This window comes from Natronorubrum amylolyticum, from assembly GCF_052040145.1.
Taxonomy (GTDB): Archaea; Halobacteriota; Halobacteria; order Halobacteriales; family Natrialbaceae; genus Natronorubrum.
Map to the genome: position 1 here is coordinate 167,253 of NZ_JBPPFW010000005.1, position 112,376 is coordinate 279,628.

104 protein-coding genes and 1 pseudogene (2 of these 105 cut by a window edge) are annotated in these 112,376 nt (G+C 63.9%); 44 read left to right on the plus strand and 61 right to left on the minus strand.

Annotated features, from left to right (window positions below; translation table 11 throughout):
* The 3 genes from cgi121 to ACSFDB_RS18655 form a co-directional block, all read right to left on the minus strand.
* A protein-coding gene (cgi121, locus tag ACSFDB_RS18645; RefSeq protein ID WP_440772411.1) for a KEOPS complex subunit Cgi121 crosses the window boundary here: on the minus strand, window positions 1-101 show its beginning. Its footprint begins 469 nt before the window's first position; the window shows 101 of its 570 coding nt (coding positions 1-101); the start codon lies at window positions 99-101; its stop codon lies beyond the left edge, outside the window.
* Window positions 101-2,467: an ATP-dependent DNA helicase gene (locus tag ACSFDB_RS18650; protein WP_440772412.1), complete on the minus strand. Its 2,367-nt coding sequence runs from the start codon at window positions 2,465-2,467 to the stop codon at window positions 101-103. Before ACSFDB_RS18650 ends, cgi121 begins: the two co-directional genes overlap by 1 nt.
* A 139-nt stretch (window positions 2,468-2,606) precedes the next feature.
* A complete protein-coding gene (locus ACSFDB_RS18655; RefSeq protein WP_440772413.1) occupies window positions 2,607-2,780 on the minus strand; it encodes a DUF1059 domain-containing protein in 174 nt (57 codons plus the stop codon).
* A 184-nt stretch (window positions 2,781-2,964) separates the two neighbouring features.
* Here ACSFDB_RS18655 and ACSFDB_RS18660 point away from each other — a divergent pair, with 184 nt between their 5' ends.
* Window positions 2,965-3,399 (plus strand): universal stress protein, encoded by a 435-nt coding sequence (locus ACSFDB_RS18660; RefSeq protein ID WP_440772540.1) that lies wholly within the window; start codon window positions 2,965-2,967, stop codon window positions 3,397-3,399.
* Window positions 3,400-3,491: 92 nt separating this feature from the next.
* Here the strand turns inward: ACSFDB_RS18660 and ACSFDB_RS18665 are convergent, their stop codons facing one another.
* A complete protein-coding gene (locus ACSFDB_RS18665; RefSeq protein ID WP_440772414.1) occupies window positions 3,492-3,767 on the minus strand; it encodes a hypothetical protein in 276 nt (91 codons plus the stop codon).
* Between the two features lie 147 nt (window positions 3,768-3,914).
* Here ACSFDB_RS18665 and ACSFDB_RS18670 point away from each other — a divergent pair, with 147 nt between their 5' ends.
* A complete protein-coding gene (locus ACSFDB_RS18670; protein ID WP_440772415.1) occupies window positions 3,915-4,142 on the plus strand; it encodes a zinc-ribbon domain-containing protein in 228 nt (75 codons plus the stop codon).
* A 65-nt stretch (window positions 4,143-4,207) separates the two neighbouring features.
* Here the strand turns inward: ACSFDB_RS18670 and ACSFDB_RS18675 are convergent, their stop codons facing one another.
* On the minus strand, window positions 4,208-5,416 hold the full coding sequence (locus ACSFDB_RS18675) for an inorganic phosphate transporter (RefSeq protein ID WP_440772416.1): 1,209 nt from the start codon (window positions 5,414-5,416) through the stop codon (window positions 4,208-4,210).
* A 114-nt stretch (window positions 5,417-5,530) separates the two neighbouring features.
* Here ACSFDB_RS18675 and ACSFDB_RS18680 point away from each other — a divergent pair, with 114 nt between their 5' ends.
* Entirely contained in the window at window positions 5,531-5,776 is a 246-nt protein-coding gene (locus ACSFDB_RS18680; RefSeq protein ID WP_440772417.1) for a ferredoxin, read from the plus strand.
* A gap of 34 nt (window positions 5,777-5,810) precedes the next feature.
* Here the strand turns inward: ACSFDB_RS18680 and ACSFDB_RS18685 are convergent, their stop codons facing one another.
* The gene (locus tag ACSFDB_RS18685) at window positions 5,811-6,467 is read right to left on the minus strand and encodes a helix-turn-helix domain-containing protein (protein ID WP_440772418.1); all 657 of its coding nucleotides are present in this window, start codon (window positions 6,465-6,467) and stop codon (window positions 5,811-5,813) included.
* An 80-nt stretch (window positions 6,468-6,547) separates the two neighbouring features.
* Between ACSFDB_RS18685 and ACSFDB_RS18690 the strand changes: the two genes are divergently transcribed.
* A complete protein-coding gene (locus ACSFDB_RS18690) occupies window positions 6,548-7,987 on the plus strand; it encodes a cytochrome P450 (RefSeq protein WP_440772419.1) in 1,440 nt (479 codons plus the stop codon).
* Between the two features lie 63 nt (window positions 7,988-8,050).
* Here the strand turns inward: ACSFDB_RS18690 and mdh are convergent, their stop codons facing one another.
* The gene (gene mdh, locus ACSFDB_RS18695) at window positions 8,051-8,965 is read right to left on the minus strand and encodes a malate dehydrogenase (protein ID WP_440772420.1); all 915 of its coding nucleotides are present in this window, start codon (window positions 8,963-8,965) and stop codon (window positions 8,051-8,053) included.
* Window positions 8,966-9,217: 252 nt separating this feature from the next.
* On the opposite strand from mdh, the gene ACSFDB_RS18700 reads away from it, so the two are divergent.
* The 3 genes from ACSFDB_RS18700 to ACSFDB_RS18710 all read left to right on the plus strand — a co-directional run bounded on the left by ACSFDB_RS18700 (window position 9,218) and on the right by ACSFDB_RS18710 (window position 10,948).
* Window positions 9,218-9,682, plus strand: a complete 465-nt coding sequence (locus ACSFDB_RS18700) for a TIGR00725 family protein (RefSeq protein ID WP_440772421.1) — start codon at window positions 9,218-9,220, stop codon at window positions 9,680-9,682.
* 60 nt (window positions 9,683-9,742) lie between these two features.
* On the plus strand, window positions 9,743-10,171 hold the full coding sequence (locus ACSFDB_RS18705; protein ID WP_440772422.1) for a GNAT family N-acetyltransferase: 429 nt from the start codon (window positions 9,743-9,745) through the stop codon (window positions 10,169-10,171).
* Between the two features lie 90 nt (window positions 10,172-10,261).
* A complete protein-coding gene (locus tag ACSFDB_RS18710) occupies window positions 10,262-10,948 on the plus strand; it encodes an Sjogren's syndrome/scleroderma autoantigen 1 family protein (protein WP_440772423.1) in 687 nt (228 codons plus the stop codon).
* Window positions 10,949-10,980: 32 nt separating this feature from the next.
* Here ACSFDB_RS18710 and ACSFDB_RS18715 read toward each other — a convergent pair whose 3' ends face one another.
* From ACSFDB_RS18715 to ACSFDB_RS18730, 4 genes are all read right to left on the minus strand, one after another.
* Window positions 10,981-12,570, minus strand: coding sequence for an HTTM domain-containing protein (locus tag ACSFDB_RS18715; RefSeq protein ID WP_440772424.1), 1,590 nt, complete (start codon window positions 12,568-12,570; stop codon window positions 10,981-10,983).
* 380 nt (window positions 12,571-12,950) lie between these two features.
* Window positions 12,951-15,044 (minus strand): cation:proton antiporter domain-containing protein, encoded by a 2,094-nt coding sequence (locus ACSFDB_RS18720; RefSeq protein ID WP_440772425.1) that lies wholly within the window; start codon window positions 15,042-15,044, stop codon window positions 12,951-12,953.
* A gap of 198 nt (window positions 15,045-15,242) precedes the next feature.
* The gene (locus ACSFDB_RS18725; protein WP_440772426.1) at window positions 15,243-17,756 is read right to left on the minus strand and encodes a DEAD/DEAH box helicase; all 2,514 of its coding nucleotides are present in this window, start codon (window positions 17,754-17,756) and stop codon (window positions 15,243-15,245) included.
* 320 nt (window positions 17,757-18,076) lie between these two features.
* Complete coding sequence (locus tag ACSFDB_RS18730; protein ID WP_440772427.1) at window positions 18,077-19,729, minus strand: HTTM domain-containing protein; 1,653 nt, start codon at window positions 19,727-19,729, stop codon at window positions 18,077-18,079.
* Between the two features lie 160 nt (window positions 19,730-19,889).
* Here ACSFDB_RS18730 and ACSFDB_RS18735 point away from each other — a divergent pair, with 160 nt between their 5' ends.
* The gene (locus ACSFDB_RS18735; protein WP_440772428.1) at window positions 19,890-20,396 is read left to right on the plus strand and encodes a TspO/MBR family protein; all 507 of its coding nucleotides are present in this window, start codon (window positions 19,890-19,892) and stop codon (window positions 20,394-20,396) included.
* A 33-nt stretch (window positions 20,397-20,429) separates the two neighbouring features.
* Here ACSFDB_RS18735 and dacB read toward each other — a convergent pair whose 3' ends face one another.
* Together dacB and ACSFDB_RS18745 are read right to left on the minus strand one after the other, a co-directional pair.
* The gene (gene dacB, locus ACSFDB_RS18740; protein ID WP_440772429.1) at window positions 20,430-21,905 is read right to left on the minus strand and encodes a D-alanyl-D-alanine carboxypeptidase/D-alanyl-D-alanine endopeptidase; all 1,476 of its coding nucleotides are present in this window, start codon (window positions 21,903-21,905) and stop codon (window positions 20,430-20,432) included.
* 187 nt (window positions 21,906-22,092) lie between these two features.
* The gene (locus ACSFDB_RS18745) at window positions 22,093-22,683 is read right to left on the minus strand and encodes a dolichol kinase (protein ID WP_440772430.1); all 591 of its coding nucleotides are present in this window, start codon (window positions 22,681-22,683) and stop codon (window positions 22,093-22,095) included.
* Window positions 22,684-22,855: 172 nt separating this feature from the next.
* Here ACSFDB_RS18745 and ACSFDB_RS18750 point away from each other — a divergent pair, with 172 nt between their 5' ends.
* Window positions 22,856-23,254: a hypothetical protein gene (locus ACSFDB_RS18750; protein WP_440772431.1), complete on the plus strand. Its 399-nt coding sequence runs from the start codon at window positions 22,856-22,858 to the stop codon at window positions 23,252-23,254.
* A gap of 126 nt (window positions 23,255-23,380) precedes the next feature.
* Here ACSFDB_RS18750 and glyS read toward each other — a convergent pair whose 3' ends face one another.
* The gene (glyS, locus tag ACSFDB_RS18755; protein WP_440772432.1) at window positions 23,381-25,165 is read right to left on the minus strand and encodes a glycine--tRNA ligase; all 1,785 of its coding nucleotides are present in this window, start codon (window positions 25,163-25,165) and stop codon (window positions 23,381-23,383) included.
* Entirely contained in the window at window positions 25,158-26,009 is an 852-nt protein-coding gene (locus ACSFDB_RS18760) for a CBS domain-containing protein (protein ID WP_440772433.1), read from the minus strand. The genes glyS and ACSFDB_RS18760 overlap by 8 nt, the downstream gene beginning before the upstream one ends.
* A 131-nt stretch (window positions 26,010-26,140) precedes the next feature.
* On the opposite strand from ACSFDB_RS18760, the gene ACSFDB_RS18765 reads away from it, so the two are divergent.
* Window positions 26,141-26,302 carry a DUF7556 family protein gene (locus ACSFDB_RS18765; protein WP_440772434.1) on the plus strand — a complete coding sequence of 54 codons (162 nt, stop codon included), beginning with the start codon at window positions 26,141-26,143 and terminating at the stop codon, window positions 26,300-26,302.
* A gap of 218 nt (window positions 26,303-26,520) precedes the next feature.
* Here ACSFDB_RS18765 and ACSFDB_RS18770 read toward each other — a convergent pair whose 3' ends face one another.
* Window positions 26,521-26,727, minus strand: a complete 207-nt coding sequence (locus ACSFDB_RS18770; RefSeq protein WP_440772435.1) for a hypothetical protein — start codon at window positions 26,725-26,727, stop codon at window positions 26,521-26,523.
* 253 nt (window positions 26,728-26,980) lie between these two features.
* Here ACSFDB_RS18770 and ACSFDB_RS18775 point away from each other — a divergent pair, with 253 nt between their 5' ends.
* The 3 genes from ACSFDB_RS18775 (at window position 26,981) to ACSFDB_RS21065 (ending at window position 29,755) form a co-directional block, all read left to right on the plus strand.
* The gene (locus tag ACSFDB_RS18775; protein ID WP_440772436.1) at window positions 26,981-27,499 is read left to right on the plus strand and encodes a DUF7974 family protein; all 519 of its coding nucleotides are present in this window, start codon (window positions 26,981-26,983) and stop codon (window positions 27,497-27,499) included.
* A 58-nt stretch (window positions 27,500-27,557) separates the two neighbouring features.
* The gene (locus ACSFDB_RS18780) at window positions 27,558-28,064 is read left to right on the plus strand and encodes a hypothetical protein (protein ID WP_440772437.1); all 507 of its coding nucleotides are present in this window, start codon (window positions 27,558-27,560) and stop codon (window positions 28,062-28,064) included.
* 353 nt (window positions 28,065-28,417) lie between these two features.
* Window positions 28,418-29,755: a DUF6498-containing protein gene (locus ACSFDB_RS21065; protein ID WP_502260896.1), complete on the plus strand. Its 1,338-nt coding sequence runs from the start codon at window positions 28,418-28,420 to the stop codon at window positions 29,753-29,755.
* A gap of 193 nt (window positions 29,756-29,948) precedes the next feature.
* On the opposite strand, the gene ACSFDB_RS18795 is transcribed toward ACSFDB_RS21065, so the two are convergent.
* The 6 genes from ACSFDB_RS18795 to ACSFDB_RS18820 all read right to left on the minus strand — a co-directional run bounded on the left by ACSFDB_RS18795 (window position 29,949) and on the right by ACSFDB_RS18820 (window position 36,623).
* Window positions 29,949-30,104 (minus strand): hypothetical protein, encoded by a 156-nt coding sequence (locus ACSFDB_RS18795; RefSeq protein WP_162832111.1) that lies wholly within the window; start codon window positions 30,102-30,104, stop codon window positions 29,949-29,951.
* 216 nt (window positions 30,105-30,320) lie between these two features.
* A complete protein-coding gene (locus ACSFDB_RS18800) occupies window positions 30,321-31,676 on the minus strand; it encodes an ABC transporter ATP-binding protein (RefSeq protein ID WP_440772438.1) in 1,356 nt (451 codons plus the stop codon).
* Window positions 31,673-32,887 (minus strand): ABC transporter ATP-binding protein, encoded by a 1,215-nt coding sequence (locus ACSFDB_RS18805; RefSeq protein WP_440772439.1) that lies wholly within the window; start codon window positions 32,885-32,887, stop codon window positions 31,673-31,675. Before ACSFDB_RS18805 ends, ACSFDB_RS18800 begins: the two co-directional genes overlap by 4 nt.
* Before the next feature lie 2 nt (window positions 32,888-32,889).
* Window positions 32,890-33,909 (minus strand): ABC transporter permease, encoded by a 1,020-nt coding sequence (locus ACSFDB_RS18810; RefSeq protein ID WP_090311941.1) that lies wholly within the window; start codon window positions 33,907-33,909, stop codon window positions 32,890-32,892.
* Window positions 33,910-33,929: 20 nt separating this feature from the next.
* Window positions 33,930-34,928 carry an ABC transporter permease gene (locus ACSFDB_RS18815; protein ID WP_440772440.1) on the minus strand — a complete coding sequence of 333 codons (999 nt, stop codon included), beginning with the start codon at window positions 34,926-34,928 and terminating at the stop codon, window positions 33,930-33,932.
* Between the two features lie 93 nt (window positions 34,929-35,021).
* Window positions 35,022-36,623, minus strand: a complete 1,602-nt coding sequence (locus ACSFDB_RS18820) for an ABC transporter substrate-binding protein (RefSeq protein WP_440772441.1) — start codon at window positions 36,621-36,623, stop codon at window positions 35,022-35,024.
* 366 nt (window positions 36,624-36,989) lie between these two features.
* Between ACSFDB_RS18820 and ACSFDB_RS18825 the strand changes: the two genes are divergently transcribed.
* Entirely contained in the window at window positions 36,990-37,409 is a 420-nt protein-coding gene (locus ACSFDB_RS18825) for a PPC domain-containing DNA-binding protein (RefSeq protein WP_440772442.1), read from the plus strand.
* Between the two features lies 1 nt (window position 37,410).
* Window positions 37,411-41,058 carry a DNA polymerase II large subunit gene (locus ACSFDB_RS18830; RefSeq protein ID WP_440772443.1) on the plus strand — a complete coding sequence of 1,216 codons (3,648 nt, stop codon included), beginning with the start codon at window positions 37,411-37,413 and terminating at the stop codon, window positions 41,056-41,058.
* Between the two features lie 367 nt (window positions 41,059-41,425).
* On the opposite strand, the gene ACSFDB_RS18835 is transcribed toward ACSFDB_RS18830, so the two are convergent.
* A complete protein-coding gene (locus tag ACSFDB_RS18835; protein WP_440772444.1) occupies window positions 41,426-42,334 on the minus strand; it encodes an alpha/beta fold hydrolase in 909 nt (302 codons plus the stop codon).
* A 463-nt stretch (window positions 42,335-42,797) separates the two neighbouring features.
* Here ACSFDB_RS18835 and ACSFDB_RS18840 point away from each other — a divergent pair, with 463 nt between their 5' ends.
* On the plus strand, window positions 42,798-43,097 hold the full coding sequence (locus ACSFDB_RS18840; protein ID WP_440772445.1) for a TFIIB-type zinc ribbon-containing protein: 300 nt from the start codon (window positions 42,798-42,800) through the stop codon (window positions 43,095-43,097).
* A gap of 37 nt (window positions 43,098-43,134) precedes the next feature.
* Window positions 43,135-44,040, plus strand: a complete 906-nt coding sequence (locus ACSFDB_RS18845) for a ketopantoate reductase family protein (RefSeq protein ID WP_440772446.1) — start codon at window positions 43,135-43,137, stop codon at window positions 44,038-44,040.
* Between the two features lie 180 nt (window positions 44,041-44,220).
* On the opposite strand, the gene ACSFDB_RS18850 is transcribed toward ACSFDB_RS18845, so the two are convergent.
* Together ACSFDB_RS18850 and ACSFDB_RS18855 are read right to left on the minus strand one after the other, a co-directional pair.
* Window positions 44,221-44,589 carry a NifU family protein gene (locus ACSFDB_RS18850; protein ID WP_440772447.1) on the minus strand — a complete coding sequence of 123 codons (369 nt, stop codon included), beginning with the start codon at window positions 44,587-44,589 and terminating at the stop codon, window positions 44,221-44,223.
* 83 nt (window positions 44,590-44,672) lie between these two features.
* Window positions 44,673-44,990 carry a DUF5783 family protein gene (locus ACSFDB_RS18855; protein WP_440772448.1) on the minus strand — a complete coding sequence of 106 codons (318 nt, stop codon included), beginning with the start codon at window positions 44,988-44,990 and terminating at the stop codon, window positions 44,673-44,675.
* 196 nt (window positions 44,991-45,186) lie between these two features.
* Here ACSFDB_RS18855 and ACSFDB_RS18860 point away from each other — a divergent pair, with 196 nt between their 5' ends.
* Window positions 45,187-45,576, plus strand: coding sequence for a hypothetical protein (locus tag ACSFDB_RS18860; protein WP_440772449.1), 390 nt, complete (start codon window positions 45,187-45,189; stop codon window positions 45,574-45,576).
* 788 nt (window positions 45,577-46,364) lie between these two features.
* Window positions 46,365-47,120: a PHP-associated domain-containing protein gene (locus ACSFDB_RS18865; RefSeq protein ID WP_440772450.1), complete on the plus strand. Its 756-nt coding sequence runs from the start codon at window positions 46,365-46,367 to the stop codon at window positions 47,118-47,120.
* Between the two features lie 17 nt (window positions 47,121-47,137).
* On the opposite strand, the gene recJ is transcribed toward ACSFDB_RS18865, so the two are convergent.
* The 5 genes from recJ to hemC all read right to left on the minus strand — a co-directional run bounded on the left by recJ (window position 47,138) and on the right by hemC (window position 51,915).
* Entirely contained in the window at window positions 47,138-48,655 is a 1,518-nt protein-coding gene (recJ, locus tag ACSFDB_RS18870; RefSeq protein WP_440772451.1) for a RecJ family nuclease, read from the minus strand.
* A 45-nt stretch (window positions 48,656-48,700) separates the two neighbouring features.
* On the minus strand, window positions 48,701-49,060 hold the full coding sequence (locus ACSFDB_RS18875) for a hypothetical protein (RefSeq protein WP_440772452.1): 360 nt from the start codon (window positions 49,058-49,060) through the stop codon (window positions 48,701-48,703).
* A gap of 116 nt (window positions 49,061-49,176) precedes the next feature.
* The gene (locus ACSFDB_RS18880; protein ID WP_440772453.1) at window positions 49,177-49,929 is read right to left on the minus strand and encodes a uroporphyrinogen-III synthase; all 753 of its coding nucleotides are present in this window, start codon (window positions 49,927-49,929) and stop codon (window positions 49,177-49,179) included.
* A 12-nt stretch (window positions 49,930-49,941) separates the two neighbouring features.
* Window positions 49,942-50,769 carry a uroporphyrinogen-III C-methyltransferase gene (gene cobA / locus ACSFDB_RS18885; RefSeq protein ID WP_440772454.1) on the minus strand — a complete coding sequence of 276 codons (828 nt, stop codon included), beginning with the start codon at window positions 50,767-50,769 and terminating at the stop codon, window positions 49,942-49,944.
* Window positions 50,770-51,915: a hydroxymethylbilane synthase gene (gene hemC, locus ACSFDB_RS18890; protein WP_440772455.1), complete on the minus strand. Its 1,146-nt coding sequence runs from the start codon at window positions 51,913-51,915 to the stop codon at window positions 50,770-50,772.
* Between the two features lie 205 nt (window positions 51,916-52,120).
* On the opposite strand from hemC, the gene ACSFDB_RS18895 reads away from it, so the two are divergent.
* From ACSFDB_RS18895 to ACSFDB_RS18920, 6 genes are all read left to right on the plus strand, one after another.
* Entirely contained in the window at window positions 52,121-52,486 is a 366-nt protein-coding gene (locus ACSFDB_RS18895; RefSeq protein WP_440772456.1) for a group I truncated hemoglobin, read from the plus strand.
* 69 nt (window positions 52,487-52,555) lie between these two features.
* Entirely contained in the window at window positions 52,556-53,368 is an 813-nt protein-coding gene (pheA, locus tag ACSFDB_RS18900) for a prephenate dehydratase (protein ID WP_440772457.1), read from the plus strand.
* 139 nt (window positions 53,369-53,507) lie between these two features.
* Window positions 53,508-53,966, plus strand: coding sequence for a peroxiredoxin (locus ACSFDB_RS18905; RefSeq protein ID WP_440772458.1), 459 nt, complete (start codon window positions 53,508-53,510; stop codon window positions 53,964-53,966).
* Between the two features lie 82 nt (window positions 53,967-54,048).
* Window positions 54,049-54,468 carry an Hsp20/alpha crystallin family protein gene (locus tag ACSFDB_RS18910; protein WP_440772459.1) on the plus strand — a complete coding sequence of 140 codons (420 nt, stop codon included), beginning with the start codon at window positions 54,049-54,051 and terminating at the stop codon, window positions 54,466-54,468.
* Between the two features lie 159 nt (window positions 54,469-54,627).
* On the plus strand, window positions 54,628-57,285 hold the full coding sequence (gene leuS / locus ACSFDB_RS18915; RefSeq protein ID WP_440772460.1) for a leucine--tRNA ligase: 2,658 nt from the start codon (window positions 54,628-54,630) through the stop codon (window positions 57,283-57,285).
* A 103-nt stretch (window positions 57,286-57,388) separates the two neighbouring features.
* Window positions 57,389-58,213, plus strand: a complete 825-nt coding sequence (locus ACSFDB_RS18920) for a YqjF family protein (protein ID WP_440772461.1) — start codon at window positions 57,389-57,391, stop codon at window positions 58,211-58,213.
* A gap of 18 nt (window positions 58,214-58,231) precedes the next feature.
* On the opposite strand, the gene ACSFDB_RS18925 is transcribed toward ACSFDB_RS18920, so the two are convergent.
* Window positions 58,232-59,230, minus strand: coding sequence for an ornithine cyclodeaminase family protein (locus ACSFDB_RS18925; protein ID WP_440772462.1), 999 nt, complete (start codon window positions 59,228-59,230; stop codon window positions 58,232-58,234).
* 225 nt (window positions 59,231-59,455) lie between these two features.
* On the opposite strand from ACSFDB_RS18925, the gene ACSFDB_RS18930 reads away from it, so the two are divergent.
* Window positions 59,456-60,691, plus strand: a complete 1,236-nt coding sequence (locus ACSFDB_RS18930) for an MFS transporter (RefSeq protein ID WP_440772541.1) — start codon at window positions 59,456-59,458, stop codon at window positions 60,689-60,691.
* Between the two features lie 493 nt (window positions 60,692-61,184).
* Here the strand turns inward: ACSFDB_RS18930 and thsA are convergent, their stop codons facing one another.
* Window positions 61,185-62,846 (minus strand): thermosome subunit alpha, encoded by a 1,662-nt coding sequence (gene thsA, locus ACSFDB_RS18935; RefSeq protein ID WP_440772542.1) that lies wholly within the window; start codon window positions 62,844-62,846, stop codon window positions 61,185-61,187.
* A 346-nt stretch (window positions 62,847-63,192) separates the two neighbouring features.
* On the minus strand, window positions 63,193-63,750 hold the full coding sequence (locus tag ACSFDB_RS18940; RefSeq protein WP_440772463.1) for a KH domain-containing protein: 558 nt from the start codon (window positions 63,748-63,750) through the stop codon (window positions 63,193-63,195).
* A gap of 120 nt (window positions 63,751-63,870) precedes the next feature.
* On the opposite strand from ACSFDB_RS18940, the gene ACSFDB_RS18945 reads away from it, so the two are divergent.
* Window positions 63,871-64,650 carry a proteasome assembly chaperone family protein gene (locus tag ACSFDB_RS18945; protein ID WP_440772464.1) on the plus strand — a complete coding sequence of 260 codons (780 nt, stop codon included), beginning with the start codon at window positions 63,871-63,873 and terminating at the stop codon, window positions 64,648-64,650.
* A 50-nt stretch (window positions 64,651-64,700) separates the two neighbouring features.
* On the opposite strand, the gene ACSFDB_RS18950 is transcribed toward ACSFDB_RS18945, so the two are convergent.
* From ACSFDB_RS18950 to rio1, 3 genes are all read right to left on the minus strand, one after another.
* Window positions 64,701-65,204 carry a metallophosphoesterase gene (locus ACSFDB_RS18950; RefSeq protein WP_440772465.1) on the minus strand — a complete coding sequence of 168 codons (504 nt, stop codon included), beginning with the start codon at window positions 65,202-65,204 and terminating at the stop codon, window positions 64,701-64,703.
* A 56-nt stretch (window positions 65,205-65,260) separates the two neighbouring features.
* Complete coding sequence (locus ACSFDB_RS18955; RefSeq protein WP_440772466.1) at window positions 65,261-66,493, minus strand: tryptophan--tRNA ligase; 1,233 nt, start codon at window positions 66,491-66,493, stop codon at window positions 65,261-65,263.
* Between the two features lie 229 nt (window positions 66,494-66,722).
* On the minus strand, window positions 66,723-67,598 hold the full coding sequence (gene rio1, locus ACSFDB_RS18960) for a serine/threonine-protein kinase Rio1 (RefSeq protein WP_440772467.1): 876 nt from the start codon (window positions 67,596-67,598) through the stop codon (window positions 66,723-66,725).
* A 173-nt stretch (window positions 67,599-67,771) separates the two neighbouring features.
* Here rio1 and ACSFDB_RS18965 point away from each other — a divergent pair, with 173 nt between their 5' ends.
* Together ACSFDB_RS18965 and ligA are read left to right on the plus strand one after the other, a co-directional pair.
* On the plus strand, window positions 67,772-68,167 hold the full coding sequence (locus ACSFDB_RS18965) for a 2Fe-2S iron-sulfur cluster-binding protein (RefSeq protein ID WP_440772468.1): 396 nt from the start codon (window positions 67,772-67,774) through the stop codon (window positions 68,165-68,167).
* A gap of 205 nt (window positions 68,168-68,372) precedes the next feature.
* Window positions 68,373-70,559: an NAD-dependent DNA ligase LigA gene (gene ligA, locus ACSFDB_RS18970; RefSeq protein ID WP_440772469.1), complete on the plus strand. Its 2,187-nt coding sequence runs from the start codon at window positions 68,373-68,375 to the stop codon at window positions 70,557-70,559.
* 40 nt (window positions 70,560-70,599) lie between these two features.
* On the opposite strand, the gene ACSFDB_RS18975 is transcribed toward ligA, so the two are convergent.
* Together ACSFDB_RS18975 and ACSFDB_RS18980 are read right to left on the minus strand one after the other, a co-directional pair.
* The gene (locus ACSFDB_RS18975) at window positions 70,600-70,851 is read right to left on the minus strand and encodes a type II toxin-antitoxin system HicA family toxin (protein WP_440772470.1); all 252 of its coding nucleotides are present in this window, start codon (window positions 70,849-70,851) and stop codon (window positions 70,600-70,602) included.
* A gap of 2 nt (window positions 70,852-70,853) precedes the next feature.
* A complete protein-coding gene (locus ACSFDB_RS18980) occupies window positions 70,854-71,123 on the minus strand; it encodes a type II toxin-antitoxin system HicB family antitoxin (protein ID WP_440772471.1) in 270 nt (89 codons plus the stop codon).
* A gap of 77 nt (window positions 71,124-71,200) precedes the next feature.
* Between ACSFDB_RS18980 and ACSFDB_RS18985 the strand changes: the two are divergent.
* Window positions 71,201-71,358 (plus strand): annotated as a pseudogene (locus ACSFDB_RS18985) (BRCT domain-containing protein); the annotation flags it as partial.
* A gap of 121 nt (window positions 71,359-71,479) precedes the next feature.
* Window positions 71,480-72,724: an MFS transporter gene (locus ACSFDB_RS18990; protein ID WP_440772472.1), complete on the plus strand. Its 1,245-nt coding sequence runs from the start codon at window positions 71,480-71,482 to the stop codon at window positions 72,722-72,724.
* Window positions 72,725-72,801: 77 nt separating this feature from the next.
* Here the strand turns inward: ACSFDB_RS18990 and ACSFDB_RS18995 are convergent, their stop codons facing one another.
* From ACSFDB_RS18995 to ACSFDB_RS19010, 4 genes are all read right to left on the minus strand, one after another.
* On the minus strand, window positions 72,802-73,806 hold the full coding sequence (locus ACSFDB_RS18995) for an ArsA family ATPase (protein WP_440772473.1): 1,005 nt from the start codon (window positions 73,804-73,806) through the stop codon (window positions 72,802-72,804).
* Window positions 73,807-73,931: 125 nt separating this feature from the next.
* Window positions 73,932-74,903: an ABC transporter permease gene (locus ACSFDB_RS19000; protein ID WP_440772474.1), complete on the minus strand. Its 972-nt coding sequence runs from the start codon at window positions 74,901-74,903 to the stop codon at window positions 73,932-73,934.
* Window positions 74,900-75,826 carry an ABC transporter ATP-binding protein gene (locus ACSFDB_RS19005; RefSeq protein WP_440772475.1) on the minus strand — a complete coding sequence of 309 codons (927 nt, stop codon included), beginning with the start codon at window positions 75,824-75,826 and terminating at the stop codon, window positions 74,900-74,902. Before ACSFDB_RS19005 ends, ACSFDB_RS19000 begins: the two co-directional genes overlap by 4 nt.
* Before the next feature lie 164 nt (window positions 75,827-75,990).
* Window positions 75,991-76,260 carry a DUF7967 family protein gene (locus tag ACSFDB_RS19010; protein WP_440772476.1) on the minus strand — a complete coding sequence of 90 codons (270 nt, stop codon included), beginning with the start codon at window positions 76,258-76,260 and terminating at the stop codon, window positions 75,991-75,993.
* A 120-nt stretch (window positions 76,261-76,380) separates the two neighbouring features.
* Between ACSFDB_RS19010 and ACSFDB_RS19015 the strand changes: the two genes are divergently transcribed.
* Both ACSFDB_RS19015 and ACSFDB_RS19020 read left to right on the plus strand, forming a co-directional pair.
* A complete protein-coding gene (locus ACSFDB_RS19015; RefSeq protein ID WP_440772477.1) occupies window positions 76,381-77,124 on the plus strand; it encodes a hypothetical protein in 744 nt (247 codons plus the stop codon).
* Between the two features lie 26 nt (window positions 77,125-77,150).
* Window positions 77,151-78,908 (plus strand): excinuclease ABC subunit C, encoded by a 1,758-nt coding sequence (locus tag ACSFDB_RS19020; protein WP_440772478.1) that lies wholly within the window; start codon window positions 77,151-77,153, stop codon window positions 78,906-78,908.
* A gap of 30 nt (window positions 78,909-78,938) precedes the next feature.
* Here the strand turns inward: ACSFDB_RS19020 and ACSFDB_RS19025 are convergent, their stop codons facing one another.
* The 3 genes from ACSFDB_RS19025 to ACSFDB_RS19035 form a co-directional block, all read right to left on the minus strand.
* Window positions 78,939-79,265 (minus strand): hypothetical protein, encoded by a 327-nt coding sequence (locus ACSFDB_RS19025; RefSeq protein ID WP_440772479.1) that lies wholly within the window; start codon window positions 79,263-79,265, stop codon window positions 78,939-78,941.
* 131 nt (window positions 79,266-79,396) lie between these two features.
* Entirely contained in the window at window positions 79,397-79,744 is a 348-nt protein-coding gene (locus tag ACSFDB_RS19030) for a HalOD1 output domain-containing protein (RefSeq protein WP_440772480.1), read from the minus strand.
* 71 nt (window positions 79,745-79,815) lie between these two features.
* A complete protein-coding gene (locus ACSFDB_RS19035; RefSeq protein WP_440772481.1) occupies window positions 79,816-80,472 on the minus strand; it encodes a bacterio-opsin activator domain-containing protein in 657 nt (218 codons plus the stop codon).
* Between the two features lie 133 nt (window positions 80,473-80,605).
* Between ACSFDB_RS19035 and ACSFDB_RS19040 the strand changes: the two genes are divergently transcribed.
* Window positions 80,606-80,902: an SUI1 family translation initiation factor gene (locus tag ACSFDB_RS19040; RefSeq protein WP_090312036.1), complete on the plus strand. Its 297-nt coding sequence runs from the start codon at window positions 80,606-80,608 to the stop codon at window positions 80,900-80,902.
* 77 nt (window positions 80,903-80,979) lie between these two features.
* Window positions 80,980-81,456, plus strand: a complete 477-nt coding sequence (locus tag ACSFDB_RS19045) for a GNAT family N-acetyltransferase (RefSeq protein ID WP_440772482.1) — start codon at window positions 80,980-80,982, stop codon at window positions 81,454-81,456.
* A 104-nt stretch (window positions 81,457-81,560) separates the two neighbouring features.
* Here ACSFDB_RS19045 and ACSFDB_RS19050 read toward each other — a convergent pair whose 3' ends face one another.
* The 7 genes from ACSFDB_RS19050 to uvrB all read right to left on the minus strand — a co-directional run bounded on the left by ACSFDB_RS19050 (window position 81,561) and on the right by uvrB (window position 92,387).
* Window positions 81,561-82,757 carry an outer membrane protein assembly factor BamB family protein gene (locus ACSFDB_RS19050; protein WP_440772483.1) on the minus strand — a complete coding sequence of 399 codons (1,197 nt, stop codon included), beginning with the start codon at window positions 82,755-82,757 and terminating at the stop codon, window positions 81,561-81,563.
* 134 nt (window positions 82,758-82,891) lie between these two features.
* A complete protein-coding gene (locus ACSFDB_RS19055; protein WP_440772484.1) occupies window positions 82,892-83,365 on the minus strand; it encodes a hypothetical protein in 474 nt (157 codons plus the stop codon).
* A 333-nt stretch (window positions 83,366-83,698) separates the two neighbouring features.
* Entirely contained in the window at window positions 83,699-84,214 is a 516-nt protein-coding gene (locus ACSFDB_RS19060; RefSeq protein WP_440772485.1) for a hypothetical protein, read from the minus strand.
* Window positions 84,211-84,936, minus strand: coding sequence for a hypothetical protein (locus ACSFDB_RS19065; RefSeq protein WP_440772486.1), 726 nt, complete (start codon window positions 84,934-84,936; stop codon window positions 84,211-84,213). Before ACSFDB_RS19065 ends, ACSFDB_RS19060 begins: the two co-directional genes overlap by 4 nt.
* Window positions 84,937-85,265: 329 nt before the next feature.
* Window positions 85,266-85,715, minus strand: a complete 450-nt coding sequence (locus ACSFDB_RS19070) for a hypothetical protein (RefSeq protein WP_440772487.1) — start codon at window positions 85,713-85,715, stop codon at window positions 85,266-85,268.
* Complete coding sequence (locus tag ACSFDB_RS19075) at window positions 85,712-90,109, minus strand: VWA domain-containing protein (RefSeq protein WP_440772488.1); 4,398 nt, start codon at window positions 90,107-90,109, stop codon at window positions 85,712-85,714. The genes ACSFDB_RS19070 and ACSFDB_RS19075 overlap by 4 nt, the downstream gene beginning before the upstream one ends.
* 223 nt (window positions 90,110-90,332) lie before the next feature.
* Window positions 90,333-92,387, minus strand: coding sequence for an excinuclease ABC subunit UvrB (uvrB, locus tag ACSFDB_RS19080; protein WP_440772489.1), 2,055 nt, complete (start codon window positions 92,385-92,387; stop codon window positions 90,333-90,335).
* Between the two features lie 124 nt (window positions 92,388-92,511).
* On the opposite strand from uvrB, the gene ACSFDB_RS19085 reads away from it, so the two are divergent.
* The 5 genes from ACSFDB_RS19085 to ACSFDB_RS19105 all read left to right on the plus strand — a co-directional run bounded on the left by ACSFDB_RS19085 (window position 92,512) and on the right by ACSFDB_RS19105 (window position 97,389).
* Window positions 92,512-92,778, plus strand: coding sequence for a DUF7553 family protein (locus ACSFDB_RS19085; protein WP_090312055.1), 267 nt, complete (start codon window positions 92,512-92,514; stop codon window positions 92,776-92,778).
* 131 nt (window positions 92,779-92,909) lie between these two features.
* Window positions 92,910-93,113: a Sp36 family protein gene (sp36, locus tag ACSFDB_RS19090; protein WP_440772490.1), complete on the plus strand. Its 204-nt coding sequence runs from the start codon at window positions 92,910-92,912 to the stop codon at window positions 93,111-93,113.
* The gene (locus ACSFDB_RS19095) at window positions 93,106-94,116 is read left to right on the plus strand and encodes a DUF7972 family membrane protein (protein ID WP_440772491.1); all 1,011 of its coding nucleotides are present in this window, start codon (window positions 93,106-93,108) and stop codon (window positions 94,114-94,116) included. Before sp36 ends, ACSFDB_RS19095 begins: the two co-directional genes overlap by 8 nt.
* 369 nt (window positions 94,117-94,485) lie before the next feature.
* Window positions 94,486-94,983 carry a twin-arginine translocation signal domain-containing protein gene (locus ACSFDB_RS19100; protein WP_440772492.1) on the plus strand — a complete coding sequence of 166 codons (498 nt, stop codon included), beginning with the start codon at window positions 94,486-94,488 and terminating at the stop codon, window positions 94,981-94,983.
* Between the two features lie 378 nt (window positions 94,984-95,361).
* Window positions 95,362-97,389 (plus strand): SLC13 family permease, encoded by a 2,028-nt coding sequence (locus tag ACSFDB_RS19105; RefSeq protein ID WP_440772493.1) that lies wholly within the window; start codon window positions 95,362-95,364, stop codon window positions 97,387-97,389.
* Window positions 97,390-97,402: 13 nt separating this feature from the next.
* On the opposite strand, the gene ACSFDB_RS19110 is transcribed toward ACSFDB_RS19105, so the two are convergent.
* From ACSFDB_RS19110 to ACSFDB_RS19125, 4 genes are all read right to left on the minus strand, one after another.
* Window positions 97,403-98,533, minus strand: coding sequence for an ORC1-type DNA replication protein (locus tag ACSFDB_RS19110; protein WP_090312061.1), 1,131 nt, complete (start codon window positions 98,531-98,533; stop codon window positions 97,403-97,405).
* Between the two features lie 441 nt (window positions 98,534-98,974).
* Window positions 98,975-99,142 (minus strand): DUF1059 domain-containing protein, encoded by a 168-nt coding sequence (locus ACSFDB_RS19115; protein WP_440772494.1) that lies wholly within the window; start codon window positions 99,140-99,142, stop codon window positions 98,975-98,977.
* 98 nt (window positions 99,143-99,240) lie between these two features.
* Window positions 99,241-100,665 (minus strand): amidohydrolase family protein, encoded by a 1,425-nt coding sequence (locus tag ACSFDB_RS19120; RefSeq protein ID WP_440772495.1) that lies wholly within the window; start codon window positions 100,663-100,665, stop codon window positions 99,241-99,243.
* A gap of 90 nt (window positions 100,666-100,755) precedes the next feature.
* Window positions 100,756-102,810, minus strand: a complete 2,055-nt coding sequence (locus ACSFDB_RS19125; RefSeq protein WP_440772496.1) for a MutS-related protein — start codon at window positions 102,808-102,810, stop codon at window positions 100,756-100,758.
* A 309-nt stretch (window positions 102,811-103,119) separates the two neighbouring features.
* On the opposite strand from ACSFDB_RS19125, the gene ACSFDB_RS19130 reads away from it, so the two are divergent.
* The 3 genes from ACSFDB_RS19130 (at window position 103,120) to ACSFDB_RS19140 (ending at window position 105,293) form a co-directional block, all read left to right on the plus strand.
* Window positions 103,120-104,079 (plus strand): DUF368 domain-containing protein, encoded by a 960-nt coding sequence (locus tag ACSFDB_RS19130; protein ID WP_440772497.1) that lies wholly within the window; start codon window positions 103,120-103,122, stop codon window positions 104,077-104,079.
* Between the two features lie 79 nt (window positions 104,080-104,158).
* Window positions 104,159-104,383: a hypothetical protein gene (locus ACSFDB_RS19135; RefSeq protein ID WP_440772498.1), complete on the plus strand. Its 225-nt coding sequence runs from the start codon at window positions 104,159-104,161 to the stop codon at window positions 104,381-104,383.
* Window positions 104,384-104,618: 235 nt separating this feature from the next.
* The gene (locus tag ACSFDB_RS19140; protein ID WP_440772499.1) at window positions 104,619-105,293 is read left to right on the plus strand and encodes a type 1 glutamine amidotransferase; all 675 of its coding nucleotides are present in this window, start codon (window positions 104,619-104,621) and stop codon (window positions 105,291-105,293) included.
* 29 nt (window positions 105,294-105,322) lie between these two features.
* Here the strand turns inward: ACSFDB_RS19140 and ACSFDB_RS19145 are convergent, their stop codons facing one another.
* The 3 genes from ACSFDB_RS19145 to ACSFDB_RS19155 form a co-directional block, all read right to left on the minus strand.
* Window positions 105,323-106,846 carry an amidase family protein gene (locus tag ACSFDB_RS19145; protein ID WP_440772500.1) on the minus strand — a complete coding sequence of 508 codons (1,524 nt, stop codon included), beginning with the start codon at window positions 106,844-106,846 and terminating at the stop codon, window positions 105,323-105,325.
* A 198-nt stretch (window positions 106,847-107,044) separates the two neighbouring features.
* Window positions 107,045-108,373, minus strand: coding sequence for an MFS transporter (locus ACSFDB_RS19150; RefSeq protein WP_440772501.1), 1,329 nt, complete (start codon window positions 108,371-108,373; stop codon window positions 107,045-107,047).
* A 414-nt stretch (window positions 108,374-108,787) separates the two neighbouring features.
* Window positions 108,788-109,096, minus strand: coding sequence for a non-histone chromosomal MC1 family protein (locus tag ACSFDB_RS19155; protein ID WP_090312173.1), 309 nt, complete (start codon window positions 109,094-109,096; stop codon window positions 108,788-108,790).
* A 241-nt stretch (window positions 109,097-109,337) separates the two neighbouring features.
* On the opposite strand from ACSFDB_RS19155, the gene ACSFDB_RS19160 reads away from it, so the two are divergent.
* Complete coding sequence (locus ACSFDB_RS19160; protein WP_090312084.1) at window positions 109,338-109,535, plus strand: SymE family type I addiction module toxin; 198 nt, start codon at window positions 109,338-109,340, stop codon at window positions 109,533-109,535.
* A gap of 282 nt (window positions 109,536-109,817) precedes the next feature.
* Here ACSFDB_RS19160 and pheT read toward each other — a convergent pair whose 3' ends face one another.
* Together pheT and pheS are read right to left on the minus strand one after the other, a co-directional pair.
* Window positions 109,818-111,530: a phenylalanine--tRNA ligase subunit beta gene (gene pheT / locus ACSFDB_RS19165; protein WP_440772502.1), complete on the minus strand. Its 1,713-nt coding sequence runs from the start codon at window positions 111,528-111,530 to the stop codon at window positions 109,818-109,820.
* Window positions 111,530-112,376, minus strand: the 3' portion of a protein-coding gene (pheS, locus tag ACSFDB_RS19170; RefSeq protein ID WP_440772503.1) for a phenylalanine--tRNA ligase subunit alpha. 680 nt of this gene lie beyond the right edge of the window; only the last 847 of its 1,527 coding nucleotides appear in the window; its start codon lies beyond the right edge, outside the window — the gene reads right to left on this strand; the stop codon is at window positions 111,530-111,532. Before pheS ends, pheT begins: the two co-directional genes overlap by 1 nt.

The window sequence follows — 112,376 nt, forward strand, 5'->3', positions numbered from 1 at the left end:
AACGCCTGGATCGTCGCGCCGTGTCGGTCGCCGATTTCGCCAATATCGGCGACGAAGCCGTCGAGGTCGTCGACGGAGAGGGTGCACTCGAGGAGCTCCATCAGAAATCACCCAGGCTGGATTGGCCGTCGTCCGCCGCTTCGTTCGTTGTTTCCTCGTCGCCTCCGCCTTCAGTGCTCGAGCCGGCGGCCCCTGCGTTCGCCGCTGCGCCGACCGGTTCGACGCCCTCCATCGAGGGGTCCTCGCGGCCGGCGTTCTCGAGGATGTTCTCCGCCGTCTTCTCGCCCTTGAGTGCGCCGAGGACGACGCCCTTGTCGGCGCTCCGGAGATCGGCCGGTTCCTCGATGCCGACCGCGTAGAGCTGACGGGCGCGCTTGCGACCGACGCCGCCGACGGAGACCAACTCGAGTAATTCCTCACTCACGCCGTGCTCGACCCGAGCGCGGGCTTCGCGGACGGCGACGGTCCACTCGCTGTCGATCTCCGCGGCCAGCGACTCGGCCGCGCCGAGCAGCCACTCGGCGGTGTCGACCTTCCCGCGGAGGTCGCCCGGACCGATCTTGTACCGTTCGGTCAGGCGTTCCTCGTCCTCCTCGCTGGCCCAGTCCTCGAGCAGTTTGCCCGTCTTGAGCGCGGCCAGCCAGTCCTCGAAGCGGTCTTCCTCGTACTCGCTCGGCCTGTCGCCGAGCAGTTCGGCCTCCCGTTCGTAGTAGAGTTCGCCGAACGTCTCGTCCTCGCCCGAGCGCAGGTAGAGTTCGTACATGTCGGGCGTTCGCGAGACGAGTTGGTAGAGGCCGAGCGCGGTCGGCCGGTCCTCGGCTCGCTCGAGTCCGTGAACGATCTCGGCGGCGCTCATCGGATCGAGATAGAGCCGCGAGACGGTGTGGCCGAGACTGGTGGCCTCGAGAGTCTCCTCGCGTTTTGCTTCCCGCTGTGCCGCGAGGTCGGCCGCGGAAGTGAACGCACCGCCGTCGTCGCTTTCTTCGCTCGTTTCGCTACCGTCTCGCTCGCGCTCGATGAAATCGTTCCGCTCGAGGTAATCGAGGACGTCGTCGGTCACCCGCTCGAGGCGCCCGGCTTCGGTCGACTGGCTGGCATAGAGGGTGGCCTCGAGGAACTCGAGTAATCCCTCACGCGTGCGGGCGAAACCGGATGCAATCGTCGCGAGCACGTGCGTTCGCAGGGCGGGCTCGGCCGCGAGTTTCGACCGGACGGCCTCGGGGTCGGCCCAGACGTAGCGGTCGAACAGCTCTTCGCTCTCGTCGTGGCTCTTCGCCAGCAAGACGGCCTCGCCGTAGGGGTCGAGTCCCGGTCGCCCCGCTCGGCCCATCATCTGGTGGACCTCGAGGACGTCGAGCGGGGACATCCCGCCCGCGCTGGGGTCGAAGCGCCGCCAGTCCCGGACGATCACGCGGCGCGCAGGGGTGTTGACGCCGGCAGCGAGCGTCGGCGTCGCCGAGATCACCTTCAGCAGGCGGTCCCGAAAGGCGTCCTCGACGAGCGTTCGCTGGGTGCTCGAGAGGCCGGCGTGATGGAACGCCGCGCCCCGCTCGACGCAGTCGGCCAGATCCTTGCTGGTCTCGGTGTCGCTGTCCTCCCTGATTTCCTCGGCCAGATCGACTAACGCTTCCCGCTCGTCGCCGTCGAGTTCGCGACTCGAGACCTGCCCCAATCGGCTCGCGGCGGCCTCGGCGTTTCGCCGGGAGTTGACGAAGACGAGCGAGGAGCCGCCCTCCTGTAAGATGTCCCGAACGAGCGCGGCCTCCTGCTTCTCCGATCCTTCGACGGGTACCTCTCGCGTCGAGCCGTCGTCGAAGTTCAGGGCGTTGCCGTAGTGGACGCCCATCCGCAGGTCGATCGGTCGCCAGTCGGTGTCGACGAGCGCGGCGTCGAGCCAGTCGGCGATCTCGTCGGCGTTGCCGACCGTCGCGGAGAGCGCGACCGTCTGCATGGCGGGGTTGAGCCGCCGGAGTTTCGCGAGGGTGACCTCGAGCGTCGGTCCGCGGTTTCGGTCGTCGATCAGGTGGACCTCGTCGCTGACGACGCAGGTGAGGTCCGACAGCCAGTCGGCCCCGTTGCGGACGAGCGAGTCGACCTTCTCGCTGGTCGCGACGATGATGTCTTTCGTGGCGAGCCACTCGCTGGTGCTCTCGTAGTTGCCCGTCGTCACGCCCGTTGTGACGCCGAACTGTTCGTACGCCTCGAACTCCGCCTTCTTCTCGCTGGCGAGCGCTCGCAGGGGGACGATGTACAGCGCCTTTCCGCCGCGCTCGACCGCCGACAGCATCGAGAGCGCGGCGATCATGGTCTTCCCGCTTGCGGTCGGGACGGCGGCGACGAGGCTCTCACCGTCGGTCGCGCCGGCCTCGACTGCTTCGGCCTGTGGCGGGTAGAGCTCCTCGATGCCCTCGCTTCGGAAGTGGTCGACGGCACCGGCCGGGAGCCCCGACAGCTCCTCGATATTCATTACTCCTCCTTGGCGCGTCCCGTGGTTTAAACTGTCGTCTCGAGTGCCGTTGGCACTGTCCGCTCGAGCGCCGGGGTCGATCCGGCGTCTACGAAAGGCGTGCGAGAGGGTGCGTCTGCGGACCGACTCCGTCGGATCGTCAGACGACTTGCAGATGCTCCTCTTGCAGTTCCTCCCTCGTGACCTCTTGGTCGTGTATCTCCTTCATGTGGTTCTTGGCCAGTTCGACCGCCTCGTCTTCGTTTTCTGATTGAATGATGAATCGACACTCATCTGACACCGCTTCGCAATCGAGTTTGTGTGCTTCTGCCATCGGTTGAGTCACCCGCACTCCAGTATGATATTCGATCACATAGATTCACCTCGTGATCGATCCCCACTCCCTGCACAGCGTGCAGGGCGCGCCTCGATTCGAGAACCGGTGAGCAACACGTAGACGGAGAACGGGATTACTCGCCGGCGATAGACCGATGGGGGCGGCGACCCAAGACGGACCGATGGCCGACCACGATCACGTCCTCGTCCCGACGCTCGGTCGCCCGCGGGAGGACGAGGCGCTCGCGTACGCCCTCGAGACGTTTCCAGACGCCGGCGTCACGCTGCTCGCCGTCGCAACGCCGCTCGACGCGCGTATGAGCGAGGGCGGGATTCTCGAGCGCGACGACGAACGCACGACACTGGCACGCGAGCGAGCGACAACGCTCCTCGAGACGATCGACGAACCGACCGCGACCGAGCGGGTCCGTCTCGAGATCGCCGAGGGACGGCCCGGAACCGTCGTCCCGCAGTACGCGAGCGAGGAGAGCGTCGATCACGTCGTGCTGTACGGCCACCGAAGCGACACGAAGGGGTTCGTCCAGCGATTCCTCGGTCGCGGCATCGCGTCGACGGTCGTCGAACGGACCTCGAGTCCGGTGACGGTCCTCGAGTAGTCACTCTGGCGTTATCGACGGTCGAAAATGCGGAAAACGGTTGCGGAGCCGTCGACTCGGTTCCGCCATCGAATTCGGCTCGGCTGCAGTCGTCAGTCGTCGGCCGTGACGGTCGCGTCCTGTCGGGTGGTCTCGGTCGATCCGGACAGGTCACTGAGCGGCGAGATACCGCCCGCGAGGATCGCCGCGGCGACCAGCAGCGCCGAGGAGAGGACGACGTACTCGTCGCCGCCGTAGCCGGCAAGGCTCGCGCCGAAGTCGACGACGAAGACGACGAAGAAAAACGAGACGATCGCCAGGATAATCATCAGCACGAACGCGACGAAGTTCGAAACGAAGTCACCGATTGCCTGAGTGATGGTACTCATTGTCTACGGTTTCACTCTCCCGATCACTGAAAAGTGTACTGATATATCATATAGGTTTCATACGCATGACCTGTCCGCGGCCAGCGACACTCGTATTATCGTTCGGCCTCGAGTAGCCCACGATACGGAGTCGCTCCGAGAGCACCCATGAAACCGGTCTACTACTGCAGTCGCTGCGGCGACGAGATCTCTCGCCACGCTGAGGAGTGCCCCCACTGTGGCTATCATCCCCAGTCGATCGCCTGGCGGTTCGGTGCAGGGGCGCTCATCTTCGGCGGTGCACTGACGCTCGTCTCCCCACCCGTCGGACTGCTCGGCATCTTCGTCGGCCTCATCGCCGTCGGCGGGAGCTACCTGCTGTCGCCGGCCGAGTGACGTTCACTCGAGCGCCGAGCCTGACTCGAGGCCAACTCGGCGCTGATGCATCTCACGTGGCGATATCACTCCCCAATAACCATCGCGAGTAGCTGGTAGAGTCCGTAGCCGACGACGATCGAACTGCCGAGGGTCAGCAGCCAGAACGTGATCGTAAAACCGATCTTGCGTCTCGAGACGCCGGCCGACCCCGCTGCCAGCCCGCCGCCGATGACTCCCGAGAGGATGATGTTGTTGACCGAGATCGGGATCCCGAGTGCGATCGCGAGCTGTGCGATGATGAATCCCGGGACGAGCGCGGCGATCGACCGTCGAACGCCGAGCTGGGCGTACTCTCTGGAGGTGGCCTGGAGGAGCCGCGGCGCGGCCATCCAGGCGCCGGCGAGGAGCCCGGTCGCGCCGATCGAGAGCAGGACGATCCCCGGGAGCCCAAGTTCGACCCGAAAGAGGTTCTCGAGGGGTCCGGTCGCCAGTCCGACCTGCGAACCGCCAGAGGAGAAGGCGACGATACCGCCCAGCACGAGGAGGAACGAGCGGATCCCGGCCTCGACGGAGACGAGAACGCGCTGGCGGACCCAGTGAAAGGCGAGCGCGCCGACTCCGATCGTCACGAGGACGGTGCCGAGATCGACGCCCACCGCGAGCGTGGGGCCACCGCCGACCTGCCGGGAGACGAATCGCGCGATCGACCCCTGGTCGGCCGTCGGATCGGGGATGACGCCGAGCCGGATGTTCGCGACGATCGCGCCGACGATCCCTGCGAGCAACGGGACGCCGAGGGTTTCGGGAATGTCGTCGCGTCGCAGGGTGACCGCGGTCGCGTACGCCAGGCCACCGGACATGATCGGGACCATCAGCCAGAACGTGCCGAGTCGCTGGTAGGTCGCCATCGCCGGATCGCCGCCCAGCGAGAGCCCGACGCCGACCATCGCGCCCGTCGTCGCGAACGCCGCGGGGATCGGATACCGCGTGTAGATGCCGACCGCCATGAACGTCGCCGCCGTCAGCAGGCCTGCAGTAGCCGCAAGCGGTGTGATCGTGACGCCGTCGATGAGGTCCGCGCCGATCGTTTCCGAGATGCTCCCGCCCTGCATGAGCGCGCCGGCGGCCGCGAGCAGGCCGATGACGAACGCGGCCCGCATCGTCGAAATCGCGTTCGCACCAATCGCGGGCGCGAAGGGTGGTGAGTTGCTGTTCGCCCCGAGTACCCACGCCATGAACAGGCAGGTGAGAATGGCGGTCCCGACGAGGACGGCGAACGACAGTGCGACCATTCCGTCCGCTTTTGTTCTACGACGGACCGGAAAAGCGTTCCCTCGGTCGACTCGTTCGCCAGCCACCGAGTGTGGTCCGGAAGCGGTATGTCCCAGACGCCCGAACCGTCGCGTATGAGAGTCGAGTTCGACGAAGACACCTGTATCGGCATGTATCAGTGTGTGGCTGAGTGGGGCGCCTTCGAGAAGGACAAAGCGAGCGGGAAAGCGATCCTCGAGGACAGCGAGGAGGTCGAAGACGGGATCTTCGCCCGCGAGGTGCCCGAGGACGCGGAACTCGACGCGAAGTTCGCCGCGCGAACCTGTCCCGTCGACGCGATCAGGATCTACGACGACGACGGCGAGCAAATCATCCCCTAATTCTCGAGTCGACCGTCCCCAGTTCTCCGCGCCGTTATCGTCGCAACGCCGCGTCGACCAGCTTTGATTCGACCGTCCGGAGCAGGGTCGACGCCGCGCTCTCCGAACAGTCTAACGCCGACGCGACTTCCGCGAGCGACCCGCTGCGCGGAACGTCGTAGTAGCCGCACTCTCGAGCCGTTTCCATCGCTTCGAACTGCCGAGCGGTGAGTCTCCCCGCGAGCGTCTCGGCCCGGCGCTGGTGGTCGCTTACCCGTTCGACTTCGACGCCGACGTCCTCGGGGAACCGCTCGACCAGCCTCGCGAGCGCGTCGGGTTCGCCGAGGACGGTGACGTGGACGCGTTCCCGACCGGTGTAGACGATCGGCGGGACGATCACCAGGCCAGGTTCGTCGAACGCGCCCATCAGCGTCGCGTCGGCGGCCCGAACGTCCATCACGGCGTAGGCGTAGAACGTGTCCGCGTCGATCGGCGTGAGATCGAACCGGTGGACAACGTCCAGATCGACCGCCGTCTCCCGTATCGCATCACGATCGCCGACGATCAGCGAGAGAAACCGAACTCGTTTCGTTTCGGGGTCGACGTGCCACGAGAGCAGTTCCTCGCGGTGAAACTCGAGTTCGTCTTCGAGTGTTCGGACGGGAAGCTGCATTCGCTCGGGGAGCCGGAGGGTGAGATCCGTCGATCGCATACCGGTACATCGTCGGCCAATATAACAAGGTTCAGTGCTTCGGGAACACGCCGATGTTCACTACGGTCCTCGGTTCGACCATGAGCGAGACACCAGCGTTGCAGTCCGACGACGCGACAGCCCCGAAGCACGACCGCTCGAGTGCCGACCGGCCGCCGGAAATTCGAGGCCTTCCAGTGGTCGGGAGCACGCTGTCGATCGCCCGCGACCCGCTCGGGTTCGTTGAGTCGGCCCGCGAGTACGGCGACGTCGTCGCCTACGAGGGGTACGGTACCGAGTTCGCGCTCGTTTTCGATCCGCGCGCCGTCGAGACGGTGCTCGTCTCGCGCTCCGACGCGGCTCGGAAGGGCGACTTCGAGACCGAGTTCGGCGAACTCCTCGCTCCCGAGGGCGTCGCGTTCACCGAAGGCGAACGGTGGCGACGCCAGCGACGGCTGTTGCAGTCGTCGTTCACCCCGGACCGGATCGACGCCTACGCCGACGAAATGGTCACGGAGGCGACGGCACTCCTCGACGGCTGGGACGACGGCGAGACGATCGCGCTCGCGGACGAGCTATCGACGTACACCCTCCGCGTGCTCACTCGAACACTGTTCGATGTCCCCCTTGAGGACGCTCACGCCGAAACGGTCAGGCGGGCCGTAACCGCCATCGACGACTACGCGTCGCCGCGACGGCTCGCGCTCGAGTCGGTCCTGCCGTCGTGGCTGTCGACGCCCGCCGAACGCGAGTACGAGGCGGCAATGGCCGATCTCGAGGCCCTCGTCGACGAGCTAGTCGCGACGCGCCGCGAAGCGAATGCGGCCGGCGACGACCTCCTCTCGGTGCTGGCCCGTGCGGAGTATCCCGACGGCTCCCGGCCCACCGCCGAGGAGGTTCGGGATCAACTCGTCACCTTCCTCTTTGCCGGCCACGAGACGACCGCAACGGCGCTATCGATCGCCTGCTGGCTGCTCGCGGATAACTCCTCGGTCCGAGCCAGCCTCGAGCGCGAACTCGCGACCGTCTGTGGCGACGGGGAGCCTGGACTCGAGGATCTCGCTGATCTCGCGTACACGGAGGCCGTCGTCAGGGAAGCGATGCGGCTCTACCCGCCGGTAATCGGCGTCTACCGCGAACCGGAGTCGCCGATGGTGCTGTCGGGCTATCGCGTTCCGACCGGGACGACCCTGCAGCTCTCGGTGTACGGCATCCACCGCGACGACCGCTGGTGGGACGACCCCGAGACGTTTCGACCCGAGCGATGGCTCGCGGACGACCCCGGGGACGAATCCGAACCCGAGCGGACGGACGACGGTCGAACCCTCGAGTCCGATTCCGACCGACCCGAGTACGCCTACTTTCCGTTCGGCGGCGGGCCGCGTCACTGTCTGGGTATGCGATTCGCGATGGTCGAACTCAAACTCGCGCTCGCGACGATCGCCCGCCACGTCGAATTCGACCGCATCACTGACTCGCTCGAGCCGTCCGTCGGGATCACGCTCGACCCCGGGCCGCTCGAGGTTCGCGTCCGAACGTGAGCTGACTGCAGGGGCTCGAGGGCTCGGTCTACTGAGAAAAAACGCGAGTCGGAGAGGCGGCGATTACGCGATCTCGTCGTACTGCTCGGAGAGCTTCTCGGCGGCCTCGCCGAGCTGGTCGCGCTCGAACTCCGAGAGGTCCCACTCGACGACCTCCTCGATACCGTTCGAGCCGAGCTTACACGGAACGCCGAAGGCGGTGTCCTCGTGCCCGTACTCGCCCTCGAGCGGGACGCTCGCGGGGAGTACTTCGCCGGTGTCGCGGATGATCGCTTCGACCATGTGCCCGACGCCGGTGGCCGGGCCCCACTCCGTCGCGCCTTTCTTCTCGATGACGTTCATCGCCGAGGTCTGGAGCTCCTCGAGCAGTTCCTCCTTCTCCTCGTCGGTGAACTCGAGGTCGCGCCCGTCGACGCGGACCTTCGAGAAGACGGGAACCTGGGCGTCGCCGTGCTCGCCGAGGATGGTCGCGTCGACGTTCTGGACGGGCACGTCGAAGCGCTGGGCGATGACGTACCGGAAGCGAGCGGAGTCGAGCCGTCCGCCGAAGCCGACCACCTGCTCGCGGGCGCGGTCGCCCGCTTCGTAGAGGTGACGGTTGAGCAGGTCGACGGGGTTCGACGTCGTGACGGTGACGAAGTCGTCGTTGTGTTCTGCGAGCGAGGAGCCGATGTCCTCCATGATCGGCGCGTTGTCGCCCGCGAGGTCGATACGCGTCTGGCCCGGCTGGCGCGGGATGCCGGCCGTGATGACGACGACGTCCGATCCCGCCGTATCCTCGTAGTCACCCTGCCGGATCGTCGTGTTCGAATCGTAGGCCACCCCGTGGTTGGTGTCCGCAGCCTGTCCGATCGTCGTATCCTCCTGATCCGGAATGTCGACGAAGACGAGTTCGTCCGCGATATCCCGAAGTGCGATGTTGTAGCCTGCGGCGGCCCCGACCGTCCCGGCCGCGCCGACCACGCTAACTTTCGTCATACCACGTAATGATCCACCGCCCCACGCGTTAAATCCGTCGAAAACTCCTCCCTCGAACGATCTGACGAGAATTATGTCGACAACTGTCGAACTCGTTTCGATGCGCAGCTATCGTCTGCAGAATATCACGTTCCGGCGCGAATACCGCCGGCGGAGGCCGAAAAGTCGACGATCGTTTCGTCTCGAGCCCATGATTCGTCGCGCTTGCCCGAGACCGAACCGACCATTGTCCGTGCCCGCAGTCATTCCCGTATGCGAGTCAGCGTCATCGGCGGCGGAGCGATCACCGTCGAACAGTCGGCCCGCGCCGAAGCCGTCGGACGAGAACTCGCCGCTCGCGGCCACACGGTCGTCTGCGGCGGCCGCGGCGGGACGATGGAAGCCGTCTGTCGCGGCGCCAAGACCGAGGGCGGAACGACGATCGGGATTTTGCCCGGCGACCGTCCCGGCGACGCGAACGAGTACGTCGACGTCCCGATTGCGACCGGACTGGGCCACGCCCGGAACGCCCTCGTCCCGCTGAACGGCGACGCGGTGATCGCGCTCACCGGCGGCGTCGGCACGCTCACCGAAATCGGCTTCGCGGGCATCTACGACCGTCCCGTCGTCGGTCTCGAGACCCACGACGTCTCCGAGGTCGGGATCGATCTCGAGACCGTCGCAACTCCCGAAGCGGCCGTCGACGCCGTCGAGGCCGCAATCGAGGGCGAGCCCTGAGCGCCGGTGGCGGGAACCGAACCCGGAACCGTCTTTTTCGGCGCGCGAGTCGAGTGCCGTATGGCCGACGCCGACGACACCGACCCGTACCACATTCGTGAGGAACTCCCCGATCCCGAGGCGTTCGTTTCGCTGCGCGAGGCCGCGGGGATGCCGCCGCGCTCGCTCGAGGGGGTCGAACGCGGCCTCCCAAACTCGCTGTACGGCGTCGTGGTGGTCCACGAGCCGACCGACGAGCCCGTCGGGATGGGACGAATCGTCGGCGACGGCGGCACCGTCTACCAGATCTCGGATATGGCGGTCCACCCGGATCATCAGGGACAGGGGCTCGGCACGCGGATCATGACCGCTCTCGAGAGCTACATCGACGAAACGGCGCCGTCGCAGGCGTACGTGAACCTGATCGCCGACGTCGACGGCTTCTACGAGGGATTCGGCTACGAACCGGTCCGACCCGACTCGAAGGGGCTGTACCGGCGGACGGAGTGAGCTACCGCGGACTCGAGTGCCGATCAACGGCGCGTTCCCGGTGCGCGACCGTTCGCAGCTTTTTCGACGTTCCACTCCCTCTAGACGAGTATGAGCGACTTCGACAAGGAAGCCGAACGCGAGAAACTCCGGGAGAAGTACGAGCGCGACGAACGCGAGCGGGAGGCGACCCAGCGCATGAGCGACCTGCTGCTCAAAGGTGCCACGATGACGAACGCCCACTGTGGCACCTGCGGCGACCCGCTCTTTCAGGAGGACGACACTACGTTCTGTCCGAGCTGTCACGGGAATCCCGACGCCGTTCAGGGGACGGAGCTCGAGGCCCAGCCGGCCGACGAGGAGACTGCCGATACCGAAGCCCAGCAGACGGATCCCACACCGTCGACTCCGACCGACGCTGAGGTCGGTCAGACGGGCGCTGACAGCAGTCCGGCGGTCGACTCGGCGGCCGCCCCCGGGCACGACCCGGCCGACGCCGACGGACGAGACGACTCGAGCCCTGAGCTCGGTTCCGCTCCCGACGCCGAGTCGAGCACCGTGGACGAGCCGCGGCCCGAGGCCCCGTCGCCGACCCCTTCACCTCGGTCGTTCGACGGCCGTCGCCCGGCCGCCGGTCCCTCGCCGGCCGACGACGACCTCGAGGCCGCCCACGCCTCGCTCGTCCAGGCCCTCGAGAAGTTTGCGACGAAAGCAGCCGAGACGGACGATCCACGGTACGCAAAGGAGTGTCTCGAGGCCGCTCGCGAGGCGAGCGAGACGCTCGAGACGTTGCGGTGAGCGGTGGATGATCGGCCGTTAGCCGTTACCCGTTAGAAATCCGGCGGCTGGATCTCCTTCGGTTCGTTGTCGCCGCAGCCGTGCTCGTACAGCTGTGACGTGCGCGTCTCCCGGTTCTCGTGGTCGTCGATTGTGTCGTAGGTGATGTCCTCGTAGACGACGTACATGTTGATGTGGGTCAGTTCGACGCCGTACTCCTCCTGCCACGTCTCACAGAGGTGGTCGGCGAGGATCGGCGGCACGTCGTTGTCGCTGAACCCGCCGCTCCGGACGCTGTTCATGTAGAACCGGTAGCGATAGGTGTCGTACTGCGTGTGCAGTTCGTCGGACGGTCGCTCGTAGGTCAGCGGTCGGTCGTTGTAGACGTCGATCCGATCACCCTCTGCGGTCTCGGCGGGGAAGACGTAGTAGCGGTCCGTCGTCCGCGGATTCGGCGCGAAGACGCTCCAGTTGGGTTGATCGACGCCGAAACTCGAGGCCACGTCGTCGACCCGTTCTTCGGGCGTCGAGTTCCCGTCGATGAGCGCGACGGCCGGGACGTACGACAGAATAGACAGCAAGACGAGCGAGCCGAGGACGACGCCGAGGGTGACGCTGTAGGCACCGGTTCGAATCTGGTCGAACGACGGTGCACTCACGCGGGGGTACGGGACGGCGGCGGCGACCGACTCGAGTCTGGTCTGCGTTCCGGTGAGTCGTGACGTATCGAACTCGACGAGCGCGGCGACGGCCTTCAGATCGTCCCAGAACTGCGCCTGCAGGAACAAGAGCAGGCCGGCCATCGCGACGTAGGGGAACGCGCCGATGCGGACGGTGAGGATGAACGAGGCGTGGCCGCCCGCGAACAGCGCAACGAGGAACATGCGCTTTCGCCCGACCAGCACGAGCAACAGCCACGAGAACATGAGCATATAGTACCACATGTAGCTGCCCAACTCGAGCAACACCGGGAACTGCCGGGCGTACCCCACGAAGAGGAACGTCATGTCGTCGAGGCCCATTATCAGCTGCGTCGCTTCCCCGCTGGTCCACAGTTCGTTCTCGGACTTGTGGTACCAGTTGAGGAAGTACATGTAGACCATCTGGCAGAGAATCAGCGCGGACGCGACGCCGGCGACCGACGGTCGAGGCTCGCGGCCGGCGTGGACGGCGTCGACGGACCAACGCTCGCCGAGTGGCAGAAAGATGGCCCAGAACAGCAGGAGCCGAAAGAGCGTGTCGGCGTAGCTCAACACCAGCGGGTTGTGGTGGTCGAGCGAGACGACGAACAGGAACGAGAGGATCGTCGCGATCCGGGTCTTGTAGCCGACGATCAACTGGACGGCGATCAGGATCTGGATCCCCATCAGGAGGGCAATCAGCGTGGGATCCGTCGTCAGGTGGTAGAACGAGAACGCGCTGTCCGCGCTCAACTCCATCGCGAGCGACCGCGGAACGACTCCCTCCTCGGTGTAGAAGTGCGTGAAGTTACGCGCCCGCAACAGCACGTCCGCGATAATGAGCAGCCCGACGAACACCCGAAAGACGGCCAGCGTCCGCGTGTCTATCCGGACACACTGGGCGACGTTTCGCTGCACTCGCCGTGCGAGCGTCTCGAGTCGGGGTTTCACGGAGCCCTCCATTCGATACTAGATGTCAACAACGACGAAATAGTCGTTTCGGTCACGGTCCGTGGATCGACTCCGGACGAGGGGTGGGCGGATCTGGCAGGTGCGTTGGCGGTCATCGTGAGGGCGTGGTGACGTCGTCCGCGAGAGGGAACGGCTCCGATTCGTCGTCAAGTCGGGGTGGAGGAGACTGTCCAGCCGTCGCGGACGACGGTCGACGTCTGCTCGCAATCGAGAGGCATCCGGTATATGTTTTCTGTTCAGCACGACTCCGCTCGAGACTACTACGCTCGCACCTGGCCGCGGCTCGAGTTTCGCAGATCAGCCGTCGGATCGCCACTCAGCGGCTGTATCGGCCGCTAAACGTGCGGGGATTCGGAGTCGCAAACCGGTGCTCAGGAGAACCGGAGGAACTGTCGGTCGTCGGCTCGCTCCTCGGTGGCCGGATACATCACGACGAAGTTCCCGTTCGTGAGGGTGGAGATGCTCTTCGGGAGCGTCTGCAGTCTCGGGTCCCACCCGATATCGTTCCGGCGTGCGCTCATACAGACGACGAGGTCGTCCGAGCGGACGTCGTCGCGGAGCGCCGCGAGCAGCTCGTCCCAGTCGGTTAGGTCGACGAACTCGCCGGGTGCGTCCGGCTCGACGAGGCCGAACAGCCGTTGACACTGCGCTCGATCCCCATCGATGACGAGTCCCCGAATTGGCGCACCCGTCTGCTCGGAGATGAGCTTCACCGTGTGCAACGCCTCGGAGAAGCCGTCGTTGTGGTCGATCCCCGGCGGAAGGACGAGAACGATCCGCCGAGTCGTGTTGAGCCGTTCTCGCACGCGGCCGACCAGCGCCAACTGGGTGGTTCGACTGAGCACCCGGTCGATGGTGTGGCCGAACACCTGCTGGGTTCGTGATCGAGCGCCGTCCCAGCCGATGACGAGCGTGGTGATCCGGTTCTCGACGGCCGAGTGGACGATGCCGGAGGCGATGTTGTGGTTGACTCGAGTGTGTTCCTCGATCGGGACCTCGGCACCCGAGGCGTAGGCCTCCATCTCGTCGAGCAGCGCCTCCGCTTTGGCGACTTTTGCCTCCGTTCGCACGTTTGCTTCGGGACGGACGACCGCGACGGTGTGGATCGGTTCGTCGTCGCGCTCGTTACGGATCGTAAACGCCAGATCCAGCAGCGACTCTCTGTACTTCGAACTCGCCGAGACGGGGACGAGGATTCGCTGTCGCGTGTCGCTCGGATCGTACTCCTCGTGTTCGCGTGCGCGAACGAGTGCGCCGCCGGCGCGTTCGACGAGCGCCGGACTGACCAGACTCACCACGAGGATCATCAGTACGACGGCGTTGATCATGTCCTGATCGAAGCCGGGAACACCCGCCTCGAAGCCGATCTGGACGATTGCGAGGGCAGCGGCGGCCTGGCCGACCGAGAGACCGAACATGCCGAGCACCTGGTCGCGGTCGTAGCCGTAGACTCGCCCCGTCGCCCACGCGGCGACGTACTTCGTCGCGAAGACCATCACGATCAGCGAGCCCGCGATCACGAGGGTTCCGGCTCCCTCGAGCACCACTCTCGCGTCGACGAGCATCCCCACGGAGAGCAGGAAGAAGGGAATAAACAGCGCGTTACCGACGAACTCGATGCGGTTCATCAGCGGCCCCGATTCGGGAATCAACCGATTGAGCGCGAGACCCGCGAGGAACGCCCCGATGATGTGTTCGACGCCGACGAGTTCGGCGAGGAAGGCACAGATGAAGAGGACGGCCATCACGAACAGGAACTCGAAGTAGCTCTCATCGCCGTGGATCCGGAAGAACCAGCGTCCGAGTCGGGGGACGAGCAACCAGATACCGACGAAAAAGAGCGTCAGTCCGACGCCGAGTTGCAGCCAGAACGCGGCGTCCAGGACCCCGTCGACGGAGGCGATCACGACCGCGAGCACGAGGAGGGCGAGCGTATCGGTCAGGATCGTGCCGCCGATCGTCGCGGTCATCGCCTCGTCCGTCGCGATGCCGAGGCGGTTGACGACTGGGTAGGCGAGCAGCGTGTGGGAGGCGAAGATGGCCGCGAACAGCGACGCCGCGCCGAGCGAAAGCCCCAGCACGTAGACGCCGACTACCGTTCCGACCGCCTGCGGAATAACGAACGAAAACAGCCCGAAGACGATGCTCCGATCCTTGTACTCGATGAACTGGTTGAGATTGATCTCGAGGCCCGCGATGAACATCAGGTAGATCAGCCCGACTTCGCCGAGCAACTGGATCGTCGCGTCTCGCTCGAGCAGGTGGACGCCGTTCGGGCCGATCGCCGCCCCGATCAGGATGATGCCGACGATCCCCGGGAGCCGGTAGCGTTTGAGAACGAGCGGGGCGACGAGGAAGATCACCATCGCGAGCCCGAAGATGAGCACGGGATCGTCGAACGGCGGGGTCAGCGACGGGCCGGTCGCCAGCGGCGTCGCTGTCTCCGTGGTCGTCGTCGACTGCATCGACGAGGCTCCTCCCGGGTTGGCTCCGTTCATCGCGTCACTGTCGTTCGATCGTCGTGGAATCTGTCACTGGTATCCGATCGCCGCGAGGTCCGTCACTCAATGTCCTCGCTGAGCGCCTCGTCGCGCTATCGTTTCAGTAGTTCGTGGAAACAGCCGTCCGCTCGAGTCGTAAGCGGTCGGTAATTCGGTCCCCGATTACTTCGATCCCGTGTACTCGGTCCCGATGACTTCGCGCATCCGTTCTGCCGTCACCGCGCCGACGCCGTCGGCTGCCTGCAGTTTGTCCTCGCTCGCGATCATCACGGCTTCGACGGTGCCGAACTCCTCGAGTAGCGACCGCGCGGTGACGGGACCGATCTCGGCGATCGAGGAAACGACGTACTCCTGCTGTTCGGCGACCGTCTTCGCTCCCTTCTCGCCGTGGACCGACACCTCTCGGTCGGACGTCTCCTGCTCGCGGCCGGCGATCACCGCGAGCAGTTCGGTCGTTTCGTCCTCGCCCTCGGTTCGCAACACGCTCGCGCCGAAGTCCACGGCCAGACTCGAGAGCGCGCCGCGAATCGCGTTCGGGTGGATGTCTCGCTGTTCGTAGATGCCGTCGCCCTCGACGATCACGATCGGCCGGGAGTAGTGGCGGGCCATCGCGCCGACCTGCTCGAAGATCGACCGGTCGCCGCCGACCAGCGAGTCGACGAAGTCCGCGACGGACTTGCGCTCGACGACGACGCGGTCCGAACAGACGTAGTCGCCCACGTCGAGCGTCTCGAGGCGGATCTCGATCTCCTCGCGTCTCGAGAGATCCCGCGCGATGTTGGCGTCCATCTCTCGCTGGTCGGCGACGATCTCGATCCCGTCGCCCTCGGCGTGGGGTTCGTGGGTTTCCACGGAGTCGGCTTCGTCGTCGACGGCTTCGCCCTCGAGTTCGCCGTCTCCGTCACCCGATTGCTCGTTTGCAGCGGCCGCTTCATCGGTACTCGCCTCCGAGTTGTCGCTCGAGAAATCCTGCAGTCCGGGCTGTGCCGAAACCCCCTCACTTCCACTGGAAGAATCGCCGACTGCGGTCGAATTACTGTCTCTTCCGTTCACTTTCGCTTCGCTGTTGGAGCCGCCGTCGAAATCCGACAGCGCCTGCTGAGAATCGTCGAGTTCCTCGGCGAGCGTGTCGGCCATCCCCTTCAACTCGCGCAGTTCGGACTCCATCTCCTTCTCGCGTCGCTGGGAGATCCAGAAGTAGGCCTCGTCGCGGGTGTCCTCGGCCATGAGGACGACGACGCGGCCCTCGGACTGGCGGCCCGTTCGTCCCTTGCGCTGGATGGACCGAATTGCGGTCGGGACGGGTTCGTAAAAGAGCACGAGGTCGACTTCGGGGACGTCCAGCCCCTCTTCAGCGACCGACGTCGAGACCAGCACCTCGAACTCGGCGGCGCGGAACTGGTCTAACACCTCCTGTTGCTGGTTCTGGGTCATCCCGTCCGACCCCTCGCGGTCGCCCTGGCCGACGAAGCGCTTGGCGTCGAAGCTGTCGTTCAAAAACTCCGTCAGCGCCTCGGCCGTGTCGCGGGACTCGGTGAAGACGATGACCCGTTCGCCGCCCTCGAGCCCCAGCGTCTCCGCCAGCAGCATCCGTGTCTTGCGGTACTTCGGGTGCAGTTGGTCGAAGCTCTCGGCCTTTCGCATGGCCTCCCGAACCCGCGGATCGGAGACCATCCGTTGGCTCGCCTTCGACGCGCCCGACGACCGCGCCTGATTGCGCTGGCGGTCGAAGTACCGACAGACCGCCTCAACGCTCTGGGTCTCGACGAGCGTGACGGCCTGCCGGAGCTTCATCACCTCCGCGTGGACGGACATTCCCTTGAACCCCTCCGACTGGTCGTTGTTGATCAGCTGCTGGAGCTCCGCGCGCATCCGATTGAGGTCCTTCTGGGACTGGTCGGGCTGGGTCGACTTCGCGACGCCGAGTTCCTTGAGTTTCTCTAAGCGGTCTTTGATCACCTCGTTCAGCGCGTCCCGGATTTCGATGACCTCCTCGGGGAGGTCGATACGCTCCCACTCCACGTCGGTGTCGTGGGTGAACTCGCTGACGTCGGCGTCCTCCTCCGTCATCACCTCGACGTCCTGGATGCCGAGGTTGGCACAGACCTCGAGGATGGCCTCCTCGTCGCCGCCGGGCGAGGCCGACATCCCGGTCACGAGCGGCTGGCTCGCGTCGGCGTGGTAGCGCTCGGCGATGTAGTTGTACGCGTAGTCGCCGGTCGCGCGGTGACACTCGTCGAAGGTGAGGTGGGTGACGTCGGCGAGCGAGATCCGGCTCCCGACGAGGTCGTTCTCGATCACCTGCGGGGTCGCCATCACGACCGTCGCTTCCTCCCACGTCTCGGCGCGGTCGTCCGGGCTCACGTCGCCGGTGAAGACGACGATCTCCTCGTCGGGGATCTGCAGCGCCTCGCGGTAGAAATCGGCGTGTTGCTGGACGAGCGGTTTGGTGGGGGCGAGCATCAGCGCCTTGCCGCCGACCTCCTCGAGTCGCCGTGCCGTGACGAGCAGGCTCACCGTTGTCTTACCCAGACCGGTTGGGAGACAGACGAGGGTGTGTCCGTTCGCGGCCGTACCGGCGAGTTTGAGCTGGTAGAGTCGACGCTCGAGGAAGTCGGGCTCGAGGAGTGGATGCTCGATTGAGGGGATCTCCGTTCCCTCGTCCGTAGCTGCCATTGGCTGTGGTTCATCGTCGGCGCGAATAAGGGTTCTCGTACCGCGGCGGAAGTGAAATCCCGCGCTGTTCGAGAGACGGTCGCTGTTCGTGCTATCTGTCGACAAAGATTCTGAAGCAGCATCGACTAGCGTCACCCATGGACGACGCTGTTCGTGATGGAGTCGGACTCTGGAGCGAGTCCAACGCGGCGCAGAGAGCCAGAGCGGCACGGAGCGCGATGAAACGGCAGATCGGCGATCGATAATCGTCTCAGGGTAACGGTACGTTCGCTATCGATCGTGCGACGGACGAGCCTCACTGCTGTACGCGTCGAACCGCCTCACTCCGGCGGCTCGATCACCTTCGGCTCGTTGTCGCCACAGCCGTGGCGGTAGATCTCGAGGTACTCCCGATCCCGATTCTCCGGGTCGGTAATCGTCTCGGACGTCACGTCTTCGTGGACCGCGTACATGTTGACGTACGCAAGTTCCTCGTCGTGGTCTTCGGCCCACTGCTCGCAGATGTTGTCGGCCAGGTGTTCGGGGACCGCGTTCTGGACGCTGCCGCGGCGGACGCTGTTCATGTAGAACCGGTAGCGATAGGTGTCGTACTGCTTCTGTAACTGGCCGTCGTAGGGTCGCTCGTAGGACAACGGTCGCTCGTTGTAGGCGTCGACTAGCTCACCGTGTTCGGTTTCCGCGGGGAAGACGTAGTAGCGGTCCGTCGTCCGCGGATCCGGGCCGGCGAAGACGCCCCAGCCGATGGGTTGGTCGACGCCGAACCTCGAGGCGGTCGATTCGACCTGACTCACGCCCCTCGTCTCGGCGAGCGTCTCCTCGACCGTCCCCTCGACCCGGTCTTCCATCGGCTGGTCGCTCTCGTCGTCGGCCAGCGCGGCGCCGACGTTGAACACCATGACGGCCGCGACGAACAGGAGCGTGACGACGACGGCGCCGAGCGCGAGGGTGTAGGCGTGGCCGCGGAGCCGCACCGCTCGGTCGGAGTCCAGTCGATAGTTCGGGAAATGAGTGGCGACCCGCTCGAGCGACCCGGCGCGAGCGGAGAGCCGCTCGAGATCGATCCCCGCGTACCGTCCCAGCCGCTGTAGGTCGTCCCAGAACGGCGTCTGGAGGAAGACGAGCAGGCCCGCGAGCGCAACGTAGGGGAACGCGCCAATGCGAACCGAGATGGCGAACGAGAGGTGACCGGCCGCGAACAGGCCGATCAGGGGGTATCGCCAACGGCCGGGGAGGAAGATCAACAGCGGCGAGCACAGGAGGATGGTAAACCAGATCAGGCCGCCGAGCTCGAGAAACACCGGAAGCTGGCGGATGGTGTCGCCCAGCAAAAAGGTGATTTCGTCGATGCCGAGCACCAGCGGCGCGGCGTCGCCGCTCGTCCAGACATCGGACTGGGATTTGATGATCCCGTTCGTGAGGTACATGTAGACCATCTGGCCCATGATCAGCGCGGTCGCAGCGTTCGCGACGACCGATCTGGGCTCGCGGTCGGCGTGAACGGCGTCGACCGACCAGCGCTCGCCAAGCGGGAGGAAGACGGCCCAGAACAGCAGGAGCCGAAAGAGCGTGTCGGCGTAGCTGAGCACGAACGGATTGTGGTGGTCAAGCGAAACGACGAACAGGAACGTCAACACCGTCGCGAGTCGCGTCTTGTAGCCGACGATCAACTGGACGGCGATCAGCCCCTGGAGGACGAACAGGGCCGCGATCAGCGTCGGATCCGTCGTCAGATGGTAGACCGAGAACGGATCGCTCGCAGAGGCCTCCAGCACCAGCGACCGCGGGGCGACGCCGTCGTCGGTGTAGAAGTACCGGAAGTTCCGCGACCGGAGCAGCAGGTCGGCGACGACGAGCAGCCCCGCGAAGATCCGGAAGACGGCCAGCGTTCGCGTGTCGATTTGGACACGCCGGTGGAGAGCGGTTCGGAGCCGGCGTCCCGACTCGAGGAGGGCGGGACGGAGAGCGGGACCCATCTGTCAACGTGATTCTAACCGAACACTATAGGTATTTCTATCGGGAGAGTCGCGGTTCGGAACCGTTCGCGTTCGGATCGCTCCGCGCGCTGATCGCGTCGGTATCGTTCCCGTACGTCGACGGCGCCAGCGCTTTCCGGACCCGAGTCGTACGCGCGCTATGGTCGCCGACTTCGCCCGCGTCACGCGTCGACTGCCCGATCGCGATCCGCTGCTTCAGGCCGTCGGATTCGTGCTCGCGATCAACCTGATCGGGAGTCTCCCCGGGGTCCTCTCGTCGCCCGATACGCCCTGGTTTCGGAGTCTCACGAAACCGTGGTTCTACCCGCCCGGAATCGCGTTTCCGATCGTCTGGACGGTGATCTTCACCCTCCTCGGCGTCGCACTGTGGCTCGTCTGGCGCAGCGACTCCTCGGGTCGACGGCTCGCGTTCGGCCTGTTCGGAGTACAGATGGCGTTCAACGTCACGTGGACACCGGCATTCTTTACGCTCGAGGCGCCGCTGGTCGCTCTCGTCATCATCTTCGTCCTCTGGGGGCTGATCGTCGCGACGATCGCCGCCTTCCGTCGGGTCGACCGTCGCGCCGCGGCGCTGCTCGTGCCGTATCTCGCCTGGGTGACGTTCGCGACGGTGCTCAACTTCGAGCTCTGGCGGCTGAACGCCTGACTCGAGTCAGACGTCGTCTCGCCGATCGACCACTTACGCCGCTTCGTCGGCGATCTTCGCGACAAGCTCGTCGACCCGCGGCGACGCGCCGCTGGCCCGCTCGCCGGTGAGGTTCGCAGCGAGGACCGCGAAGCTCGCAATCGGCTCCTCGTCGTCCTCGACGACGCCCGCGAGACACGTCACGCCTCGAAGCGAGCCGCTTTTGGCCCGCACCGTCGGCTCGACGTCGGTTAAACGGTTCCTGACCGTCCCCTCCTCGCCGGCGATCGGGATCGTCTCGCGGAAGGTGTCACTCCACTCCGCCTCGAGCCCCCACTCGATCATCGCGACGACGTCTCGCGCGGACGCGAGGTCGTGTCTCGAGAGGCCGGAGCCGTCGCGGATCTGTGCCGTCTCCGCGCCGGCGTCCTCGAGTGCCGACCCGAGGATTCCCTCCCAGGCGGCCCAGGAGCCGACGCCGTCCCGTTCGGTGGCAACCGTCCGAGCGATGTTCTCGGCCACCATGTTGTACGACCAGTCGTTGAGCCCGTCCGTGATCGCGGACAGCGGTCGCGATTCGTGAGTCGCGAGCTCTTCCGTGAGTTCGATCGGTTCGTCGGTGATCTCGACTGCGGGTTCGGGCCCATCCCCGCCCGGGGTAATGCTGACCCCTGCCTCCTCGAGCGCCCTGACGAAGACGCCGGCCGCGTGCTCGTTGGGCGTTCCGACGGGGACGTCGGCCGTCGCCTCGTCGTCGGGCACCATTCGCCCGCCGACCTCGACGGTGTTCGTCCAGTGGTCGGGCGTCGTGATCGTCACGAACCGGTCTTCGTCGACGCACTCGAGGTCCACGTCGACGTCGATCAGCCCGGAATCGGGTTCGACCGCGACGTCGAACTCGCAGTCGTCTCCCTGCCGACTGACCGTGACTTCCACTTCGTTGTGATCGACGACGAACGCCGAACTCTTCGAGCCGTAGGAGTTCACGGCGTCGCCGAGCGTCCACGCCGGCGCGTGCTCGCCGTCGTCGAACGCGGAGACGTCGACGACGAGTCGGTCGGTGACTCGCCGGACGCCGGTCTCGGCGACGGCTTCCGCGAGCGCTTCCAGATCCGCCGCCGTCACGTCCGGATCGCCTCGAGCGACGATTCCGAGCGATTCGACGACCCGCTCGTTTCGCCGGTCGCCGACGACGCCGACGGTCGTCTCGTACCGGTAGTCGGGGCCGAGTTCGTCGAACGCGGTCGCGGTCGTCACCACCTTCGTCGTCGATGCCGGCGGCACGGGTCGGGCCGAGCCGCTGTCGGCGATCGACTCGCCGGTCTCGAGATCCCGAGCGAAGACGCTGATCGCCGCCTGATCGAGGTGGTCGAACACGTCACCGGCGTCGACCGGCGGCTCCCCGGAGTCAGAGTCGGTTGCGGCCGACACCTGCCCGCTCGTCGCCGCTCCCGCGATCATCGCGAGTCCCGTCGCCTGTACGAATCGCCGCCGTCCAAGTCGAAACGTCTCGAACATGGTTCGTTGCACTGTTCCAGACTCGTTGTTCTAACGTCCACACCTATTATGATAGAGTGTAACAGTCACACGAATCCAACAACGTTCGAACGATTCTCCGTCGATCGCTCTCGAGCGCTCGTTTCTCGTCGCTTCGAAGGCGGTCGATTTCGACGGTGAAAACTTCGATCTTCTCAGAGCGGGCGGCTTCGATCTCGATTTAGAGGGGGACGAACTCGAGGACGAGCCACGCCAACAGCCCCGCGTAGATCGGGATCGTCAGGTTGTCATCGACGATGTAGTCGCCGATCCGAACCTTGACTCCGTCGGCGATGGTCGCGCCGAGCGCCGCCGCGAGGACGGCCAGCGGGGTCTCGTAGAGAAACGGCGCGGCGATAATCGCGCTCACGACGAACATCGTGACGAGCACCTTCGGTCCCTTGATGAACTTGAGACTGTCGTCGGAGACGGCGCCGCTGATCGGGTCGCCGATCGCGAGCATCAACATCGCGGGGAGGGCGATCTGTGGATCGAACAGGAGCACGGCGACGGTCATACTCACCATGTAGTAGCCGTAGCCTGCGAACTGGTTCTGTTCGTAGTCGCGCGTTAGCTTGTCGTAAATCGTCCAGTCGAGTCCGACCTGGAGGCGGAGGAACTCGAGGCCGATCGTGCCGACGGCGAGGACGACCATCAGGACCTGAAACCGGGGCCACGTCAGTCCGAGATCGACGTAATCTGCGAGGAGGTAGAGGGCGACGAGCCCCGCCCCGCTCGAGTGGACGAGTCGTCGCTTCAGTTCGTCAGCCATCACGTTTCCCCTCGGACAACGGGACCTTCAGTCCGTCGGTTGTGTGCGCCGCGGGGTCGTCGGTTGTGATTATCGGTGAGCCCTCGAGCGATCGGACGAAGCCGGTTCCGGCGGAGCTGTTGACTAACCGATAGCTATTCGGTCCAGCCGCGATAATCGGGACTCGAGAAGGATGCGACGCTGGTACGGATTCTTTCCGGATCGGTCGCCGACGAAGGTCGACCTCGTGAGCGCCGTTTGTGGTGTCCTCCTCGTGGCGCTCAATGCGTCCACTGTCCGCGACTGGCGCTGGGTCGCCGTCGGAATCGTCGTCGGTGCGATCGTGCTGGGACCGCTCGCCCAGTCGCCGATCGGTCGGCGGATCGGATCGGCGACCCGCAATCTCGGGATTAACGGGCGCTTTCTCGTCATCGCGATCGGAATTGTCGCCGTGCTGGCGCTCCTGTTTCTGCCGCCGGTTCCGACCGAAATCGCCGTCGACGGTCTGGTCGGTGTCATGATCACGGTTCCGCTCTACGTTCTCGGTCACCTGCTCGTCGCTCGTGATCTCGGCGACTGGAGCCCGGACTGAGACGGACGTCCGTGCGTCGTTTTCGATTCGGCAGCGACCCGTCTGCGATTGTATCGGTGTGTCGGGACAGCAATCCGCACGAAGCCGTTTCGAAACCGAACCTGGCGCAGAAACTGAATCGAACCGCTACAGTTCGTCGAACTCGAGGTCGCCCTCCCGAATTTCGGCCAGCGTCTCGGCAAGGCCCTCGACCGGCAGGCGCTTCTGGTCGGTCGTGTCTCGCTCGCGGACGGTGACCGTGGTTTCCTCGTCTTCGATTGTTTCGTAATCCACGGTCACGCAGAACGGCGTGCCGACCTCGTCTTGCCGACGGTAGCGTCGACCGATGTTGCCCGAGTCGTCGTAGGTGATCGACAGTCCGGCGTCACGGAGATCGGCGACGACTTCGTTCGCCTGGGCCTCGAGTTCCGCGTCGTTCTGCAGCGGGAAGACGCCCACAAAGGTTGGGGCGACTTCGGGCTCGAGGTCCAGATACGTTCGCTCCTCGCCGTCGACCTCGTCCTCCCGGTAGGCGTGGTGGAGGACAGTGTAGACGAGGCGGTCGACACCGAACGAGGGCTCGACGACGTGGGGGACGATGTGCTCGCCGGCTTCGGTCTGCTCCTCGACCGAAAAGCCGGTCTTCTCGACGGGGAGTTCGTGGGTTTCGCCGTCGAGTTCGATTGCGACGGTGTCGCCGTCGAAGGCGCTTCGATCGCGGCCGGCGAGGGACTCGAGTTCCGCCACGACGGCCTGCGCGTCGCCGCCGAACTCCGGCCCGAGGTAGCTCATGTCGGGGTCGACGGTAGCGCGTTCGACCGTCTTGGGCTCGTCGTACTGCTTGAAGACGGTAAAGCGGTCGCCGGAGTGCTCGGCGTGTTTCGAGAGGTCGTAGTCGCCGCGGTAGGCGAAGCCGGCCATCTCGATCCAGTTGCCGTCGATCTCGCTCTCGGCGTCCCAGCAGTCGCTGGCGTAGTGGGCGCGCTCGCCCGAGAGGTGCTGGCGGAACCGGAATCGGTCCATGTCGACGCCGATCGCGTCGTACCACGGCTTGGCGACGCCGAGGAAGTAGGCGACCCACGGACTCGCAATGATGCCCTCCTCGACGGCGTCGCCGATGGTCGTCTCGATCTCGTCGCCGTCGTCTTTGTTCTGTTCGCTGGCCGGGTAGAGCGTGACCGCGACGTCTTCGACGGCCTCGAGCTCCGGCTCGTCCTCCTCGGGGTCGACGAAGTACTCGAGTTCGGCCTGCGTGAACTCCCGGGTTCGGATGATCGAGCGCCGGGGGCTGATCTCGTTGCGGTAGGCCCGACCGATCTGGGTGACGCCGAACGGAAGCTGATTTCTGGCGTACTCCTTCAGCCGCGGGAACTCGACGAAGATGCCCTGTGCGGTCTCTGGCCGTAAGTAGCCGGGCTGGGAGTCGCCGGGGCCGATGTTCGTCGCGAACATGAGGTTGAACGCCTCGACGGCCTGACCTGCGAGGCCGGCACCGCAGGACGGGCAGACGAGCTGGTGTTCGGCGATGACCTCCTCGACTTCCGGAATCGGGAGGCTCTCTGCGTCCTCGTACTCCGTGTTGTCCTCGACGACGTGGTCCGCGCGGTGGCTCTCGCCGCACTCGGGACACTCGACGAGCATGTCGTCGAAGCCGTCGAGGTGGCCCGAGGCCTCGAAGACGGGTTCGGGCATGATCGTCGGCGCGTCGATCTCCATGTTCCCCTCGGCGACGGCGAAGCGGTCGCGCCAGGCGTCCTCGACGTTGCCCTTCAGCGACGCGCCCTGCGGACCGAACGTGTAGAAGCCGCCGACGCCGCCGTAGGCGCCCGATGACTGGAAGAAGTAGCCCCGCCGTTTGGCCAGTTCGACCAGCTGCTCGCTCGTCGATTCGTCCGTCGTCGCCGTCGTCTCTGCGTGTTCGTGTTCACTCATAGAGTGCCTCCAGAAGGTCGACGTCACAGACGATGCCGACGAGCTGTTCGCCCGTGAGCATCGGAATCTGCTCGATATCGTTACTGATCATCTGTTGGGCGGCGTCCTGAATCGATGTCTTTGCTGAAACCGTCACTACGTCGTCGCTCATGAACTCGCTGACGGGTCCGTTCGGGATCTCGATGTCCCGCGTGGGCAGGTAGCGACTCCCCACGCCTTTGATCCCCTCCCACGACCACTCCGAGTCCTGATCCGGGAAGTTGTCGCCCGTTTCCTCCTCGCCCTCGACGATGCGAGCGACGTCGATGATGTCGACTTCCGTGAGGACGCCGCTCATTTTCCCCTCCTCGTCCAGCGCGACGGTGTAGGGGACGTTCGCGTAGTACAGTTCGCGCTCGGCGACCGGGAGCGGCGCGCCCTCGTAGCTCGTGTTCACGTCCGTGCTCGCGTAGCCCTCGACCGTGCCGTCGGTCTCCTGGTCACCCGTCGCGATCGCGTGGATCACGTCCGTCACGGTGACGATTCCTTCGAACTCCCCGTCGACGACGGGGACGCGGCGCGCGCCCTCGTCGACCATCAGTCGCGCGACGTCCTCGAGCGCGGTGTCGGCCGTCGTCGTCGGCACGTCCTCCATCAGCATGACGAGCTGGTCCTCGTCGGGCTGTTCGATCAGGACGTCCCGCGAGACGAGTCCGCGGTACTCGAGGCCGTCCTCGGTCGATTTGACGACCGGAACGGAGGAGAACGACCGCTCCTGTAGGTACTCCAGGACGTCCGAACGGGTGCCTGGGAGTTCGACGGTGACCACGTCCTCGCGGGGCGTCATGGCGTCGGCTACGTTCATATCACCACGATACGGCGAAAATGAGTATAAACCCAGTGTTTCGGACGCCCGCGATGGCGGGTGCCGATCAGTCGGCTGGCGAGATAGTCCGATTCGACGAGTTTATATGTGAGTGGGAGACACTCTCATACATGGCGACGAACCCCCACGCCATGGCGTCCGACGACACCGTCGTCGGTTCGATCGACTCGAGTAGCTCGAGTACTGACTACGTCATCGCCGATATCTCGGCCGACGATGCCTGGCTTTCGATGCGGGTAGACGACGCGCCGACGCTTCCGGCCTGGCGATAACTGGGGGTGGGGAAGAAACTGCGGACGGCTCGAAGCACCGATTTTGTACCGGTCCTCGATCGTGAACGGCTATCGGTACTGGTGAGAAAACCGGCGTTAGCGTCTCCTATTTGGCGTATACACGCGCGAATGTACCGCTGGAATTTCTACCAATTTCAGAAGATGCTTGCGACGGCGTGCAAGATCCAAGGCGCGAGTGTAACAGTGGGCCCCGAAAGCTACTCCGAAAGCAGACGACGAAAGACAAAGAAGCCACCTGCCCAGAAGACACCCCAAGCAATTCCACCCGCAACCGCGATTTCCGTCGATTCGCCGAATCCGAGTTGAATGACACCATAGAGTGAGCCTGTAAGAAGAGCCAGCGTAACGAACCAGACGATAGGATGGGTACGCAACCAGTCGCCTATCGCTCGCGTATCGTTCATAATTACTATCATTTAGGTTGAAATATATGTGTTGTGGGGAACTCCCTGCTGATACACTCACGCTCTCTATTCAGCAGGTCGTTTCTGACGCCTATCCGAGAAGTAGGTGGCTACTCGGGTAACGCCTCAGCCTATACAGAACGCTCTTTCACGAGCGCTCGTGCGATCGGAACGAGTTCAATTGCGACGGACCCATCGCACGAACTGCCGCCCGGCCCCACAGTTTAGTGGGTGAGCGTTGGACTGCCACTCGATGGTCGGTCCGCAACCGCGAGACGAGCGAGGGACCGATGCGGACGACGAGTTCGGTTTCCAGACCGATGACTCGCGCTACACCGTAGCGACGTTCCTCGCCTCACTCGTGCCGACGGCGCTCGCCCGGCGGTCGATCGCCGTCTCGATCGACACCGACCGCGACGTCTACGAGCGCGACGACCCCGTCGAGATCACCGTCGACTTCAAGAACCGCTTCCCGCTGCCCGTCTCGATCCAGACGCCCCGACAGCGCCGCTGGGGGTGGACGTTCGACGGCGAACTCGAGGCCAGCGACGAGCGCCGGTACACCCGCAGTCGCCCCTCCGAGTTCCGGTTCGGCGGCGGCGAGCGCAAACAGGCCACGTTCACCTGGAACGGCCGCCTCGAGCGCACGACGGATCGCGGCATGGACGAATCGATCGTTCCCGACCCCGGCGAGCACGAACTCCGCGCGTTCGTCGCGACCCACGACGACCGCTATCAGCCGAATGACGCGACGACGATCCGACTCGAGTAGTCGTCCTCCGGTTTCCGCCACCAGTAACCGTTTGGGCATGTGTGTCGTAGTCGCACACATGTCCCTCGAGCAGGTGTTTGCCCGGCTGCCGAACCCCAGTTCCCACACCTTTCCGGACTACTCGCTTCCGCGCGGCGAGCCAGTCTTGCCGATCGCGGTCACGCACGAGGAGCTGTCGACGCTGCTCGCGCTGTACGAGCGGTTTCGAGCCGTCGATCCGACCGGGATCGATTCGAATCCGATGCTCGAGGCGGCGACGACGTTCATGCAACAGTCGTTCGGCATCCCGCAGTACCGACCGGGCGAACAACTGGCGGACGACATCGCGGCGCTGCTCAACGATTTCTCGGACGACCTCGGCGGGCGGTCGCTGGGCGTGGTCGACGCGACGCCACACCACCACCGGACGCTGTACTTCTTTCTGGTCAGCTGTCGGGGCTATCACGCCGCGCCCCATATCCAGTTCGAGCCCGACGAAGCGGCCGTCGAAACGCTGTACGACGTCTACCAGCGAGTGGTCGAACAGGACGTCTATCTCAAGCATCCGGCGTCGGTACTCGAGTAGTTGTAGTAGCCACTGAACGTCACTGCGCACCCGATTGCTGGAGTGAGCGCGGTTCGGAGCGTACGCGGTTCGGAGCGAACGAAGTGAGCGAGAACCGCGGCAAAGCGAACGGGGAGCGAAAGCGACCCGTGAGCTATGCGATCGGTGTGTAAATCGTTTCAGTTGTTACTATAGTATCTCGTCTCTCTTTCTCTCGCAGATGTTCGTTGCTGACTCGAGAGCTTCGAGGGTTTCTCGGCGCCGGTCGATAGAACTCTGTGGAGACGGAACATACTCGCCAGTCGATGCCTCTGACTGGCAATTTCCACTCAAGAAAACACTTTTATTGTGATTTTACCTCTTTGGTACACAACATGGCCTCCACGCAAGAACGGGCTGATCGGGAGGACTCGGTAAATGTAGACTGGTCCGTTTTTGTTTCGTTATTCGTTGCAAATCTGATCCCGATTGGAGGTGTACTCGTATTCGAGTGGAATCTTGGTATCGTTCTCTTCATCTACTGGATCGAGTGCGGTGTCGTTATCGTCCTTACCAGCAAGCAATCACTGACCGCAAGGCGAATTCAGTTGCCACTTCCCGGTAAACGACGCAGATTGAGACTTCGAACAAAACGGGGGACAATTCAGGTTCCGTTTCTTGCAACCGAATTTCCAGTACGGAATAGTGTTTGCGTAGCACATCTCTCAGCCGTCTTCTTAATGTGGGTTGGGTCCGGGATCCTATTCGTCCACCCCGCATCATATGTTTCGTACTCGACGTTCAATACGCCCAGCGCTTTCGTGATCGGTATTCTTGCTGTTTCACTACCGCACATCCTCTACAACCGAACGTACGTCCAACAGCAGCAATATGTGCATTCGTCTCCGGAGCGACTAATGGACGTTCCGGCGTGGTATTTCGTCCTGTTTTGTGCTGGTTGTACGCTGCTACTGACAAACATCAACGCTGCCGACGTCTCACTATCAGACTCGCGATTGCGGTTTTCCGTTGTCGCCGGACTGTTTGTGTGGCTCATCATTCGGTTGTATCTATATCGGAACCAGGGTCGATTGTCTGATCCCCTCGACCAAGGTGTGGACCCGTTCAGTTATCAGCAACAGCACCCATCCGATGCGTTCAATGCGGAGGCTACGCTTCCGACTGTGGATCATCCATCAGACCGTCCACAGTATACATTCCAACCAAACCCACAGTTTTCGATTAGCCTCGTCCCCAGTACGGTGTCTCGAGCAATTTCACGACTGGCTCTTTTTGGTCCACTCTTTTTCGCAGTTGTCGGTCTGTTGTTCCTCATAGTGTCTTTCGCAACGTCGGATACGAACTTCTTGTTCGTGGCCGCGGTTGCCTTCGCTGGCGCGTATTTTATTGTACCAGTTCCGGCAACGATTCATGAATTGCTTACCAATTGGATATTACAGTACGAGTGCTACGAAGATCGGCTCGTTTGTTACGACCACTGGCTCGGCCAACCCCAGTGGGAACTGAGGTACGACGAAATCACGCAGATCAGTGTGCAGAAAAGCTGGATGAGTGATCTGCTTGGATATGGAAATCTACAACTCGAGACAAAGCAGGGCCAAACAGCTGAGTTAGCTTACTTGATGGAGTACGAGGAGGCTGCGAAATCATTCGAAGCACTTGTGGATGGGAAGTCGTTCCATGCTGCACAATGTGCGGCAGTAGACAAGTAGTGTCGGCTATCTGTGGGAAAACAACTCACAAGAGACGGAACCACTAACCAATTCTCCTCGGAGGTAGATTGTTGGGTACGTAGAGTTGCCGCTGTAGAAGCGTGTACATCGAGTTTCAGTGGCTACTACAGTCGGTTTTGATCGAATGAAAGTAGGGAAGATCGCAGTCGCACTGAGAGTCATCGGTTCGTCCTCACCCGGTGAGGAAGCCGCCGGGTGGAATCTGTCCCGATGGGCTGTAACCGTCCGTCTCCTGATCTCCACCGAACTGCGGGGAGTGTTCGATCGTTCGTCGTGCCTTTGCGACTCGTCGGGTGCCTGCCGTGACGGTGGCGAGTATCTTACTCATACAAGAGTAAAAAGACGCGGCACGCATATAAGTATTTCCGAGATGAAAGATTGTGTTAGTCAACCGTCGACGTCCACAGGATCGACCATATCACTAACGGGCACTTCAGAGCTCCTCGATACGGATCTGTGCCGAATATTCCAGACGGACGCTCGAGTCACGAGGTCATTTCACAAACATACAAAATCAGACAATACGCCGTTCGAAGCCGGATGACTACCGGTGTAAGTGACACGCCGCGAAGTGCGTCCCCGACCCGTGTTCGGACTCGAGGTCGTAGGCGGGCCGTTCGCGCGCACAGATGCTCTGTTCTGCGAACCGCTCGAGCAGGAGGTCCGTGGCCTCCTCCCAGTTCTCCTCGACGTCGTCGTCATCGCTGTCAGGGTCGCGGGTCCCACCCTCTCGATCGGTTGCGATCAGGTCGATCGCGTCCTCGATGATCTCGCCCGCGCCGCCGCGTGGCAGGTCGCCCTCGAAGAACTCTCGGCGAATCTCGGCGGCCGGCATCGGCTCGAACGTTCGGCGCTTGACCGCGCGCATGAACGCTCGAGTGTGCGACCACTCCTCGTCGCCGATCTCGTACTCCTCGGGGGCGATCAGCCGCGGGCAGCGCGTCCGAAACCGACAGCCCGAGGGCGGATTCTGCGGGCTCGGCACCTCGCCCTCGAGGACGCCCCGAACCCCCGACTGTCGCGGGTCGGGGACGGGAATCGACTCGAGCAACGCGTTCGTGTAGGGGTGTTGGGGGTTCTCGAACAGTTCCTCCTTCTCCGCGAGTTCGACGATGTGTCCGAGGTACATCACCGCGACGCGATCCGAAATGTGGCGAATCACGGAGAGGTCGTGGGCGATGAAGAGGTAGGTGAGGCCGAACTCCTCCTGGAGTTCCTCCATCGTGTTCATCACCTGGGCCTGAATGGAGACGTCGAGCGCGGAGACGGGTTCGTCACAGACGACGAAATCGGGGTCGACCGACAGCGCACGCGCGAGGTTGATCCGCTGGCGCTGGCCGCCCGAGAAGGCGTGGGGGTGTCGGTTGTAGTGGCGCGGATCGAGCCCGACCTTCTCGAGCAACTCCTTTGCGCGCGCCTCGCGGCCCTCGTCGTCGAACATGTCGTGGGCACCCATTGGCTCCTCGATGATCTGGCCGACCTTCATCCGCGGATCCAGCGAGGACTGCGGGTCCTGAAAGATCATCTGGATCTCCGAGCGCTTCTGGCGCAGTTCCTCGCCGCTCAGATCGGCCAGGTCGTCGCCCTTGAAGCTGATCGTCCCGTCGGTCGGATCGAGCAGCCGCAGGATCGTCCGCCCGAGCGTGCTCTTCCCGCAGCCCGATTCGCCGACCAACCCGAGCGTCTCCCCCTTCTTGATCTCGAAGGTGACGTCGTCGACGGCCTCGACCTGATCGACGCCGAAGCTCACCGGCGGGAACTGATCGGTCTCGAGGTTGATGCCCGCGAGCAGTCCCGAGTCGGCAGCGAAATGCTTCGTCAGGCCGTCGACCTCGAGGAGCGTCTCGCCGTGGGCGATATCGCTCTCGCCGAAGCCGATGGGGTCGTCGGGTGTGCTCATCGCCGTCGGTCACCTCCGCCACTGGAGTCTCGACCCTGGGCACGCCCACCGTCCGTCGAGGCTTGTTCTTCCTCGACGGCCGACTCCGCGCTCGCGCTCTCCTCCGTCCCCGTTTCGCCGACTCGAGTCTCGGCCTCGTCGCCCGCCTCGAGCGGCGCGCTCTCGTCGTAGCCCACGTCGAAGACGTCGTGTTTCACGCAGGCCGCGCGGTGGGGGTGCCCGTCGGCGCGGTCGATTTCGAGCGTCTCCGGATGGACGCGAGTACAGACCTCGCGCGCGTCGGGACAGCGGGGGTGGAACCGACAGCCCGAAGGCGGACTGATCGCCTCGGGCATCACGCCCTCGATGGGGTCAAGTTCGTCGACGGTCCGGTCGGGCCGGGGCATCGAGTCGAGTAGGGCGTCCGTGTAGGGGTGTTTGGTCTCGTAGAACAGTTCGTCCACCGGCGCCTGTTCGACGATCTCGCCGAGGTACATCACGTTCACCCGGTCGCAGATCTCGGCGACGACGCCCATGTCGTGGGTGACCCAGATGAAGCTCGTGTCGTAGCGATCCTGCAGGTCGTCGACGAGATCGAGGATCTGGCCCTCGACGGTGACGTCCAACGCGGTCGTCGGCTCGTCGGCGATGATGAGATTCGGCTCGCACGCCAGCGCCATCGCGATTAGCACGCGCTGGCGCATCCCGCCCGAGAACTGGTGTGGATACTCCTCGTATCGGTCCTCGGGGTCCGGAATCCCGACTTCGCGAAGCATCCGGATCGCTTCGGTCTTCGCCTCGTCTTTCGGGAGGTCGCGATTGATCTCGATGAACTCCCGGAGCTGACCCCCGACGGTAAAGACGGGATTGAGCGACTCCATCGGGTCCTGGAAGATCACCGCGATCTCCCGGCCGCGAATCCGCTCGCGCATCTCGGATTCGGAGAGCATCTCGTCTCGCTCGCGGAGCTCCCCGTCGGGACCTTCCTCGAGGCCGAAGATGGTCTCGCCTTTGTAGGTGACCTCGCCGGCGACGATCTCGCCGGGCTCTTCGACGAGGCGCATGAGGCTCATCGAGGCGACGGACTTGCCGGCGCCCGACTCACCGACGAGTCCGACGATCTCGCCCTCGTTGACCTCGAAGGAGATGCCGTCGACGGCGCGGACGGTCCCGCTTTCGGTGAAAAACTGTGTCTTCAGGTTCTCGACGCGAAGGAGTGGTTCGGAGCTCATAGTTAGTTCTTGATCCGCGGATCGAGCGCGTCCTGCAGCCCGTCGCCGAACAGGTTGAATCCCATGATGGTCACGAGGATCGCCAGCCCGGGCCAGATCGACAGCCAGATGTTCGAGTGCATGTACCGCCCGTGGGCGATCCGGAGCATCTCTCCCCAGTCGGGCGTCGGCGGCTGGGCGCCGTAGCCGAGAAAGGAGAGACCGGCGACGATCAGGATCGTGACGCCGATCTGCAGCGTTGCGTACACCATCACGGGTGCGAAGCTGTTCGGGATGACGTGTCTGCGGATGATGTTGCGGTCCTTTACCCCTGCAGCGCGGGCGGCCTCGATGTAGTCCATCTCCCGGACGGACAGCACCCGGCTGCGAATGATCCTGGCGAACACCGGGATGAAGGCGATGCCGACGCCGATCACCGCGTACTGGATGTCCGGACTCCCGCCGCTGACGAAGACGGTGAAGACGATGATCAACACGAGCGGCGGAATCGCGTACACCGTTTCGACCGATCGCATCAGCACATCGTCCACCCAGCCGCCGTAGTAGCCCGCGATCGAGCCGATGATCGTCCCGCCGATCAGCCCGATCGCCGTCGCCGCGAGCCCGACGCTGACCGACACCTGCGAGCCGTAGACGATGCGGGTAAAGTAGTCACGGCCCTGCGGATCGGTCCCGAGTGGCTGGGAGAGCGTCCCGCCGTCGAGGAACATCGGCGGCTGATTCGGGTTCCCTTCGCCCGGCGGCGGGATCCGCGTCGGGTGGTCGAAGAACGGGAGCGCCTGCGCGGCGGTGTAGTCCGACAGCGCGCCGAACGTCAGCCGCGAGAGGTTGCTATCGATCGCCGCGAACGCCGCGATGAAGATGACGAACGCGACGATGTACAGCCCGATTCGGGCGGTCGCGTCCCGCTTGACTTTCTTCAGCGTGTAGCGCCAGCCGACGCGCGCCTCGAACTCCTCGTCGGCCGATCCGCCCTCGGCGTCCGGTTGCTGGTCGTCGAGTTGTGATTCGGTCGTTGCCATGTGTTATGTCCCTCCCATCGTCAGTCACGCTCCCCGTAGGTCACGCGCGGATCGATGTACGCGTAGGAGATGTCCGTGATGACGACGCCGATGACGAACATGAACCCGAGGACCATCGTGATCCCCATGATCAGCTGATAGTCGAGTTGCTGAATCGCCTCGATGAACAGCCGTCCGATCCCGTTGATCGCGAAGACGGTCTCGACCAGGACGGCGCCGCCGAGGGCCGTCGACAGGTTGAGACCGATGATGGTGATGATCGGCAGCTGGGCCGACCGGAAGGCGTGTTTCCGGAGGATCGTCCGCTCGGGGACGCCGTACGCGCGAGCGAGCTTGACGTACTCCTCCTGTAGCGACTCGATCATCTGGGTCCGTTCGACTCTCATAAGCGTCGCCATCTGGAGCGTCCCGAGCGCGATCATCGGCAGTATCAGGTGTCTGATCGTCTCGGTCCAGTGCTCGAGGTAGCTGCCGTGGCCGGCCGCTTCCGGCGGTTGCCACGGGTAGACCAGCCCCGCAGACGGCAGGACGCCGAGTTTGACCGCGAAGACGATGATCAGCATGATGCCGATCCAGAAGGATGGCGTGCTGACGCCGATCAGCGCGACGATCCGCGAGATGTGGTCGGTCGGCTCGTTTCGGCGCTTGGCCGCGATGACGCCGAGCGGAATGGCCGTGATGATCGCGAACAGGTACGCCGACAGCACGAGCAGGAGCGTCGGCCCGGTCCGCTCGAGCATCAGTTCGGCGACCGGACGATCGCGGTGAATGCTGTAGCCTAGATCGCCCTGTACGAGGCCGGTCATGTAGTTCCAGTAGCGAACGTGTAGCGGCTGGTCCAGCCCGTAGCGCTGTTCGATCGTCCTGATGAGTTCCTCGTCGGCCTGCTGGCCCTGTAGCATCAGCCGAACGGGGTCGCCCGGTGCCAGGTTCGCCAACACGAACGTGATCACGGAAATCCCTATCAGGACCGGAATCGCCTGTATCAGTCGGTAGATCGTGTATCGGAGCAGTCCCATGTGTTCGTCTCTGCGATTACGGTGTCCGCGCCATCGTCCTGTGATCTGTCTCTGGTCGCTGTCGGTGCCGATCCCGAAACGTCGCCTCGAGGATTACTCGTCGAGGCTGACGTTGTTCTCGTCGGAGACGAGCTCCGGGTTGTACGAGACGTTCGGGTGTGGCTGCATGTCGTTGACGTAGTCCTGTGTGGCGATCGTGTTGTGTTCGGAGTAGGCGGCCATGACGGGGAGTTCCTCGACGATTTCGTCGATAACGTCGACGTACAGTTCGCGTCGGTCGTCCTGATCGGCCGTCTGACGGGCCTCCAGAATGGCGTCGTGGAAGTCGTCGCTTCCCTCGTAGAAGTGCCCTTGCGTGACGCCGGCGTTCTCCTCGTGGAAGAGGTTGTAGAGGTAGACGTCGGGGTCGGGGCCGCCGGTCCAGCCGAGGATGTACATCTCGTAGTCGTCCGAATCGCCCGAGATGTAGGTGTCCGTTAGCGTCGCGAAGTCCAGACTCTGCACCTCGGCGTCGTAGCCCAGTTCGTCCAGCCGCGAGGCGATCAGTTCGCCCAGCGCGATGCGGACGTCGTCCGGCGGGACGATGATGGTCGGACTCCAGTCGTCCGGATCGTCCAACCCCTCCTCGAGTAACTCCTCGGCTTCGTCGGGGTCGTACTCTGGCGTCTGGTCCGCCCAGTCGTCCATCGGGAACTCCCAGCCGAGTTCATCGACGATCGGCGGGATCGGCGCATTCAGCGGCGTTGCGCTCTCACCCAGGTTCGCGTCGACGAACTCGCTCATCGAGAACGAGTGAGCGATCCCGCGGCGGACGTCGGGATCCGTCGTCTCTCCCTCGTTGCAGTTGAACGCGACGTACATGTACGACGGGCTCTCGGTCCGATGGACGTTGATCCCCTCCTCGCCGTCGATCTGGTCCCAGTCTTCCGGCGGGACGGTCGCGATCGCATCCGTGTCGCCCGCGAGAATCTGTGAGACGCGGCCCGCGTCGTCTTCGGCCGCCTCGAACCGGACCGACTCGAGTTCGGGCTGGGGGTCGCCCCAGTAGTCGTCCCAGGCCTCGAGTTCGACGAACTCGTCGGAGGTCCAGTCTTCGAACGTGAAGGGACCGGAGCCGACGGGGTTCGTGTTGTACTCGCCCGGATCGTCGGTTCGGACCGACTCGTTGACGACGTACGTTGCCACCGTCAGCGTCTCGAACGGCCCGTACTCGTGCTCGAGATCGATCTGCACCGTGTGCTCGTCGATGGCTTCGGTGCCGTCGACGTCGATGAAGTCGTACTCCGGTCGGTTGTCGGTGTCCTCTTCGACGGGTGCGGTAAACGAATGGGCGACGTCCTCGGCGGTGACGGGGTCGCCGTTGTGGAACTCCGCGTCGTCGACGATCTCGATGATGTATCGTTCGCCGTCTTCCTCCTCTTCGGGCTCGCCCGCGGCGAGTTTCGGCTGGAGCTCGAGGTCGTAGTCGTACTCGTAGAGCCCGTCGTAAACCTGGTGGATGACCTGGGCGCTGTAGGCGTCGTTCGACACGATCGGATCGAAGTCACCCTCCGGATTGACCTCCTGCGTATAGAGGAGACCGTCGTCTCCCGGCCCTCCGTTCCCACCGATACACCCTGCAACCATCGCAGCACTGACCGCTGCACCTGATGCGAGAAGCCGCCGTCGCGTGGCGGTGAGCTGATCTGATACCATCCCGATATTCTATCACGTCTATGTACATTGGTAGCAGGGGCCTACGATTTTCAAGGGAATTTTACTCTACACATACGGATTCGGTCTCCGACACATCTCTACTTGCGTGATGTCGTTATTACATCAGTGAAGGTTTCCGAACGGTAATGCGATTACCTTGTCACTCGTCCGCTCACACGCTCATTCGTGGTGATACCGACACATTGCTCGGTACTGCCACCCCACTCGGTACTGCCACCATCCCACACAGTACCGACACGCCATTCGAACGCGTTCGCGTCGGGACCTCCGTTCGTCTCAAGAGCGCCCGACGTTCGTCGGCAGTGTACCAGTGACATTTTTGTCGTAGCACCAGTGATATCTGGTATGAACTACAGGGCGGTCGAGACGGAATCGGAGTATGTCGCCCGCCTCGAGACCGGCGCCGACTGGCGGGCCGAAATCGAGTCGCTCGCGGCAGAAGTGGAGGCCGACGCGGCCTGGTTTCAGGCCCTCGGAGCGGTCCAGGACGCCGAAATCTGGTTTTACGATCAGGACGACTGCACGTACGAGGCCGTCGAGTTTGACGAGCCGCTCGAGGTCGCCAGCTGCGTCGGCAACGTCTCGTGGCTGGATGGCGAACGGTTCGCGCACACCCACGCCGTCCTCTCGGACCCCGACGGCGACGCCCTCGCGGGCCACCTGAACGAGGCGACGGTCTGGGCGGGCGAAGTCTACATGCGCGTCTTCGCCGACGAACTGGTGCGCGAGTACGACGAGACCACCGAACTCGACCTCTGGCTCTGACATGCGCGAGGAAGACTCCCGGTACTTCCAGCGACTCGAGTCCCAGTTAGACGAGGCGTTCGACGTCGCCGAGCGCGCCAAAGAACGCGGCGCGGATCCCGAACCCGAGGTCGAGATTCCGGTCGCCAAGGACATGGCCGACCGCGTCGAGAACATCCTCGGGATCGACGGCGTCGCCGAACGGGTCCGCGAACTCGAGGGCGAGATGTCTCGTGAGGAGGCCGCCCTCGAACTCGCGAAGGATTTCGCGGAGGGCCGCGTCGGCGACTACGAGACGAAAGCCGGGAAGATCGAAGGGGCAGTTCGGACCGCGGTCGCCCTGCTGACCGAGGGTGTCGTCGCCGCCCCCATCGAGGGAATCGACAGGGTCGAAATTCTCACGAACGACGACGGCACCGAGTTCGTCAACGTCTACTACGCCGGGCCGATCCGCTCCGCGGGCGGGACGGCACAGGCCCTGTCCGTCCTCGTGGCGGACTACACGCGAGCGCTCGTCGGCATCGACCAGTACGGCGCGCGACAGGAGGAGATCGAACGCTACGCCGAGGAGCTCGCGCTCTACGACAAGGAGACCGGCCTCCAGTACACGCCGAAGGCGAAGGAGGCCAAGTTCATCGCCAAGAACCTCCCGATCATGTTAGACGGGGAGGCGACGGGCGACGAAGAGGTGTCCGGATTTCGGGACTTAGAGCGCGTCGACACCAACAGCGCCCGCGGCGGGATGTGTCTCGTCATGGCCGAGGGGATCGCGCTCAAGGCCCCGAAGATCCAGCGCTACACCCGCAACTTGGACGAGGTCGACTGGCCGTGGCTGCAGGACCTGATCGACGGCAACTACGCCGACGACGAAGGGGACACAGCCGACGGCGATGCGGACGGAGACGGCGACGGGACGGACGCGAACGCGGAGACGGACGGGAGCGACGGCGACGCTGACGACGCCGACAGCGAGACCGCCGAAGAATCGGCCGGCCCGCCGCGAGCCGAGCCATCGGGGAAGTTCCTCCGGGATCTGATCGCCGGCCGGCCAGTCTTCTCTCACCCCAGCGCGGAGGGGGGCTTTCGACTCCGGTACGGCCGCGCGCGCAACCACGGCTTCGCGACCGGTGGGGTCCACCCCGCGACGATGCATCTGGTCGACGACTTCCTCGCGACCGGCACCCAGATCAAGACCGAACGACCCGGGAAGGCCCACGGCGTCATCCCCGTCGACAGCATCGACGGCCCGACGGTCAAACTGGCGAACGGCGACGTCCGCCGGATCGACGACCCCGAGGAGGCCCTCGAGATCAGAAACGGCGTCGAGAAGATCCTCGATACCGGCGAGTATTTGGTCAACTACGGGGAGTTCGTCGAGAACAACCACCCGCTCGCCCCGGCCTCCTACGTCTACGAGTGGTGGATCCAGGACATGGCGGACGCCGGTGCAGACACGCAGGCCCTCGAGGACGACCCCCGAATCGACCTCGAGTTTCCCGACGCCGACGAGGCACTCGAGTGGGCCACCAACTACGACGCGCCGCTACATCCGCAGTACACCTACCTCTGGCACGACATCTCGACCGAGACGTTCTGTGACCTCGCGGCGACCGTCGCCGACGGCCGCGTCGAAAACGACGCCGACGGCGACGGCACCCTCGTGATCGAGTACGACGAGTCGACCGCGGTCGCCCTCGAGACGATCATCATCGAACACCGCCAGCGCGCGGACGAGGATCGGATCGAGATCGACGACTGGCGGCCGTTCGCGCGAACGCTTGGGTGTGAACCACGACAGGCCGTCACCGACGGGGCTGCACTCGACGCCGACGGGCAGGATGGGACGCCCAGCGTCGAACTCGAGCGCACCTGGAGCGACGCGGACCTCTCCGAGCGCGCCCGAACGTGGGGCCACGAGACCGAGGGCGACAACGCCATCGAGGCGGTCAACGAGGTCGCCCCCTTCGCGGTCCGTGAGCGGGCCCCGACCCGGATCGGCAACCGGATGGGCCGCCCCGAGAAGTCCGAACGCCGAGACCTGAGCCCGCCCGTCCACACGTTGTTCCCCATCGGCGAGGCCGGCGGCGCACAGCGCAACGTCGCCAACGCGGCCAAACACGCCGAGACGATGTCCGACACCCCCGGCGTCGTCGAGGTCCAGATCGGCCGCAACCGCTGTCCGGACTGCGAGACGGAGACGTTCAAGAACCGCTGTCCGGAGTGTGAGGCCCGAACGAACCCCGACTACCGCTGTCCCGACTGCGATACCCGAATCGAACCTGACGAGGCCGGCCGCGTCGAGTGCGGTCACTGCGAGCGCGAGGCCACTTGCGTCGAAAATATCGAGGTCGACATCCACGAGGAGTACCGCAACGCCCTCGAGTCGGTCGGCGAGCGCGAGAACGCTTTCGAGATTCTGAAAGGCGTTAAGGGGTTGTCCTCGAACACGAAGGTCCCCGAACCGATCGAGAAGGGAATTCTGCGGGCCAAACACGATGTCTCGACGTTCAAGGACGGCACCGTCCGCTACGACATGACCGACCTGCCCGTCACGTCGGTCCGGGCCGCCGAACTCGATATCGACGTCGGCCAACTGCAGGCGCTCGGTTACGAGGAGGACATGCGCGGCGATCCCCTGACCCACGAGGACCAGCTAGTCGAACTCAAAGTGCAGGATATCGTCCTTTCCGACGGCGCGGCCGAGCACATGATGCAGACCGCGGACTTCATCGACGACCTGCTCGAGCAGTACTACGGACTCGAGCGGTTCTACGAGATCGACGACCGACAGGAACTCGTCGGCGAGTTGGTGTTCGGGATGGCGCCGCACACGAGTGCGGCAACTGTCGGGAGAGTGATTGGTTTCACGAGCGCAGCAGTCGGATATGCGCATCCGTACTTTCACGCGGCTAAGCGCCGTAATTGTGACGGTGACGAAGATTGCGTCATGCTGCTAATGGACGGGTTACTGAACTTTAGTACCAGCTTCCTGCCAGATCAGAGAGGCGGAAAAATGGACGCACCTCTCGTCATGTCCTCCCGGATCGATCCCTCCGAGATCGACGACGAGGCCCACAACATGGATATCGTCTCCCAGTACCCTCGCGAGTTCTACCTCGCGACCTTAGAGCAGGCCGACCCCGAATCCGTCGACATCCAGATCGGCGAGGACACCCTCGGAACGGACGGCGAGTACACCGGCTTCGAGCACACCCACGACACCACCGATATCGCGATGGGCCCGGACCTCTCGGCGTACAAGACGCTCGGCTCGATGATGGACAAGATGGACGCCCAGCTCGAGCTCTCGCGCAAACTCGAGTCGGTCGACGAGACGGACGTCGCCGAGCGGGTCATCGAGTACCACTTCCTGCCGGATCTCATCGGGAACCTTCGGGCGTTCTCCCGGCAAGAGACCCGCTGTCTCGACTGCGGCGAGAAGTTCCGGCGGATGCCCCTGACCGGCGACTGCCGGGAGTGTGGCGGTCGCGTCAACCTCACCGTCCACAAGGGCTCCGTGAACAAGTACATGCAGACGGCGATTCAGGTCGCCGAGGAGTACGACTGTCGGGACTACACGAAACAGCGCCTGGAGGTACTCGAGAAGGCCCTCGAGAGCATCTTCGAGAACGACAAGAACAAGCAGAGCGGGATCGAGGATTTCATGTAGACCGAAATGTTGCTCTGTGGTCTGCCGAGACGGCGTTCGCCGTCTCGGCGTCCCTCGGCAACATTTCGATAAAAAGCACCCGAAGACGTTCCGACTCGCTCATTTCGTTCGCTTCGTGGGCTGGGACTTCCGAGCCCTCGTTCGCTCAGTCTTCGGCCTCACTCGCGATGAGCGTCGGTCACCCGCCTGCCTCCCCGTTGAGCGGAAGCAAAGCTTCCGCGAGGTCGTCGGCGCGAAGCGCCGACTGCTCGAGGGACCGCTGGTCCCTCCCCGCTCGAAAGAGCTTGCTCTTTCGTAGAGTCGCATGACTCTCGTGATACTCGAGCCCTGCTCCCGGCCAGTTCGCTGAAAACGTAGACGAAACCGATCAGTAACTCGCTCGAGTAATCCCGGGCATCTGTGCTTTCGGATACCGTGGCTTCGGAACGCGTCGATAGTCGGGCAGCCAGTTTCGGAGACTCTCGTTGAACCGCTCGGGCCGCTCTCGAGGCGTCCAGTGGCCGCAGTTTCTGACCAGATCGAGTTCGGCATCCGGAATCCGGCGCGCTGCGCGGGCCGACCACTCGACGGGGACCAGTGGGTCCTCCTTCCCGTGGACGAGCAGCGTTGGCACGGCAAGCGAGTCGAGTTCGTCGACGAAGTTCGTCGCGACGCGGCCGTTGAACGAGAGTTCGTTGTTCTGGAACTCTTTGAACGCTTGAATCGAGCCCGGTTCCATCAGTTTCTGCCTGACGTCCTCGACGAACGGATCGGGAAGCGCGCTCGAGTCGGCGACGAGACTGTCGAGCACCATGCGGACGCTATCGGTCGTCGCGCCGGCGGCGATTTTGCCGAACTCGGTCATTCCGGGGACCTGCGAGAGGAGTTTCCAGGGGAGCGCGTTCGGGAGTCGACCCCCGAGCCCGTAGCTGTCGACGAGCGCCAACTGCTCGACGCGGTCGGGGTGCTCGAGCGCGTAGCCGAGCGCGGCCCCGCCGCCCATCGAAATGCCGGCGAGCGAGACTCGTTCGTAGGGAATCGTCTCGATGAACCCCTCGAGGACGTCGACGTACGTCTCGATGGTGTGTGTGACGTCGCCCGTACTCCGGCCGTACTCCGGCCAATCGAGGCCGTAAACGCGGTACTCGTCCGACAATGCGTCGATGGCGTGTCGCCACGAAACCGTCGCGTCGTCGATGCCCGCCCCGTGACAGAGGACGACGGGCGGACCGCTCGTGCCGGCCCGCCGATAGGCGATCCGACAGTCGTCGATAGTCGCGACGCCGGTGCCAGTCATGGTCGGATCACGCCGTTTACGGGACGGCAGAGCGGTGAACCGGCGATCGAACTGCGACGGCGTCGTCGCTCCGCAAGCGCCGATGGAGGGCACATAGCCGCCACTTTGACTCGCCCGTTGTCGGCCTTTCTATCACCAGTCACCCATCGAGGTTCGTTCCCGGGCGGTACGAAACGGTGTGGGTTGACTGGGAACGCACCGGTGGGTCCCCCAGTGGTGCGACGATCTATCATGGTCCGAGTATCTGCACGGGGGCTGTATATTGTTTTCTATTACCGTGTGGTACTCTGACATGGGGTCGGCGGAAGTCGGAGCCGTCACCGCTGATGTTGCGCATTTGGTATCGCGGCTATTCATTTATCACCTACTCGCCCACGTTTCGGAGAGAGTCCCACAACCGCGTTAGTCAGCCGATCTGAACACCGTGACGGCTTTATACCGCTTCGAAGCGTGAGCTATCGACATGGCCACAGAGCAAGATCCCCCGCGACTCGGCTTCGGAACCACACTCTACACCGAGGACGGCGAACAGGTCGGCCACATTCGGGGTTTCGACGAGGATGGCTTCTACGTCACCCTCCGCGACGGCTTCGAGGGGCTGAGCGTAGACCACGTTCGGTCGGGCCACGAGTTCGGTGAAGCACACCTGATGTGGCGCTGTCTCGAGTGTGGCGAAATGGACGAACTCGACCAGGAGTTGCCGGAGAGCTGTCCCTCCTGTGGGACCGAACGCGAGAACCTCTACTACTGGACCGAGGATTAGGACAACCGTTTTTATCGCGGTGGCCCCATCCTCCGATATGAAGATCGTGGTCTTCGGAGCCGGCAGCCTCGGCAGTCTCGTCGGTGGGGTCCTCGCGCGCGAGTCACGACACGACGTCACGCTCGTCGGACGCGACCCCCACGTACGCGCCGTTCGCGAGACGGGTCTCGAGGTCGTCGGCGAACTCGAGGCGACGACCACTCCCCGTGCGACGACCGACGGTCGCAACCGCTCGGCCGACCTCGCGATCGTCACGGTCAAATCGTTCGACACGGCAGCAGCCGCCGAAACCCTCGCGACTAGGTCGTACGACACCGTCCTCTCCCTCCAGAACGGGATGGGAAACGAGGAGGTACTCGCAACCGCGCTCGAGTCACCCGTCCTCGCCGGAACGGTCTCCTACGGTGCCCTCCTGCGAGAACCGGGCGTGATCGAGTGTACCGGCATCGGCGACGTCGTCCTCGGTGCACGAGACGGGGGTTCATCGGAGCGAGCCACCCGGATCGGCGACCTGTTCTCGGCGGCCGGCCTCGAGACCACCGTCGCCGACGACATGCCCCGTCGCCTGTGGGAGAAACTCGCGGTCAATGCCGGAATCAACGCCGTGACAGCGCTGACCAGAACTAAAAACGGCGCCGTACTCGAGCGCGAGGCGAACGACGTTTCGCGCGTGGCCGCACGCGAGGTGGCCCGCGTCGCCCGCGCAGATGACGTGGAGCTGTCGAATCGTGTGGCTATCGACGCGATGGAGTCCGTCGCCGCCGATACCGCGGCCAACACCTCCTCGATGCACCAGGATATCCTCGCCGAGCGACGCACCGAGATCGACGCGATCAACGGCTTCGTCGTCGACCGAGGGTCTGAACTGGGGCTCGAGACACCGACGAACCGCCTTCTGACGGCGCTGATTCGGACGTGGGAGCGAGGACGCGGGCTTCGCTAATCGACCACCCGTACACTGCATGTGACGATACGAAATCGATAGTGATCGACCGACGGCGAGCGTTTGCGCTGTTCGACCACGATGTCCGCCGTCGTTGGTTTCAAAAGTAGCTCGCGGCCGTACCGGCGGCTCAGTGATTGTGACCTCAGTCGAAAACAAACGAATCGAACGTTCGAGAACTTAGAACGGGGCTTCGGGACCTTCGTCGGCGTCGCCGTCGTCATCGACGGTTTCGCCGGGGAACGATGGACTCATGCCGCCACCGCCGCCCATGTCGGCTTCGCCTTCCATGCCGGTGTGGGCGTTGACCTTCTCGATTTCGGGAATCTCCTTGACCATTCGGCTCTTGATCGCTTGAATCGTCATCGGCGAGATGCCACAGCCACTGCAGGCGCCACCGAGCGCGATGGTGACCTCGCCGGTCTCGCGGTCGAGGTCTTGGATTGCCGCACTACCACCGTGCATCTGAATCTGCGGGAAGTTCCGACGCAGGAAGTTCGCGACGCGGTCCTCGAGGTCGTCCCCGTCGTTCTGGGTCTCGGTACTCATACGATGCGCTTGGGTACGAGACCCCCTAAACCTTCCGTCATCTATGTTCGTCTGGGAACACGTTATCAGTTCTGGCTGGTCGATCAGGCGAATCCGAAAACGCGCTCGAGTTCGGTTTCGATCTCCTCGACGTGTTTCTCGAGAACCTGCTCGAATCGCTCTTCCTCGACGAGGACGCCCGACAGTCGTCCGTGAGGGTTGTCGGGCAGTTCGATGCGGAACTCCCCCTCACCCTCGTAGAACGGTTCGCTCTCGTTCAACACCTGCTGGTCGATCGCGTGAACGAGTTCGGAGTCGTAGTTGTCGTTCATTCGGTTGAACGCGTTCTTGTACGCTTGCTGGAGTTCGGGAAAGTAGTTCGCGTACTTGTCTTCGAATTTCTCGGGATCGAAGTCGGCCATACGCGAACCGAAGGCGAGCGGAGACAAAAGTCGGACGATCGGTCGGCAGTCGCGCCGTGATTCGAGCGGTTGATTTCTACGCCACGGGACTCGTTCTCAGAACGTGACAACCAGCTAACTCGGTAGGGGTGTCCTACATACGGAGGATGCGTGCGCAAGCGGAACCAACACTCCTTCGACGCTCCTCACGAGGCACATGTCCCCGGATAACCCCCCCATTCCACGCGAAAAGCTGCCACCGGGATGGGGAGCCGTGATGTTCTCTGACGGCCAGTTCGCGTATCGTCACAGACAGCCGCCGATCGAGCTCGTCGCGGATCGAACGGCGGCTAATCGGTCTCATCCCGGACTCGGACTCAGTCGATGCTGGGAACTCCAATACCAGTACTCGCTCGGTGATCAGACGATCGCCGAGTCGATCGGCCGCGTCTCGACTCGCCGAGCAGCCGTCGAGGGCGTGCTTCAATGTATGCACCACATCCACGAATCCGTCGGCGAACTGAACGGGCCAATCGAGATACAGGATGTCCTCAACCGGGTTCGGTTCTCGGACGTCGTTCCGGACGGGCAGTTGCCGACGAAGTAAGCGCCTACTACCCGGTCGGCGGGGCGATAGCCGATTCGATATCGCGAAATGCGATATATCGCTTCTCTCTACGATCTGCGGGTCCCGTAGGGAGGCTGCTGTTGTCCGTTTGTGAGTCGAGTCGCGGGTAGTTCCAGATCGCCGGCACACACCAGCAAACGCGCTCTGCTGTCTCTCTTTCGACCGGCATCGTGACTGTCGGATTTCGGCACAGCAGATTTCGATGTAGCTGCCCCGTCCACCGCCGGTTCGGGAGGCGTTTGCTGAACTGGCATGAGGATTATCAGCGGGTGGATCTCAGGAACTCGCGTGACTTCTGTTCTCAGTCATGCCACGGTAGCAGATCGATCCCACTATTGACTCCCGCTGATTCTGGTTCTCGAGCGCACGGTGATCCTTCTCGTTTCGGATCGGGTACTCTCGTTGTACAATTCGTTTTCCCGAGATGTCTCATCCGGTACGTCGGTAGAGCAGCGTTTAGACTGGATCGAACCCCAATCGCTGTAATCGACTCTCACCGACCCGAGCTGCGTCGATCATCTCGAACGCCAGCGTTCGATGTTTGGTGCTCGAGTCGAGTGTGTAGTCTCTCGGGCGGAGTGGACGCGTTCGACGCTCCGACTCGTCCGAACCGCTTTTCCGTTATCCGTCGATCGAACTGCCGAGTAATCGTACGATATACCTCATAGTGCGATATTGAATCGCGCCGATCCGTCGAGAAGATATCCAGCGGAGCGCTTATGCCCTCGTCTGCGAATGGGTAGGCACGGAAGCCACCCGATGGTCCTATGATATCTCAGATTCCCTTTGCTATCGACTTCCACGTCCACTCGGACGACTCGTACGACGGGCACGAACCGATCGAACTCATCCTCGAGCAGGCGGCCGATATCGGACTCGACGGGGTCGTTATCACCGATCACGACGAGATCAGCGAGTCGATTCGGGCCGCCGAACTCGCGCCGGAGTACGGCCTGATCGGCATCCCCGGTGTCGAGGTCTCGACTCGTCACGGCCACCTGTTGGCGATCGGTGTCGAACAGCGACCCGACCCCGGTCAACCGTTCATGGAAACCGTCGAAACCGTTCGTGAACTCGGCGGAATCGCAATCGTCCCCCACCCCTTCCAGCGCAGTCGTCACGGCGTCCGCAAACGGCGAATCGAGGACGCCGACGCGATCGAGACCTACAACTCGATGGTCTTTACGGGCTATCGAAACCGTCGCGCTCGCACGTTCGCGCGCCGTCGCGACTATCCGGAGATCGGCGCGAGCGACGCCCACTACCTCCCCAACGTCGGCAAGGCCTACACGGAAATCCTCGTCACGCCCGACGCCGAAAACCCGACCAAGGCGGATATCGATGGCGATGAACTCGTCGACGCCATCCTCGAGGGCCGAACACAGATCCGCGGCAAGCGCACGCCGATCCATAAGAGCACGGTCCAGTACGCCAAGGGGGCGGTCCGCAAGTCGACGTATCTGTTGACCAAACGCGCGCCGCTGGTGCCGACGGTGCCGGCATCGATGGATCGATCGAGCTAACGATCGCGACGCGCCGTTCAGGAGAGTTGCTCGCCGACGATCTCGTCGGCCCGCTCGATAAACGTCTGTTCTTCGCCTTTCGGCACCGTCGCACCGGCGGCAACGTCGTGTCCACCGCCGTCGCCGCCGACGGCTCGAGAGCCCTCGCCCATGACGACCGAGAGGTCGAGTCCCTGGCGGACCAGATTGTGGGTCCCGCGGGAGGAAACTTTCACCTCGTCCTCGTTTTTCTCCGCGAACGCGAGGATCGGCTTCGATCGGCTGATCCTCTCGTTCCCCATCGCCATCCCGGCGACGATGCCGACGATGGTCTCGCGGATCTCGTCGCCCGCGTCGAACCACTGGAGGTGGTCCTCGTGCGTGACGCCCTCGCGCGTGACGAGGTCGATTCCGTTCGAGAGGTTTCGTCGGTGGTCCCGGAGGAGTTTTCGGGCCCGCTCGAGTGCGTCACCCCGATCCCCGAGACAGACGCCGAGGCCGACGTCGGCGCGTTCGTAGCGAGCGGTCGCGTTGAGCAGCGTCGAGAACTCGCTGGCGTCTCGGAGTTCGGTGCCGACGGGTTCGGCGGGCAACACGTAGGCGGTGCTGACGAGTTGGTCGATCTTCGACGCGGGAACGCCTTTCGAGACGGCCCGTTGGACGAGTGCGCTGGCGACGGTCTGTTTCTCGTCGTTCGAGAGACCGGACCACCGGCGCCACTCGCCGTCCCGTTTCAACTCGAGGTCGAGGCCGTCGAGGAATCGAAGCGCACCGCCCTCGCTGTTGGAGATGCCGGGGATGTGGACGTCGGTGGCGTACTCGAACAGCTTGGGGAGGGGGCGAGTTTGTTTCCCGTAGAGTGCGAGATCAGTGCCGGTTTCGACGACGCCGGCCTCGACGCCCTCTTCGACGATCTTGGCGTTCGCACCGTGGAGTTCGCCGCTCGAGGCCTGCATGTCGCCGACGGCCCCGACGACGGCCAGCGCGGCCAGATCGCGGTTGTCGGTGCGGGCGTCGCTGGTCCCGCTCGCAGTGACGATCCCGCCGTCGGATCGCGGGTCCGTCCATTCACTGTCTGCCGACGTCTCTTCAGTCGAACGCAACTCTCCGTTTTGAACCTCCGCGAGCGCACGCGCGAGCACGTAGCTCGCGCCCGCACCCGAGAGTTCGGAGGCGCCGTTGATCCCGAACAGGAGCGGATTGAGGTGGTACTCGGTCTCCCGGTCGGCGGGCTGGTGGTGGTCCGCGATGACGGGCGTGAAGTCGCCCCTCTCTTCGTGTTCGCCGATGATCTCGAGCTGGCCGCTTCCGAAGTCGGTAAAGAGTACGGTCTCGTAGTCAGTCGCCGCGATATCGGCGATAGCAGTCTCGTCGAGCTGTTTCTCGAATACCGTCTCGAACGGGATCTTGGCCCGCTCGAGCGCGCTCGCGGCGATTGCGGCGCTGGTCAGCCCGTCGGCGTCGATGTGGGAGGCCAGCAGCACGCGGTCGGCGTCGGACAGCCGCGTTGCACACCGAGTCGCACAATCCTCGAGTTCGGGTACTGGCCCAGCCATGGAGGTATCGTTGGTGCGGCTTCGGTCATAAAGTTGCGGTCTGGCTCAGAGAAAGAGCATCTCGACCACCGGTTCGCGGAACAGGAGTAGGAGGATGTTGTTGACCGCGAACAAGGTGTACAGGACGACGACGACTCCGACGAAGCGGACGTCCATCGGGTCCGAGAGGACGTGACCGATCAGTACGACGGCGGCGGCGTAACAGAGCGCCGCGAGCAGGACGCCGGGCAGGCCGAACAACCCGTAGAAGAAGACGGTAACTGGGTTGAGTTCGGTCGCGTACGGAACCAGAAAGAACAGCGTCGCTGCGATGGCGTCGATCGCCCAGAGGACGAGAAACGCGGCTCGGAGCCCGACGGAGTTCGGCGGATCCAGGCTACCCTTACGGAACGTTTCTACTGCCATTGATAGTAGATAGAAGGGGGTTCGCGAGGGTAGACGTTGACCTTGCCAGCGCTGGTTGTGTGCGACTCTCACGCGCTCTGCGCCCGTCTGATCGCTTCGATCGCGTGACTAGCCTGTTACTCGTTAGCGCGTCGAACGGCTTCGAGCGTCTCCCGCGCGAGCGCCTCGAACGTGGCCTCGTCGGGTACTACGTCGACGCCGAGTCCGTGTGCGGCGGCGGTTTCGGCCGTGGGCGCGCCGATAACGCCGACGGTGGCCTCGGCGAGTCCCTCGAGTGTCTCCGAACGGAGTCCGTGGTCGGCCGCGGCCTCGAGGAAGTGTTCGACGGTCAGCGACGAGGTGAAGCAGACGGCGTCGAGGTCGCCGGCGGCGGCGAGAGCGGCGGATTCGCCGCTCCCCTCGGGTCGCACCAGTCGGTAGAGGACCGTTTCGTGGACGTACGCGCCCGCGGCCTCGAGCCCCTCGAGCAACACCGGGCTACCGTGGTCGCTGCGGGCGACTTCGACGCGCGCGCCGTCGATCTCGTTTGCTAGCGCGGCGACGAGTCCGCTCGAGGTGAACTCCTCGGGGACGATGTCGACTGCGTACCCTTCCCCGCGGAGCGCGTCGGCCGTCGCGGGACCGATCGCACAGACGGTTTCGCCGCTGGGTTCCCAGCCCGCCCCGGAGACGAGTTCCGCACCCGTCTTGCTAGTGAAGACGACGTACTCGGCGTCGGTTCGGGGCGTCGCGTCGGTCGGTTCGACGGCGAGCATCGGATCCGCTACGGGGTCGGCGTCGAGGTCCTCCAGCAGGCTGACAGCATCTTCGATCCGTTCGTCGTCGGGGCGGAAGACGGCGACGACGGGGGTCTCTGGTATCTCGCTCATCGTGGGTCCCTCTCAGTCGTCCTCGCTGACGTCGCCGTAGTCGTTTTGCAGAAAGTCGACCACCGACTCGCGACTGCCGGCGACGTCGCCGATCACCGTCACAGCGGGTGGCGAAATATCGGCCTCGTCGCGGGCGTCGACGATGGTCTCGAGCGTTCCCGTCGCGACCTGCTGGCCCGGCCAGGTGCCGCGTTCGACGAGGGCGACGGGCGTCCCGGGGTCCATGCCGGACTCGAGTAAGGCCGTCGTGTAGTCGGGAAGCCGACCGACGCCCATCAGGACGACGATGGTGCCGCCGGTTGCGGCGAGGGCGCCCCAGTCGACGGCGGATTCCTCCTTGGTCGGGTCCTCGTGACCCGTGACGAACGAGACGGAGGAGGCGTGATCGCGGTGGGTGACCGGGACGCCGGCGACCGCGGGCGCGGCGATGGCAGACGTGACTCCGGGCACGACCTCGAACGGTACGTCGTGGGCTGCGAGATACTCGGCCTCCTCGCCGCCGCGGCCGAAGACGAACGAGTCGCCGCCCTTGAGCCGAACGATCGACTTCCCTTCGCGGGCGAGTTCGACCAGTCGCTCGTTGATCTCGGACTGGGGCGTGCGCTCGCCGCCGGCGCGCTTGCCGACGTCCTTGCGGCGGTCCTCGGGGAGCATCTCGATGATCTTCGGGCCCGGAAGCTTGTCGTGGAGGACGACGTCGGCCGACTCGAGCAGCCGGTGGGCCTTGACGGTCAGGAGTTCGGGGTCGCCGGGACCGCTGCCGACGAGGTAGACGGTGCCGGGGTCGACGTCGATGGATTCGAACTCGGTGGTATCAGTCGACGTGTTCGCGTTCGTCATCTACTTCCCCTCCGGCTTGTCCGCCTCGGAGACGCCGTCTTTGTCGCCCTCGTCGTCGGTTTCCTCGCGCGCTCGCTCGATCAGCTCCGCGGCGCCGCGGTCGGCCAGATCCTGCGCGAACTCGCGAGCAGCCTCGGCGTGGCTCTCGATCGGCAGGTCGCGGCCCGCGACGACCGACTCCTCGCCGTCGCGGTCGAAGACGCTGACGTTCGCGTGGACGTACTCGCCCTGGACGACCGCGTAGATCCCGATCGGCGCGATACAGCCGCCGCCGAGTTCCGCGAGGATCGTTCGTTCGACCGTCGTCTCGACGCGGCTTCGCGGGTGGTCGATCACCGACTGGATCTCGCGGGCCGTCTCGCCGTCGACCGCGGTCACCGCCAGCGCGCCCTGGCCCGGGGCGGGGACGAACGCGTTCGTCGGCAGCTTCCGGTAGTCGACGTAGTGGGCGAAGCCGCTGCGCTCGAGGCCCGCCTGGGCCAGCACGATGGCGTCGAACTCGGTCTCGACCTCGCGGCCGAGGGCCTGTCGTTCGAGTTCGGAGAGGCCGTCGAACCAGTCGTCGACGGGCTGGTCGAACTCGGGTTCGAAGTCGTCGTTCCCGGTGTTCCCCTTGCGCTCTTTGTCAGCTTCCGTCCGCTCCTCGTGTTCCGCCTGCAGCGCGGGCGCGAGCAGCTTCTCGAGGCGCGTATCCACGTTCCCGCGCAGCGGCTCGACGGTAAGGTCGGGTCGCTCGGAGAGCAGTTGCGCGCGACGGCGGAGACTCGAGGTGCCGACGGTCGCGCCGTCGGGCAGGTCCTCGAGCGTCGAGCCGTCTGGCGTGACGAGGATATCGCCCGGTTTTCCGCGTTCCGGCACCGCGGCGGTCACCAGCTCCTCGGGCTGTTCTGTGGGCATGTCCTTCATCGAGTGGATCGCGCCGTCGAGGTCGCCCTCGAGGACGCGCTCGTCGAGTTCCCGGACGAACGCGCCGGTCTTCCCCAGTCGATGGATCAGTTCGTCTCTGATCTGGTCGCCCGTCGTTTCGACGGTGACGAGTTCGACCTCGTACCGCCGATCCTCCAATGCCTCCTGTACCAGCGAGGCCTGCCGCCGAGCGAGTGTGGACCCCCGTGTCGCCAATCGAAGCGTCCCGCGCGTTCTCATAGAGATGAGTCGTCGCCTCGGGTATGAAAAGCGCACGCTTGTCGGACGCTGACTGGTCGACCCGATTATATGTCTCTACGGACCTCCGTTACGAACCACTCGTGGCGAGATCTGACTAATATCGACGATATATCTCTTCCGGGAATTCCGGTGGGAACACGTTCGGACGGACACTTATACACCCGCCATTCGTAGGACCGGCCGGATGAGCGAAACTCTGTACGACCGACTCGGCGGCGAGGACGCCATCGCGGCAGTCGTCGACCGGTTTTACGAACGCGTGATTGCAGACGAACAGGTTGCCCACTACTTCGACGACGTCGATATGCAGAAACAACGCGCCCACCAGACTCAGTTTATCAGCGCGGTCGCGGGCGGTCCCGTCGACTACTCCGGTGCGGACATGGAGGCCGCACACGACGACCTAGAGATCACGAAACCCGACTTCGACGCTATCGTCGCCCACCTCGAGGCCACCCTCGAGGAGTTCGATATCCCGGCGGACGACCGGAACGCGGTCCTCGAGGCTGTCGGCCAGTACGAAGACGATATCGTCACGGCGACGGCCTAAGTCACGAACCGACGGTCGACTGCTATCGGACCCGAGGTCTTTTCATCCCGTCGCGGGTATCACCACGCAATGGCTGCAGTTACGCTGGGTCCCGAAGGAACCTACTCGCACCGGGCGGCGACGGCGGTCGCGAACGGCGACGAAATCGACTTCCGCCAGTCGGTGACGGCGATCGTTGACGCCGTCGCGGGCGGCGAGTACGACCGCGGCGTCATTCCGATCGAAAACAGCATCGAGGGCTCCGTCACGGAGAGCCTCGACGCGCTCGCGGAGTACGACGTCGCCGTCGTCCGCGAGATCGTCACCCCCATCAAACACGCGCTCCTCGCACAGGGGCCGGAGTTCGACACCGTCGCCAGCCACTCGCAGGCGCTCGCCCAGTGTCGCTCCTACCTCGAGCGCGAGTACCCCGACGCCACGCTCGAGGCCGTCGCGAGCACGGCCCAGAGCGTCGAGTTCGCCCGCGACGACCCCTCGATCGCGGGCATCGCCCACCCGGACAACGGCGGCGACGGCATCGAGGTCCTCGCCGAGGACATTCAGGATCAGGATTCGAACGCGACGCGTTTCTTCGCGCTCGCGCCCGCCGAGGAGCGCTCGAAGGGCGGCGGCAAGAGTTCGCTCGTCGTCTACCCGAACGCGAACTACCCGGGGCTGTTGCTCGAGTTACTCCAGCCCTTTGCGAACCGCGACATCAACCTCACGCGGGTTGAATCCCGCCCGAGCGGCCAGCGACTGGGCGACTACGTCTTCCACGTCGACATCGAGGCCGGCCTCTACGAGTCCCGGACGAAGGAGGCGATCGAGGATCTCGAGGAGTTAGCGGAGAAGGGGTGGGTCCGGCGGCTGGGATCGTACGACACCGAGCACGTGGTCGGGTAGGTCGGCGATTCGAAACTGAAATAGGGCAGTCTCGAAACGATTTGCTTTAATTTCGTTCGTCAAGCGGCGTTGCTGCGACTCTACCAGTCAGCCTCGTCGGACCGCAAACGGTTTTCCGCATCCCCGCGGGAGTACGCATATGACACTCGACGAAGGCGACGACGCCCCCACCGTGACCGCACCGAACCAGGACGGCGAGGAGGTCAGCCTCGAGTTCGACGAACCGACGGTCGTCTACTTCTACCCGAAAGACGACACGCCGGGCTGTACGATCGAAGCGAATCAGTTCCAGCGCGAGCACGAGACCTATCAGGATGCCGGCGTGACGGTCTACGGCGTCTCGCGGGACGATGTCGACTCGCACGAATCCTTCTGCCAACAGGAGGGCCTCGAGTTCGATCTGCTCGCCGATCCGGACGCCGAGATTGCCGACGCCTTCGGCGTCGAACTGCGGGATAGCGGCGTCACTACGCGAACAACCTTCTTCCTCGCCGACGACGAGGTGAAAGCGGTCTACGACGGCGTCGATCCGGACGGCCACGCGCGTAACGTCCTGTTAGACGCGCTCGAGGACGGACTGGTATCGCTGCCGGAGTAGGACTGGTGTCACTGCCGGAGTAGTCGGTTGTGACCTTCTACCGCGGGCAGAATTTATCCTGCTTGAACCCGTAGCAGCGAGTATGCGAAAGAACCCGTTCGAAGATATCGAGGAGATGCTCGACCGCGTCAGCCGGCAGGTCGAATCGGGGATGACCAGCGGCGGTCTCCAGGTGCCGGGATCGGTCCCGGCCGACGTCGTCGACACGGGTGAGGAGTACCTCGTCACGGCCGATCTGCCCGGCTACGAGACCGACGACATCGAACTGACGCTCTCGGAGGGAACGCTGCGCCTCGAGGCCAGCCGCGAGGACGAGGAGGCCTCGGCGGAGGGGCGCTACCTCCGGCGCGAACGGACGCGAACGTCGGCGAACCGCCGCATTCGGCTTCCGGAACCGGTCGAGGAGGAGGAGGTGTCGGCCGGCTACGAGAACGGCGTGCTGACGGTTCGACTGCCGAAGGTTACCGGCGGCGAGACGTCGAAAGAGATCGACATCGAGTGACGGAGCTTCGGATACGTCGATCGTCCGTTTCAACCGTTTTTTCGACCGGTGCCTCTTTCGACTGACGCCTCGAGACGACGATTCCTCGTCCGAGCGTCGATTCGTTTGGACAGCATGACGAAAGCTATAGGGCGGCGACGCCCGGACACGTATATAAGAATGAGCGACGCGGGATACGACCACGCGGCGGTCGAACGGCGCTGGCAGGAGGCGTGGGACGACGAAGACGCCTATCGGACGCCCGACGACGCCGAGGATCCGACGTACGTCCTCGGCATGTACCCCTACCCGTCGGGCAAACTCCACATGGGCCACGTCCGAAACTACACGATTACGGACGCGTACGCGCGATTCCGACGCATGCAGGGCGACGAGGTCCTCCACCCGATGGGGTGGGACGCCTTCGGTCTTCCCGCCGAGAACGCGGCCAAGGAACGCGACACCAATCCGCGAGACTGGACGTTCGACTGCATCGACACGATGACCGACCAGATGGAGTCGATGGGCTTTGGCTACGACTGGGATCGCGAGATCGCCACCTGCACGCCGGAGTACTACCAGTGGAACCAGTGGCTCTTCTCGCGGTTCCACGAGGAAGGACTCGTCGAGCGTCGCGATGCCGAGGTCAACTGGTGTCCCCACTGCGAGACCGTGCTGGCCGACGAGCAGGTCGAGGGCGAGGCCGAACTCTGTTGGCGCTGTGACACGCCGGTCGAACAGCGCGAACTCGAGCAGTGGTTCCTGCGGATCACCGAGTACGCAGACGAGTTGCTCGAGGATATCGACGACCTCGAGGGCTGGCCGAACTCGGTGCGCCAGATGCAGCGCAACTGGATCGGGCGGCAGTTCGGGACGGAACTGGAATTTCAGGTCGCAGGCCATGGCTCCGTCGAGGCCTTCACCACCCGCGTCGACACCATTCACGGGGCGACGTTCTTCGCGCTCGCGCCGGACCACCCGATCAGTGAGGAGTTGGCCGAGGCGGACGAGGACGTTCGCCACTTCATCGAACACGAAGCGGATCCCGAAGGCGACGAACCGAACGGCGTCGCGACCGATCTGACCGCGACGAACCCCGTCACGGGCGAGGAGATTCCCGTCTACGTCGCCGACTTCGTCCTCTCGGACGTCGGGACGGGCGCGCTGATGGCCGTCCCGGGCCACGACGAGCGCGACCACGCCTTCGCGACGAAGATGGACGAGGAGATCGTACCCGTCATCGCGCCGAAGCCGGACGACTGGGACGGCGAGACCGTCCCCGACGCGCCGGACGTCAGCGAGGAAGCGTTCACCGACGACGGTATCCTCGTGAACTCGGGCGAGTACTCCGGTCTCGAGAGCGAGACGGCTCGCGAACGGCTGACCGCCGATATCGAGAGCGCCGCGGAGTCCACCCAGTACCAGCTTCGCGACTGGGGAATCTCCCGGCAGCGCTACTGGGGGACCCCGATTCCGGTGATTCACTGCGAGGACTGCGGTCCGGTTATGGTTCCCGACGAGGATCTCCCGGTCGAGTTACCCGAATTCATCAACACCACCGGAAATCCGCTTGACGCCGCCGAGGAGTGGAAGCAGACGACCTGTCCCGACTGCGGCGGCGACGCCACTCGCGAGACGGACACGATGGACACGTTCGTCGACTCCTCGTGGTACTTCCTGCGCTACGTCTCGCCCGGCCTCGAGGACGCCCCCTTCGACCTCGAGCGAGCAAACGACTGGATGCCCGTCGATCAGTACGTCGGCGGCATCGAACACGCCGTGATGCACCTGCTCTACTCCCGGTTCTTCACGAAGGTGCTGGCGGATCACGAGGGGCTCGAGCACCGCGAACCATTCACGAACCTGCTGGCCCAGGGGATGGTCCAACTCGAAGGCGAGAAGATGTCCAAGTCGAAGGGGAACACGGTCTCGCCCCAGCGGATCGTCGAGGAGTACGGCGCCGATACGGCCCGCCTGTTCGTGATGCAGGCCGCCCAGCCCGAACGCGACTTCGACTGGAGCGAGGAGGGCGTTCGGTCGACGTACGCGTTCCTGAGTCGACTGCAGGAGATGGTGGATGGCTACGTGTCGGACGATCCCCAGGGCGAGGACGACGCCATCGCCAGCTACGTCGACGCGGAGATCGACGCGACGATCGCCATCGCCAGCGGCGAGTACGACGAGCTAACGTTCAACCGAGCGCTGCGCGAGACGCAGGATCTGACGCGGACGCTCCGGCAGTACGCCGACTACGCCGAGCCCCACGCCGAAACCTACGAACGCGGACTGTCGGCCGTCGTTCGCCTGCTCGCGCCGGTCGCTCCCCACCTCGCCGAAGAGCTGTGGGACGAACTGGGGTACGACGGGTTCGTCGTCGACGCCGAGTGGCCGACCGCGCAGGTCGACCGCGACTACGTCGCCAAGCGCCGACGGCTGGTCCAGAACACCCGCGAGGACATCCGCGACATCGTCGAGGTGGCCGGCATCGAGGACCCCGAGGCGATCGACGTCGTCGTCGCGCCCGACTGGACGTACGACGCCCTCGAGATCGCGATCGAGAGCGACGCCGACAACCTGATCGGCGAGCTCATGCAGGAATCACACATCCGCGAGCAGGGTGACGCCGCCGCCAGCTACGGACAGGACCTGCAGGCCGAACGCGAGGCGCTCTCGATGACGCTCGGTCCCGAGGACGAGCACGCGGCCCTCGAGTCCGCCGCGTGGCTGATCGAACGCGAGTTCGACGCGACGGTGTCGGTCGTCCACGCCGAGGAGGCCGACGACAGCGTGCTCACAAACGCCGAACCCGGTCGGCCGGCGATCGAGATCGAGGACTAACCGCGGTCGGTGTCGAACCACCACCACTTCTGACAGGCGACTGTCTACTTTATATCGTTTCCCGCCGTACCGTGACGTACAGCCCTCGCGCTGATTCTCGAGGATGACACAACACAGACAGCAACGGACGCGGACACGACGACGGACACGAACCGACCCGTTCCGATGGACGTTCGCCGACGGATCGTCGCCGGCCGCGCCACACGTCGCGTCGATGACGTGGCGCGACGGATCGTTTCTCAACTGGCCCGTCGATCCCGACGCGCTTCGCTCGCACGTACCCGACGAGTTGACGCTCGAGACGTACGACGGCGACGCCTGGCTCAGCGTTTTGCCGTTCGTGCTCACGAATGCCGGTATCCGCGGATCGCCGCCCATCGCCCGAACGGCGGTCGCCGAACTCAACGCCCGGACGTACGTTCGCCACCGCGGCGATCCCGGCCTGTTCTTCTTCAGTATCGACGTCGGAAGCCCGTTGGTCGCCGCGACCGTCGGCCGAACGACCCGGCTGCCGGTCTACCACGCCCACATGCGAGTCGGTGCCAACGACGAGGGCGTCGCGTTCTCGAGCACGCGGAGCCAGACCGCCGTCGGTGCTCGACCGCGGTTCGACGACGATCAGTCCACAGCGCGGTTCTCCGCGACGTATCAGCCCGACGGCGACGTCTTCACCCCGGAGCCGGGGACACTGGCGCACTGGCTCGTCGAGCGGCGACGGTTCTACGCCGCCGAGGAGAACCGGGGCGTCCTGTCGGGCGAAATCGCACACGACCCGTGGCCCTTGCAGCCGGCGACCGTTACGATCGACGAGAATACGATGTTCGTGGCGAACGACCTGCCGGCGCCGACGGGCGACCCCGTCGTCTACTACTGCGACGAACTCCGGATGACGGGATCGATTCCCCGGCGACTCCGCGATCGACGATAGTCCGACGCGGACGCGATTTCAGTTCGCGTCGCCGACGCCGACGAGATCGAACGGCTGGCCGTCGTCCGCCGCTCGAGCGTTCTCGTAGACGACGTGGGCCGCGGCGACGTCCTGGATGGCCAGCCCGGTCGAATCGAAGACGGTGACGCCCGTCTCGTCCGTTCGGCCCGGTTTCGAGCCGACGACGACCTCGCCGATCTCGGCGTGGATGTCGGCGTCGGTCAGGGTGCCTTCGTGGTAGGGGACGTTGATCTCGCCCGAGTGAGTGCACTGCTCGTGGTCGTCGATGACGATCGTGGCCGCCCGCAGGAGGTCGTCGGCCAGTTCGTGTTTTCCTTCCGCGTCGGCCCCGATCGCGTTGATGTGCGTGTGGTCGCCGACGTCGTCCGGGCTGACGATGGGGTCCTTGACGGGGGTTACCGTCGAGAGGATGTCGCAGTGGCCGGCCTCGGTAATCGAGCCGGCGCGAACATCGAACCGATCGTCGTAGGCGTCGACGAACGCATCGACACGCGCGTCGTCGGGGTCCGAGACGACGACCTCCTCGATCGATCGGACCTCGCTGATCGCCTCGAGTTGCGTGTACGACTGGACGCCAGCGCCGACGAGCCCGAGACTCGAGGCGTCGTCGACGGCGAGGTAGTCGGTCGCGACGGCCGCTGCGGCACCGGTGCGTTTCATCGTCAGCGTCGTGCCGTCCATGATCGCCTTCGGGAAGGCGGTCTCGGGGTCGGAGTAGATCATCGTCCCCAGGACGGTGGGCAGGTCGTGGTCTCCGGGGTTGTCCGGGTGGACGTTGACCCACTTCAGGCCGGCGGCGTCCCACTCGTCGGTCTCGAGGTAGGCCGGCATCGACCGGAAGTCGCCGTTGTATTGCGGGAGATCGATGTAGGACTTCGCGGGCATCTGCGTGTCTCCGCGTTCGAACGCGGCGAATGCTTGCTCGACTGCATCGATGACGTCGCCGAGTTTCGCGTAGTCGTCGACGTCGCCGCTGTCTAGGAGAAGCGTGTTCATAGTGGCGAATATTGCGGCACCGTCTTAGTAGGTTCGAATTGACAGGCCGACGCAGTCGCAGTTTCAGTACCGACACACGGCGAGTTTCCACCGGACTTGTTACTCGGACAACTCGACCGAACGGCCGAAATACGACCAGTTAAATATCGATAGCGGGTGTAGTATCGCACTGAACGAACTGTGTTCGGACTTCCCGACAACGATCGAGCGATCGCGAACTTCACGATGCTGGGTCACTCGTTGGTCCACTGGTTCGAGACCTCGATTCCGATCTTTCTCGTCGTCTGGCTGACCGAGTTTCCCGACGCCGGCGTCGCGGTCTTCGGCCTGATCGTCGCGCTTGGCTACGCGCCGTTCGGCCTCGGTGCACTGCCCGCCGGCGTCCTCACGGATCGCTACGGACCCAAACGGCTGATTCTCATCTGCCTCGGTGGGATGGCGCTCGCGTTCGTGGCGCTCGCGTTCGCGAACTCGATCGCCACCATCGCCGTCGCCCTCGTTCTGTGGGGAATCGCCGCGAGCGTCTATCACCCCGCCGGACTCGCGCTGATCAGCACCGGCGTCGAGGAACGACCGACGGTCTTCGCCTACCACGGGATCGCCGGCAACGTCGGCATCGCGCTCGGTCCGTTCGTCACCGCGACGCTCCTGATGGTCGGCCTCGAGTGGCAACTCGTCGCCGCCGTTCTCGCCGTCCCCGGCTTCGTCGGCCTCGCGTACGGACTCAGCGCGAACTTCGATCCGGCGGGCGCGGTCGACGCCGACGACGTCTCCGACGCCTCCGAACCGCTCTCGCTCTCGGAGTTCGTCTCCGGGTCGCGCGCCCTGTTCGCGAGCGCGTTCGCCGTCGTCTTCGCCATCGTGACGTTCGAGGGGCTGTTCTACCGCGGGATCCTCACCTACCTCCCCGAGATCCTCCACGATGCGCCGGCGATGGCCGTCCTCAACCTGCCGACCGGCTTCGAGGGCATCGAACCCGCGGACTACATCTACGTCGGCCTGCTCGTCGTCGGTATCGCCGGCCAGTACGCCGGCGGAAAACTCACCGATAGGGTTCGCGTCGAGCGCGGTCTCGCCGGTATCTTCGCCGTCCTCGCCGTCCTCGCGGTCGCCTTCGTCCCGGTGCGGGAGATGGGGCTCGGCCCGATCATCGTCCTCTGTGCGATTCTCGGTTTCTTCCTCTTTGCGATCCAGCCGTTCTACCAGGAGGCCGTCGCGGTCCACACGCCCGAAGACGCCCGCGGCCTCTCCTACGGCTACACCTACCTCGGCGAGTTCGGCCTCGGCGCGGGGAGCATCGCCCTTGGCGGCTTCGCCCTCGGCGTCGGCCTCGAGGCCTTCTTCGGTCTCTTAATCGGCTTCGCGCTCGTCGGCATGGCGCTCTCCTGGGGCCTGCTGGTCGCCATCTCGCGGTTCGGCGCGTGGGAGGGTCCAGGGGCTCGAGTGCAGAGCGAGGACTGATCCGGTCGTCACGCTGCCCGCCGTTCTGGACGCTGAGAATTGATGTTAATGGGTCTTGGTTGTCGAACTCGAGTCTTCGAGTACGAAGCTGATCAGGATGGGAGCGACGACGAAAAGGGCGTGGGCCGACTCGAGCCAACGATTCGAGCGGTAGTTCCTTCCGTTTCTCACCGCGAGGGCCGAAGGCCCGAGCGGGCCGACGACCGATGTGGAGGTCCCGGAGGGACCGGAACGGAGGGAGGAGTGCTTTTATACTAAATTTTGCCGAGGGCCAGCTCCGCTGGCCCGTGGTTCGAAAGGCGCTTCGCGCCTTTCGTCACTAAGCGGGAGCAGAGCTCCCGCGAGGTCCGCGAACCCGAAGGGTTCGCTTGATCACGAGAGAGCTTCGCTCTCTCGAACGACAGAGCAAAATTTAGTTCTGGCTCGCGGGTCGCATACGCTCCCCGCTCGCTTTCACGAGGTTCTCACTCGCGTTGCTCGTTCCGAACCTCGCCTACATCATGCCGCCCATGCCACCGCCCATGCCGCCCATGCCGCCGCCCATGCCACCGCCGCCTGGCGGCATCTCGTCGTCACCGTCGTCGTCGGCGACGGCGAGGTCGCCGGCGGCGATGACGTCGTCGATGCGAAGCAGCATGACGGCCGCCTCGGTGGCGGACTCGATAGCCTGGGTCTTCACGCGAAGCGGCTCGTAGACGCCTTCCTCGGCCATGTCGATCGTGTCGCCGGTGTAGGCGTCGAGGCCGGACGTGGTCTCGCCGGCATCGTGGTCGGCGCGGAGTTCGACGAGCGAGTCGATGGGATCGAGGCCGGCGTTCTCGGCGAGGGTGCGCGGGATGACCTCGAGGGCGTCGGCGAACGCTTCGACGGCGAGCTGCTCGCGGCCGCCAACCGAGTCGGCGTAGTCGCGCAGCGCGAGCGAGAGTTCGACTTCGGGGGCACCGCCGCCCGCGAGGACTTTGCCGTCCTGGAGCGTGGTGCGAACGACGCCGAGGGAGTCCTCGATGGCGCGGTCGACCTCGTCGATGACGTGCTCGGTGCCACCGCGGAGGATGAGGGTGACGGCCTTGGCGTCGTCGACGTCCTCGACGAAGATGCGCTGGTCGCCGGCGATCTCCTTCTGGGCGACGCTGCCGGCGAAGCCGAGGTCGTCCTCGGTCAGGTCATCGACGCTCGAGACGGGCGTGGCGCCAGTCGCGCGGGCGAGCTGGCCCTGATCGCTGGATTTGACGCGGCGGACGGCGATGATGCCCTCCTGTGCGAGGTAGTGCTGGGCCATGTCGTCGATGCCGCCGTCGACGAAGACGACGTCGGCGCCGACGTCGGCGACCGCTTCGGCCATCTCGCGCAGCTGGGTCTCCTCCTGTTCGAGGAACTGCTCGAGCTGGTCTGGGTCGGTGACGTTGACTTCGGCGTCGATCTCGGTCTCTTTGATCTCGAGGGCACCGTCGATGAGCGCGACGTTCGCGTCCTCGGCGAAGTACGGCATGCTGTCGGAGACGCGCTCCTTGTCGACGATGACGCCCTCGACGAGCTCGGAGTTGTCGATCGAGCCGCCGACGACCTTCTCGACTTTGATGTTGTCCGTGTCGACCTCGTCGCCGTCGGCGACCGAGCGGACGGCCTCGACGACGAGTCGGGAGAGCAGGTCGCGGGCGTTCTCGGCACCCTTGCCCGTCATCGCGGTGGCAGCGATCTGCTCGAGAATCTCGGTGTCGCCCTCGTCGACGTCGATGGCGATGTCCTCGAGTACCTCGGTGGCTTCCTCGGCGGCCTCTCGGTATCCCTGCGCGAGCGTGGTCGCGTGGATATCCTGCTCTAAGAGGTCCTCGGCCTGGCTGAGCAGTTCACCGGAGACGACGACGGCGCTCGTGGTGCCGTCGCCGACTTCGTCCTCCTGAGTCTCGGCGACTTCGACGATCATGTCGGCAGCGGGGTGGTCGATCTCCATCTCCGAGAGGAGCGTGACGCCGTCGTTCGTGACGATGACGTTGCCCGAGGAGTCGACGAGCATCTTGTCCATCCCCTTCGGACCGAGCGTGGTCCGTACGGACTCGGCAACGGCCTTCCCGGCCTGAATGTTCATCGACTGCGCGTCTTTGCCGGATGTCCGCTGGCTGTCCTCCGAGAGAACGATAAGGGGCTGGTTGCCCATCTGCTGTTGTGCCATAGTCAAGCGAAGGATTGTTTGTGATTCTATATAAATCTTTCGAGAACGTGCGAGCCAAAACCCACTACGAGGGCGTAGTACGGCAGTTCGCTGCCAGCCGTGCTACTGGTATTTATAACAACCTTCCGCCGTCGGAGCGTGAGAATTCACGGTGTGACGGCCGGTGGCTCCGCTCGTGTCGTCCCGGGCACGTTCACCATCGCGCTCTCAGCACCGTAGTCGCACTCTCAGTCCCGTAGTCGGTCGGCACCAACGGTCGGGAGCGGTCACGGACGGCAGTATATTTGGGGATCGCCGAGGTCGAGTCGAAACCGAAAACGGAGCGAACGGATCAGGACTGGCCGCCGGGGAATCGGTGGTACTGCATGCCCTGGTGTTTCATCTCGTTGTGTTTCTCCTCGAGGAAGGAGTAGACGGCGCCGTGTGGCGCGCCGTCGAGGAGCATTTCGGCGGCCGTTCGGACGACGTCGACCTGCTGGGGGGCGCCGATGATCCCGAGCGTCGAGCCGTAGATGACGACGTTGGCGCCCGACAGCTCCTCCATGAGCTCGCGAGTGCGGCCGCCCTCGCCGATGAGTCGCCCCTTCTTGCGTTTCATGTCGTTCGTGTTGCGCGCGGCGGCGTCGATGTCGACAACGTCGAACATGATCATATCGTCCTCGAGCAGTCGCAACGCCGCCTCGGGGGCGAAGCCGCGGCCGATCGCACGGACGATATCCGGCGCCTTGAGACCGAGCACGGGATCGCCGACGGTCTCGACGGCGACGGAGCCGTTCTCCGAATCGATGTCGAGTCGCACCTCGGCTTCCGCCTCGATCTCTCGCATCGTCTCGCCGCCCTCGCCGATGAGCACGCCGATGCGGTCCTGCGGAATCTTCACGTGTTGCATACGAAACGGTACTAGCTGAGCGAGGTTAAGCGCTTGGTCCGCGCGTGAGCGCATCGGTTACACGTCTCGAGTGTGCCGCTCCCCCACATCAATATACGCACCGCAGTGGTGTGAGTCCACATGTCCCCAGACGTTCGATACGAGAGCTCCGTTTCGACTGCCGACCGACTGAGTGGCACGCTCTTCGTCGCGCTCTCCAACCTCGGCGTCGCAGGTGTTACGGCTCTCGATCACCTCGTGACCGCTCGAGGTTGCGATCAAATCGGCGCCGTCCGATCCCGCGGCGTTCCACAGATCACGCCGGTCGAAAACGGCGAACCGAGACACCCGATACGCGTTTACGCGTCACCGGAGACCGATACCGGAATCGACTACTGTGCCGTGCTCAGCGAACTGTCGATACCCGTGTGGGCCGCCGCACCGTTCGTCGACGCGATCCTGAATCTGATCGGCCGAACCGAAGCCGATATCGACGAGATCGTGATCTTTCACGGAATTCCCATCCCCCACGACCCCGACGAACACGAGGTCTACGCCGTAAGCACTCCGGAGTACCGAACGCGACGACTCGAGAACACCGACATCGTCCCCCTCAACGGAGGCGTTCTCGACGGCGTGCCGAGCGAGCTAACCCTCCGGAATCTGGACGGCGAGACGCCTCCCGTCGGAACGCTCGTCACGCCGATCCATCCGCCGGGACCGGACTTCGACGCGGCGCTTCGGTTTCTTGCGTTCGTGCGCGAGGTCTACGCGCTCGACGTCGACGACGATCCGTTACGCGAACGGTCCGTGGCGATGACTCGCTACTACAGCGAACTCGCCGAGCGACTGGAGACGCTCGAAGCCGGCGACGTGCCGATCGGCACCCAGTCGTGGCCCGAGGACCGAATGTACATGTAGCACAACCGGCGAGAACGCGATGCAGCCACCCGAAACGCACGGTCGACGGATCACTCGAGGAGCGACCGGAACCGCACCGACTCCGAGAGGGTATCGACGATCGCGACCGTCCGATCCGCTTCGGACTTCGCCAGCACGTGTGCACCGGGATTGAGCACGGTCGTTCGCCCCTCGTCCGATAGCTCGCGTTCGTGGTGGTGGCCGTAGCAGACGAAGTCGTACGTCTCGCCGGCCGCGATGGCCTCGACCTCCTCGAGGCTCTCGCCGTGGAGAACGGCGACGGAGAGGCCGTCGAACTCGAGGCTCGCGAAGCGGCCGTGGAGTTCGCTCTCGCCGCCCAGCGCGTCGAATTGCGATTGAAGGTTCGCGACGTCGCCGTCGTTGTTCCCGAGAACGCCGTGAAGTTCGAAGCCGTCGAAGTAGCCGATCATCAACGGGGCGACGAAGTCGCCGCAGTGGATTACGATCTCAACGCCCTCCTCCTCGAAAATCTCGGTCGCCCGCTCGATCGCCTCGACGTTGTCGTGGGTGTCCGAAATGATCCCGATGTTCATACTCTACGACGCGACTGCGAGACCCAAATGCGTTCGGGGGTTCGACTCGAGTCGTCCTACGATTCGAGTCCCGACGGCACGCCGGCTCGTTCGAGTGCCCGTCGCCGCTCACTGTTAGTCAGTTGGTAGGGCTCGAGGGCCTCCTCGAGCGAGCCGAGTTCCGCACGTCGCTGCTGGTGGGCCGTCAGAAACTCCGTGATTCGGTCGATCGCGATCTCCTTCAATTCGCCGCTCAGCAGGTCGCCCGATCGGTAGTCGGCAGCGATTCGCTCGAGCCGTTCGTCGTCATTCTCGAAGAAGAATCGCAGGTACTGGAAGGGAACGTCGACGGCCGGATCGCCGCCGTGATCGCGGTGTTCCTCGAGCGTCGCTCGTCCGCCCGTATACGCGTGCGTTCGAATCGTCTCCGCGACGGTTTCGGGGTCGTCGGTGAGTTCGATCGACGGCGCATCGCTGGAGCTACTCATCTTCCCCGGGCCGTCGAGACTGGGAAGGAAGCGTCCGAGTAGGGCGCCCGGTTTTTCGACGGGCAGGGCGTCCTTCGCGGCCACGTCGCGACAGACGCGAACGTGGGGGTCCTGATCGACGGCGATGGGGACGAGCGTCGGCTGGCGGCCCGCGACGAGTTGCGGGAGCAGAAGGTGGGTCGCTTGCACGGCGGGGTAGAATTGCAGTCCGACGGTATCCTGTTGGCCGTAGACGGCTTCGACCGTCGCGGGCGTGAGGTACTTCGCGAGTCGAACGGCGATCGGATAGATCACATCCGCATCGGCCGTATCGACGACGATTCGCGTCCGTTCGGGATCGAAGCCGACGGCCAGGATGTCCCGCAGGTTTTCGCGCGTGTGGGCGCCGATCGACTCGAACGACTGCTCCTTCGCGAGAAACTTCTCGTCGTCCGAGAGCGGCACGTAGACCGTCGCGCCGGTCGACTCCTGCAACCGCTTTGCGAGGTACAGCGGCAGAACGTGTCCGAGGTGCATCGGCCCCGACGGGCCTCTGCCGGTGACGATCGCGTGCGGTTCGCCCGACGCGACGGCCTCGAGATAGCGATCGACGTCCCGACCGGCGTAGAAGGTGCGGCGGCGGAGCATCGGTTGGTCGGGGAAGCGTTCGATCTGGTCGTCGGTCAGCGGGTCGGCTCCGAAGCGCTCGAGCAGTTTTGCGTAGTCGATCGTCCCGTCGACAGCGTAGGGTGTGACGGTGAACTCGTCGTCGGTGTTCGGTTCACTCGAGCGGGCTGTGCTGGTGTTGTCGGTGCTGTTTGAGGGGTCGTCTGGTTCTGTCATTCGTCTCGAACCGTAGACTGCAGCGGCTGGAAGTCGGTACGCACGAAAACGAGCGAAGGGAGCGTCCGCCGCGACAGCCGACGGGTTAGGCCGCGTCGCCAGCCGCGAAGGTACTGTCCGCTCTCGAGGCGATCTGCCAGCGCCACTGCCACTCGAGAGCGGCCGTCATGACTCCATTATTTTTGCGAGACGGTAATGAAGATTTCGTCGAGATCCGTCCGTCACTCACTCAGTCTCGAGACGGGTCCGGCTCTGGACTCGTCACGAACTCGAGTAACTCCTCCTCGCTCGTCTCCAGCCCCTGCCGCGAGAAGAAACTCGCGACGTTTCGGCAGTCGCGCTCGAGGAACGTCCGGCTGTTCGGGTGGTGGACCGTGACGGCCTGCCCGACGTCGATGATCACGAGCTGGCCCTCGTCGAAGACGACGTTGTACTCGCTCAGGTCGCCGTGGATGATGCCCGCGGAGTAGAGCCGGCGCATGTACTCGCGCATGACTTCGTAGGCGGTTTGGGGGTTCTCGATGTGAACCTCGCCGAGCCGTTTCGCGCGGCCGTCGTCGTCGCCGATGTACTCCATGACCAACACGTTTCGCTCGGTCGCGATCGGCTCCGGAACGCGAACGCCGGCCGCTTTCGCTCGCTTGAGATTGGCGAGTTCCTTCTTCGTCCAGGCGAGGACGACGTCCTTCTTCTTGCCGCCCAGCCCTTCGAAGCGGGGGTCGCCCTCGAGGTAGTCGCGCATCTGCCGGAAGTTCGAGGCGTTGATCCGGTAGATCTTGACCGCGACGTCGCGGTCGTCGCCCAGCGCGTGGTAGACGTTGGCCTCTTTGCCCGTCGAGAGCGGCCCGCCGAAGGCCTCGACGTAGCCGTCCTGGACGAGTTTGTAGAGCGCCGCCAGCGTCGCGTCGTCGAACACCGACTGTTCGACTTTGAACTGGTCAGCGTCTTTGATCCGCTCTTCGAACTGCTCGAACTCGCGGTCGCGCTTGCGAGCGATCCGGTCGGCCTCGGTCTCCGAGACGTCGATCTCCTCCCACTCGTCGCCCGGCGTTTCCACTTCCTCGAGGTCGACCAGTCCGAACTCCGTATCCGTTCCCTGTCCCATCTAGTCGGCCTCTACGAGAGCGGTGCGGGTAAAGACTGGGTATCGGTGTTCGGTCGCGGTTCGCTGCCCCGCACTCGGCCCGTCGGACGCTGCCACGCCCACGCTTTTTTCGTTGTGTCCCCTACCAGTCGTATGAGTCGCACAGCAAATCGGCGAGCGGCGGGGCACGAGCGATGACGGGACACGACGTCACCCTCGAGTGGCCGGACGGTCGCACCGAGCGCGTCGCGGTCGGGCCGCGGGAGACGGTGCTCGAGGTGGCCGGCCGGGAGGGCATTCGACTCCCGTACGACTGTCGAAAGGGCACCTGTACGGCCTGCGTCGGTCGACTACGCGCGATCGACGAGGACGGATCCGAGCCCGACGCGGCCGCGGATCACGGCGACCGCGCGACCGATCCGATCGACGCCGCGGCGGCGTTCGACTACCGACGCGCGCCGACGGCACTGACCGACCGAGAGCAGCGAGAGGGGTACGTCCTGCTGTGTATCGCGCTCGTCCACGCGGACTGCCGCGTCGAGGTCGGTCCGAGGGTGCGCTCGGAAGTCGGGGGCAGCCCCTGGAGTTAGTCGCTCGAGCCGGCGTTCGCGATCCGGTTCCGTCGCACGGCTTGACCGGTTCGGTCTCGGTGGCGGTTGCGGTCGCTCGCCGCCGAGCGTTGTCCGCCGGGCCGATAGCGAGCGCGGACCGTCGGGCCGACGGTGGCGACGCCTCAGTAACACGACGGCGCGTCAGTAACGTTAACGGGGCCGCAACGTAATCCTCGAGCAACGAATGTCCCTCACTGACGAGAACGCGGACGAAGACAACCCGTACCTCCGAGACCCGCCGACGGAGTTCGAACCGCTCGAGGCGCTCTCGGCGGACGAGGCCGAACAGCAGGTCGAGTTACTCCGGGAGGCCATCCGCGACCACGACCGCCGCTACTACGTCGAGGGGGATCCGATCATTGCCGACCGAACGTACGACGCGCTCTTTTCCCGTCTGCAGGATCTCGAGGACGCCTTCGATCTCTCTCACCCCGACAGCCCGACGCGAAGCGTCGGTGGCGAACCGCTCGAGGCGTTCGAGACGGTCGAACACGTCGCGCCGATGCTCTCGATCGACCAGAGCGGCGAGGCCAAGGACGTGCGGGAGTTCGACGAACGGGTACGCAGGGAGGTGGGTGAGGTTCGGTACGTCTGCGAACCCAAGTTCGACGGCGTCTCGATGGAATTCGTCTACGAGGACGGCTCGCTCGACCGCGCCGTCACCCGTGGCGACGGCCGCGAGGGCGACGACGTCACGCGAAACGCCCGCACGATCGGATCCGTTCCACAGCAACTCCACGGCGACTACCCCGATTTTCTTGCGGTTCGCGGAGAGGTCTACATGCCCAAGGACGCGTTTCAGGAACACAACCGCGAGCGGATCGAACGCGGCGAGGAGCCCTTCGCGAACCCCCGGAACGCGACCGCGGGGACGATCCGCCAACTCGATCCCTCGGTCGTCGCCGACCGGCCCCTCGAGGTGTTCTACTTCGACGTGCTCGAAGCGAGCGACCTCGAGGACAGTCACAGCGCGGAACTCGAGCGCTTCCCGGAGTGGGGGCTGCGGGTGACCGAGCACGTCGAGTTCGCCGAGGGCGCGAAACCACGTTCCGCGAATCAGTCGAGTAGCGCGGAGCAACGCTCCGCGGACAGTCAAGCGGCGAAGCCGCAAGACAGCGGCGACGAGCCGAGAGACGCAATCGAAGAGGCCATCGACTATCGCGACCGGATGCTCGAGGCGCGGGACGATCTGGGCTACGAGATCGACGGCACCGTGATCAAGGTCGACGACCGCGAGGCCCGCGAGGAACTGGGCCGAACGGCGCGCCACGACCGCTACGCGTTCGCCTACAAGTTCCCTGCCCGCGCGGAGGTAACCCCGATCGTCGACGTGGCGGTACAGGTGGGCCGCACGGGCCGTCTGACCCCGGTCGCCCTCCTCGAGCCGGTCGACGTCGGCGGCGTGACGGTCTCTCGAGCGAGTCTGCACAACCCCGAGGAGATCGCGGAAAAGAACGTCAACGTGGGGGATACCGTCCGCGTCCAGCGCGCGGGCGACGTGATTCCCTACGTCGAGGAGGTCGTCGAGAAGGGCAGCGAGGGACACTACGAACTGCCCGAACACTGCCCGGTCTGTGACAGCGCCGTCGAGCGTGACGGGCCGATGGCGTTCTGTACGGGCGGGCTGGCCTGTGACGCGCAGCTTCGACGCTCGATCGAGTACTACGCCAGCGACGACGGGCTGGATCTCGAGGGACTGGGCGAGAAGAGCGTCCGCCAGCTCGTGGATGCGGGCCTGCTCGAGTCCGTCGCGGACCTCTACGACCTCGAGCGCGAGGAGCTGACCGAACTCGAGGGCTGGGGCGAGACGAGCGCCGAGAACCTGCTGTCCGAACTCGAGGAGAGCCGCGAGCCCCCGCTCGCCGATTTTCTCTCAGCACTGGGAATTCCCCACGTCGGCCCGTCGACGGCCCGTGAACTCGCCCGCGAGTTCGGCACGTTCGCAGCGTTTCGCGAGACGGCCGAGGACGATCCGGAGCGACTCGAAGGCGTCGACGACGTCGGCGAGACGGTCGCCCAACAGCTCCACGACTTCTTCACGAGCGAGGCCAACGCCGCGGCCGTCGACGACATTCTCGAGCACGTCTCGCCGCAAGAGACCGAACTCGAGGCCGGCGGCGACGAACTCGAGGGGTTGACCTTCGTCTTCACCGGCTCGCTCGAGGGCGTCACCCGCGGCGAGGCTCAGGAGACCGTCGAGGCCCACGGGGCCAACGCGACGGGTAGCGTCTCGGGCAACACGGACTACCTCGTCGTCGGCGAGAGTCCGGGCCAGACGAAACGCGACGACGCCGCGGACAACGACGTGCCAATCATCGACGAGGACGAGTTCCGAGAGTTGCTCGGCGAGTACGGGATCGGGCTCGAGTGATCGGTGATCGGATATTCGGACCGGATCGAATGAAGAACCGTTATGAGTTGCGATCAATCCACGCACAGAATTCGTCGAAGTCCTGTGCACCTGCGCTGTCGGCGATCGTTCTGAGTGGTCCCGTTCGAAGCTCGTCGTGTAACGGGACCGTTACGCGCCGTTGGTCCTCCTCGTTCGTCGGGTGTTCGTAGTACAGTTGCGCGTGATCGCCGGTTGTTCGACGCCACTCGAATCCGCCGGCGTTGACCAGCGCTTTCACGACCTCTTTCCCGGAGAACGTTCGCCGCCCCATTCCTACTCGAGGACGTCCGGTGGATGCTGGTCTCCAGTCGTATTCTCCGCAGGGTCGATTCCCAGTTCGCGAAGCTCCGCATCGGTCGGCTCGCTCCCGCTGTCGCCCTTGTAGAGTGCAACTGCGTCGTCGAGGTTTTCCAGTGCAGTCTCTCGAGTCGGGCCCTGGCTAGTGACTCCCGTCTCGACATCCGTGGCGACCCACCAGTCCTCCTCACGCCAGAGGCGGATTTCGCCATCGTGGGTGTCACCGCCGCTCGCTGAACTGGCCATTATGTCTCTGAATTGGGGAACGATTCGCATAAGCGTTCGGCTCCGGCTCGGCTGCGGCCGTCGAGACCAACGCCACCAACGTGACGGGCAGCGTTTCGGGCAACACGGACTACCTCGTTATCGGCGAGAGCCCGGGCCAGACGAAACGCGACGACGCGGGGAAAACGAGGTACCAATCGTCGACGAGGACGAGTTCCGAGAACTGCTCGGCGAGTACGGGATCGACCTCGAGTGAGCCTCGAGAACTCCCGGCCAGACGGACGCGCTTCCGACGGCTTTAGTACCGACGACCGTAATGAGAGCGCACCGTGTTGACTCTGCTCAGACGATTGCGCGACGTCTCCCGTCCGAGAGCCGTGGGTTCGATCACCGTCGGCCACGGGGTCAACGAGTTCTTCGCGATCGTGATCCCGCCGATTATTCCGCTGCTCGTCGCGGACCTCGGGATCACCTACGGGCAGGCGGGCTTTCTCGTCACCATCTTCTTTCTCATGTACGTCCTCTTCCAGCTTCCCGCCGGCATGCTCGCCGACGTGATCGGGAAGGAGCGCCTCCTCGTCGGCGGCCTGTTCGGGATGGCCGGAGGGATCTTTCTGGCGAGCACTGCACAGAGCTACGAGACGCTGCTCGTCGCCCAGACCATCGCCGGGATCAGCGGCAGCGCGTTCCACCCGACGGGGATGGCGCTCGTCAGCGACTACGAGACAGAGGCGACCGAGGGGAAGGCGATGGGCGTCTTCGGCTTCGGCGGTGCGCTCGGGACGATGTCCGCGCCGGTGATCGTCGGCGGCGTCGCCGCGGTCGCGGGCTGGCGGCTCGCCCTCGCCACCGGTGTTGCGATCGGACTCGCCGTGAGCTGTCTGGTCGTCTACCTCTTTCTCACGGCCGAGGCCCCGGACGACGCGGAGTCGGATGGCACCGACGACTCGCGGATCGACGACCCACGGACCGACGGTGGCGAGCCCCGAAAGACGATTCGGCAAGCGATCCGCTCGGCGGATCTCTCGTTCGATCTCACTATCACGAAGAGCGTCGTCGTCCTCTTTTTCGTCACGCTCGTGCTGTCGATGCAACACCGCGCGATACAGACTTACACGACGGCCTACGTCGCCGCGGAGACCGGAACGTCGGCGTCGGTCGGAAACGTCGCGTTCTTCGCGCTCCTGGTCGGCGGCAGTCTCGCCTCCCTGTACGCGGGTGACCTCGCCGATCGGTTCGACCGGGTCGCGCTGGGAATCGGTGCCTCGCTCGTCACCGCCGTACTGGTCGCCGCCACGCTGGCGCTGGCGGCCGTGTTCGGCGAGCTACCGATCGGCGTCCTGACGGTGATTCTGGCGGTGTGGTTCGCCGTCATCGGCGCCGGCATGTACACCAGCTACCCGGTCAAGAACGCGATGGTCTCCCAGCAGGCCGAGACGGGCTCGAGCGGGAGCCTCTTCGGTGTCATTCAGACCGGCTCCGCCATCGGCAGCGCGAGCGGGCCGGCGGTGTTCGGCGTCCTCTCGACTCGCTGGGGTGTCGTGGCGGCGTTTCCCGCGATCGCCACGGTGAGCGTCGTGTTGGCCGGCTCGTTCGCGTTGTTGTGGGTTATCGGCGACTGATCCCGACGGCACTCACGCTGTGGGCCATCGCATCGCTCAGATACAAGCGACAGCCGCGGCGCTTCGGCCGAGTTCGGCTACGCCGCGGCCGGCAGCCGATCGGCGATCGACCACACCGCCTCGAGTCCCTGCACCTCCCCCTCGCGTTCGGGCAGCGTAACGACCTCGAGAGCCGGAAACGTCTCTCGAACCTCCGAGACCCGCTCGGCGTGTCGTTCGAACCGAGACTGACAGCGCGAACAGCCCTCGTCGGGATCCTCGAAGACGCGGTTCACGACGAGTCGATCGACCCGCACCTCGGCATCGCGGAGTTTCTCTACCAGTCGCTCTGATTCGGCAATCGCCATCCCCTCCGGGATGAGGACGATGCGAAACTCCGTTCGCTCGGGATCGGCCAGCAGGTCGCGAGCGCGCTCGAGACGGTCCTGAAAGGCCTCGAGACTCTCCTCACCGTCGGTACTTCCGGTCATCATCGACATCGGTCCGAACACCGCCGACTTCGCGGCGGTGCCGATCCGGCTGGCCTGTCCGCGAAGCGACTGGAGGGTCTCGAGGGCGGGTCCCAGCACCTCCGGCGTGTCGAACAGCCGGAGGGTGTGCCCCGTCGGCGCGGTGTCGAAGACGACGACGTCCCACTCGCCCGAATCGACGTACTCGACGAGCAGGTCTAACGCGGCAATCTCGTCCCCGCCGGCCGGCGCGCCCGACGCGAAGATCCGTTCGACCTCGTCGTCCGAGAGACGGATGCCGGCGCTGCGGAGATCCGCGGCGAGCGCCGTCGCTAGCTTCTCGTAGCGTTCCTGCTGGGTTTCGGCGTCGATCTCGACGGCCCAGAGGCTGCCGCCCGCGTCGAGCTCGAAGTCGCCCTCGTCGGTCGTCTCGAGTCCGGGACCGGCTCCCAGATCGACCTCGCTCGGTTCGGGCCCGAGGTCGGCCTCGAGCGAGTCGGACAGCGAGTGTGCCGGGTCGGTCGAGACGATCAGCGTCTGGCAGCCCTCGGCGGCCAGCTCGAGACCGGTCGCCGCCGCACAGGTCGTCTTCCCGACCCCGCCTTTCCCGCCGTAGAAGATGCAGTCAGTCACGGGTTTGTATAGGCGGGACGGCTACCTAAACCGAGTGCCGGCGAGTGAGACGCGTTTCCACCGACAGCTGAACTCCTGAGGGAGGCGGATCGAACGCAAAAACCAGCGCACGAACGGAAACGCTCTCAGAGATCGACGCGATCGAATCGGTAGAGCGCGATCGCGATCGGGACGACGATCCAGCAGAGCAGGATGACGAAGGAGAACCAGTTCTCGAGGTAGAACGGCACGCCGTTTGCGAACCACTCCGAGGGGTAGGTCGTGCCCATGTCCTCGCCGCCGAACGAGCCGAGGAAGGTGATCGTGTTCTGGAACGCGTTTCCGGGATCGATCATGTCGATGAACAGCGCCCAGTCGGGGAGTCGCTCGAACGTGAATTGTTCGGTGGTTCCGTCCGGCCCCATACCCTCGGCCGTGTAGCTGACTCCTTCGATCGTTCCGCGATTCATCAGGAGCTGGAAGACGGACTGGATCGCGTTCCAGACGACGTAGAACAGGATGAAGATGCCGAACATCGCGGCGCCGGCGACGGTCGTCGAGCGGGTCAGCGACGACAGCGAGACGGCGATGCTCGTGTAGGCGATACCGTAGATGATCGCCATCAGGAGCAGGCTGAAGTAGTCGACGACGTCGAAGCCGCCGAGTAACACCGCGACGATGACCGCGGCGAGCACGAACCCGACGACGAGCGACAGCGAGAGGACTGCCGACCGGCCGATGAGTTTCCCGAGCAGCACGTCCTTTCGGGAGTGGGGCAAGGAGAGCAGGATCTTGATGCTCCCCGTCTCGCGCTCGCCGGCGATCGCTTTCCAGCCCAAGATCAGCGCGATCAGCGGGATCACGAGCCGCGTGATCTGACTGACGAAGAGAACGAGCACTTCCGTCGTCGCTCCCTCCGCGGCGATATCTTCGCCGAAGTACGAGATCGTTCCCGTGACGGCGACGAGTAACACGAAGAAGAAGACGCTCAGGCCCCAGAACATCCAGGACCGGACGGCGTCCTGGAAGTCCTTCCTCGCGATCGCTCGGACGCTCGTGAGATTGATCGAACTCGATGTCGACTCCGAACTCGTTGCGGTGCCGGACTCGGTGCTCATCGGGCTTCTACCTCCGTTCCCGTGGTGTACGATTGGAAGACGTCCTCGAGCGAGGCTTCGCGCGTCGAGAAGTCCTGAACCTCGATGCCGCGGTCCTCGAGTTCAGTGAGGACGGCGGTTTTCGAGCCGCTGACCTGTACGATCAGTGTCGGCGGGCTCTCGCCCTCGATGACGGCATCGCTGACGTCGGGCAGCGATCGAACGGCCTGCAGCGCGTCGTCGTCGATCCGATCGACGGTGACCCGCAGGCTCGTTCCGCCCTCGACGGAGTCGCGCAGGCCGGAAACGGTGTCGACGGCGACCATCTCGCCGTCCCGAAGGATGCCGACGCGGTCACAGACTGCCTCGACCTGTTCCATGATGTGACTCGAGAAGAACACCGTGGCACCGCGGGCGTTCTCCTCGCGGACGATCTCGCGCATCTCGCGGGCGCCGTTCGGGTCGAGCCCCGTCGACGGCTCGTCCAGAATCAGCAGGTCGGGTTCGCCGACGAGGGCCATCGCGAGCATGAGTCGCTGGGACATCCCCTTCGAGTAGCCGCCGGCCTTTTTGTCGATGGCGTCGACGAGACCGACGCGCTCGAGCAGTTCCCTGGGGTCGTCGTCGGTCTCCTTCGAGTCGATGGCGAACTCGAGGTGTTGGCGGGCGGTCAACCGGTCGTAGGTTTCGACGCCCTCGGGGAGGACGCCGGTCCGCGAGCGGATCTCGCGGCTGTGTGCCTGGGCGTTCATCCCCAGCACCTCCACCCGGCCGTCGGTCGGCCGGATAAAGTCCAGAATGACGTTGATCGTCGTCGATTTGCCGGCTCCGTTCGGACCGAGAAAGCCGAATACTTCGCCCTCTTTGACCTGGAACGAGAGGTCATCGAGCGCGAGTTCCTGACCGTAGGATTTGGTCAGGCTATCGACTGTGATAGCTGGCATGGCTGTGTGGTCTCACCGTTCGCCGATAAGAGTTGTTACTTCGTTGTATTGATATTCCGTTTTGTCCGGAGGAACAAACTGTCTCTCTATGGAGGGTCCGAGTCGAACGCCGTCTCGGAGCCGTCTTCGACGCAACGTTCGACTCGCAGTCGCCGATTTCGTCTCTATAGCGGATCGTCGGGATCGTACTGCTCGGCGGTTCGTTCGGCTTCCTCGGCGTACCGTTTTCGGGTCTCCTCGTCGGGAACCGGCTCGAGTTCGGTTTCGGGAATCTCCGTCGCTGCGGTTACCTCGCCGCCAGTTCGTAGCGACGTCGCGGAGCGTTCCCGCTGCTGGTAGCGTGAGCCGTCGGGCGTCGCGTAGACGATGGTCACGAGATTGCGGTCGTCGAACGTCCGTTCGACCAGCCAGCACTGGACCGTCGAGTCACTCATGCTCCGGGTTTGGGTGCCGAGACCCGAGAATGTACTGTGTTGGGTGGTACCATATCGGGTTCTCGATTTGCGCGAGAGGGCACGAGCTACTTGCCGGACGATGTGGAACCTCGAGACGGAATGCTCGGAGTCTGGAGCGAGCACGTCGACGAGTTGCTGTACGACGGCGAACGCGTGAAGCGACGCGTCGACCTCGAGGGGGCGACGTTCGTGGTCACGAACGATCGCGTCCTCGTGTTCACGGAGGGCGGCGACGGACCGAACTACCGGACGGTCGAGCGACCGAACGTCGCCCGGGTCTCCATCGAGACCGAAGATTCGATCGCCCCGCTTGTCTGGGGGTCGGTCGTCCTGTTTCTCGCGCTGGGCGTATTGCTCGTCGCGATGACCTACGACCTCGCCAGCATCGCCGACAACTTCGACGTCGAAGGCACAACGGGGATCGCCGGCGGCGCACTCGAGACCGTCGAAACCCTCCTTACGGTGTTCGATCTGACCGTTCTCGCGATCGGCGTCCTCCTGTTGCTGATCGCCGCCGCGTTCTTCGTTCAGTACATCGGGTCGCGCTCGCGCCGACTCCTCCTTCGGGTGAGCGGCGACGACGATATCTCGGTTCCAGTCAGCGACGACGATCTCGAGGCCGAGCGGGAGGTCGACTTACAGGAGGCGATCGCCCCGGGTCCGGGACCCGTCGGGAGCGACGCGGTCGTCGAAGCCGACGCTGACGGGAGAGGTAAGACGACCGACGAGCGAGGCGGAGCGACCGCTCCGGTGGACGAGACTGACGCCGACGCGGACGAAGCGAGCACACCCCCCGACGGGGCCGAGACCGACCCGACGAACGACCCCGAGGAGTCAGGCTGAAAGCCACTGAGGTTCTAGGGCCGCCGATGAACGCCGAGGGGGTTCGCGACCGAGCCGGATCGTTACCGCGCGAGCCCGGCGTCTACCAGTTCCGGCTCGAGGGCACCACGCTCTACGTCGGGAAGGCGGTCGATCTCCGGAGCCGCGTCCGATCGTACGCGGATCCGCGAAGCGCGCGCATCCGCCGGATGGTCGACCGCGCCGATGAGATCGAGATCGCTGTCACCGACACCGAAACGCAGGCGCTGCTCCTCGAGGCGAACCTGATCAAGCGCCACCAGCCGCGGTACAACGTCCGGCTCAAGGACGACAAGTCGTATCCGATGGTGCAGTTGACGAGCCACGAGGCGCCGGGGATCGAGATCACGCGCGACCCCGACGAGTCCGCGACGGTCTTCGGCCCGTACACGAACAAGGGGCAGGTCGAGACCGTGGTCAAAGCGCTCAGGGAGAGCTACGGCATCCGCGGCTGCTCGGACCACAAGTACGCGGGCCGGGACCGACCCTGCTTGGACTACGAGATGGGGCTCTGTACCGCGCCCTGTACCCGCGAGATCGACCTCGAGAGCTACGCCGAGGACGTGACCGCGGTCGAGCGCTTCCTCGAGGGCGAGACCGGCATCCTCGCGGATCCGCTGCGCCGGGAGATGGAGGACGCTGCTCAGAACCAGCACTTCGAGCGCGCGGCCAACATGCGGGATCGACTCGAGACCGTCGAAGCCTTCCACGGCGAGGGCGGCGAGGCGGTCCAGACGCGGAGCGACGAGCGCGCCGTCGACGTCCTCGGGGTGGCCATCGAGGGCGAGGACGCGACCGTCGCCCGCCTGCGCGCTGAGACCGGTAAACTGGTCGATCGGGACCGGCACACGCTCGAGGCGCCGGGTGCGGACGTCGGAGCGAGTACCGAAGACGAGGGCGGCGTCCCCGCCGTCCTCGCCGCCTTCATCGTCCAGTACTACGCCGAACGCGACCTGCCCGACGCCCTGCTGCTGCCCGAACGCCACGGGGATAGCGAGGTCGCCGCCTGGCTCGAGGCAGAGGGCGTCTCCGTCCGCGTACCGGGTGCCGGCCGCGAAGCGAAACTGGTCGAACTCGCGCTCAAGAACGCCCGACGGAACGTCGGCGGCCGCGACGAGTGCGGGATGCTCGCTGACGCCCTCGAGATCGATTCGGCCCGGCGAATCGAGGGCTTCGACGTGAGTCACGCTCAGGGGAAAGCCGCAGTCGGCAGTAACGTCACGTTCGTCGACGGCAGCGCCGAGAAGGCCGACTACCGACGGAAGAAGCTGACCGATCAGAACGACGATTACGACAACATGCGGGCCTTACTCGAGTGGCGCGCCAGCCGCGCCGTCGAAGGCCGGGACGATCGGCCGGACCCCGACCTGCTGGTGATCGACGGGGGCGAGGGACAACTCGAGGCCGCACGCGACGCGCTGGCCGACGTCGGCTGGGACGTGCCCGCCATCGCGCTGGCGAAGGCCGAAGAGCGCGTGATTACCCCGAAACGGGAGTTCGCCTGGCCTAGCGACGCCCCGCACCTGCATCTCCTCCAGCGGGTGCGCGACGAGTCCCACCGCTTTGCGGTGCAGTACCACCAGACCGTCCGCGACGAGGTGAAGACGGTGTTGGACGACGTTCCCGGCGTCGGTCCCGAAACCAGAAAACGGCTGTTGGGGCGGTTCGGGAGCGTCGAGAACGTCCGCGAGGCGAGTCTCGAGGACTTAGCGAGCGTCTCCGGCGTCGGGGAGAAGACGGCTGAGACCCTCAAATCACGATTGTGAGCGATAGCCGTCGTTCCCGAACCGAACTGATTACTCGCACTCGCCGACCTCGTCTTCGCCGTCACGGTCTCCGTCGGGAGCAGCTATCTCGTCGAACCACGGCCCTCGCGTTACGACGTCTCTCCGCCGATCGAATCGAATAACGCCGTTTCGGGCTAGTTCGGGTAGCTGGACGTGATGGAGTTCGTAGACGAGCGTGAGGTACTCCTCACAGCACAGGTTTTCGTCGCCCCGAACGATCGGGGTTGCGTCCAGCGTCTCGTTGTCGGCCAGTGCAGCGACGATCCGTCGCTTCTGCGCTCGAAGCGCGGTGGTCAGTTGCCCATCACTCTCGGACGTTCGTTCGGGTACTTCCATGTGCTACCGCTCTCGGCGTCCGTCTCGACGCGGTTCGAACGGGTCGGGTTTCACATCGCCACCCGTTGACCGCGTTCGGTCGAGACGGGGCGTTCCACGGTCGGAATACGGACTATGCGCTGGAACCATCATTACGACTCTCTGTTCCGCATCGGGACGGCCTCGATCGCTCCCGCGCTGAACACGGTCACCGCAAATCCTTCGTAACGGAAGGACGTGCTGTCAGGCTCCCGAACACCGCCGGGAGACGGCGCGAACAGGTCCTCGAGCGCCACCGTATCGATGGCGGAATGGAGCGGGGACAGTTCCATCGGATCGCTGTTCAGCGCGGTCGCTACCACCGCAACGACCGCCAGACTCGCCGAATCACGGGTGCTATCGTACGCCGCTCGAAAGCGTTCCCTCTCGATATCGAATTCGACGGCCGCCATCGAGTCGACGATGTCGACGCTCCCGAACGTCTTACCAGGTGTTGTCATCTACTCGATGAACGGCTGCTAGCGGATTGTGGCTGACTTTTGCTCGCGCAACACGTTTTTATACGTTCTTTTTATTGGTCCGCTTGAGACGTTATCAACGTGCTCGCGACGAGGCGCCGAAGACCGCGCTGTAGCCGTGACGAAACCGCCTGTCGACTGATCTCGAGTTCGTCGGCGATAGTGTCTTGCGTGGCGTTTCGCGGTGAGTCGAAGTAACCGCGGGAGTACGCTAGAATCAGCGCCGTCCGTTGACCGTCGGTCAGATCGTACTCCCGATCCGACCTGAGCGCCGAGAGCGCGTGCAGTTGGGTGAGCTGGATGGGAATGCCGTTATCGTGGCAGTACGACTGAAATTCGGAAATTTGTTTCTGGGTGCCACTTCTCACCTCGAACGTCCACTTCTTGTCGTCTCCGATTCCAGAAAGGAGGGTAACGTCGGTGTTGACGATCGCGGTTAGCACGCTCTCGTGTTCGAGATTCCAGTCAATTCGGACGAGCATTTGATCCGACAACTCGTCTATCACTTTCACATTATCGACCCCCTTATCACCGCTCAGATCGGTCGTGAGTTCGGCGACGTTTTCCGCGTGGATCCAGAAGTAGGGGATAACGGCATCGCTTGTCGGGACGACTCGATCTAGTTCGATGGTGGCGTCGGGTAACGCTTCGAAGACGGCGTTCAACGGGAATTCGGGCTGATCGATGGTAAACGATGCCTCGATTGCCATAGTCATGGTTCTCGGCGAGCGTTCTTGAGTCACTAGTCCTCCATGTGCCGACCGGAGACTCCGTACACGTTCTTACGCCATCCGTTGCGACGGCAGGGACAGGGCTATCCCCCGCAGCGTCTTATGGTATTCTATGGCAAACGACGACGATCTCGACGACCTGCTCGACGAACTCGACAGTCAGGGCGACCTCGAGACCTCCCAGCAGATGCTCTCGATTCGGACGGAAAGCCGCCGGTACGACAAACCGGTGACGATCGTCGAGGGGTTCGATCTCGAGTCGGACGAGATCAAATCGATCGCCTCGGATCTCAAGAGTTCGATGGGAACGGGCGGGACGGTCGACGACGGACGAATCGAACTGCAGGGCGACCACCGCGACCGCGTTCCCGATCTACTCCGCGAGCGAGGCTACGACGTTCGGGAGTGAGTCGAAACCGACGGCTCACGAACCGTCGTCCCATGCGTAGTCGAAGTCACTTTATGCCAGCCCTGTCACGTAATAGCATGAACATCCGTCCAGCGGATCCCGAGGATTTCGAGGAAATCAAAGCTGTCGCGCGGGAATCGTGGCACGATACCTACGACGAACTCGACTCCGACCTGATCGATCGAACCGTCGACGACTGGTACACCGACGATTCGATGCCTCTCAAGGCCCCCGGGACGGTCGTCCTCGTCGTCGAGCGCGACGACGAGATTATCGGCTTCACGCACGCCGTCGCCCAGGGCGACACAGCCGATATCCTCCGAATGTACGTTGCACCCGACGCGCAGGGTACGGGTATCGGGACCGACCTGCACGAGTTTTTGATCGAGCGACTCGAGATGTACGACGTCGACCGCGTCCGCTCGTTCGACTTCGCGTTCAACGACGCCAGCCGACGGTTCTACGAGGGACTCGGATTCGAACGGACCGACACCGGCGAGGTCACGATCGAGGGCGAGCGGTACGACGAAGCGGTGTACACGCTGGAACTGTAGGCTCGGCAACGCTGCCGTCAGCTCTCGGCAGTTAGCTCAAAACGGACTCGTCGCCGGTCGCTGAATGGGTCTCTTTCTTCGTCAGCCAACTCGCCGAATTATCGTCAGTCGAACGCGACGAGGCGGCCGTCGTCCGTGCCGACGAAAACCGCGCCATCGGCGACCGTCGGTCCGGTCGCGACGCCGCTCTCGAGCGCTTGCGACCACAGTCGATCGCCGCTCTCGAGGTCGAGCGCGAGTAGTTCCGGCCCGATCATCGTCGCGTAGACGGCGTCGTCGGTGACCGCCAGCCCGGTGATCGAGTAGCGTCCGACCGAGACATTCCAGCCCGCTTCGAACTCGTCGTGACCGATGGTTCCGATGCGGCCGCCGTCCGTCCCGTAGACGATCGACTCCGGCGTCGCCGCGGGCGAGGAGAGGACCTGCCCCGTGACGCCGACCTGCCGATGCGAGTCGTCGTCGGGTGGAAGGATCTCGATCGTGGTCGCTGGCGCCAGAACGTGATCCCCGGCTCCGGTCGGAGACTGCATCCGGGTTCCCTCGTGGACCCAGCGTTCGGCGCCGTCGATCGGATCAAGCGCGTGTACCCTGCCGTCCCACGCGTCTTCGGCACCTGCGTAGACGCCGTCGCCGGTAACTGCGGGATAGTCGACGGCGTCTACGGACAACTCTGTCGACCACAGTTCGTCGCCGTCGGCCGCGTCGATGGCGTACGCGGTCGGCTCGTCGCTCGTGCCGACGTAGACGATTCCATCGGCTGCAGTCGGTCCCGCGACCGGACCCGCTAGCTCGGTCGTCCACTCCCGCTCGCCCTCGGCTGCGTCCAGCGCGATGAGGTGGCCCTCGTCGGTGCCGACGACGACCAGGCCGTCGACGACGCACGGACACTGCGACCGGCCGCCCTCGAGCGACTCGGTCCACCGTTCGTCGCCGTCGGCCGTATCGAGCGCGTGGACGGTTCCGGCGTCAGTCGCGGCGTAGACGGTGCCGTCGACGACCGCGACCTGACCGTCGATGCTCCCCGCAAGCGTCGTCGACCACCGTTCGGACGGCTCCGCTGTCGGGGCCGTCGACGGAGTGTAGCCGTCGTTCGCCGGCGTTCGCTGGAAGGACGGCCAGTCGTCGGCCGCGATTTCCGGATCGTCCTCACCGGCGCTCGGTTCGTCCTCGTCACCGTCGCCACCGTTTCCATCGTCTTCCGTTCCCCCGTTCTCGCCGTCCAGTAGGCTCGTACAGCCGGCGCCGGCGCTTACCGTCGCCGTAGCGCCCGTCAGGAGAACTCGACGCCTCGAGTGTTTCATGATCCCTACAGCTCAGCAATGAATAATAAGTACGGTGAATGTGATCGACAACTGACGGGACGCGACGATCGCTCGGTTCCGCGCTCAGAACTCCAGGCGCTCTCTCGTTGGTTGCGCTCCTAATCGTTATCAGGCTACCCGGGGACTGTCTCTACGTCAGTTAAATCGAGTCGAGAGGCCGTGACGGTTACCGTTGTCCCTGGCTCGATCTCTTCGAGACGTTCAGCTACCACTGAATTCACTGCTACTATAACTGTCCCGATACCAGTATCTAGGCAGAACGACGACTGCGGATCTCTGGCAGCGGTATCGACCTTCCTGACGATACCAGTAATGTTGTACCCGTCGTCTCGTGGTGTAATTCCTGCTTGTGCACGCGGGCTTCGGTCAAGAGCGACGGGTTGGGCCGTGATTTGCAACGCTACCGATTCGCCGATGTGCTCCTCGGTCGCCACAGTTGCTGTCCCGTCAAACAGTTCCATAGTGGTATCGTTGAATTTGACGACTACGGTTTGCGTGTACACTGTCCCCTGATATTGGGCGTTCGGGTGTATCTCTTCTATCATTCCGGATATCATATATCGATGTTCTTTGGGGTATCGATCCATCCTGTTTCACGCCAACACGCATCCGTTCAATTCCTTCTCGAGGGATCGGCGTAAGCATATATTCTGTTTTCCCGATAGCACTACTACCTGAGGGATCACCGTTTTAATAGCATCGTACATTAGATCATCAATTTCGTTTGGAGTCATTTTATTTGTTAGTTCTTCACCCTCTATTTTTAACCTAAAGGACAGAAGCTTGTTATCCCATCTTCAGAGACCGCATCTTTTCCCACGCCCTGGATATGGCGTTGTTCAATATGTCTCCACCCGAAGTTACCAAAACATCGAGGAGAAAGCCCACGACTTCAGTCGTATGGAGGATGTCAATATGACTTATTCACCACTCCGAATTAGGGTATTCACTTTCTCGCGTATTTGTTCGATTGTCTCGTGATTGCTGAGACTGGGGTTAATATCTGTGACTTTATCTGAGAATTTTCGAGAGAACTCAAGGACTGCTTCTTCCCAAGCCTGTTGTGTCACTACTGTAGTCCGAGAAATGTCTAATCGATTCTTTGGATTCTTTGCACCTTTCAGTGTGTGGCAGGCTGCGATTTCAACAGTGCTCTCATCGTACTTAGCGATCGATAACCACGAAGGTCCATCGTCAAAAGTAATGATTCCTCTATCATTAGAACGAATTGCTTCTATGGAATCCAACAAATCAAGCACGATAACACAGGCAGAACCCGTCACAACACCACGTGACCCACCATAGATGTCTTCACCAGCAGCTGACAATGACATATCTATCCAACGGTCGGGACTACCCTCGGAAACATGTTCTCGGTATTGTTTATCGTAGTGAAAGTTTATTTTCACGTTAGTATGTTGGTTAGGGGAAGTCATGTTGTATCGACAAACCCTCCTTGTCCATCATTTAGGTCGGGTACCCATCTCTTTACCGCACTTCCAGAGTTCGGATAAGCAGTCTCAATAGTTCCATCTGACAGCACTAAGACCTGCATGTCGTCAATTCCACTATTTGGATAGCCCGCGTCTACCGGTTCGAAATAATATCTTGTCTTTTGTCCCTGCTGGGTTGGTGTACCCCTTTTGATCGCGTCGTACGTCATATCTATGACCTCATTTTGTGAGATTGTATTCGGCATTCTCTCTCCTTTCACTTCTTTTCCAGTTGGGAAAATACTAGTTGCGTCTTTCTCGTCGATCTTCTGCGTTCCTCTAATATGCCTTGCTTCGATATGTGTCCATCCTCGATCAAGATCTCCATTTTCGAGCCATCGGACCTGAAACGAGCCACTCTCATCTGGCCCTCTGGCCATTAACCGTGTCTCAGACACGTCTCCGTTCCGAGCGACATGTACAAAGTCGCTCGCCTCGAGATCCGGATCGATATTCCGATACGAACCCGGATTCGCATGCCAGTCGACGAGCCGGTTTACTGACGCCTGATCCTGATCGAGCAACCGACGCACGTTATCCACGGTATCGAGTTCGTCGACGAACGTCCGCGTTGCACTCGAGTCCTGACTCTTTGAGATCCGTGCGCCCAGGGTTGCCTGCTCACTCGCCGAGAGATCGTCGACGTGCCGTCCGCCATCTGCCACCACGTGCGATTGACCTGCTTGGTCCTGGTCGTCCTCCCATCGCGCACTGCACGGTCGAAATCGATATCGTCGCCGGCCTTACGAACGGCCGTTATGATATTGCTCGCAGTCGAGACCCACTTGACAGTGCCTTTCGTTCCGAAAACGGTATCGAGAACGAGGTGGCTACCATACCCCTTGTAGTGGCCGATCGCGACCTGAATTCATTCCTATCAATCTCGTTCCGATTGAGTATCTTCGTGACTCGAGATTGTGCAGCAGTCGGCCGGATTGGACTGAGTAATTGCTCATCAGCCTCTTTGGTATCCTGAATGATAGCGCTTTGATCTTTACTTCTCCAGAACCTCTACGTCTTTCAAATACACATTCATTATTTTTTTTAATTCAACCCAGCTATTTGCTTCTGGGGAGAAGTTTGGCGCATCGTTCTTAAATATATGACAACAAATCAGCCCACACCCAACGTCAATACCGATAACGTATTTTTTGGCTGTGTTTTCATATATATTGGATATCTTACCTCGTAGTATAGTAATACCACACGTTTTTCCATGAGGTGTGAGTCTATATTCCTCATAGTTAATTTCATTCACTTTTTCAACATCACTGGCTTTTAATTTCACATCAACTTTCCTATCTATGAGTGAATCATCACAATACATATTCGCGTCAGATACACGTAGCTCCGTACCGGATGCTACCTTTAGGAAGATATCCTGTGTATACACTTTTCCCTGATACGTCGAGACTGGTTGTATATCAACTAGTGTTGCTTTCATCGTATATCACTCGGAATTACAGTGACAATAAAACCATTATCACCGACAAGAACGGATACATGTCTGCCATCCGATCCTGGGACTTGGTGCACAAAGAAGAGGGCCCCATCATCTGTGACAGGTTGGCCATTCTTTACGGCAGTCATAATTAACTCTTTTACATTTTGTGGATCAGAGTACTGGCTTCCATACCGTAGGAAGTCGTTTTGTGCACCTCCATCTGCCATCATATGGTTGTGTCGAATATGCTCCCAGCCCGCTCCACCTTCATCACGTATCCACTCGTCGCTTCGCTTTGTTGCGTCGCTGAGATCTCCTTTCTCTAACCACACACGATCAACAGCATTTCCATTGACGGTAGTTGGATTATTAGGACGAATAGCAGCTTGAATTTGCTGGATATCTCCGTTTCGCTGTGATATTGTTATTAGATCCTCGGGTGATAGTTCAGAATCAATATGACGATATTGGCCAGTAGTTAGATCACGGTTTTTATATATGTCTATCATTCGGTTCGTCGTGGCTTGATCTTGGTCCAGCAGGAATCGCAGATCCTCCACATCGTCGAGTTCGTCGACGAACGTCCGTGCTGCGCTCGGATCCGAACTCTTCGAGAGCCGTGCGCCCAGCGTCGCCTGCTCACTCGCTGAGAGCTCGTCGACGTGACGCAGTTCTTCTAGTTCACCAAGCGCCTGCTGTATTCCACCAGCAGTTTCGATCCCATGCTCTTCTCGAAGTTGTCGCGTGACGGCTGGCGCATCGATATTCGGGTTTCCTCCGTCAGTGACGATTCGGTAGGTAATCTGGCCCGTTTTCGTCTCCGGGCCATCGATCCGGCGAAGTCCCTGTGCGGCGTCGAAGTTGTCACCAGCGTCGTCGAGTACCCGCCGCACATCGTCGGCACTGGAGGCCCCCCGCAGCGCTCCCTTGGAGCCGGCTACCGTCTCGACGACAATGAACAGCGAGTATCCCTCGTACCAGCCGGCCGCGAACTGGCAGTACTCAGAGGCTACCGAGCCGTCGACATACTGGTCGATACAGTATTCGATGTCGTCAGTGGCCGTGTCGGTCGGCTGTGCTTCGGGATTGTCCCGAGCCTGGGTCTGGTGGATGCCCGCACCCATGCTGCGGGCGACGTCGATCCAGAACTCGTTTTCGGATCCGAGTTCGGGATCCTCTTGTGCTGCCATGTACTCCTCGGAGAACTCAGCGATCGCCTCGCCCAGTTGTTCGTGATCACCGACGAGGAGGCGAACGAAATCGGGAAGCTCCGCCCCACCGTGGGTGAGCCCCGACAATCGCCCCAGATCGCGCTGACTGGCCAGCGGCGCCTGTGTAGCGAGCCGTCCGGCCATCGATCGCTCGGAGCTAATGATCTCACCGCCGCTGTTGCCGACCTCGTCTTCGGCCGTCACGTCCGTCTCGGCTCCACGGAACTCCGTGAGAATCCGTTCGCCTTCGCCGTAGAACGAAATGTTCTCTTCTCGAACCTGCGACACTGACGGGTAGGTTTCCGAGAACTCGGTGACTCCGGATTGTCGGAGTTCGACACGATCGATCCCAAGCGAGTCGACGACGAGGATGTCGAACTCGTAGAGATAGCCGGGTCGATCAACATCGACCGGCGTCTCCCAATCACGGGGATCCTTGAATCCGATATCGAATTCGCCGTCGCTGTCCACACTGATATCCCCTTTCGTCCAGCTACGGTCCGAGTCGAGCAAAGACACGTCCGGCGGATCCGTGGAGAACACCGTCGGGTCCTCGTGTGGACGATCGAGTGCCTCGGTGTCGGAGATGCCATCGGCGATCGTCGTTACCTGTTCGGGGTCGGTCCCGAGGGCGAGTTCTTCAGCGTCGCTCAGTCCATTACCGCTGGTATCGGACACCAACGGATTCGCAGAAACGGTCCGCGGTTCGAAGTACGAGGATGTCTCACGGTCGTCTTCGGAAGCGGGCGTCTCCATCAGCTTCTGGGCATCGGTGGGATCCTCGATGACCTCAATCTCCCAGCCTTCGACCTGCTGTTTGTCCGTCAACCCGTCACCGGTCGTATCGATCCGTGCCGGATGTGACTCGGCGTAGGTGACCTGTGCAGTCAGTTTCGTTTCGTTGTTTTCCTCGTGAACGCGGTAGTTGATGTCGACCGTCTCGTTGTCCCGAATGCCGTCACCGCTGGTATCGAGAGCGATCGGATCGAGGTCGAGCGGTTCGCCGACGACGCCGGGTTCGCCGGTCGGCATCGAGAGGTCCATCTCGGCGACGAGATCGGGGATTCCGTCGCCGTTCGTGTCAGTCAGGCCGACGCCGGTCTCGTTCTCGGCGACGCGGTCGAAGGTGTCCGGCAGGTCCTCGGAGTGTTCGACGTGATAGAAGTCACCGTTCGCCTCGCCGGCGATCGCGCGGAGTTCGTTCTCGTCGATACCGCTCCCGAGTCCGATCGTACTGATGTCGATGTCCTTTTCGGCGGCCTCGCTCGCGATACCGACCGGATCGGAGCCGCGGTTTGTCCCGCCATCAGCGAGCAGGATGATCGTCTTCGAGCGGTTCTCCCAGCCGTTGGCCTCGAGTTCGTCGATCCCGTCTTGCAAGCCGGCACCGGTGTTGGTCCCGCCGCCGACGGAGAGTGACTCGATGCTGCTGTTCAGTTCGTCGTGATCGGTGGTCAGTCCCTCGACCAGCCTGGACGAGGACTCGAATTCCACGAGCGCGCCGCGTTCGTCGTCCTCGAACGCGCCGACGAACCGCTGGGCGGCTTCCCGGGCGTAGTGGATCCGGTCGCCGCTCATCGAACCGCTGACATCGATCACGAACGCGAAGTCCGCTTTCTCGATACTGCCTCCGTTACCGATGTCACCGTCGGTTTCGTTTCCGTCGAGCGTGATCGTATCGCTCGTCTCGTCCTCCCAGTCGTCGATCCAGAATACCGAGAAAAAGGAGAAGTGATCGACATCGGCGGTCGCGACGCCGGCGTCACGATCGATTTCGGTCTCTACGGCCGTCCAGGGCTCCTCACTGCGAGGGTCCCACGTCATGACCGAGAGGTTCCCGTCCCGCTCGAGGTCGGCTTCGTCGATCGGAATTTCGACGGTCGCCTCGTCGAACTCCTGCTGGCTCTCGATGCGAACTATCGGTCCGGCGCGGTACGCGTCGTCGGTTGCCGGCGTCTCGTCGGTCACCGAGATGTCGGTCTCGTGAAGGCCGTCACCGGCCACCTCGACGGCGACGCCGGCGGATTCGTTCGAGACCTCGACCTCCTGGAACTCGTCGGGGTCGGGTCGATCCCAGATGACGGCGTCTTCGTCGACCCGAATCTCCGCCGTTGCCTCGACCGTTCGATCGGCGTCGTGCGTCGACGTTGCGGTCACCGTGGCGTTCACGTTCGCGGGATCGGCACCGATGTCGACGAGCGTCACTCCGCTCGCGGTCGCACCGGCCGACTCGCCAGCGATCAGCGAGAGGTCGTCGGCCTCGCCGTTACCGTCGATCGTGACCGCGGCCTCGTCGTAGGCGTACGGACGGACGTCGTCGAGGGTCGCCCTGAGCGGAACGAGGATCGTGCCGTCGCGCTCGAAGGCCCGTTCCTGCGAAACCGAGAGAGTCGGTTCGGTGTTTTCCTCGACTCGATCGAGCGCCCGCTCGCCGTGTTTCCAGGCGTTCTCGAGGTGGGTCAGCGCTTCCGCGCGATCGGCCGGCTCAGCGTCCGTTCCGACGGTGTCGTCGGCTCGCTCGAGTGCGTCAATCGCATTCCCGACCTCGCTCTCGGCCGACTGTCGCTGACCGGGATTGCGGAACTCGTCGTCGGTTGCGGCGACGACGACCTGAGCGTCGACGACAGTGAGACGTGCGTTCCGATCGCTCGCCGTGTACAGTTCGCGGCTGATCTCGTCGACGATCGCTTCGTCGTCCTCGTCGACGGCGTCTGCAAGGTCTGCGAGCGATCGCTGGGCCTCGGCGAACTGCTCGAACGATTCCCGTGAGTCGGCGTACTCGAACTGCCGATACTCCTGCAACGAGGCGTTGATCGCGGCGACGGTCTCGTTTGCGGCCGTCGACGCAGCCTCGTCCTCGAGATCGAGGTCCCCGAGCCGTTCGGTTGCGTTTACTACCGCCTCGATCGACGTGTTCGCCTCGAGTTCCGGCACCGTCACGTTCGCGTCGCCGCGATCGTGTCCGGGCGGTCCATCACCGTGACCGGGTGGACCACCGCCGTTCTGTCCCGGTGGTCCGTCACCGTGACCGGGTGGGCCGTCAGCCTGCCCGAGTAATCCGGTCGATCGGTCGTTCACCGTGGTCGCACTCGGCCCAGTCGCGAGTGCTGGCATGGCGATCATCGAGGTCGCCATGAGGACGGCGAAGAATATTGCAACCCATTCCTGTCTAGTGTCCCACATACCCCGAGATATAATGGACAGTATTTAATTATTTATATAAAGGATAAAAATACTATTTTATTATCAGTCTAATATGGGTGGTATATTATAAATGCACTTCGGGAAGATAGTTAAAAATATAAACAATCCACACCAGGAATTTTCAGATTGTTACAATGAGCTAGAACCGGGACCGTTCCGCTCGTACTCGTCCCGGACTCGAGACCGTCTCAGACCGCCCCACTCAGAACTCTTCGGACGGCGGCGCGATTCCCTCGTCGCCGCCCTCGAGTTCGAACTCCTCGCGAACCTCCCGAATCCGGTCCCGAATATCGGCCGCCAGTTCGAACTCGAGGTTGCCCGCGGCCTCCTCCATCCGGTCCTCGAGTTCCTCGATGTAGCGGGCGGCCTCGGTTTCGTCCGCGAGGTCCTTGCCGGAGACGCTCGAGGTGTCCGTTTTGCTCCCCGGTAAGTTGGTCTCGCTGACGTCCTTTTCGATGGTCGTCGGCTCGAGGCCGTGTTCTTCGTTGTGCGCCTGTTGAATCTCTCGGCGACGCTGGGTCTCCTCGATGGCGGACTCCATCGCGTTCGAGGGCTCGTCGGCGTAGAGGACGACCTCGCCGTTGACGTTCCGGGCCGCACGACCCATCGTCTGGACGAGCGTGGTTTCGCTCCGGAGGAATCCCTCCTGGTCGGCGTCGAGAATCGCGACGAGCGAGACTTCGGGGATGTCCAGCCCCTCCCGCAGGAGATTGATCCCCACGAGCACGTCGATCTCGCCGAGTCGGAGCGAGCGGATGATCTCGTGGCGCTCCAACGTGTCCGTCTCGTCGTGCATGTACGCGACGTCAACGCCGGACTCCTCGAGATACTCGGTGAGGTCCTCGGCCATCCGCTTCGTCAGCGTCGTCACGAGGGTGCGCTCGTCGCGTTCGATACGGTCGTCGATGCGGTCCATGAGATCGTCGACCTGGCCGCTGGCGTCCGCGACTTCGATTGCGGGGTCGACGAGATGGGTGGGCCGAACGATCTGTTCGACGATCTGCTCGGACTGCTCCTGTTCGTAGTCGCCCGGCGTCGCCGAGACGTACAGCGTCTGGTCGGTCTTCTCCTGGAACTCCTCGAACGTGAGGGGGCGATTGTCGTACGCCGTGGGGAGCCGAAAGCCGTTCTCGACCAGCGAGTCCTTTCGGGACTTGTCGCCGGCGTACTGGCCGCGGACCTGCGGCAGGGTCACGTGGGACTCGTCGACCACGGTCAGGAAGTCATCCGGGAAGTAGTCGAGCAAAGTGTAGGGCGCCTCGCCCGACTCCCGATCCGAGAGGTACAGCGAGTAGTTCTCGATCCCCGAACAGTACCCCGTCTCCTGCATCATCTCGAGGTCGAACGTCGTCCGCTCGTCGATGCGCTGCGCCGAGATCATGTCGCCCGCGCGCTCGAAGTACGAAATCCGTCGGTCGAGGTCGTCCCGAATTTCGTCCATCGCGTTCTCGAGTTTCGTCTCCGGAATGGAGTAGTGCTCGGCGGGGTGGATCAGCACGGCCTGCTGGTCGCCCTGGGTCTTCCCCTCGAGCGGGTCGACCTTGACCATGCGGTCGATCTCGTCGCCCCACAGCTCGACGCGGACGGCGTAGCGGCCGTACATCGGGTAGATCTCGACGGTGTCGCCGCGAACGCGGAAGGTGCCCTGCGTGAAGTCGACGTCGTTGCGCTCGTAGTTCAGGTCGACCAGCCGTTTGAGCAACTCGTCGCGGCCGACCTCCTCGCCGACTTCCAGACGGAGGGACATGTCGATGTAGTTCCGCGGGTCACCGAGGCCGTAGATCGCGGAGACCGAGGCGACGACGATCACGTCCTCGCGCGTCAGCAGCGATCGGGTCGCGGAGTGGCGCAGGCGGTCGATCTCGTCGTTGATCGAGGCGTCCTTGTCGATGTAGGTATCGCTCTGCTCGACGTAGGCCTCGGGCTGGTAGTAGTCGTAGTAGGAGACGAAGTACTCGACGGCGTTCTCCGGGAAGAGATTTCGAAACTCCTCGTACAGCTGGGCCGCCAGTGTCTTGTTGTGGGCGATGACGAGCGTCGGCTTCTGGACTTCTTCCATCACCCAGGAGACGGTGTTGGTCTTCCCCGATCCGGTCACCCCGAGCAGGGTCTGTTTGTCCATCCCCGACTTGAAGCCCGCGGCTAACTGCTCGATCGCCTCGGGCTGGTCGCCCGCGGGGTCGAAGGGCGCGTCGACCTCGAACGGTCTGTCGACGTCGGGACGGTCCGGCTGGAGAGGGCCTCGAGTCTCACTCATTGTCGGAGTCAGGGGTTCGAAGCACTTTACGCGCTCGCATGTGGATCACGATCCGTCTTCGCGAAACCCGCACGTGGCCAATGCTCGCCCAATCGTTATGCGTCGTCTCGTGGTGGCCGGACGTATGACAGAACAACTCCAGCAGGCGCGCGACGATCTCGAGGAAGCAGCTAAATCCGCAGACGACGACGTCCGTGACGACATTCGCGAAACGGCCGAGGCCTTCGCCGACTACACGATGAGCGATACGGCACCCGACCACGCGATCCTCGACGAGCGACTCAACACGCTCCGACAGGTCAGCCAGCAGGCTGATGGGAACACCAAGGACAAGGTCGAGTCGGCCATCGAGACGACCGAGGACTACCGCGAGACGATCGATCAGGCCTGATCGGCCGTCGACGACCCGCCGACAGCCGACTCGAGCGCTTTCGATACCGGACGACTCGAGGCGCCAAGCCCCCCCTCGGCCCGGCGTATCACCGCACGACCCTTTTGCATCGCTCCGTAGAGGATCCGTCCATGAGTCACGCAGCCGGTTCATCGTGGGAGTACACGGTCATCGAACCGCCGCGCGGGCCGACGATGGAGGAAGCCGTCGACCCCTCGAAGGAGTTGAACGAGTTGGGCGCCGACGGCTGGGAACTGGCGTCGACCATCGAGTACACCGGCGGCGGGACGAAGTACCTCGTTTTCAAGCGACCCGGGAGCGCTACCGATGAGTGACGAGGTCAGCACGCAGGACACCATGCGCGAACGGGCCGACGAGAGTCGGCTCAAGCTCTGGTTGCTGCTCGGTGCGAACCGAACGGTCGTGACCGTCGTGCTCTCGGTCGTCTTTTTCGCCCTCTTCGTCGGCGTCGGCTCGCAGCTCGAGCCCCCGCTCTCGGTGCTGCTCGAGGAGCGCGGCGTGATCGAGACGCTGTTCTCGGCGATGATCGGGGCGCTCATCACCGGCGTCACGCTGGTCGTCACGATCAGTCAGCTCATCATCTCCGAGGAAAACGGCCCGCTCGGGGAGCAACACCGCCGAATGAGTGAGACGATGGATTTCCGGGATCACGTCACTGATCTTGTCGGGAAGCCGTCGCCGGCGGATCCGTCGTCGCTGTTACGAAATCTCATCAACGCTACCGACTCGCGAGCGGAGCAGTTTCAGGCGTCGGTCGATGGCGTCGATGATCGAGAGTTGGCCGACGAGGTCGAGGAGTTCACCGAGAGCCTCACCGGCAACGCCGACACCGTTCGCGAAAAGCTCGACGGCGCGCAGTTCGGCACCTTCGAGGTGCTGAACGCGGCCCTCGACTACAACTACTCCTGGAAGATCTTTCAGCTCGAGCGCTTAGAGGACGACTACGAAGACGCGCTAAACGACGACCATCGGGACGCCATCGACGAACTCCGAACGGCGCTCGTCATGTTCGGACCGGCCCGCGAGCACGTCAAGACGCTGTACTTCCAGTGGGAGCTGATCGATCTCTCGAGACTCATCCTGTACGTGGCGATTCCGGCACTGTTGGTCGCCGGAGGCGTGTTTACGTTCGTCGACGCGTCGACGGCCCCCGGCACGACCGCCGGCGTCGAGAACGTGCTGTGGATCGTCGCGGTCGGCTTTACGATCACGCTCGTCCCGTTTTTCCTCCTCACCGCGTACGTGTTGCGGATCGCGACCGCCGCGAAGCGGACGCTCGCGATCGGGCCGCTGATCCTCAGAAGCTCCCAGCGCTGATCCGGGTCGGTGGTCGTTTTCCGCCTGCTGGACGTGTTTTTCGTCCGCTGATTATCGTTTGCGCAGCGAGCGCTCGCTGGTACCGACATGGCATCCGCCGCGCCGAGTAGCGTCTCGAAGCCGTAGTCTTCGAACTGGTCGACTCCGTCCCGTCCAAGCGCCAGCGCCCGCTCCCCCAATACGCGCACGCTCGGATGTCGCCGGCGCTCTCGCTCATCTCACATTTATAGAAAATGGTGCGCAGATCTATTCCCGTCGATCCGATCCTGAACTATCGATACAACGTCCACAGCTTATTCATTGATCGAAGAAAGTAATAACATATGATATCATAACACACTTGATAACACTGGGATAACGCACGAGCGTATGTCAGAGCCTATTTCGCGACGACGACTTCTGGAGGCCACGGCGGCTTCCGGCGTCGCAGTCAGCGTAGCAGGATGCACTGGAAGCCTTCTCGGCGGGGACTCGGCGTGTGACGCCGGCGAAGGACTGATCGTCGCACTCTTCGAGGGCGAGTATGACGAGGCCGCCGAGTACTATCCCTACGAGTACTCGGATGAGGTTGACCGAGACGAGATCGCCGACATGTACGAGATGCTGTACTCGATGGGCGAACCCGGGGAACTCACCGCCATCTCGTGTGAGTGTTCCGAGTCGATCGACGAGGACGAACTCGAGGAAGCGAACGAGGACGACGAGTTCTCCGGCGAGATCGGCGACGCAAAGGAACTGCGATACGAGGCGACGATCGAGACCGACGACGAGGAAACCACCGAGTCATTGTACGCCGGTGCGATGGAGATCGACGGCGACTGGTACGCGTTCCCCGCCGACGGCTCGGACTTCGACCACTGCGACTGAGTCGGACAGCGGGAGCGTAAGACCTCGGTTTGTCCACCTGTTCTCGGAACTGTTCGAATCTCGCCCGGCCAGAACGTGGTCCAGTCCGCAGCCGACCGTCTCCTCGGCGATCGGAAGCCGACGGACCCGTACAAGCCGTCGCGTGGATGTGTGGGATACTCGCACGATCGTCACTTGGCGGGGAAGCGTCGGGCCAGCAGTGCTCTCGCGAGTGCTGTGAGCCGAGTCGGTCGAATGCGAGCTCCTCGAGTCGCTCGACGACGCTTCGACCCACACATGTTCGATCGGCGCAGCCGAGAATACGCACCCGAAACATAGATTTACCGACGGCAGACATACACCACGAATGACTGATAGCCGTCCTCCGGAGCGCGTACAATGATCGGTGCGGACGTTCCCGCAGGTGCGCTGGTGGTGTTCGGACTCATCGCCGTCGCGCTCGTACTGTTCGTCTCGGAACTCATCCCGAACGACGTGACGGCGATCGGGATCATCGTCGCGCTGGCCGTCCTCGAGCCGTTGACCGGCGTCGGTCACCGGGAGGCGATCTCGGGCTTTGCCAACACGGCGACGGTCACGATCGTCGCGATGTACATGCTCAGCGCGGGCATCCAACGGACGGGCCTCGTCCAGCGCCTCGGGCTCTCGCTCGCGGCGTTCACGAAGGGAGACGAAACGCGCGCGCTGGCGGCGACGGTCGCGACGACGGGGCCGATCGCGGGGTTCATCAACAACACGCCGGTGGTCGCGATCTTCATCCCGATGATCTCGGATCTCGCCGAGAAGACCGGCGTCTCTCCGTCGAAGCTGCTGTTACCGCTCTCGTACGCGGCGATCCTCGGCGGCACCCTGACGCTCGTCGGCACGTCGACGAACCTGCTCGCCAGCGAGTTCGCCGTCGACCTGCTCGGACGGGGCCCCATCGGCATGTTCGAATTCACCCTCCTCGGCGTCGTAATTCTGGCCGTCGGTCTCGGCTACCTCATGACCGTCGGCCGGTGGCTGACGCCCGCACGGATCCCGGTCGACGCGGACCTCGTCGAGGAGTTCGACCTCGAGGACCACCTCGCTCACGTCCGCGTCGGTGCGGATTCGGAACCGGTCGGACTCACGGTCGACGAACTCGAGGAGCGAACCGAAGCGGACGTTCGCATCCTGCAGGTCCGTCGGAACGGGGGCCACGACGTGCGACCCGAGAAGAACGAGCGCGTGCTCGAGTACGATGATGACGGCGCAGCGCCGAAAGACGACACCGCGCCCCTCGGTGAAACGGCCCGCGACCAGCAGCGCGCTCATGACGGGAGCGTCGAACTGCGAGCCGAAACCGACGCCCCCGTTGAGCGACCTCACCGGAGCGACGAGACGTTCGTCGCGATCGAAACGGACCGCCGAATCCGGGAGGGCGACGTGCTCGCGGTCCACGGCACGTTGCAGGCGATCAACCGTTTCGCCGGGAACCAGGGCGTCCACCAACTCCCCCGAAAGCCGGTCACTGAGGAGACGTTCGACGAGTCCGAGGATGAGGGGGTGCTCGCCAAAGCGATCGTTCCGCCGGAGTCGTCGTTCGTCGGGAAGACGCTCTCCGAGACGCGTCTCCGCGAGGTCTATCGGACGACCGTGCTGGCGATCCGTCGCGAGGGCGAGTTGCTCCGGACCGATCTCGGCGAGGTCCGGCTTCGGGCCGGCGACCTCCTTCTGGTTCAGACGGTTCCCGAAACGATCGAACACACGACCGAGACCGGCGATCTCGTCGTCGTCGACGAGGACGTTGTCGACCGCCTGCTCGAGGAGGGAGCCGACGACGTCGCGCCGTTGTCGCCGAAGACGCCCATCGCGCTCGGAATCATGGCCGGCGTGGTCGCCACCGCCGCGCTCGGTCTCGTTTCCATCGCTATCGCGGCGTTCGCCGGCGTCTTCCTCATGATCGTCACCGGCTGTCTGTCGACCACCGATGCGTACGACGCCGTCTCGTGGAACATCGTGTTCCTGCTCGCGGGGGTGATTCCCCTCGGCGCCGCCCTCGAGGCGACCGGCGGCTCCCAGATCATCGCTACCGCGCTGGTTTCGACCGCCGCATTCCTCCCGCTCGTCGCGGTCCTGTTACTGTTTTCCATCGTGACGGGACTCCTCGCGAACGTCATCACTCCCGTCGCGACGGTCGTGTTGATGCTCCCCGTGGCGGTCGACGCGGCCGGGAGCCTCGGCGCGGCGCCGTTCTCGTTTCTCCTGGTGGTGATGTTCGCCTCCGCGACTTCGTTCATGACGCCGGTCGGCTATCAGACGAATCTGATGGTCTACGGCCCGGGCGGGTACAAATTCACCGACTTCCTCAAAGTCGGCGGACCGCTACAGCTCCTGCTGGCGGTCGTGACGACGATCGGTATCGTTCTCATCTGGGGCGTTTAGGAACAGTGTCGGCTCACTCGAGGCGATCCAGCACCGCCTCTTTCTCGTAGGACAGCGAGAGCGACCGCGAACGCCCGCGGCCGTCGACGTCCGCGTAGTCGGCGTCGATCAGCCCTAACTGATCGAGTTTGTTGACGATCTCCGAGTAGCGCGTGTAGCCGAGATCGGTCCGGTCGCGGAACGCCTCGTAGACGTCGCCGGCCTGATCGCCGTCGTTGTGGGCGATCACCTCGAGCAAGGCCTGTTCGGTGTCCGTCAATCCGGAGAGGCTCCGGGAGAGGTTGATGTACTTCGATTTCTCGTAGGCGTCTTCGACGTCCTCCATCTCGACGGTGCGACTGGCGCGCATCTCGGCGTTCAGCCCGGCCCGTCGGAGCAGGTCGATGCCGACTCTGAGATCGCCGCTGTCGGCGGTGAGATCGGCGACGTGCTCTAACGTTTCTCGGGAGATGACGCCGTCGTGGAAGCCGCGTGTTACGCGTTCGGAGAGGATGTCGACGATCTCCGGCTGGTCGTACACCTGGAAGTAGACGTCTTCGGGCCGGAAGACGCTCTGGACTCGCGAGTCGAGTTCGTCGATGACGTCCAGTGCGGGATCGGAGGAGACGACGACGACGCCGATTTTCGCGCCCGGATACTCTTCGTGAGCGCGGAGCAGCGAGTACAGGGTGTCCGAGGCCTCGTTCTCGTAGAAGAGGTAGTTGACGTCGTCCAAGGCGACGACGAGCACCTTGTCCTCCTCGACGAGTTTCTCGGCAATCTGGCCGAACAGCTTCTTGAAGGAGATACCCGAAGAGGGCGGTTCGTAGTCGAACGTCCCCTCGAACAGCCTCGAGAACACCGAGTAGCGCGTCGCGTTGACCTGACAGTTGACGCGAATCGTCCGGACGTCGCTGGTCTGGGCGCCGACCTCGTCGAACAGTTTCTGAATGGACGTGGTCTTGCCAGTTCCAGGCGGTCCGCGGACCACGACGTTCAGCGGCCGCGACCCTCGAACTGCCGGACGCAACGCGTACGTCAGGCTCTGGGTCTGGCCCTCGCGGTGCTTGAACGTCTCGGGAACGTAGTCGATTTCGAAGACGTGTTCGTTCTTGAACACGGACTCGTCCCACGACAACATCCCCCCGTCGGGGTCATCCACCATCACTTTCACCACGCTCTCGTAGCTACTTAGTTCTTCGCAGCGAACCGAACGCGCCGCGTGAGGAGGTGCTGGACGCACGAGGCGTACTGTCGGATTACTCGTTCGCGGCGGCGATAGTAGCCACTGATCCGGGGGACGATTGTCTACAAACAAACCGGTAAATAACAGGTGTTCCCTAGACCTAGCGAAAATGCTTAACAATCATCGGTACAATGGCACTCATAGCGGGGTAATGTTCACGTTTCGTCCCTCTCCGAGGAACGATCCACACTCTCCAAACCGTTATCCCGCAATTATGTGACCGAGACAGCCCCTCTCGGGGCTGTATCGACTCGAACTTCATAGCCTGCCGTTCCCGCTGGTTCCAGCCGGTCACCGTCGGTCCGCTCGTCCTCCTCGATTTCGACTGACGATATCGGAGTCCTCACGGCCCGACCCGGCTCAGGCCAGTTCGATCCGTTCCATGCCGCGCTCGAGATCCGCCGAATCGATCCGGCCGCCGTGGGTCATCCGTACGTGCGCTCGGACCAATCGTTCAACCTCGTCGCGGCTGCTCGAACGGATCAGAAACTGGCAGCTTCCCTCCGAACAGTCGAATTGATAGGGCATAGCATAGCATCGGCCGTGGACGGTGGTAGGCATTGCACTTGCATAGTACAGATCGCCTGGAGCGATTTGCGGTCCGCAACGGCGAGTGCTTGCTCCTCTCAGAGCCAGCCCGTCCCGACGCGTTCGACGAGCCTCGAGTCGGCGCGTCGCCACGCGTCCGCCGCTCGATCGAAGACGGCCGTCGCGCGGTCGTTCGCGGCCTCGAGAATCGCATCCTCGTCGGCCGTGACGACGTCGCCGCCGTCGAGGACGAGGTCACCCTCTACGATCACCGACTCGACGACGCCGGCGTTCGCGCCGTAGACGAGGTTCGGCACCGCGGTGTGCAGGGGCCGCGAGACGGTCGGTGCCGTCGAGGGGTGATCGAGATCGCAGACGACGAGATCGGCTCGTTTGCCCGCCTCGAGCGAGCCGACTCGATCGTCGATACCGAGCGCGCGGGCCCCCTCGATCGTCGCGACGCGAAGCGCCACCCAGGCCGGAAACGCCGTCGGATCCCCGCGTTCGGTCTTCGCGAGCAGCGCCGTCGTCCGAAGCTCCCGCAGGAAGTCGTGACCGCCCGGTCCCGGTGCCTGATCGGTGCCGATCCCGGCGATCCCGTCGTGTTCCCGGTACTCGACGATCGGCGGCGTGACGCCGTCGATGGCCGCGATCGAACTCGGGTTCGCGACCATCCTGACCCCCGCCGCGGCGAGTCGCTCGCGTTCGTCGGCCGTCGCGCCGTGCAGGTGGGCCGCCAACAGCCGCTCGGAGACGAGTCCGAGCTCCTCGAGCACCCCGACGGTCGTCTCGCCCGCGCCGTAGCGTGCCTCGATCTGGCGGCGTTCGCGCTCGCCCTGTGCGACGTGCATGTGGATTCCGCGGTCCCGTTTCGCGGCCCGGTCGCGGATCTCCTCGAGGAGCGCCGACGGAACCATATCCAGCGCTTGCGGGCCGTACAGACACGAGACGCGCTCGTGGTCCGCGTAGCGGTCGAACAGCGCCTCGGTTCGCTCGAGCGCGCTCTGTCCCCGTTCCTCCTCGAGCGGATACGGTTCGTCGGGGCCGAGATCGCTCGCGTCGTCGCCGACCGCGTTGATCGTCTCGGCGGCGACGACGCGGACGCCCATCGGCTCGTAGACGTTCTCCACGAGTCCGCCGACGTTCGTCGCGTACTCGCCGACGGTTGTCACCCCCGAACGAAGCGCCTCGAGGACCCCCAACCGGGCGCCGGCGACCCGGTCATCGGCGGTCATCGCGTCCGCAAGCGGCCCGAGCGAGCGGTTCATCCACTCGATCTCGGGGACGTCCTGTGCGCCCCCGCGGAGGAGGGTGAGGTCGGTGTGTGCGTGGCAGTTCACCAGTCCGGGCATCGTCACTTTGCCCGAGCCGTCGATCGTTCGGTCGGCAGCGCCGTCGAACTCGCTCGAGGGGCCGACGAACGCGATCTCGCCGCCGTCGACGGCGATCGTCGCGTCCCCGAGTACGCCGAGTCGATCGTCCGCCATCGTGAACGCGAGCGTGTTCGTGATCGCGAGGTCCATAGCTCGGCCCACGAGCGCTGCTCCCAAAAGCAGTCTCGAGTCGGCAATCGTCGACCGACGTCAGAGACGCCCGCTGCCGACTCTGCCGACTCAGTCGAACTTCTCGAGCAGCCGATCGTAGAAGACGGGTTCGGCCTCGCCGGTCGGCGGCTCTCCGCCGTTTGCCGCCACCGGTTCGCCGGCTTCGTTCGCCAACTTCTCGACGATCAGCTCCGGCGTCGACCGCGCGAGGTGGTCTTTGACCGGGGATCGGTTCACTTCGAGTTCGCCGTCCACCAGCCCGACGGCCTCGATGCCGTCGATCGTCACCGCGAAGTCGGCCATCTCGCGGATCTCGCCCGCCAGGTGGGAGACGAAGACGGCGGTCGCGCCGTTGTCGGAGAGCGCCTCGAGAATGCCGGCGATGATCTTCGCGGACGCGCCGGGTTCGGTGATGCTCTCGAGTTCGTCGACCAGCACGAGCGAGCCCTCGCCGCCCTGTGCGAGGTCGGCGAACTCCCGGACGGTGGACTCGAACGCGCCCGCGTCGAGCGTCCCCTGGGTCTTCGCGTGATAGTGCAGGTCGTCGAACCGTCGCAGCCGCACTCGTTCGGCGGGAACGGGCAGGCCCATGTGGGCCAGCACGACGACGCTTGCGACCAGATCCAGCGTCGACGTCTTCCCGCCGCTGTTGACGCCGGAGAGCAATGCTACGCCCGACACCTCGTAGTCGACGGGATCGATTGCCTCGAGCGGTTCGTCGAGCAGCGGCGAGCGACCGCCCTCGATGGCGAAGCCGACCGCGTCGTCGGCATCGCTGTGGGAAGTGTCCTCGGCAACGAACTCGGGCATCGTACACTCGAACTCGCGAGAAAACCGGGCGATCGCCAGCTCGACGTCGAGCTCGAGGGCGTCCCGAACCAGCTGTCGGGCATCCTCGCGCTGGTCGGCGAGATCGGCCGCGAGGTCGCGCTTGAGCCGACCGGCGCGTCGCTCCTTCGCCGCCGTCAGCTCCTCGCGCAGCCGGGAGACGACGGCCTCGTCGCGCTCGACGGGGAACGTCGGTTCGTCGCTGAACGCCCGGCGGGCGATCTCGGCCTCGCCCTGATCGAGATCGATCGCGTCGACGAGGTGGTCCCGAGCCGCCTCGACGGCCGCGGCGTACTCGTCCGCCAACTCCCGCGAGAGCAGGGAGTCGACGCCGGCGCCGCGTTCGACCAGCGAGAGCAGATCGGCCCCCTCGATCGTGACGTCCTGTTCGCGAATCGCCTGTCTGAGGTGGTCGTTGGCCACGTTCTCGGCTGCGCTTGCCGCCGCGTCGAGGTCGTCGACCGCCGTCGTCAACCGATCGAGTTCGTCGTCGCCCGCGACGGTGCCGTCCTCGTCCAGTCGCGCTAAGCCGTCCTCGAGGGCTTCGAGGTCACAGGCCGGCTCGAGGCCGGCCGCCTGGTGGACCTCGACGGCGGCCTGCAGTCGGTCTCGATTGCGCGCGAAGAAGGCCAACGGTCGCTCGGGGACGACCTCCGCGGGGTTCTCGAGCGCGTCCGGCCGAACCTGCACGTCGCCCTCGACGGTGACGCCGGCGAACGATTCGTCGAGCGCGAACACCGTCGAGTAGCCCCGCGCGAGTTCGGCCAGCCCCTGTGCGTCCTCGACGACCTCCACGGAGAGCTCCGGGATCGCCTCCCGCGCCTCTGAGTAGCGTTCGGCGTCTGTCGTCGCAAGACAGCGCTCCCTGACCCGGACGTCGCCGGGCTGTCGGAGCGGTTCCACGCCGTCGAGGGCCTCGAGCACGTCATCATCGTAGTCGCGCTCGACGGCGTCGCTCGCGAACGCCTGCACCTCTTCGATACGGGATCGCCGCGGACTGGGGTAGATCGTCTCGAGTCGCTGGGCGGCGTAGTCGGTGACGGTTCGCGCCTGGAGCAACGCGAGGACGTTCCGGTAGACCTCGCGCGCCCGATCGGTCGCGAGGAAGCCGCCGGGATCGTCGTGTTCCTGCCGGATCGCGCCGCGCGCGATGCGCGCGGCCCGCCCCTGGGTGATCCCCGGCGCGGTCGCGATCGTCGCGACGTCGCCGCTTCGCAGCGCGCGCTCGGGTTCCTCGAGCGCGTCGAGCGCCCGAGCCGTCTTTTCGCCTACGCCCGGGATCGACTCGAGGTCCATAGCTTCGTGACGAGCGTATCAAACCGGAGCGAGAAAAAGTTCCCGCCCGGTGGTCGAGACTCGACATGGTCGCGTGACGCACGACACCTGGCACTCGACGTCGTCTATGGGAGTCGCTACCGAGAGGAACAACTGAAACGATTTCTCGTGGCCATCACAGCGGCTGATGGTGTCGTTGCACTTTTATACGGCCGGGTGGCGACCGACTACGTACGCAGACGAACCGGCGACCCGGTCGAACAGGCTCGGATCGGTGGCGGCCAGCGGGGTCGGCGCGGAACGCGAGTCCGGGACGCCACGAGTGAATCTATGGAATACGACCGAACCGATCTCTCCCTCGACCGCCTCGAACTGCTCCGGATCTACGGCTACGGGCTCTGTATGGGTGCAGCGGACGCACTCCCCGGTGTCTCCGGCGGCACCGTCGCGCTCCTGCTCGGGTTCTACGGGCGACTGATCGCCGCCGTCACCGCACTCACGCCTCGTCGAGCCGCCGCCGTCCTCAGGGGATACCGGTCCGACCGGCGACCTCGAGCGTTGGAGGCCCTCGTCGAGATGGATCTCCAGTTTCTGATCCCGCTGGGTATCGGGATGGTCACTTCGGTCGTGCTCATCGCTGGGACCGTCTCGTCGCTCGCGGCGTCCCATCCGGTCGCCCTCTTCGGCTTTTTCACCGGTTTGATCGCTGCCTCGGCGATCGCCCTCGGTCGGAGCCTCGAGTGGTCGTCGTCGAAACACGTCGGCGTTGCGATCGCGGGCGCGACGCTCGCGTTGCTGGTCGCCGCCGACATCGTCCAGTTGCCCGGCGGCGGCCGCGCCGTGATCTTCGTCGCCGGCGCGATCGCGATTAGCGCGATGATCCTGCCGGGAATCTCCGGCTCGCTGATCCTGATCCTGCTCGGGCAGTACGTCTTCCTCTCCTCGGAACTGAGCGCGTTCGTCCGCGCGCTCGGTGAGCTCGTCACCGGGGGGTCGATCGGGGCCGCCGTCGGTCCGGGAACGACCGTCGCACTGTTCGTCGCCGGCGGCCTCGTCGGCCTCGTGACGATCGCTCGCGTCGTCCGCGCTGCACTGGCCCGTCAGCGCGAACTGACGCTCGTCTTCCTGGTGAGTCTCATCGCCGGCTCGGTGCCGGCTCCGTTGCACAACATCGGCGAGACACACGCCTGGACCACGGAGACGATCGCGCTGACGGCCGCGTGGGCGCTCTTCGGCGCGATCGCGCTGTTCGCCCTCGAGTACCTCGTCGGCGGCTTCGATCCGGAGTGATCGGGCGGCTGAACCCACCGATCGACACGCTTGCGCGCTCCGGGGGGTTCGTTATCCAGTCGGCTTCCCAAGGACACGTATGATACTCAAGAAACTCCTCGGCTCGACGGCGACGCGGTCGCTGACGGTCTTCTCGGTGCTCTTCGAGGCGAAGAAGGCGTTCAGCGAGGGCCGGCGAACCCGCGCGCTCTTGTTGCTCGGCGTCGCCGTCCTCGCCTGGAAGTGGATGCTCGTCGGCTTGGCCGCACAGGGTCTCCTCAAACTGCTTCGCGGCGGGCGCTCGTCGAACTCGAGTCCGGCGTAGCCGTCCAGATCGTTTACCTCCGGTTCGATCGGTCGATTGCAGGTCGGCGACTGCGCCGGACTCCCGTTCGGCGAAATCGATTTGAACCGTCGTCCACACGAGAAATCGGCTCACCAGTCGTGAACGCAACGGCCTCGAACCGAGCGGCGCAGGTTCCGTTTCGCGTCTCGGATCGATCGTCGACGCTCGCTGATCGACCGACACTGCTATTTTCGGCTCGACCCAACGTCCACCAATGGAATCGCCGACGATCGTCGTCGTTCGAAGCGAGGTCGACCCCGACGCCGAGTACCACTGCGACGCGCTCGCAGGATTCGTCTCGAGCGCCGCCCCCGGCACCCGAGAGATCGATTACCCCGCCGGCGAGCGTCCGGACCTCGAGCGCGCGGACGGCGTCGTCCTCACGGGGAGCACGGCGGGCGTCTACGAGGTCGACGAGCGGCCCTGGATCGCCGACCAGCAGCGCCTCGTCCGCGAACTGATCGACCGCGAGATCCCGACGCTCGGGGTCTGTTTCGGCCACCAGGTCGCCAACGCGGCGCTCGGCGGCACCGTCGAACACGTCGGGACGACCGCGCGGCCCGTCGACGCCGACCTCGCCGACGACCCGCTCTTCGACGGCGTCTCTTCCGTCGTCCCCGTCACGCACGGTGACGTCGTCACCGAGGTCGGTGACGAGATGGAAGTCATCGCCTCGGCCGACTACTACCACGCGTTCGCAACGCGCCACCGAACGGCCCCACTGTGGACCGTCCAGTTCCACCCCGAGTTCACCGCCGACCTGCGCGAGCGACTCGCGGCCGATTTCGACTGGACGGAGGACGACCACGGCTTCGAGGACGTGAACGCGACTCGTGTCATCGAAAACTTCGCGTCGATGGTCGCGGACTCGAGCGACTCAGACGAGTAATCACGCGTCAAGCGTCGACTCGAGCGTCGCTACGAGTCCGATTCTCCGCCCGCGAGCGCCGACTCGAGCGTCTCCGCCGCGTCGAGAACCGTCGCGTCGTCGAACCGCGAGCCGACGAGCATCAGCCCCACGGGGAGCCCGTCGACCTCGCCGACTGGAACGCTGACCGCGGGGTGGCCGGTCCGGTTGAACGCGGTCGTGTTGGCGGGGACTTTCTCCGTTTGCAGCCGATCGTACTGATCCAACTCGGGCTCGTGTTCGGGCGCGGTCCGCAGCGTCGTCGGCATCGCCAGCAGGTCGTGCTCCGCCAACAGCGCGTCGTAGCGCTCGGTGAGTTCGACGACGAGGTTCATCCCGTCGGCGTAGTACCGCGAGTGGTAGGCGTCGTTCGTGTAGGCACCGACGAGGAGGGAGAGTTTGAGCGGGGCCGGGAAGTCGTCGGCCTGTACCCGCCGCGCCGAGCCGAAGAACTCGATCCAGGAGGTGTTGTACCAGGCCTTCCAGCCGTGGCCGAGCCCCTCCCCGATCATCGCGTCGAGCAGGCCCTCCGCCGTACAGACGGTGTGGATGTCCTCCGCGTCGCGGTGCATCGGTTCGGAGACGTCCTCGAGGCTCGCCCCTTGCTCCTCGAGTGTCTCGAGGCCGCCGTGGACGCGCTCGAGGACGCCCTCGTCCGCGTCGGGATGGTCGAACCCCTCCTGGAGCAGCCCGATCGAGAGCTCGGACGCGTCACCGTCGAGGTTTTCGTGGTAGGGTTCGACCGGGACGGGGCTCGCGTCTCGCAGGTCGCGTTCGTTGCTCCCAGCGATCACCGAGAGGATTCGTGCGGCCGTCTCGACGTCCCTCGCCATCGGTCCGGGATGGTCGATGGCGTGTGCGAGACCGATACAGCCCGTGTAGGGAACCAGTCCGTAGGTCGGCTTGTGGCCTACCACACCACAGAGTGCGGCCGGAATTCGGACGCTCCCGCCCTGGTCTGAACCGATCGCGGCGTCAGCCTCGCCCGTCGCGACGACGACGGCGCTCCCGCCGCTCGAGCCCCCCGCGAGGCGGTCGTCGTCGTGGGGGTTCGTGATCGTCCCGAAGGCGCTGTGGCCCGTCGTCGTCATGGCGAAGTCGTCCATGTTCGCCTTGCCGGTGATGTCCGCGCCGGCCTCCAGTAGCCGGGTAACGATGGTCGCGTCGACGTCTGGGACGTAGCCCTCGACGACCTGCGAGCCGCAGGTCAGCTCGACGCCGGCGACGCAGACGTTGTCCTTGACAGCGATCTCCATCCCGTCCAGTTCGCCGCCGTCGTCGCCGGCCACGTAACAGCGGCTCACCCACGCGTTGTGTGGATTGTCTTCGTCGGGGACGCGAACGCCGGCGCTGCGCTCGCGGCGTTCGCTTCCGCCGAGACGCGAGACGGGGTCGTACGAGCGGACCGTCTCGTAGGCCTCGGCCCGTTGCTCGGCCATCTCGGCGAAGAACTCGAGTTCCTCGTCGGTGAGATCGAAAAACAGCGAGTCACCGAGCGCGCGGAGGTCGTCTTTCGTCGGCGGTCGAATCGGCATACTGTGGCCGACACCGCGAGCGACAAAGGGCGTAATCCTCCGCTCGGAGACTGTCGAACGCTCGTGAAAATCGATCAGCGCCGCCGGATCGAACCTGAGGTGGTGGCCACCTGTCTCATACGGTTTGCTGTACCGATTTGCCGGTGGGACCGTCGGACGGGTCACGGGCCCACCGGAACTGACGCATAGCAGACAGTATCAGTCGTCGCTCGTTGCGTTCGCGGCGCTCGAGGTCGCGGCCGGGTTCTCGGAGACGAACCAGCCGTCTTCGGTCGCGTTCTCGGCGATTTCCGGCTGGAACACCCAGGCGGTCAGCGCCAGAATCGGGATCATGGTGAGCGCGACGACGGCGTACCCCATGTGCAGGTTCGGGAGGAACGGCGCGGCGAACAGCAGCGGGTAGACCGAGCCGCCGACGGTTCCGATACCGCCGACGATGCCGGCGACGGAGCCCGAGTTGTCCGGGAACATCGCGGGCACCTGCGCGAAGATCGCTCCCTCGGAGAACGCACAGCCCACGCCGACGAGGAAGCCCGCGGCCACGGCGATGTAGATGTTACCGGTCAGTCCGGCAGCGGTCATCCCGAACAGCGCGAGAACGACGAAGGCCATCGTCGCGAACGTCCACTGCTCGCGGTAGCGTCCCTCGAACCAGGGGAGGATGTCTTTCTCGTTGCGGGCCATCACGTCGCTGATGTAGCCACCGAGTGGCCGGAGCAATCCGGCTGCGATCGAGAACGTCGCCGCGAACGTCGCCGCGATGACGAGGTCGCCCTGTCCGAACCCTTCGCGGTAGTAGGTGCCCAGCCAGCCGTTCATCGCGACCTCGAGACCGAAGGTCATGATGTACGCCGCCGAGAGTACGACCGCGCCGTGGCGGGTGGCGATGTAGATCCACTGCTGGAGGCTGACGCCCTGTTTGGCTGCCTGGCGTCGCTCCTCGGTCTTCGCGGCGTCACCGACCACGAAGTAGATAATCCCGAGCACGATGGCGATGACGCCGGTGTAGAAGAACGCGGCGCGCCAGTTCGACGCGAACAGCGCGTCGGAGTAGCCGTCACCGAAGATCCGCGGGAGCGTGAAGTACGCGCCGAGGCCCGCGCCGGCGTTCCCGACCCCGGCGAAGATCCCCTCCGCGAGACCGAGATTCTCCTCTTCGAACCACTGGGCGACGTGCTGAATGCCGATGACGAAGGTGATCCCCGCCAGCGAGGCGATCACGCGCGAGATGGTGAAGATCTCGTAGTTCGGTGCGAACGCGCTGATGATCGAGAAAATCCCGACAATTACCAGCGTGAAGCCGGCAGTGACCGGCGCGCCGAACTTGTCCGTGAGCGGACCGATGATGATCCGGCCGAGCGGGACGGCGATGACGGCCGCACTCGAGACGAGCCCCAGTTGGGCCACTGAGAGTCCGTACTCGTCCGCGATCTCGCCCGTGAACGGGGCGAACGAGAACCAGATCACGAACCCGAGGTTGAACATCGCCGTCGCGAGCAGCAGGTTGATCCACTTGCGGTCGATCATACGTCTCCCTCGCGTTCTGTTTCGTCACTTGGGCGACCGATCGACCGACCGGGCGCGCCGGTGGTCGCCGTCTCTCGCGTTTGGATGACGGCCCGCTGGCCGTCTCCGGATCGTTTACCCGTACAGACACTCTCCAAAGGAGGTCCGCAAACGTCTTTTCTCTCCTTGATTTTGTGACCGATTGACCTCATATTACGAACGACTCTGGATGCTCGAATCCATATAAGCGTATTTCTTAGTCGGACCTAACAATAATACGCAGTGGGCATTACATTAGACCCTTCTGCTGACCCTTAAGGACGTGACAGATGTCGCTATTGCCGGGAGAAACAACCGAATTTTTTCTACGTACTCAGAAAATTAGACATTCGGAACTCGAGGGGTGGCGAACGAGAAAACACGATCGTCGGCACGTCACTCCTCGAGGTGTTCGATCCCTTCCTTCGAGACGTTCGCTTCCGTGATCTCGTTGGGCATCCAGTCGGGCTTGTCGTCGGGGGCCGTCTCCTCCCACGCCCAGCCTTCGTAGATGTGTACTTTGCTCGTCCCTTTCTCTCGTAGTCTCAGCTCTACGCGTTCCGCGTCGTCTTCACTCGAGCCGGGCTCGAGTCGTCGGGCCGCCTTGAGGGCCGCCTGACGGGGAGTGTTCCCCGAGAAGACGCTCGACTCGTCGCCGCCCGACTCGCGCAGTGCAAAGTTTCGTTTACCGTCTTCACGTACCATGGTTTTCGACTCCATGCTACTTCAGCACACGATCCGACATAAAGATATCCCCGAAAACCGACCGACTGCGCCGGTATCTTTAAGTGTATGGCCTACGCCATTTTCCCGCAATATCTGCAGCTGTCGTCACAACAGCGGCGGCGGACCGAATTCGCCGGTCCCATGCGTGACACGGTCACTCGTCGAGGCGTCGAAAACACTTAAGTATATCCTACGGCGAAGTTCGTCATAGAATCCCGCGATGGTACGGAAAAAGAAGCTGAGTCCAAGCGGCGCGAAAGACGAAGACGGCAACTATCACAACGTCCACCTCAATCTCCACGAGGACGAACTCGAGGTCGCGGGCATGGATATCGGTGATGAAGTCTTCGTTCGAGTTCGTGACGGGAAGATCATCATCCAAAAAGCGGACGAAGAGGACGTCGAACACGAATTCTAAAACGACCTTTTACTCTGCAGTCTGTTGCGCTGGCGGCAGCGTAGCTGCCACACAGCGCAATGTCCTTCGGTAAAAGCTCGATCAAAAGCACTCCTCCTTCCGTTCCGTGACGCTTCGCGTCACTCCACATCAGTCGTCGGCCCGCTCACGGCTTCGCCGTTCGCGGTTTCGAGGCGGCACTGCCGCCTCGCTTCGCTCGCTCACTTCGTTCGCTCGCGGTACAACACGTCGGACTACCGCCGTGGATCGCCTCCGAATTTGAGACGAAAACCCGACAGCCGACTACCGCAGCGCCTCAAGATCGAACTCGAAGGCCGCCACGGGCACCTCGAGATCGTACTCGATCAGCGCCTTCGGATGAACCTCGCCGACGATCCCGACGTCCTTGCCGTCGATCACGACCGAGGCTGTTCGACCCGAAATGAAGGCGGGGTGCTCCGTCGGTGGGGTCTCGAGGTCGACGTCGAAGTTACGCGCGAGCGCTTGTAGCCGCGCCTTGGCGTCCTCGTAGCCCGCGTCGTGGTTCGCGAGGACGGCTCCGACGTGACGGCTCTCGCCGACGCCGGTGTTCTCGCTGTCGTCGAGCGCCGCGCGGAAGCCGATCTCCGAGAGGTGTTGTGGGTACGAGCGGTGGGTGTTTCGCTCGAGGACCATCATGAGCGAGGGCAACAGCCACGTCCGAAGGATGGTGTAGTCCTCGCTGTAGGGCTCCTTGATCGTCGCGGGCTCGCCCGCGCCGTACGCGTCCGACCCCGGTTCGATCTCGAGGCGTTCGTAGTTCTCTTCCTCGTTGCTCATGTGGAAGTTCAACAGGTCCTCGAAGCCGAGGCCGACGAGTTGGGTGCGCACGGCGCGCTCGAGACGCGAGCGCTCGTGACGGCCGCCGACGGTCCCCACGTCGGGGTAGGTCGGTTCGAGGTCGTTGAAGCCGTAGGCCCGTCCGAGGTCGTCGATGACGTCCAGCGGGTGGAGCACGTCGACGCGGTAGGGCGGGATGGTGACCTCGTAGACGAGGTCGCCGGCTTCGCTCTCTTCTTTGACGGCCTCGAGACCCGACCGCTCTGCCAGATCGATCACTTCCTCCGGATCGAGGTCGATCCCGAGGATGGTCTCGATCCGACTGTGGGCGACCGTCTTCGTCTTCATCGAGAGATCCGGCCGGACGAGTTCGTGATCTGGATACTCGACCGTCACGTCCTCGATCGTCGCGCCGCGCGCCGAAAGCGCGTAGCAGACGATGTTCAGCATCTTGTCGATCGTCCACTGGTCGGTACCGGTCATCTCGACGAACAGGTCTCGAGAGTCCGTCGAGACCTCGGTCCGGCGACCGTTGATCACCGGCGGGAACGAGAACAGCCCGATGTCGTCGTAGATCGCGGGGTAGCGATCGTAGCCGCTGACGAGGTCGGCGTACGTTTGGCCGGTCTGGTGGTTCTCGAGGACCTCGGACGGGGTCATCTCCTCATCGGAGTCGAGGGGGACGAACCGATCGCCGTCGGGTTCGACGCCGACGTACTGGATGGTCGAAGCCCCTTCCGTCGCGGAACCGCCTTTCAGCATCGTCAGGTCGTGAATTCCGATCGCACCCTTCGCACGCTTGCGCCCCATCGTCGCGTGGAGCTTCTCCTGTAACTGGATGAGCGAGTCGAGGGCGTCCTCGTCGAGGTTCACGTCGCGAATCACCGCGCCCGTGACGTAGGGTCGCTCGTCCGGAACCGACTCGTCGACCTCGATGGTCCACTCCGCGGAGTTCGGCGACGGGACGTGGACGCCGCGAGCGTCGCCGTACTGGTAGCGCATCGAGCGCGCGACGCCCTCGACCGAGAGGCGGTCGAGACGGTCGGGCGCGAACTCGAGTTCGAACTCGCCGTCCTCCGTCAGTCCCTCGAACTCGAGGCCGAGGCCGAACAGATCGTCTTTCAGTTCGCCGTCTCCCTTTTCGTCGTGGCCGGTCAGCTCGCGCAGTTCGTCGGGGTCGATATCGACAGTGGGCATCAGTAGGTCACCTCCGCGTTCCGCAGGAACTCGAGGTCGGCGAGCGTGCCGTGGAGGTCGCGGATGTCCTCCGCGCCGGTGGTTAGCATCGCGAGTCGCTCGAGTGCGAGCCCCCAGGCCATCACGTCGCACTCTACCCCGAGGGGTTCCAGCATCTCCTCGCGGAAGATGCCGGAGTTCCCGATCTCGATCAGTTCGCCCGTCGTGGGGTGGGTGCCGAACAGCTCGAAGCTGGGTTCGGTGTAGGGATTGTAGTGGGGTTTGAACTGGATGTCCTCGATCCCGAACTGGGCGTAGAACTCCTCGAAGGTACCCATGAGGTCCCGAACCGAGAGGTCCTCGGCCATCACCCAGCCCTCGATCTGGTAGAACTCCAGCAGGTGGGTGGCGTCGAGCGTGTCGTTTCGATAGGCTTTCTCGACGCTGAAGTAGCGCGCTGGCGGCTCGATCTCGCCGATTTCGGTTCCGGAGAGATACCGAGTCGTCAGTGACGTCGTGTGGCCGCGCAGCGCGAGCGCGCGGGCGAAGTCCTCGTCCCACGGCGAGTGATAGCCCTCGCTATCCTCGCCGATACCCTCTCTGTGGGCGCGCTCGACGCGTTCGACGAGGTCTTCCGGAAGCTCGTCGATGTGCGTCGGCTGCTCCAAGGCGAATCGATCCCAGTGCGTGCGCGCGGGATGATCCTGCGGCATGAACAGACAGTCGTTGATCCAGAAGTCCGCGTCGGCGTGCGGGCCGTCCATCTCCTGGAAGCCCATGCCGACGAGGACGTCTTTGACGCGCTCGGACATCTGCCGGAGGACGTGGACGTTTCCGCCCTCGAACGTCTCGGCGTCGGCCTCGACG

Excerpts from the sequence above, each read along its gene's own strand:
- ACSFDB_RS18820 (WP_440772441.1), bottom strand. The coding sequence starts at position 36,623 with ATGGTATCAGATCAGCTCACCGCCACGCGACGGCGGCTTCTCGCATCA.
- sp36 (WP_440772490.1), top strand. The coding sequence starts at position 92,910 with ATGAGTCACGCAGCCGGTTCATCGTGGGAGTACACGGTCATCGAACCG.
- ACSFDB_RS19145 (WP_440772500.1), bottom strand. The coding sequence starts at position 106,846 with ATGCCGATTCGACCGCCGACGAAAGACGACCTCCGCGCGCTCGGTGAC.
- ACSFDB_RS18815 (WP_440772440.1), bottom strand. The coding sequence starts at position 34,928 with ATGGGACTGCTCCGATACACGATCTACCGACTGATACAGGCGATTCCG.
- ACSFDB_RS18850 (WP_440772447.1), bottom strand. The coding sequence starts at position 44,589 with ATGAGTACCGAGACCCAGAACGACGGGGACGACCTCGAGGACCGCGTC.
- ACSFDB_RS18750 (WP_440772431.1), top strand. The coding sequence starts at position 22,856 with ATGCGACGCTGGTACGGATTCTTTCCGGATCGGTCGCCGACGAAGGTC.
- pheT (WP_440772502.1), bottom strand. The coding sequence starts at position 111,530 with ATGCCCACTGTCGATATCGACCCCGACGAACTGCGCGAGCTGACCGGC.
- ACSFDB_RS18895 (WP_440772456.1), top strand. The coding sequence starts at position 52,121 with ATGAGCGAAACTCTGTACGACCGACTCGGCGGCGAGGACGCCATCGCG.
- ACSFDB_RS18705 (WP_440772422.1), top strand. The coding sequence starts at position 9,743 with ATGGCCGACGCCGACGACACCGACCCGTACCACATTCGTGAGGAACTC.
- cobA (WP_440772454.1), bottom strand. The coding sequence starts at position 50,769 with ATGACGAACGCGAACACGTCGACTGATACCACCGAGTTCGAATCCATC.
- hemC (WP_440772455.1), bottom strand. The coding sequence starts at position 51,915 with ATGAGAACGCGCGGGACGCTTCGATTGGCGACACGGGGGTCCACACTC.
- ACSFDB_RS19045 (WP_440772482.1), top strand. The coding sequence starts at position 80,980 with ATGAACATCCGTCCAGCGGATCCCGAGGATTTCGAGGAAATCAAAGCT.
- ACSFDB_RS18945 (WP_440772464.1), top strand. The coding sequence starts at position 63,871 with ATGTCCCCAGACGTTCGATACGAGAGCTCCGTTTCGACTGCCGACCGA.
- ACSFDB_RS18925 (WP_440772462.1), bottom strand. The coding sequence starts at position 59,230 with ATGAACACGCTTCTCCTAGACAGCGGCGACGTCGACGACTACGCGAAA.
- ACSFDB_RS18780 (WP_440772437.1), top strand. The coding sequence starts at position 27,558 with ATGTCCCTCGAGCAGGTGTTTGCCCGGCTGCCGAACCCCAGTTCCCAC.
- ACSFDB_RS18965 (WP_440772468.1), top strand. The coding sequence starts at position 67,772 with ATGACGGGACACGACGTCACCCTCGAGTGGCCGGACGGTCGCACCGAG.
- ACSFDB_RS18975 (WP_440772470.1), bottom strand. The coding sequence starts at position 70,851 with ATGGGGCGGCGAACGTTCTCCGGGAAAGAGGTCGTGAAAGCGCTGGTC.
- ACSFDB_RS18810 (WP_090311941.1), bottom strand. The coding sequence starts at position 33,909 with ATGGCAACGACCGAATCACAACTCGACGACCAGCAACCGGACGCCGAG.
- ACSFDB_RS18860 (WP_440772449.1), top strand. The coding sequence starts at position 45,187 with ATGTCCCCGGATAACCCCCCCATTCCACGCGAAAAGCTGCCACCGGGA.
- ACSFDB_RS18845 (WP_440772446.1), top strand. The coding sequence starts at position 43,135 with ATGAAGATCGTGGTCTTCGGAGCCGGCAGCCTCGGCAGTCTCGTCGGT.
- ACSFDB_RS19110 (WP_090312061.1), bottom strand. The coding sequence starts at position 98,533 with ATGGTGGATGACCCCGACGGGGGGATGTTGTCGTGGGACGAGTCCGTG.
- ACSFDB_RS18950 (WP_440772465.1), bottom strand. The coding sequence starts at position 65,204 with ATGAACATCGGGATCATTTCGGACACCCACGACAACGTCGAGGCGATC.
- ACSFDB_RS19050 (WP_440772483.1), bottom strand. The coding sequence starts at position 82,757 with ATGAAACACTCGAGGCGTCGAGTTCTCCTGACGGGCGCTACGGCGACG.
- ACSFDB_RS19040 (WP_090312036.1), top strand. The coding sequence starts at position 80,606 with ATGGCAAACGACGACGATCTCGACGACCTGCTCGACGAACTCGACAGT.
- ACSFDB_RS18730 (WP_440772427.1), bottom strand. The coding sequence starts at position 19,729 with ATGGGTCCCGCTCTCCGTCCCGCCCTCCTCGAGTCGGGACGCCGGCTC.
- ACSFDB_RS18940 (WP_440772463.1), bottom strand. The coding sequence starts at position 63,750 with ATGCAACACGTGAAGATTCCGCAGGACCGCATCGGCGTGCTCATCGGC.
- ACSFDB_RS21065 (WP_502260896.1), top strand. The coding sequence starts at position 28,418 with ATGGCCTCCACGCAAGAACGGGCTGATCGGGAGGACTCGGTAAATGTA.
- ACSFDB_RS19160 (WP_090312084.1), top strand. The coding sequence starts at position 109,338 with ATGGTACGGAAAAAGAAGCTGAGTCCAAGCGGCGCGAAAGACGAAGAC.
- ACSFDB_RS18875 (WP_440772452.1), bottom strand. The coding sequence starts at position 49,060 with ATGGCAGTAGAAACGTTCCGTAAGGGTAGCCTGGATCCGCCGAACTCC.
- ACSFDB_RS19150 (WP_440772501.1), bottom strand. The coding sequence starts at position 108,373 with ATGATCGACCGCAAGTGGATCAACCTGCTGCTCGCGACGGCGATGTTC.
- ACSFDB_RS18770 (WP_440772435.1), bottom strand. The coding sequence starts at position 26,727 with ATGAACGATACGCGAGCGATAGGCGACTGGTTGCGTACCCATCCTATC.
- ACSFDB_RS19010 (WP_440772476.1), bottom strand. The coding sequence starts at position 76,260 with ATGAGTGACTCGACGGTCCAGTGCTGGCTGGTCGAACGGACGTTCGAC.
- ACSFDB_RS19035 (WP_440772481.1), bottom strand. The coding sequence starts at position 80,472 with ATGGCAATCGAGGCATCGTTTACCATCGATCAGCCCGAATTCCCGTTG.
- ACSFDB_RS18660 (WP_440772540.1), top strand. The coding sequence starts at position 2,965 with ATGGCCGACCACGATCACGTCCTCGTCCCGACGCTCGGTCGCCCGCGG.
- thsA (WP_440772542.1), bottom strand. The coding sequence starts at position 62,846 with ATGGGCAACCAGCCCCTTATCGTTCTCTCGGAGGACAGCCAGCGGACA.
- ACSFDB_RS18865 (WP_440772450.1), top strand. The coding sequence starts at position 46,365 with ATGATATCTCAGATTCCCTTTGCTATCGACTTCCACGTCCACTCGGAC.
- ACSFDB_RS19060 (WP_440772485.1), bottom strand. The coding sequence starts at position 84,214 with ATGACTTCCCCTAACCAACATACTAACGTGAAAATAAACTTTCACTAC.
- ACSFDB_RS18680 (WP_440772417.1), top strand. The coding sequence starts at position 5,531 with ATGAGAGTCGAGTTCGACGAAGACACCTGTATCGGCATGTATCAGTGT.
- ACSFDB_RS18715 (WP_440772424.1), bottom strand. The coding sequence starts at position 12,570 with ATGGAGGGCTCCGTGAAACCCCGACTCGAGACGCTCGCACGGCGAGTG.
- pheA (WP_440772457.1), top strand. The coding sequence starts at position 52,556 with ATGGCTGCAGTTACGCTGGGTCCCGAAGGAACCTACTCGCACCGGGCG.
- ACSFDB_RS18910 (WP_440772459.1), top strand. The coding sequence starts at position 54,049 with ATGCGAAAGAACCCGTTCGAAGATATCGAGGAGATGCTCGACCGCGTC.
- ACSFDB_RS19005 (WP_440772475.1), bottom strand. The coding sequence starts at position 75,826 with ATGCCAGCTATCACAGTCGATAGCCTGACCAAATCCTACGGTCAGGAA.
- ACSFDB_RS18720 (WP_440772425.1), bottom strand. The coding sequence starts at position 15,044 with ATGCAGTCGACGACGACCACGGAGACAGCGACGCCGCTGGCGACCGGC.
- ACSFDB_RS19075 (WP_440772488.1), bottom strand. The coding sequence starts at position 90,109 with ATGTGGGACACTAGACAGGAATGGGTTGCAATATTCTTCGCCGTCCTC.
- ACSFDB_RS18745 (WP_440772430.1), bottom strand. The coding sequence starts at position 22,683 with ATGGCTGACGAACTGAAGCGACGACTCGTCCACTCGAGCGGGGCGGGG.
- ACSFDB_RS19155 (WP_090312173.1), bottom strand. The coding sequence starts at position 109,096 with ATGGTACGTGAAGACGGTAAACGAAACTTTGCACTGCGCGAGTCGGGC.
- ACSFDB_RS18920 (WP_440772461.1), top strand. The coding sequence starts at position 57,389 with ATGACACAACACAGACAGCAACGGACGCGGACACGACGACGGACACGA.
- ACSFDB_RS18775 (WP_440772436.1), top strand. The coding sequence starts at position 26,981 with ATGGTCGGTCCGCAACCGCGAGACGAGCGAGGGACCGATGCGGACGAC.
- uvrB (WP_440772489.1), bottom strand. The coding sequence starts at position 92,387 with ATGAGTGAGACTCGAGGCCCTCTCCAGCCGGACCGTCCCGACGTCGAC.
- glyS (WP_440772432.1), bottom strand. The coding sequence starts at position 25,165 with ATGAGTGAACACGAACACGCAGAGACGACGGCGACGACGGACGAATCG.
- ACSFDB_RS19020 (WP_440772478.1), top strand. The coding sequence starts at position 77,151 with ATGAACGCCGAGGGGGTTCGCGACCGAGCCGGATCGTTACCGCGCGAG.
- leuS (WP_440772460.1), top strand. The coding sequence starts at position 54,628 with ATGAGCGACGCGGGATACGACCACGCGGCGGTCGAACGGCGCTGGCAG.
- ACSFDB_RS18800 (WP_440772438.1), bottom strand. The coding sequence starts at position 31,676 with ATGAGCACACCCGACGACCCCATCGGCTTCGGCGAGAGCGATATCGCC.
- ACSFDB_RS19130 (WP_440772497.1), top strand. The coding sequence starts at position 103,120 with ATGGAATACGACCGAACCGATCTCTCCCTCGACCGCCTCGAACTGCTC.
- ACSFDB_RS19085 (WP_090312055.1), top strand. The coding sequence starts at position 92,512 with ATGACAGAACAACTCCAGCAGGCGCGCGACGATCTCGAGGAAGCAGCT.
- ACSFDB_RS19115 (WP_440772494.1), bottom strand. The coding sequence starts at position 99,142 with ATGCCCTATCAATTCGACTGTTCGGAGGGAAGCTGCCAGTTTCTGATC.
- ACSFDB_RS19100 (WP_440772492.1), top strand. The coding sequence starts at position 94,486 with ATGTCAGAGCCTATTTCGCGACGACGACTTCTGGAGGCCACGGCGGCT.
- ACSFDB_RS18735 (WP_440772428.1), top strand. The coding sequence starts at position 19,890 with ATGGTCGCCGACTTCGCCCGCGTCACGCGTCGACTGCCCGATCGCGAT.
- ACSFDB_RS19095 (WP_440772491.1), top strand. The coding sequence starts at position 93,106 with ATGAGTGACGAGGTCAGCACGCAGGACACCATGCGCGAACGGGCCGAC.
- ACSFDB_RS19070 (WP_440772487.1), bottom strand. The coding sequence starts at position 85,715 with ATGAAAGCAACACTAGTTGATATACAACCAGTCTCGACGTATCAGGGA.
- ACSFDB_RS18765 (WP_440772434.1), top strand. The coding sequence starts at position 26,141 with ATGGCGACGAACCCCCACGCCATGGCGTCCGACGACACCGTCGTCGGT.
- recJ (WP_440772451.1), bottom strand. The coding sequence starts at position 48,655 with ATGGCTGGGCCAGTACCCGAACTCGAGGATTGTGCGACTCGGTGTGCA.
- ACSFDB_RS18795 (WP_162832111.1), bottom strand. The coding sequence starts at position 30,104 with ATGAGTAAGATACTCGCCACCGTCACGGCAGGCACCCGACGAGTCGCA.
- ACSFDB_RS18725 (WP_440772426.1), bottom strand. The coding sequence starts at position 17,756 with ATGGCAGCTACGGACGAGGGAACGGAGATCCCCTCAATCGAGCATCCA.
- ACSFDB_RS18690 (WP_440772419.1), top strand. The coding sequence starts at position 6,548 with ATGAGCGAGACACCAGCGTTGCAGTCCGACGACGCGACAGCCCCGAAG.
- ACSFDB_RS18700 (WP_440772421.1), top strand. The coding sequence starts at position 9,218 with ATGCGAGTCAGCGTCATCGGCGGCGGAGCGATCACCGTCGAACAGTCG.
- ligA (WP_440772469.1), top strand. The coding sequence starts at position 68,373 with ATGTCCCTCACTGACGAGAACGCGGACGAAGACAACCCGTACCTCCGA.
- ACSFDB_RS18855 (WP_440772448.1), bottom strand. The coding sequence starts at position 44,990 with ATGGCCGACTTCGATCCCGAGAAATTCGAAGACAAGTACGCGAACTAC.
- ACSFDB_RS18685 (WP_440772418.1), bottom strand. The coding sequence starts at position 6,467 with ATGCGATCGACGGATCTCACCCTCCGGCTCCCCGAGCGAATGCAGCTT.
- ACSFDB_RS18675 (WP_440772416.1), bottom strand. The coding sequence starts at position 5,416 with ATGGTCGCACTGTCGTTCGCCGTCCTCGTCGGGACCGCCATTCTCACC.
- ACSFDB_RS18670 (WP_440772415.1), top strand. The coding sequence starts at position 3,915 with ATGAAACCGGTCTACTACTGCAGTCGCTGCGGCGACGAGATCTCTCGC.
- ACSFDB_RS18880 (WP_440772453.1), bottom strand. The coding sequence starts at position 49,929 with ATGAGCGAGATACCAGAGACCCCCGTCGTCGCCGTCTTCCGCCCCGAC.
- ACSFDB_RS18835 (WP_440772444.1), bottom strand. The coding sequence starts at position 42,334 with ATGACTGGCACCGGCGTCGCGACTATCGACGACTGTCGGATCGCCTAT.
- ACSFDB_RS18665 (WP_440772414.1), bottom strand. The coding sequence starts at position 3,767 with ATGAGTACCATCACTCAGGCAATCGGTGACTTCGTTTCGAACTTCGTC.
- ACSFDB_RS18905 (WP_440772458.1), top strand. The coding sequence starts at position 53,508 with ATGACACTCGACGAAGGCGACGACGCCCCCACCGTGACCGCACCGAAC.
- ACSFDB_RS19030 (WP_440772480.1), bottom strand. The coding sequence starts at position 79,744 with ATGACAACACCTGGTAAGACGTTCGGGAGCGTCGACATCGTCGACTCG.
- ACSFDB_RS18980 (WP_440772471.1), bottom strand. The coding sequence starts at position 71,123 with ATGGCCAGTTCAGCGAGCGGCGGTGACACCCACGATGGCGAAATCCGC.
- ACSFDB_RS19125 (WP_440772496.1), bottom strand. The coding sequence starts at position 102,810 with ATGGACCTCGAGTCGATCCCGGGCGTAGGCGAAAAGACGGCTCGGGCG.
- ACSFDB_RS18840 (WP_440772445.1), top strand. The coding sequence starts at position 42,798 with ATGGCCACAGAGCAAGATCCCCCGCGACTCGGCTTCGGAACCACACTC.
- mdh (WP_440772420.1), bottom strand. The coding sequence starts at position 8,965 with ATGACGAAAGTTAGCGTGGTCGGCGCGGCCGGGACGGTCGGGGCCGCC.
- rio1 (WP_440772467.1), bottom strand. The coding sequence starts at position 67,598 with ATGGGACAGGGAACGGATACGGAGTTCGGACTGGTCGACCTCGAGGAA.
- ACSFDB_RS19140 (WP_440772499.1), top strand. The coding sequence starts at position 104,619 with ATGGAATCGCCGACGATCGTCGTCGTTCGAAGCGAGGTCGACCCCGAC.
- ACSFDB_RS19105 (WP_440772493.1), top strand. The coding sequence starts at position 95,362 with ATGATCGGTGCGGACGTTCCCGCAGGTGCGCTGGTGGTGTTCGGACTC.
- ACSFDB_RS18650 (WP_440772412.1), bottom strand. The coding sequence starts at position 2,467 with ATGAATATCGAGGAGCTGTCGGGGCTCCCGGCCGGTGCCGTCGACCAC.
- ACSFDB_RS19015 (WP_440772477.1), top strand. The coding sequence starts at position 76,381 with ATGCTCGGAGTCTGGAGCGAGCACGTCGACGAGTTGCTGTACGACGGC.
- ACSFDB_RS19135 (WP_440772498.1), top strand. The coding sequence starts at position 104,159 with ATGATACTCAAGAAACTCCTCGGCTCGACGGCGACGCGGTCGCTGACG.
- ACSFDB_RS18760 (WP_440772433.1), bottom strand. The coding sequence starts at position 26,009 with ATGAACGTAGCCGACGCCATGACGCCCCGCGAGGACGTGGTCACCGTC.
- ACSFDB_RS19055 (WP_440772484.1), bottom strand. The coding sequence starts at position 83,365 with ATGGATCGATACCCCAAAGAACATCGATATATGATATCCGGAATGATA.
- ACSFDB_RS18830 (WP_440772443.1), top strand. The coding sequence starts at position 37,411 with ATGCGCGAGGAAGACTCCCGGTACTTCCAGCGACTCGAGTCCCAGTTA.
- ACSFDB_RS18805 (WP_440772439.1), bottom strand. The coding sequence starts at position 32,887 with ATGAGCTCCGAACCACTCCTTCGCGTCGAGAACCTGAAGACACAGTTT.
- ACSFDB_RS18955 (WP_440772466.1), bottom strand. The coding sequence starts at position 66,493 with ATGACAGAACCAGACGACCCCTCAAACAGCACCGACAACACCAGCACA.
- ACSFDB_RS19025 (WP_440772479.1), bottom strand. The coding sequence starts at position 79,265 with ATGGAAGTACCCGAACGAACGTCCGAGAGTGATGGGCAACTGACCACC.
- ACSFDB_RS18930 (WP_440772541.1), top strand. The coding sequence starts at position 59,456 with ATGCTGGGTCACTCGTTGGTCCACTGGTTCGAGACCTCGATTCCGATC.
- ACSFDB_RS18825 (WP_440772442.1), top strand. The coding sequence starts at position 36,990 with ATGAACTACAGGGCGGTCGAGACGGAATCGGAGTATGTCGCCCGCCTC.
- ACSFDB_RS19120 (WP_440772495.1), bottom strand. The coding sequence starts at position 100,665 with ATGGACCTCGCGATCACGAACACGCTCGCGTTCACGATGGCGGACGAT.
- ACSFDB_RS19000 (WP_440772474.1), bottom strand. The coding sequence starts at position 74,903 with ATGAGCACCGAGTCCGGCACCGCAACGAGTTCGGAGTCGACATCGAGT.
- ACSFDB_RS18655 (WP_440772413.1), bottom strand. The coding sequence starts at position 2,780 with ATGGCAGAAGCACACAAACTCGATTGCGAAGCGGTGTCAGATGAGTGT.
- ACSFDB_RS18710 (WP_440772423.1), top strand. The coding sequence starts at position 10,262 with ATGAGCGACTTCGACAAGGAAGCCGAACGCGAGAAACTCCGGGAGAAG.